Origin of the sequence: Archangium sp. (genome assembly GCF_036277355.1) — a bacterium.
In the GTDB taxonomy this organism is placed as follows: domain Bacteria; phylum Myxococcota; class Myxococcia; order Myxococcales; family Myxococcaceae; genus Archangium.
Map to the genome: position 1 here is coordinate 115343 of NZ_DASUNC010000101.1, position 85590 is coordinate 200932.

Below are 85590 nucleotides of genomic sequence, written 5' to 3' on the forward strand. Positions count from 1 at the left end.
GGCTCCCGGGACTCGGACGAGGGCAGGGGAGGGGCCCTGGGGTACCCTCTGGCCCCATGCTCTCCTCGAAGAAACGACTCGTTCCGCTGGCTGGCTCCCTCGCGGCGCTGGCCCTCTTCGCCGGCTGCGATACCTCGGGGACTCCTCCGGACGGCACCCCCTTCGGCAAGACGCAGGTGCTCCTCAACGGCTCGAAGGACTCCGTGCGCACCGAGGAGACCAACCTCGGCGACCTCACCGCCGACGCCTACCTCTGGTTCGCTCGCAAGACCGATCCCTCCACCGTCCTCTCCCTCCGCAACAGTGGCGGCATCCGTGAGTCCATCGACGCCGGGGAGATCAGCCAGCTCGACATCGAGAAGAGCCTGCCCTTCAACAACGCACTGGTGCTCGTCACCGTCACCGCCGCACAGCTCGAACAGGTGCTCGAGCACGGCGTGGCGGCCACCGCCCCCGACGTCTCCCCGGGCCAGTTTCCCCAGGTGAGCGGCCTCCGCTTCGAGTACGACGCCAGCAAGCCCGCCCAGGTGTTCGACCTCGATGGCAACCTCGTCACCGAGGGCCAGCGCATCCGCCAGGCCGCCATCGTCGATGGCTCCGGCAACGTGGTGGATACCCTGGTGTCCAACGGTGCCCTCGTCGGAGAGCCCGACCGCACCTTCCGCATGGTGACGCTCGACTTCGTCGTCGCCCTCGGAGGCGACTACTACCCGTTCCCCCTCTTCGAATCCCAGAACGCGGCGCGCTACAACCTCGTCGCGCTGGACACCACTCCCAACAACCAGGGCTTCAACGACGTGGGCCGCGAGCAGAAGGCCTTCGCGGACTACCTCGCCGCCACCTGGCCCGCCTCCGGTCCGGGCTACGCCCAGGCCGATACGCCCAGGGACGCCGACACGCGCATCAGGTCCGTCGGCCCGTGAGGAGCGCCCGCGGCGTCCGCTCGCTCTCCGTGCAGGCTTGCTGCGGATCCGGGGAATTCACACTAGGATGCCGGCCTCGCCTTTGGCCGCTCTGAGGGAGTCACGGATGGAGGAAGAGTTCTCGCTCGTCGGCATGACGGAGGACATGGGGATCAACTCCGTCCTCTTCGGCTTCATCGGCCTGTGCCAGATGGCCTTTCCGCGGCGCCTCCGGGCCTGCTTCCTTCTCGGCAGCCACGCCACCGGGGATGGGGTCGCCGATAGCGACCTCGACCTGCTGCTCGTCTTCAAGGAGCGGTTCCAGGAAGGGGAGGTGGAGCGCCATGAGCACTTCCGCCGCTCCGTGGGCATGATGGCCCGTTACCCCCTGGACGTGAGCGCCGTGGACGAGGTCCGGCTGGTGGCCGAAGGCGCCGTCAACCTCAAGCGGGCCTCCCTGTTGCTGGCCGGCGAGGACATCCGGGAGCGCGTCCCCTTGATGCCCCTCGAGCAGTGGCTGCGCTTCTGCATGCACCGGCCCTACATGTTCATGGAGCGCGCCCGCGCTCGCGCCGAGGGCGAGCCCCTGCGCTACCCGCTCGCCTACCCGGACCCGCGGGGCGAGCTCTATGGCTATGACCACTCCGCCGTGCTGGATGCCCAGGGCCTGCCGCACCGGGGCTTCAAGGAGCTGGTCACCCTGGCCAGCCGGCTCGCGGCCGCCGAGGTCGCTCTGGCCGGAAAGCACGTGTTCTCCAAGCGTGACGCCATCGAGGCGCACCGCCTGCACGTGAACAACGAGCGGACTCCCCTGTTCGAGCAGATCCACGAGAGCCGCAAGCGCTGGGGCTACCGGGTGCCGGACGCCCCCGAGGACCAGGCGCATCTGCGCTCCCTCTGTGCCCGCATCCTGGACGCCGAGAACCACTTCCTGGGCCTCTACAAGGACTACCTGCTCGCCGAGCTCCAGCGCGGAGAGGTGCGCGACCGCGTGCAGGCCGCCCGGCGCCTGGGGGAGATCCTCTACCCCGGCCCCGAGGTGCCCGCCGCCCTGACGCGGCTCCAGGAGGCTCCCGAGCCCGAGCTGCGCGAGGCCGCCCGGGAGTCGCTTCGCCTCATCGAGCGCTACGCCGTCAGCCGGACCCCTCCAGCGGCCTGAGTCTTCGATCCTTCCTCCGAGGTGTGGATGTCCTCGCCCGCGCTGTACCTGAAGCAGAACGTCGTCACCGAGCCGCTCTACAACCAGTGGTACGCGTGGTGGTTCCTGGCCTCGCCCATGACGGCGCCCCTCTTCGTGGCCAACCTCCATGTGAAGATCATGGAGTCCTTCGTGGACAACCCCGCCATCCACGTGGCCGCGCTCAAGAGCCCCGTGCTGCGCGGCGGGCCCTACATCAACTACGGCGTGCAGCAGGTGGATGCCGTCAAGGCGCTGCTCGAGCGCACCCTCAAGGAAGAGGCCCTGTCCCTGCGATACGCCGAGGCCGTCCTGGAGCTCGAGAAGCTGCTGGACTCGGCCGAGGGCTTCTCCCTGGAGGAGCTGTACCCGCGCGTGCCAGACCTGCTCCGCGGCTATGTGGAGCTCACCTATGACATGAAGAACCGGGCCTCGCCCCGCTTCTTCGAGTCGCTCCTCTACCGCAGCCCCTTCCACCGCGAGTCCTCGCAGAGCCTCTGCATGCGGCTCATCCACGGCGACGCCCGGCCCTACGTCTTCAGCACGCCTCGGCTGGACACCCAGGACGGCAGCCTCCAGGTGAAGGTGCCCTACCGGCACGCGGCCCTCGACCAGCTCTACGCCATGCGGCGCACCCCCGGGCCCGTGGAGCCCGTTCGCGAGGCGCTGGGCATCGAGCCCCGCGACGCCGAGCTCTTCTCCTCCTTCTTCACGGAACAGCCGCCGCGTCCGGCCCCGCGCTATGACGGCGATGGCGTCCGGGTTCGCTATTTCGGCCACGCGTGCGTGCTCATCGAGTCACGCCACGTCAGCCTCCTCACGGATCCCGTCGTCAGCTACGACTTCCCCACCGACATGCCCCGCTACACCTTCGCGGACCTGCCGGAGAAGATCGACTACGTCCTCATCACCCACGGCCACGCGGACCACTTGATGTTCGAGCCGCTGCTCCAACTGCGCCATCGCATCGGCACCATCGTGGTGCCCGCCAACAACGGCGGACGGATCGCGGACCCCTCGCTCAAGCTGATGCTCAAGCACGCCGGCTTCCACAACGTGGTGGCGCTCTCGGACCTGGAGTCCCTGCCTCTCCCCGGTGGCGAGCTCATCGGCCTGCCCTTCATCGGCGAGCACGGCGACCTCGACATCCAGGCCAAGATCGCCCACCTCGTCCGGCTCGAGGGCAAGAACCTGTTGATGGCCGCCGACTCCAACGCGCTCGAGCCGCGCCTGTACGAGCACGTCCATCGCGAGGTGGGGAACATCGACATGATGTGGCTGGGCATGGAGTCCGAGGGCGGTCCCCTGAGCTGGATGTACGGCCCCCTGCTGCCCTCGCCCCTGCCTCGCAAGATGGATCAGTCGCGGCGGCTCAATGGCTCCAATGCCGTGCGCGCCATCGAGATCGTCCAGCGGCTCAAGCCCGGCCAGGTCTTCATCTACGCCATGGGCCGCGAGCCCTGGCTCGGCCATGTCATGGTGATGGGCTACCACGAGAACTCGCCGCAGCTCGTCGAGTCCCGCAAGCTGCTCGAGTACTGCCGCCAGCACGGCATCACCGCGGACATGCCCTACGGCCAGGCCGAGCTCTTCCTCCGCTGACGGCCAACGCGCGCCCCACCGCATGTCCCGGGACTCTTCCTCCGTCAGCTCGTGGAGCGCCAGTTCGTGGCTGCTTGATGCTCTTGGATTGACCCGTGACTATTTCCCCTCTCCCGAGGGGAGAGGGGATATGTGCTCACTTCTCCTGAAGGGATCAGCTTGCTTGCTGGAGGGTTCCTCCGGTGACGGCCCGCTTCAGCAGATCTCTCAGCCTCGCGGCCAGGTGCTCCACGTGCGGCATCGCGATGAGGCTGAAGTGATCGCCCGGTACCTCGTGCACCTCCACGCCTCCCCGCGCCAGTGCACCCCAGCCCAGGTCCTTCTCCTGGCCCTCGGGCCCCTCGGCCGCCCTCAGCAGCACCAGTGAGCCTCCGTATGGCTTCGGTTCGTACGTGCGCGAGGCGCTCCGGTTGCGCGCGTACATCCTCCACAACGCTCGCACCTCCTCGGCCGCCGCCTCCTCCACCCCCGGATGGGCTCTCCCCTCCAACACCGACTTCAGCTCCTCCGCGTCCACCTGCTCGAGCACTTCCGCCGCCCTCGGGTGCAGCCCCAACAGCCGAGACAGGTGATCGGCGAACTCGAACACCGTCTGCTCCACCTGTGTCTCCGTGTCCGTCTCCGGCCCGGTTGCTTCTTCACTGCCCCTCGCGTCGATGACGGCCAGCAGCGCCACTCGCTCGCCTCGCGCTTCCAGTTGTCTCGCCATCTCGTACGCCACGCGACCACCCATGGACCAGCCTCCCAACAGGTACGGGCCCTCGGGCTGCACCTCGCGCACCGCTTCCAGGTAGCGCGCGGCCATCTTTTCCACCGTCTCTCCCGACCCGCTCGCGGGCACCTGCAGCCCGTAGAAGGGTTGCTCCGCGTCCAGCCTCCTCGCCAGCTCCAGGTACCCCAGCACGCTGCCTCCCACCGGGTGCACGCAGAAGAAGGGTCTCCCGCTCCCCCCCTTCCTCAGCGTCACCAGCGGCGAGTCCGATGTGCTCCCCGCCTCGATGCGCGCCGCCAGCTTCTCCAGCGTGGGCGCCTCGAACAGATCGATGACCGCCAGCTGGGCCCCGAACAGTGTTCCCACTCGCGCCACCACCTGCGTCGCCAGCAGCGAGTGGCCGCCCAGCTCGAAGAAGTCGTCGTGCACGCCCACTCGTGGCACTCCGAGCAGCTCCCTCCACAGCTCCGCCAGCCGCTGCTCCGTTCCGGTGCGCGGCGCCACGTACTTCTCCTGCGCCTTGCTCTTCGACGGCGCCGGCAGCGCCTTCCGATCCACCTTTCCGTTCGACGTCAGCGGCAGCGCCTCCAGCACCACGAAGGCCGCGGGCACCATGTAGTCCGGCAGCCGCTCCTCCAGGTACTGCCGCAGCCCTCGCTCCTCCAGCGTGCTCCCCGGTCTCCCCACCGCGTACGCCACCAGCTGCTTGTGGCCTCCCGCCTCCTCGCGCGCCACCACCACGCACTCGCTCACGCCGGGATGCTGCCCCAGCGCCGCTTCCACCTCGCCCAGCTCCACCCGGTAGCCACGGATCTTCAACTGGTGATCCACCCGGCCCAGGAACTCGATGCGGCCTCCTTCCACCCACCGCACCCGGTCTCCCGTCCGGTACAGCCTCGCCCCCGGTACCCCACTGAAGCGGTCCGGTACGAAGCGCTCCGCCGTCAGGTCCGGCCGGCCCAGGTAGCCCCGGCCCACGCTCTCGCCGCCGATGTACAGCTCTCCCGGGACTCCCGGCGCCACCGGCTGCTCGTACCCGTCCAGCACGTACACCCGCACGTTCCCCAACGGCCGGCCCAGGGGCACCGACTGCGCCCCCGGCACCCGCGCCCCTCGCTCCACCCTCTGCGCGAGCACCCCCACCGTCGTCTCCGTCGGGCCGTAGTGGTTGTACACCTCGCACTCCGGCGCGAGCGCGTGCACCTTCTCCACCAGTGCCCACTCCGACTTGTCTCCGCCCAGCACCAGCCTCCGGCTCGGCAGCAGCGCCTGCGCGTCCTCTCCCGCCAGCAGCGCCTCCAGGTGCGTCGGGACCACCTTCAGTCCCTCCACCCCGTGCTTCCGTCCGTACTCCGCCATCCGCCCCGCATCCGAGGCCGTCTCCTTCTCCACCAGGTGCACCGTGCCTCCCGCGCATAGCGTGGGGAAGAGCGCCGTGTGCCCCAGGTCCGCCGCCAGCGTCGACACCGACGCGAAGCTCATTCCCCTCGGCAACTCCAGCCGGTTGCTGACTCCCGCCACGTAGCAGGCCAGCTGCCCGTGCTCGATGCACACCCCCTTCGGCCTCCCCGTGCTCCCCGACGTGTAGATGACGTACGCCGCGTTGCCCGGTGATGCACCGCTCTCCGGCGCCTCCTCCGGCTGCGACTCCAGCAGCCCGTCCTCCGCGTCCAGGCTCACCACGAAACCACCCTGCGAGGGCAGCTCCTCCGCCAGCGGCTCCTCCGTGACGATCACCTGCACCCGCGCGTCCTTGAGCACGTGCAGCACCCGCTCCGGGAAGCGCGCCGAGGACGGATCCACCGGCACGTACGCCCCGCCCGCCTTCAGGATGCCCAGCAGGCCCACCAGCGCGTGCGCCTTCCGCTCCACGAACAGGCCCACCCGCGTCTCCGGCGCCACTCCCAGCGCCTTCAGCCAGTGCGCCAGCTGGTTCGCCCGCCGCTCCAGCTCCGCGTAGGTCAGCTGTCCGTCCGCGGCCACCACCGCCACCGCCTCGGGCGTCCTCGCCGCCTGCTCGGAGATGAGCTCGTGGATGCACCGCCGCTCGTACGGCGCCGCGGTGTCGTTCCACTCCACCAACACCCGCCGCCGCTCGTCCTCCGTCAGCAGGGGCAGCTCGGACAGCTGCTGCCGTCCCTCATGGGCGACCACGCCCTCCAGCAGCCGCTGGAAGTGCCTCGCCATGCGCTCCACCGTGGAGGCCTCGAAGAGGTCCGTGCTGTACATCCACGAGCACACCAGCCCCTCCGCCGTCGGATTCACCAGCACCGTCAGGTCCAGCTTGGACGCCACCGGCACCTGATCCTCGTGGCTCAGCTTCAACCCCGGCAGCTCGGGCGCCGACAGCGGCATGTTCTGCAGCACCAGCTTCACCTGGAAGAGCGGCGCGTGCACCGTGCTGCGCTCCGGATTGAGCGCGCGCACCACTTCCTCGAAGGGCACGTCCTGGTGCGAGTTCGCCTCCATCGACACCCGCTTCGCCTGCGCCAGCAGCTCGCGGAACGTGGGGTTGCCCTCCATCTTCAGCCTCAACACCAGCTGGTTGATGAAGAAGCCGATCAGCGGCTCCGTCTCCACGTGGTTGCGGTTGGCCACGTCCGTGCCCACCACCACGTCCGTCTGCCCGCTGTAGCGGTGCAGCATCGACTGGAAGCCCGCCATCAACACCATGAAGAGCGTGGACCGCTCGCGCAGCGCCAGCGCCTCCAGCTTCCGCGTCAGCTCCGCGTCCAGCGTCGACAGCAGCGTGCCGCCCCGGTACGTGCGCACCGCGGGCCTCGGCCGGTCCGCCGGGAGCTCCAGCACCGCCGGTGCCCCCTCCAGCTGCTTCCGCCAGTAGCTCAGCTGGGCCTCCAGCGCCTCGCCCTGGAGCCACTGCCTCTGCCACGCCGCGTAGTCCGCGTACTGCACCGGCAGGTCCGGGAGTCTCGCGGTCCGCTTCTCCTGGTGCGCCGTGTACTGCTCCACCACCTCGCGCACCAGCACTCCCAGCGACCAGCCATCCGAGACGATGTGGTGCATCGTCAGCAGCAGCAGGTGCACCTCGTCCTCGAGCCACAGCAGCGTGGCGCGCATCAGCGGACCCTTGGACAAGTCGAAGGGCCGCTGTGCCTCCACTTCCTTCAGCCGCCGCGTCTCCTGCTCGCGCGTCCCGGGCGGCAGCTCCCGCAGGTCCACCCGGGCCAGCGTCATCTCCACCGCGGGGATGACCCTCTGCGCGGGACCCTGTGGCCCCTCCTCGATGACCGTCCGGAGCGACTCGTGCCGGCGCACCAGCTCCTGGAAGGCGTGCTCCATCGCCCGCATGTCCAGGTTGCCCTCGAACCGCAGGAAGATGGGGATGTTGAACGTGGCGAGCCCGGGCTCGAGCTGCTCCAGGAACCACAGCCGCTGCTGCGCGAACGACAGCGGCATGTGCTCCTGCCGGGTCACCGGGCGCAGGGGCGGGGCCTGGAGTTTCTGGCCCACACCCGCGGCCTCGTCCACTCGCCGGGCCTGGTCCTCCAGCGTCCGGGCCTCGAAGAGCGCCTGCAGGGGCAGCTCCACCTGGAAGGCGCCTCGGATGCGCGACAGCAGCCGCGTGGCCAGCAGCGAGTGGCCTCCCAGCGCGAAGAAGTCGTCCCGCACGCCCACCTGCTCCAGGCCGAGCAGCTCACGCCAGAGGCCCGCGAGCTTGCTCTCCGTGTCCGTGCGCGGGGCGATGAGGGACTCGTCCGCGCGAGGTGCCTCGGGGGCCGGCAGTGCCCGGCGATCCACCTTGCCGTTGCGCGTGAGGGGCAGGGTGTCCAGGACGACGAACGCCGCGGGCACCATGTACTCGGGCAGGCTGTCGCGGAGGAACGTGCGCAGGGCCGCCGTCTCCACGGACTCTCCCGGGCGCGCGGTGACGTATGCCACCAGCCCCGCGCCGCCCGCGAGGTCCTCGCGCGCCACCACCACCGCCTCGCGCACCGCCGGGTGACGGGCGAGCACGCTCTCCACCTCTCCGGGCTCGATGCGCAGGCCGCGCACCTTCACCTGGAAGTCGATGCGTCCGAGGAACTGCAACTGGCCGTCCCTCGACCAGCGGACCTTGTCTCCGGTGCGATACAGGCGCGCACCCGGCTCGGTGCTGAACGGGTTCGGCACGAAGCGCTCGGCGGTGAGCGCGGGCCGGCCCAGGTAGCCGAGCGCCAGTTGCACGCCTCCGATGTACAGATCTCCCGGCACTCCGATGGGCACCGGCCTCAGCGCGGCGTCCAGCACGTACACCCGGGTGTTGGCCACCGGCTTGCCGATGGGCAGCGTGCCGCCGGGCTCCTCGCCCGAGATGGCCGCCCACGTGGCGTCGATGGTGGTCTCGGTGGGACCGTAGAGGTTCACCAGACGGACCTCGGGCAGCACCGCGCGCAGGCGCTCGGCCAGCTCCGAGGGCAGCGCTTCACCGCCGCAGAAGAGCCAGCGCAGGTCCCTGGCCTGGGTCAGCGCGGGCTCGTCCAGCATGAAGCGCAGCAGCGAGGGCACCACCTGGAGGACGTGGATGCGCTGGCGCACCACGCACTCCACCAGGGCCGCCGGGTCACGGTGGGCCTCGGGCGGGGCGAGTACCAGCGGCGCGCCCACCAGCAGCGGCGCCCAGCACTCCCAGACGGAGGCGTCGAAGCTCAGCGGTGTCTTCTGGAGCACCCGCTCTCCGGCGCCCAGCCCGAACGTGGAGAGCAGCCACGCCATGTGGTTGGCCAGCGCCCCGTGGGAGATGAGCGCTCCCTTGGGCTGGCCCGTGCTCCCCGAGGTGTAGAGGACGTAGGCGGGGTACCCGGCGGTGACGCTGGAGGCCGGCAGCGGAGGCGCCTGGGAGATGGTCTCCCAGCCCGTGTCGAGGACCACGAGGTGGCCCGCGAAGGACGGCACGGTGGCGCGCAGGTGCTCCCGGGTGAGGAGCACGGGCGCGGCCGTGTCTTCCAGCATGAAGGCCAGGCGCTCGCGCGGCGCGGAGGGGTCCAACGGGACGTAGGCCGCTCCCGCTTCCAGGATGCCCAGCAGGCCCACCATCAGCTCCAGCGAGCGCTCCATGCACAGCGCCACCCGGTCTCCCGGCTTCACGCCGAGGGCTCGCAAGTGGTGCGAGAGCTGGCGCGCCCGGCGCTCCAGCTCCGCGTAGGTGAGCTGCTGGTCCTCGAACACCACCGCCACCGCATCTGGCGTGCGCGCGGCCTGGGCCTCGAACAGCTCGTGCACTCGGGCTTCACGGGGGAAGTCCGCGTCGGTGGCGTTCCACTCCACCAGCACCTGGCGCCGCTCCGCCTCGGACATGAGCGACAGCTCGGACAGCCGCCGCTCGGGATGCGCCACCGCGTCCTCCAGCAGCAGGCGCAGGTGCTCCATCATCCGCGCCGCCGTGGAGGCCTCGAACAGATCACTCCGGTACTCGAGCTCGCCGCTCAGCCCCTGGGGCGATTCGGTGAAGGAGAGCGAGAGGTCGAACCGGGCGGTGCCACTGTCCAGCGGCAGCGGGTGGACGCGCATGCCGGGCACGCTCAGCTCCGCCGTGGGCGTGTTGAGCAGACCCAGTGCCACCTGGAAGAACGGCGTGCGTCCGAGCTGCTGCCGCGGAGGCTGCAACACCTCGACGAGCTTCTCGAAGGGCACGTCCTGGTGCGCGTACGCCCCGAGCGTCACGTCCTTCACCCGGCCGAGCAGCTCGCGGAAGGAGGGATTCCCCTCCAGGCGGGTCCGCAGCACCAGCGTGTTGACGAAGAAGCCGATGAGCTCCTCCGTCTGGGCCTGGGTGCGTCCGGCGATGGGCGCGCCCACGCAGATGTCGTCCTGTCCCGAGTAGCGGGACAGCACCGTCTGCAGGCCCGCGAGCAGGCCCATGAACAGCGTGGCGCCCTCGCGCTGGCACAGCGCCTTCAGGCCGTGCATCAAGCTCGGGGGCAGCTCCACCTTCAGCGAGGCGCCGGGGTTGCGCGCGTCCGCGGTGCGCGGCCTGTCGGTGGGCAGCTCCAGCGAGGGCGGCGCCCCCTCGAGCTGCTTCTTCCAGTAGCCGAGCTGCTGCTCCAGCACCTCACCCTGGAGCCAGTCGCGCTGCCACGCCGCGTAATCCACGTACTGGATGGGCAGCTCGGGCAGCGGTGAGGACCTTCCCGCGGAGAACGCCGCGTAGAGGGTGACGACCTCGCGGATCAGCACGGCGAGGGACCAGCCGTCCGAGACGATGTGGTGCATCGTCACCAGCAGAAGGTGCTCCCCAGCCGTGAGCCGCAGCAGCTTCGTGCGCAGCAGGGGACCCCGGGCGAGGTCGAACGGCTGGCGCGCGTCCTCGTGCGCCCGGCGCAGGGCCTCCGCCTCGCGCTCCGCGGGCGGCAGGTGCCCCAGGTCCGTCACCTCCAGGGCCCAGGCCGCGGCGGGCGCGATGACCTGGAAGGGCCTGTCCTCGCGGACCCGGAAGGTGGTGCGGAGCGACTGGTGCCGGCGGATCAGCTCGGTGAAGGCACGCTCCAGCGCGGCGGCGTTGAGCTCGCCCTCCAGCCGCAGCGCGGCCGGCATGTTGTAGACCGCGCTCCCCGGCTGGTACTGGTCCAGGAACCACAGCCGCTGCTGGGCGAACGACAGCTCCGCCTCGACCGCGCGCGGGACGATCATCGGGGCGGACACCCGGCGGGTATTGGCCGAGGCCTGGGCCTCGACGCGACGGGCGAGTGCCTCCACGGTGGGAGCCTCGAACAGCGCGCGCAGCGGCAACTCCACGCCGAGCGCCGAGCGCAGACGGGAGACGATCTGCGTGGCCAGCAGCGAGTGGCCGCCGAGGCTGAAGAAGTTGTCGGTGACGCTCAGGCGCGGCAGGCCCAGGACACTGGCGAAGGTGTCCGCGAGCGTCTGCTCCACCGCGGTCCGAGGCGCGACGAAGGGCGCTGCACCGCGCAGGCTGTCCGCGTCGGGGGCGGGCAGCAGGCGGCGGGCCAGCTTGCCACTGGGCGTCAGAGGCAGGGCCTCCAGTCGCACCAGGGCCGAGGGCACCATGTACTCGGGCAGCTTGCGGGCCAGGGTCTGGCGCAGGGCCTCGGGCTCCCAGGCGGTGCCCGCGTGGAGCACCACGTAGCCCACCAGCCGCTTGTCACCCGGAGTGTCCTCGCGCACCAGGGCCGCCGCGTCACGGACGCCAGCCACCTCACGCAGGGCGGCTTCCACCTCGCCCTGCTCGATGCGGAAGCCACGCACCTTCACCTGGCCATCCAGACGGCCCAGGTACTCCACGGTGCCGTCGGCCCTCCAGCGCGCACGGTCTCCCGTGCGGTAGAGGCGGGCTCCCGGCTCGCTGGAGAACGGATTGGGGACGAATTTGTCGGCCGTGAGCTGGGGACGGGCGTGGTAGCCGAGCGCCAGTTGCACGCCGCCGATGAAGAGCTCCCCGCGCACCCCCACGGGACAGGGCTGTCCCTGTGCATCCAGCACGTAGAGCGGGGTGTGAGGCAGCGGCGAGCCGATGGGCGGCAGGCGAGGCCACGAGGCGGGAGGGCCGAGCAACCGGTGGGCGCTCACCACGTGGGTTTCCGAGGGACCGTACTGGTTCTCCAGCACGCACCCGGGCAGCCGCTCGAAGAGGGCCACGAGGGCGGGCGTCACCTGGAGTTGCTCACCGGCCGTCACCACCTCGCGCAGACTGGCGGGCAGGGGCGCGCCATGGGCCACGGCGTCGGCGAGGGCTTGCAGCGCGACGAAGGGCAGGAAGAGCCGCTGCACGCCATGGCGCACCAGGTACGCGAGCAGCGCGGGCATGTCCTGGCGAACCGGGGCGGTGGGGACGACGAGCGTGCCGCCGGCACACCAGGTGGAGAAGAGCTCCTGGAAGGAGACGTCGAAGCTCAGCGAGGCGAACTGGAGGGTGGTGGCCGCCGGGTGGACGGACTGGCGCAGCTGCCACTCCAGCAGGTTGCTCAACGCGCGGTGCGGCAGGGCCACGCCCTTGGGCTTGCCGGTGCTGCCCGAGGTGTAGATGACGTAGCAGGAGGACTCGGGCGACAGCGGGTGGGCCGGAGCATGCGCCGGTTGGCGGGAGAGCGCCTCGGCTTCCGTGTCCACGCACATCCATCCGGCCTGTGCGCCCGTGGAGAGCGAGGAGGCCAGCGAGGACTGTGTGAGCACCAGGGAGACACCCGCGTCCTCGAGCATGAAGGCCAGACGCTCGGAGGGGTAGCCTGGGTCGAGCGGCACATAGGCGGCGCCGGCCTTGAGGACGGCGAGCACGGCCACCACCATCTCCAGCGAGCGCTCCACGCACAGCGCCACCCTGTCTCCAGGGCGTACGCCTCTCGCGTGCATGGCATGGGCGAGCTGGTTGGCGCGGCGCTCCAACTGCGCGTAGGTGAGCTGACTGCTCTCGAACACCACCGCCACGGCGTCCGGCGTGCGCGCGGCCTGGGCCTCGAACAACTCGTGCACGCAGGCGGGGCGTGAAGGTGCCGCCATGGGGGTGTTCCACTCCACCAGGACCTGACGCCGCTCGGCCTCGGACATGAGCGACAGCTCGGACAGGCGCCGCTCGGGATGGGCGACCGCGTCCTCCAGCAGCAGGCGCAGGTGCTCCATCATCCGCGCCGCCGTGGAGGCCTCGAACAGGTCGCTCCGGTACTCCAGTGCACCCTCCACGCCCTGCTCCGACTGGCGCAGCGTCAGCGTGAAGTCGAACTTGGCGGTGCGCGTGTCCAGATCCAGCAGCCGGAGGTCGAGCCCGGGCACGCTCAGCTCCGCCGAGGGCGTGTTGAGCAGCACCAGCGCCACCTGGAAGAAGGGCGTGTGCTCCGGTTGCCGCGGAGGCTGCAACACCTCGACGAGCTTCTCGAAGGGGACGTCCTGGTGCGCGTACGCCCCGAGCGTCACGTCCTTCACCCGGCCGAGCAGCTCGCGGAACGTGGGGTTCCCCTCGAGGCGGGTGCGCATCACCAGCGTGTTGACGAAGAAGCCGACGAGCTCCTCCGTCTGGGTCTGCGTGCGCCCGGCGATGGGCGCGCCCACGCAGATGTCGTCCTGTCCCGAGTAGCGGGACAGCACCGTCTGCAGGCCCGCGAGCAGGCCCATGAACAGCGTGGCTCCCTCGTGCTGGCACAGCGCGCCGAGCTTCTGGATCAGCTCCGGCGGCAGCTCCACCTTCAGCGAGGCGCCGGGATTGCTCGTGTCCGTGGTGCGAGGCCTGTCGGTGGGCAGCTCCAGCGAGGGCGGCGCCCCCTCGAGCTGCTTCCTCCAGTAGCCGAGCTGCTGCTCCAGCACCTCACCCTGGAGCCACTCGCGCTGCCACAGGGCGTAATCCACGTACTGGATGGACAGCTCGGGCAGGGGCGCGGGCCTTCCGGTGACGGAGGCCTCGTACAGCGCCACCATGTCGCGGATCAGCACGGCGATGGACCAGCCATCCGAGATGGTGTGGTGCAGCACGAGGGTCAACAGGTGCTCCCGCTCCGCCAGGCGCATCAGCCTCGTGCGCAGCAGGGGGCCCCGCGCGAGGTCGAACGGCTGGCGCGCGTCCTCTTGCGCCAGGCGCATGGCCTCGGGTTCCCGCTCCGGTCGTGGCAGGTGCCCCAGGTCCGTCACGTCCAGCGTCCGGTGCGAGGCGGGGGCGATGACCTGGACCGGCTTGCCCTCGCGAACCTGGAAGGTGGTGCGGAGCACCTCGTGGCGGCGGACCAGCTCACTGAATGCGCGCTCCAGGGCGCCCACGTCGAGCACGCCCTCCAGCCGCAGGGCGGCCGGCATGTTGTAGAGCGCGGTGCCCGGCTGGTACTGGTCCAGGAACCACAGCCGCTGCTGCGCGAAGGACAGCTCCCCTTCGCTCAGCCCCGTGCGTGGCACCACCACCGCCGCGCGCGCCTCGTTCCCGCCAGTCTGGGTCTGGGCCTCGACGCGGCGGGCGAGGGCCTCCACGGTGGGGGCCTCGAACAGCGCGCGCAGCGGCAACTCCACGCCCAGGGACGAGCGCAGACGGGAGACGATCTGCGTGGCCAGCAGCGAGTGGCCACCCATGCTGAAGAAGTTGTCGGTGACGCTCAGGCGCGGCAGGCCCAGGACGCTGGCGAAGGTGTCCGCGAGCGTCTGCTCCACCGGAGTGCGAGGCGCGACGAAGGGCGCGGCACCGCGCAGGCTGTCCGCGTCGGGAGCGGGGAGCTGGGCGCGGTTCAGCTTGCCACTGGGGTTGAGCGGCAGGGCGTCCAGCCGCACCAGAGCCGAGGGCACCATGTACTCGGGCAGCCGGTTGGCCAGGGCCTGGCGCAGGGCCTCGGGCTCCCAGGCGATGCCCGCGTGGAGCACCACGTAGCCCACCAGCCGCTTGTCACCCGGAGCGTCCTCGCGCACCTGGGCCGTGGCGTCGCGGACGCCCGGGGCCTCGCGCAGGGCGGCTTCCACTTCACCCATCTCGATGCGGAAGCCCCGCACCTTCACCTGGCCATCCAGCCGGCCCAGGTACTCCAGGGTGCCGTCGGCCCTCCAGCGGACGTGATCGCCGGTGCGGTAGAGGCGCGCTCCGGGCTCGCTGGAGAACGGGTTGGGGACGAACCGGTCGGCGGTGACGTGGGGGCGATCGTGGTAGCCGAGCGCCAGCTGCGGGCCGCCCACGAACACGTCTCCGCGCACGCCGATGGGACAGAGCTGGCCGTGCGCATCCAGCACGTAGAGCGGCGTGTTGGGCAGGGGCGAGCCCACCGGCGGCAGACGCGGCCACGAGGTGGGAGGGCCGCGCAGCCGGTGGGCCGTCACCACGTGGGCTTCCGAGGGGCCGTACTGGTTCTCCAGCGCGCACCCGGGCAGCCGCTCGAAGAGGGAGATGAGGGCGGGCGTCACCTGGAGCTGCTCACCGGCCGTCACCAGCTCGCGCAGGCTCGTGGGGAGGGGCGCACCGTGGGCCACGGCGTCGGCGAGGGCCTGCAGCACGACGAAGGGCACGAAGAGCCGCTGCACGCCATGGCGCACCAGCAACGCGAGCAGCGCGGGCATGTCCCGGCGAACCGCGGCGGTGGGGACGACGAGCGTGCCGCCGGTGGCCCAGGTGGTGAAGAACTCCTGGATGGAGACGTCGAAGCTGAGCGAGGAGAACTGGAGGGTGGTGGTGCCTGGGAGGTTGGACTGGCGCAGCTGCCACACCAGCATGTTGCTCAACGCCCGGTGCGGCATGACGATGCCCTTGGGCGTGCCCGTGCTCCCCGAGGTGTAGATGATGTAGGCGGGGTGCCCCGGAGTGACGCCGGAGTCCAGGGGCTCGGAAGACACCTGGGCGAAGGCCCGCCAGGAGGCGTCGAGCTCCAGCACGTGGCCCGAGAAGGGGGGCAGCGTGGCGCGCAGGTGCTCCTGGGTGAGGAGCACGGTCGCGCCGGTGTCCTCGAACATGAAGGTCAGCCGCTCCGCGGGGTAGGCGGGATCCATCGGCACGTAGGAGGCGCCCGCCTTGAGGACGGCGAGCACCGCCACGATCATCTCGAGCGAGCGTTCCAGGCAGATGGCCACCCAGACACCCGGGCGAACGCCCCGCTCGTGCAGGACATGGGCGAGCTGGTTGGCGCGCTGCTCCAACTGGGCGTAGGTGAGCTGGCTGTCCTCGAAGATGACCGCCACCGCGTCCGGGGTGCGCGGGACCTGGGCCTCGAACAGCTCCTGCATGCAGAAGGGGCGGACGGGCTCCGGCGTGGTGGTGTTCCACTCCACCATCAGCTGGCGCCGCTCCGCCTCGGACAGGAGCGAGAGCTGGGAGATGCGCCGCTCGGGGTGGGCCACCGCGTCCTCCAGCAGCAGGCGCAGGTGCTCCATCATCCGCGCCGCCGTGGAGGCCTCGAACAGGTCGCTCCGGTACTCCAGCGTGGTGCTCAGGCCCCGCGGCGTCTCGGTGATGACCAGCGTGAAGTCGAACTTGGCGGTGCCCGAGTCCACCTCCAGCGGCCGGAAGGTGAGCCCGGGCCCCGTCAGCTCCGCCGAGGGCGTGTTGAGCAGCACCAGCGCCACCTGGAAGAAGGGCGTGTGCTCCGGCAGCCGCGGAGGCTGCAACACCTCCACGAGCTTCTCGAAGGGCACGTCCTGGTTCGCGTACGCCCCGAGCGTCACCTCCCTCGCCTGCCTCAACAGCTCGAGGAAGGTCGGGTCCCCGTGCAGCTGGCCCCGCAGCACCAGCGTGTTGACGAAGAAGCCGATGAGCGCCTCCGTCTGGGGCTGGTTGCGCCCGGCGATGGGCGCGCCCACGCAGATGTCCTCCTGGGCCGTGTAGCGCGCCAGCAGCACCTGCAGGCCCGCCAGCAGGCCCATGAACAGCGTGCCCTTCTCACGGCGGCACAGCGCCCTCAGGCCCTGTGTCAGCTCCAGCGGCAGCTCCACCCGCAGCGAGGCGCCGGGATTGCTCGTGTTCGCGGTGCGCGGCCAGTCCGTGGACAGCTCCAGCGCGGGAGGGACTCCCTCGAGCTGCTTCCTCCAGTACTCCAACTGCCGCGTGAGGACCTGTCCCCGCATCCACTCGCGCTGCCACACCGCGTAGTCCGCGTACTGGATGGGCAGCTCGGGCAGCGGCGAGGGCCTTCCCGAAGCGAACGCCGCGTAGAGCGTGACGACCTCGCGGATCAGCACGCCGACGGACCAGGAGTCCGAGACGATGTGGTGCATCGTCACCAGCAGCAGGTGCTCCTCCGCCGTCAGCCGCAGCAGCCTCGCGCGCAGCAGCGGTCCGTGGCCCAGGTCGAAGGGCCGGGCGGCCTCCTCGCGCGCCAGGCGAATCGCCTCCGCTTCCCGCTCCGGCTCCGGCAGATGCCCCAGGGCCTCCACCTCCAGCGCCCAGGGCATGTCGGGCGAGATGACCTGCACCGGCTCGCCTTCATGGGCCCGGAAGGTCGTGTGCAGGGCCTCATGGCGGCGCATCACATCGGCGAAGGCCCGCCCCAGGGCCGCCACGTCGAGCGTGCCCTTCAGCCGCATCGCGGCCGGCATGTTGTAGAGCGCGCTGCCCGGCTGGTACTGGTCCAGAAACCACAGCCGCTGCTGCGCGTACGACAGGGGCAGCAGCTCGCTCCGGGGTACGCGGGTGATGGCGCCTTCCCGGACCGTGGGCTCCTGGGGGCGGACCGGGACGGAGGTGTTCTGGGTGGGCTCCACCGGGGCCGGACGGCGCCGGGCCGTGGGCGTGAGAACCTCCACCTCGCCGTCCGCGCGGTAGCGGGCGGGCGTGCCGGTGCCATACAGGCGGGCCTCCGTGCCATCGGGCGAGGCACGGAGCCGGGTCCGGGTCAGCTCGGGCGACTTCCAGAAGCCCAGGGGCGCCGCGTCTCCCCCGAGGAACAGCTCGCCCACCACGCCCACCGGGGCGCGGCGTCCCGTGGCGTCCAGCACGAACCGCGAGGTCCGGGGCGCTGTGTCCCTCGTATCGGGCAACAGGGACACGGGGGCCACCACGCGCGCGGAGGCCACCCGCTTCAGCGAATCGGCCACGTCCGCCGGGAGCCCATCGGCTTCATCGAGCACCAGCGTGCGCACCGGGCCGAGCACCTGGGCCGCATCCGGCATCCTCGCGAGCGACCGCGCGAGCGCGGCGGTGCAGCGCAGGTGGGCCGGAGGGCTGGCGCGCAGCGTCTCCGTCAACACCTGGAGGCCATCCGCCTCCACGAGCACCGGAGCGGTGGGCGCGGGGGCCTGTCCCTCCTGGCTCCGGCGGCGCAGCACGTCCAGGTGCCGCAGGCCCTCCATGGCGGCCTCATGGCCCAGGCCGAAGTCGATGAGGCACGCCACCTCGTCCACGTCCGCCTGGCGCAGCTGCTCCACGCGGGCCGCGAGCGTCTCGGGCGTTCCGAACATGCCGCCCGCCTCCAGGTACCGGGAGACGCCCTGCTGCAGCAGGACCTCCATGTCCTGGGGCGTGAGGTCGCGCACGTCGAAGCCCAGGCCCTGATTCGCCACCAGCCCGTTGAACAGCTCCACCGAGCTGCGGAAGTAGCGGGTGAGCGGCTCGCGCGCCTGGCGCTTCACGTCCTCCTGGCTGCCCGCCACGAAGGTGTGGAGCATCAGCACCACGTGGCCCCGGCCGTGCCCCGCCTTGCGCCGCGCCTCGCGGTAGAGGGCGATCTTCTTCGCCAGCTCCTCGAAGTCCTGTCCCAGCCCCAGCACGTTGGTGAGCAGGCCCGTGCCCAGCTCGCCCGCCAGCCGGAAGGTCTCCGGGTTGAAGGCGGCGGTGATCCAGATGGGCAGCTCCTCCTGCACCGGCCGGGGTCGGATGGAGATCTCCACCTCGTTCCCGGCGCCGTTCTCGCGGCGCACGGAGCCGCCGCGCCACAGGGTGCGCACCTCCTCCACCCCGCGCCGGATGGCCTCGGGGCGCTGATGGAAGTTCTGGGGCGCGAAGACGAAGTCGTTCGCGTTCCAGCCCGTCGCGAAGGACACGCCCGCACGGCCATCGGAGAGGTTGTCGATGACGGACCACTCCTCGGCCACGCGGATGGGATCATGCAGCGGGAGCACCACGCTGCCCGCGCGCAGGGAGACGCGCTCGGTGACCATGGCCAGCGCCGCGCTCGTGGCGGTGGGGCTGGGGTAGGGGCCGCCGAAGGCATGGAAGTGCCGCTCGGGCGTCCACACCGCGCTGAAGCCGTGCGTGTCGGCGAACTTCGCTCCGTCGATGAGCAGCTGGTACTTCTTCCGGCCCGAGGCCTCCGCGTCGTTGGCGAAGTAGAAGAGGCTGAAGTCCAGCGGCCGGGCCGTGGTCCGCTCCGGGCGGAGCGCCACGAGCCGCGCCGTGGGCTGCACCGGGAACACCACCTGGAGCCCGCGAGCGAGTGCCCAGAGCAGCTCCACGCCCGCCGGATCCACGGAGGCGTCCGAGGCGCTCAGCCACGTCTCACCCGGGCGCGTGTCCACGCGTGCATCCAGCGCGGCGAAGCGGTGGAGCAGGTTGCGGTGGCTCCACATCAGGCGCGGACGTCCACCGTCCTCCGTCTCCCGCACGAGGCAGGCCAGGCTGTCAGCGGCCACGGACGGCGGGGTGGATCCGGCCGGCGGCTCACCGGAGAGCGAGAGACGGATGACCCGGCCCTCGTCCACGCCCGGAGGCAGCGGCAGCGAAGCGCTGGTGATGAGCAGGGGCGGGGTGCCGTCCAGCCCGAGCGAGGACAGCTCTTCGGCGTGCTCCCGCGAGACGAGCGCATGGGCACCACCGGAGGCCAGCACGCCCCACAGGGCCACCGCGCGCTCGGGAGAAGGCTCCAGGTACACGGCCACGGGGACACCCGGGCCCACGCCGCGGGCACGCAGTCCGGACGCGAGCGCGTACGCATGGGCACGCAGGGCCCGCCACGTCAGGCGCTGCTCTCCACGGCGGAGCGCCACCGCATCCGGCGTGCGCTCGGCCTGGGTGGACAGCAGGGCGGGGAGAGAGAGGGTCTCGGAGGCTCCGGCCAGCGGGGCTCCCGTCCGCTCCGGCGCTGCCTCCAGGGACAGCTGGGACAGGGGCTTGTTGGGCGAGGCCACCGCATCCGTGAGCAACGCCTCCAACTGCGCGAGCAGCCGGACGATGGTGGCGGCGTCGAACAGATCGACGGCGTACTCCAGCGTGCCGGAGAAGCCGCTCGCGTCCTCGCGCATCAGCAGCGTGAGGTCCGCGAGTGACGTGCCGTACTGCGCGGGCAGTCCGGTGACGTCGAAGTAGCTCAACCGCAGACCCGGGAACTCCAGGATGGGCGCGGACACGTCCTGCGTGTGCAGCAGGAAGATGGCGTCGAACAGGCGCGACAGCCGAGTCTCCTCACCGGGCTCGAGCTCGCCCAGGAGCTGCTCGTAGGGCACGTCCGGGTGGGCGAAGGCGGTGAGCGTGGTGTCGCGGACGCGGAGCGCCAGCGAGCGGAAGCTCGGGTCTCCCTCCAGGGAGGTGCTCAGGGCCAGGGCGTGCGCCACGTAGCCGATCTGCGGCTCCAGCTCGGGGCGGGTCCGGTTGCCGATGGAGGTGCCCACGAGGATGTCCTCCTGACCCGAGCAGCGGGCCAGGAGCGCCTTGAAGCCGGCGAGCAGCGTCATGTACGGCGTGAGGCCCTCGCGCTGGCTGAAGGCCTGGAGCGCGGTGCCGAGCGCCTGGGGGAATGCGAACGAGTGCCGGGCACCGCGGCGGCGCGCACCCTCGGCGCGGGGACGATCCAGCGGGAGGGGCAGGGGACCCGGTCGCCGCGCGAGCTGCTTGCGCCAGTACGCCTGTTGCGCCGAGAGCGTGCCGTCGGAGAGGGCGCGGCGCTGCCAGACGGTGAAGTCGATGTACTGGATGGGCAGCTCGGGCAGGGGCACGGGCCGCCCGTGGACGAAGCCGGTGTAGAAGGCCACCGCCTCCCGGATGAAGTTCACCAGGGACAGCGTGTCCGCCACGATGTGGTGGATGGTGACGAGCAGGATGGACTCGGCCTCGGCCATCCGGAGCAGCTGCACGCGGACCAGCGGACCCCGGTCGAGCGGGAAGGGCTCGGCGGGCGCGAGACGGGCCAGCCGCATCGCCTCGGCCTCGCGGTCCCCGGCGAAGCCGCGCAGATCCACCACGGGCAGGGAGATGCGCACCTCGGAGAGGATGCGAGGCACGGCCCGGCCGTCCACCTGGGTGAAGACGGTGCGCAGCGACTCGTGCCGGCGGATGACCTCGTTGAGGCCGCGCTCCAGGAGGTCGGGCCGCAGCGCGCCGGAGATCCGGATCGCGAGCGGCTCGTTGAAGATGGAGCTACCCGGCTCGCGCAGCTCCATCTCCCAGACGCGCTCCTGCACGTAGGACAGGGGGCTCTCCCCGGTACGCGGGACGGGGAGCATCGCCGCCGCGGGGGCCTCGCCGGACGGCAGCTCCACCTGGAGCCGGGCCTCGATGCGCGCGGCCAGGCCCGCGATGGTGGGCGCCTCGAAGAGATCGCTCAGGGGGATCTGCACCCGGAACGTCTCGCGCAGCCGCGTGAGGAGCTGCGCCGCCATCAGCGAGTTGCCACCGAGGTCGAGGAAGCTGTCGTCCGGACCGATGTCCTCCACGCCCAGCCGCTCGCGCCACAGCTCCGTCAGGCGCTGCTGGATGTCACCCTGGGGCGCACGCGCTTCGGGCGTCACGGGAGTCACGGGCGCCGGCACGGTGGCCACGGCAGCGGGCGCGGGAACGGGCGCGGCGGCCGGGAGCGGCAGGGGAAGGACGGGCCGCTCCTCCAGGGTGATCCGCTTCTCCTCGAAGGGATAACCGGGCAGCGGGATGCGGCGGCGGTGCTCGTGGGCGTGGAAGCCCTTCCAGTCCACGGCCGCGCCCGCGCGCCAGAGCGCTCCGAGGGACTCGAGCAGGGTCTGGGCATCGGACGTGGAGGTGCCACTCCGGCGGAGCGAGGGCACCACCAGCGCCTCACGCACGTTCCGCAGGCGCGGTTTGACGAGCGCGGTGAGGGCCTGATCCGGGCCGGCCTCGATGAACCAGCCGCAGCCGGCGTCCACCAGTGCGTCCAGTCCGGAGGCGAAGCGCACGGGCTCGCGCATCTGCCGGGCCCAGTAGCGCGGGGAGGTGGCCTCCTCGGGGCGGATCCACGTGCCGGTGAGGCTGGACACGAAGGGAATGGCGGGCGCGTTCAACGTGAGTCCGGCCACGGCCCGCTCCAGCTCGGCCATGACGGGCTCCACCGCGCGCGAGTGGAACGCGTGCGCCGCGGCGAGCCGCATCACGCCCACGCGGCGCGCGGACAGCTGGCGCTCCAGGGACTCCAGTGCCTCGGTGGGGCCGGACACGGTGCAGCGATCCGGGCCGTTGAGGGCGGCGAGCTCCAGCTCACTGGAGAGCAGCGGCGCCACCTCCGAGGCGGAGAGCCCCACCCCGAGCATGCCGCCGGGCGGGAGCCGGGACATGAGCTCGCCGCGAACGACGGCCAGCCGGAGCGCGTCCTCCAGGGAGAGCACCCCGGACAGACACGCCGCCGTGTACTCACCGAAGCTGTGGCCGAGCAGCGCGGAGGGCTTGAAGCCGAAGCCCATCCACAGCCGCGCGAGCGCGTACTCCACCGACAGGATCGCGGGCAGCGCGAAGCGGGGCTCGGCGAGACGCGCCTCCGCCCGGGCCTCGGTGCCGGGCTCGGGGATGAGCACCGGGCGCAGGTCCTCGGACAGGCCCGCTCTGGGCAGCAGCGCCAGGCAGGCGTCCAGCTCACGCCGGAAGAGAGGCTCGGTCGCGTACAGCTCCTGGGCCATCCGGACGGACTGCGCGCCCTGGCCAGGGAAGAGGAAGGCCACCCGGCGGGAGCGAGCGGCCTCCAGGTCACGCACCTCGGACGGAGTGCCCGGATGGCGCAGCGCACGCAGCAGGCCCGCGGCGTCCTCCGCGACCAGCGCACGGCGGAACTCGAAGGCCTTGCGGCCCACGTTGCGCGTGAAGGCCAGGTCCGCCAGCTCCACCTCCGGGTGGGTCGCGACGAAGCCGGCCAGCGCGTGCGTCATGGCCTCCAGCGCGGAGGCGCTCCGGGCGGACAGCGTGATGAGCTGCCGGGTGCGGTGGCTGCCCTGTCCGCCGCCGCCGTGGCGGGGGGCTTCCTCCAGCACCACGTGGGCGTTGGTGCCGCCGATGCCGAACGAGCTGACACCGGCCCTCCTCGGGCCCTCTCCGCGCTCCCAGGTGCGCGGGGCGGTGTTCACGAAGAAGGGGCTGTGCTCGAAGTCGATCTCCGGGTTGGGCCGCTCGAAGTGGAGGCTCGGGGGCAGCTCGCCATGGTGCAGCGCGAGGGCGGCCTTGATGAGGCCGGCGATGCCCGCGGCGGTGTCCAGGTGCCCGATGTTGGTCTTCACCGAGCCGATGGCGCAGTAGCCCGTGCGGTCCGTCTGGGCGCGGAAGGCGCGGGTGAGCGCGGCGATCTCGATCGGATCTCCCAGCGAGGTGCCGGTGCCGTGGGCCTCCAGGTAGCCGATGCTGGAGGCATCCACGCCCGCCGAGGCCAGGGTGCGGGCGATGACCTCGCTCTGTCCCTGGACGCTGGGCGCGGTGTAGCTGACCTTGGCGGACGCGTCGTTGTTGAGGGCCGAGCCCTTGATGACGGCGTAGACGTGGTCCCCATCACGGAGGGCGTCCGAGAGCCGCTTGAGCACCACCACACCCAGGCCGTTGCCGAGCACGGTGCCACGGGCGCTCGCGTCGAACGCGCGGCAGTGGCCATCGGGAGAGAGGATCATCCCCTCCTGGAAGAGGTAGCCGGTGCGCTGCGGCAGCGAGACCTTCACCGCGCCAGCGAGCGCCAGGTCCGACTGGCGGGTGCGCAGGCTCTGGCAGGCCAGGTGGACGGCGACCAGGCCGGTGGAGCAGGCGGTATAGACGTTGAGGCACTCCCCCGAGAGCCCGAGCTTGTAGGCCGTCTTGGTGGCCACGTTCTCGCCACTGGTGGTGCCGAGCGCCTCGAACAACGAGGCCGGGTCCTTGCGCGTCTGGCCGAGCAGGGAGAGCAGGTGCACGCTCGAGGTTCCCGCTCCGGCATGGAGCGAGATGGGCCCCTGGAAGCGCTCCGGGTCGTAGCCGGCGTCTTCCAGCGCATGCCACGCGCACTGGAGGAAGAGCCGCTGCTGCGGATCCATCCACTGCGCCTCTCGCGGAGACAGCTCGAAGAAGCGGGCATCGAACCCGTCCGCGCCCTCGAGCACTCCGCCCGCGGGGACGAAGTCCGGATGATCGCGCAGCGAGTCGGGGAACAGCGGCGAGGGCTCCAGCTCCTCGGGAGCGAAGCGCGAGATGGACTCCACGCCCTGGCGCAGGTTCTCCCAGAAGGCGTGGACATCGTTCGCACCGGGGAAGCGTCCGGCCATGCCGATGAGCGCGATGTCGTGGGAGCCGTCATCCCCGGAAGAGGCGGGGCGCGGCGCGGGCTCGGGGGCGCGGGCCGGGAGCTCCCGCTCCAGCCGAGCGGCCAGCTTGCTCACGGTGGGGTGCTCGAAGAGGTGGGTGACCGGGAGGGTCTGGCCCAGCTCGTCGCGCAACTGCGTGCTCGCCTTCACCACCAGCAGCGAGCTGCCGCCCAGGTCCTCGAAGAAGTGGTCGTGCAGCCCCACCCGAGGCACCTCGAGCACGCGGGCCCAGACCGCGGCGATGCGCCGCTCCAGCTCGGAGCGAGGCTCGGCGAAGGGCGCGTCCGGCGCTGGGCTCACCGCCTCGGGCGAGGGCAGCGCCTGGCGATCCACCTTGCCGCCCGGGGTGATGGGGAGCGCCTCCAGCCGCACGAAGGAGGAGGGCACCATCACCTCGGGGAGCTGCTCCTTGAGGAAGCGCCGCAGGGCCGCCGCCTCCAGCTCCTCACCGGCCACGACGTACGCCACCAGCCTCGACTCACCGGCGCCCTCGCGTGGGACGACGACCACCTGGCGCACGCCGGGGTACAGGCCCAGCGCGGCCTCCACCTCGCCGAGCTCCACCCGCACGCCACGCACCTTCACCTGCGCATCGCGCCGCCCGAGGAACTCCAGGCGTCCATCCGGCAGCAGGCGCACCAGGTCCCCCGTGCGGTACAGCCGCTCGCCCGCGAGGGTGGCGAAGGGGTTGGGCACGAAGCGCTCGGCGGTGAGCGCGGGACGGTTCAGGTAGCCACGAGCCACGCCCACGCCGCCCACGTACAGCTCGCCGGGGATGCCCACGGGGACGGGCTCCATCCGAGAGTCCAGCACGTACGTCTGGGCGCCCGGAATGGCGCGGCCGATGGACGGCTGGCGGGGATCCACGTCCAGCTCCATGGTCGCGCAGACGGTCGCTTCGGTGGGGCCGTAGAAGTTGAGGAAGCGGCGGCCGTTCTTCCAGCGCCGGGCCAGCTCCGGCGTGCACGCCTCGCCAACGGAGGCCACCACGGCCAGGGCGGGCAGGGTCTCGGGCTCCAGCGGAGCGAGCGAGGTGGGCGTGGCGGTGATGACGGTGATGGCCTTCTCCGCGAGCACCTGCTGCAGCGGAGGGCCGGGCAGCAGCGACTCGGGCGGGGCGAGCACCAGCTCCGCGCCGCGGAGCAGCGTGGAGAAGATCTCACTGACGGAGGCATCGAAGCCGATGGCCGCCATCTGGAGGAATCGGCTGCCCGGGCGCAGGCCGAGGGCCTCGTAGGTGGCGCGGGCGGTGTTGCACAGGCCGCGGTGCTCCAGCAGGGTGCCCTTGGGCGTACCGGTGGAGCCGGAGGTGAAGATGACGTAGGCGAGGTTCGAGGGCGTGACGGCCGGCGCGGGCGAGAGCGCCGTCTCCGGCTGGAGCGCCAGCGAGGCGCGCTCGGTGTCCAGGAGCACCAGCAGCTCGCCCTGGGAGCCCAGGGAATCCGCGAGCGCCTCCCGGCTGACGAGCACGGGCACGCGGGCCTCGCGGAGCATCAGCTCCAGACGGGCGGACGGGTAGCGGGTGTCGAGCGGCAGGAAGGCGCCACCGGCCTTGAGCACGCCGAGCATCGCCACCACGAGCTCCGGCGTGCGCTCCAGGTGGATGCCCACGAGCACGTCGGGCCCGACGCCGAGGGAGCGCAGGTGCCAGGCGAGCTGGTTCGCACGCGCCTCCAGCTCCCGGTAGGTGAGGGACGACTCTCCCAGGGAGACGGCGGTGGCGTCGGGGGTGAGCCGCGCCTGCTCCTCGAAGAGGCGGTGCGCACACTCCTCCCGGGTGGCGGGTGCGGTGCGGCTCCATTCCACGAGCGCGAGGTGCCGCTCCTCCTGGGAGAGCAGGGGCAGCTCGGAGACGCGGCGCTCGGGGGCCGCGGCGGCGCTCTCGAGTAGCAGGCACAGGTGTCCCAGCATGCGGGAGACGGTGCTCACGTCGAAGAGGTCGGTGGCGTACTCGCAGAGCAGCTCGAGGCCGTGGGCGGTGTCGGTGGCGGAGAGGGTGAGGTCGAGCTTGGTGGCGCCGGTGTCGCCCAGGGTGCTCTCCAGGGACAGGCCCGATCGGCCCAGGGACGTGGGCGCGGCATCCTGGAGCACCAGCTTCACCTGGAAGACGGGCGCATGGGCGAGGCTGCGCTCCGGGTTGAGGCCACGCACCAGCTCGTCGAAGGGCAGGTCCTGGTGGGCCCAGACGTCCAGGGTCTCCTGGTGGAGCCGGGCGAGCAGCTCGCGGAAGGTGGGCGAGCCGGCGAGGTTGCCGCGCACGGGGAGCTGGTTGACGAACAGGCCGATGAGCCCGGCGGTCTCGGGGCGGGCGCGCTGGGCGGTGTCCACGCCGACGACGAGGTCCTCCTGGCCGGTGTAGCGGTGCAGCAGGAGCTGGAAGCCGGCGAGCAGGGTGACGAAGGGGGTGGTGCCCTCGCGGCGTGCGAGTGCCTTCACGCGCTCCCAGGCCGCCGGAGCGAGCCGCCGGACCACCTGCGCGCCCTGGTAGGACTGGGCCCGGGGCCGGGCACGGTCACCGGGCAGCTCCAGGACGGCGGGAGCCCCGGCGAGGTGCGCCTTCCACCAGCCCATGAGGTCCTCGAGCCGCTCGCCCCGCAGCCATTCCCGCTGCCAGAGCGCGTAATCCGCGAACTGGATGGGCAGTGCGTCGAGCGCGGGCGTGTGCCCGGCGGAGAAGGCCCGGTGGAGCTCCTCCAGCTCGCGCACCAGGACGCGCATGGACCAGCCATCCGCGATGATGTGGTGCAGCGTGAGCAGCAGCACGTGCCGCTCGGCACCGAGGCGCAGCAGGGTGGCCCGGAGCAGGGGCCCTCGGGACAGCTCGAAGGGGCGTTGTGCCTCCTCGCGCGAGAGGCGCTGTGCCTCCTGCTCGCGCGTGCCCTCTGGCAGCCCGCTCAGGTCCACGAAGGCGAGCGGCAGTGCCTGCTCGTCCAGGATGTGCTGGTACGGCTCGCCGTCCTTCTCGAGGAACACCGTGCGGAGGGACTCGTGCCGCTGTACCAGTGCCTGGAGGCTCCGCTCCAGCGCGGGCACATCCAGGGCTCCGCTCAACCGGGAGACCACGGGGAGGTTGTAGAAGGCACTGCCCGGCTCGAGCCGGTCGAGGAACCACAACCGCTGCTGCGCGAAGGAGAGCGGGGGGGACGCGGTGCGGGGAGCGCGCGGAATCGCCGGACGCGCACCGGCCGCCGCCTTCCGGGCGGAGAGCTCGCGGGCCAGCGCCGAGGCGCTCACGCCGCTCAACAGCGTCTCCATGGGAAGCGGCACACCCAGGGCCTTCTCCAGCCCGTGCGCCAGCTCCACCGCGGCGAGCGAGTCCAGACCCAGCCGGGTGAGCGGCATGTCCGGATCCAACGACTCCGCGGGAGCACCCAGCCGCTCGGCGATCCGTGCCAGCACCAGGGCCTCCAGCTCACTGGAGGCGGCGCGAGGAGCGGGGGAGGGCGCGGACGGTGCCGGCGGGGTGGACTCCGAGGCGTGCCAGGCCTGGACCACGCGGAGCTCGCCCGCGAGGAAGGCGGTGCGGCAGGCCCGGCGCTGCACCTTGCCGCTGGATGTTTTTGGCAGACTGCCCGGCTCGATGAGCACCAGCGCATGGGGCCGCACCTCGTGCCCCTCGGCGAGCCGCTGCCGGATGGCGCCCAGGAGGTCCTCCGCGGTGCCGTCCAGCTTGCGCGGGTCCACCTCCTGCACCACCACGAGCCGCTCCTCGCCGTCGAGCTCGACGCCAAAGGCGGCACCACACCCGGGCCGGAGCGCCGGGTGGCTCTGCTCCACCGTGAGCTCCAGGTCCTGGGGATAGAGGTTGCGGCCGCGCAGGATGAGGAGATCCTTGCGCCGCCCGGTCACGTACAGCTCGCCCCCGTCGAGGAAGCCCAGGTCTCCGGTGCGGAGGAACGGCCCCTCGCCGCTGGCGGTGTGCGCGCGGAACGTGGCCACCGACTCCTCCGGCTGCTGCCAGTAGCCCCGGGCCACGCTGGGACCACTCACCCAGATCTCCCCGACCTCACCGGGCGGGAGCTGCCGGAGGGACTCGGGATCCACCACGGCGACGCGTTGCGCTCCCAGCGCTGCGCCGCAGCCCACCAGCGTGCGGACCTCGCTCCGCGTGCGAGGCTCCACCGCGAGACCCCGCTCGAGCGCGAGGGCCTCCACCTCACGCACGCGGGGCGGCTCGGACTTCGCGCCGCCCGAGACGATGAGGGTGGCCTCGGCCAGGCCGTAGCAGGAGTAGAACGCCTCGCGGCGGAACCCGTGGGGGGCGAAGGCCTCGGTGAACCGGTCCAGCGTGCTGGCGCGGATGGGCTCGGCGCCGCAGAACGCGACCTCCCAGCGGCTCAGGTCGAGCCCCTCGCGCTCCTCGGGAGCGATGCGGCGGACGCACAGCTCGAAGGCGAAGTTGGGCCCGCCGCTGATGGTGCCGCCGAAGCGGGTGAGGGCCTCCAGCCAGGCGCGAGGGCGCTTGAGGAAGGACAGCGGCGACATCAACGCGGTGTGGAAGCCCTGGGACAGCGGCACGAGGATGCCGCCGATGAGCCCCATGTCGTGGTAGGGCGGCAGCCAGATGACGCCGGTGCTGTCCTCGCGCGTCTGGAAGGCGCCGCGGATCAGCTCCAGGTTGTGCAGCAGGTGGGCGTGACTGAGCATCACGCCCTTGGGGGTGCCGGTGGAGCCCGAGGTGTACTGGAGGAAGGCGAGCGAGTCGCTCGTCACGTCCGGCCGCTTCCAGCCCGCCTCCGCCCCCGGGGCGAGCTCATCGGTGGCCACCCAGCGCAGGGCCCTGAGGTCCGGGGCGGCCTCGAAGAGGAGCTCCGCCATGGAGAGGACGAAGGAGGTGGTGAGCACCACCGTGGCGCGCGAGTCCTGGATGATGGCCCTCAGCCGGGGCAGGGTGCGCTCCAGGCGCGAGGGATCCGGCGGGTAGGCCGGGACCGCCACCAGGCCGGAGAAGAGACACCCGAAGAAGCCGGTGAGGTACTCGGCGCCCGGGGGATAGAGGAGCACGGCGCGCTCGCCCGCGGGCGCCAGCTCCTGGAGGACGGCGCCGATGCGCCGAGCGCGCGTGGACAGCTCCCCTCGCGTCAGCGGAACCCCCTCCGCGTCCCCTTCCTCCAGGAAGGTGTAGAGGCGCTGCTCCGAACGGGTGGCACTTCGCTCTTCGAGGAGTTCGATGAGGGAACGTGGCTGGGGCATGGTCGAGGGTGTGGGAATGGAGCCGGGAGGCTGCCGCGCCAGGGGGGAGCCTTCAGGATATGTCACTTTCGCGCGACACAAGCACGGACGTCTGACTACCCGGGCTTTCCCGCTTCCGCCGCGTATGCTTGAACCCGCGTCCTGGCCTCATGCCGGGGCCGGCCAGGAGCGCGAGCATGAGGGAGCGGATGCGGAGACACGGGACGACGGCCTTGCTGTGGGCGGTGGCGCTGCTGGCCGCCTGCCCGGAGCCCGAGCGGCCGCTGGAGGTGCCCGAGGGTTGCAATCCGCTGGCGTCGGAGCACGACTGCCTCCTGCCGTTCCCCTCGGACTACTTCCTCGCGGAGGACGGGACGCTGCCCTCGGGCCATCGCGTGCGGCTCTCGGAGGCCGCGAAGCTGAAGACGAAGGAGGGGACGGGGTTCGACTTCACGGACCTGCACCCGGCGGACGGCTGGTCGCACGGGACGCAGATCCTCGCCCTCTTCCCTGGGGGCGTGGACGTCTCCAACCTCCCGTCGCTCCAGAGTCCCACGGCGGAGGCCAGCGGGGCCACGGTGCTGCTGGACGCCGAGCGGGGCGAGGGCGTGCTCCACTTCGCCGAACTGGACCCGCGTGCTCCGAGTGACGAGCGCCGGGCGCTCCTCGTGCGTCCCCTGGTGCGGCTGCGCGACCAGACGCGCTACATCGTGGCCCTGCGAGGGCTGAAGGCGAAGAACGGGAGCCCGGTGCCTGTCCCCGAGGGCTTCCGGCGCATCCGCGACGGCAGGACGGAGGGCGAGCCGCTCCTGGAGCCCCTCGCGCGGCACTACGAGGAGCGGATCTTCCCGGTGCTCGAGGCCGCGGGGATTCCGAGGGGGGAGCTCCAGCTGGCGTGGGACTTCACCACGGGGTCGGAGGAGAACGTGACCCGGGACATGCTGGACGTGCGACGGCTGACGATGGAGGCGCTGGAGAGCACGCCACCGGCCGTCACGGTGACGGAGGTGAAGGACGAGGTGGACGGGAACATCGCGCGGCGCATCACGGGGACGCTGCGCGTGCCGCTCTTCCTGGAGGGTGCGCAACCGGGAGCGCTGCTGGCGAGGGACGAGCGGGGCCGGGTGAGGCGCAATGGGGAGGCGGAGGTGCCCTTCACGCTGCAGATTCCGCGGAGTGTGTGGGGGCAGGGGGTGGCGCCGGTGCGGCTGCTCCAGTACGGGCACGGCTTCTTCGGGAGCCGGGCCGAGGCTGACTCCACCTTCTTCGTGAGGCCCTTCATCGACGGGGCGAAGCTGGTGGTGCTCACGGTGGACTGGTGGGGCATGTCGTCGGCGGACGCGCCGGTGGTGCTGAATACCATCGCGAACGACCCGGGCCGGACGCTGGGCTTCACGGATCGCGTGCACCAGGCGATGGCCAACCAGATCGCCGTGACCTACGCGGCGCGCACCACGCTGGGGGAACTGGAGGCGCTGAAGGACAACGGCGTGCGCGTGTACGACCCGGAGCGGACGTACTTCTACGGCATCAGCCAGGGCCACATCCTCGGGGGGACGTACCTGGCGCTCTCGCCGCACGTGGAGCGGGGCGTGCTGAGCGTGGGAGGGGTGGACTTCTCGCTGATGATGTTCCGGGCGAGGCCGTTCAGCCCGTTCCTCTCCACCATCGGGCAGGTGCTGCCGGACGCGCTGGACCAGCAGAAGTTCGCGGCGCTGACGCAGACGGGGTTCGATCGGATCGATCCCATCACCTACGCACCGCACGTGTTGGCGGACACGTACGCGGGAGGGCCCGCGTCGCGCCGGGTGCTGATGCAGTACGGGCTGGGAGATCCCTCGGTGCCCAACGTGGCCACCGAGGTGCATGCCCGAGCGCTGGGACTGGTGCAGCAACTGCCCGCCACGAAGCCGGTGCCGGGGCTCCTGGGGCGGGAGGGGGAGGTGGACGGCTCGGCGTTGGTGCAGTTCGACTTCAAGCTGCCGGAGCCCTTGCCGGGCACGGTGGCGGACCTGCCACCGCAGAACAACGCGGTGCACGATGGCGTGCGGCGAGACGCCGAGAGCCGTGAGCAGGTGGACCGATTCCTGATGCCCGGAGGAAAGGCCGAGGCCGTCTGCGGCGGTATCTGCTACGGAGGGTAGCGCCCCATTAGACGAGGGGATGGGAGCGGGAACTTCGGAGGGGTACGAAAGTGGGTACCCCGAGGGCCGCACGGGCGCGGCGGGAGTGCAATGTGGGGCGCGGGCCGGTAGGCTGGTGAGGTAGCGGACGCACGAGTGGCGAAACTGGCAGACGCAGCGGACTTAAAATCCGCTGGCCCGAAGGGGCCGTCCGGGTTCGATCCCCGGCTCGTGCATTCCAAAGTACCAGCCCCGGATACCCTCGACGAGACTCAGGGAGATGCTACCCGCGGCAGTGGGAGCACCCGCTTTGCGGACAGCGACTGCACCAGGTGCATCGGAATACGTGGGTCGATTCAGGGCCCCAGCAGGGCTCGGCCCAGAGATCTCGTCCGTAGTGCCGGTCCACCCATCTGGGAGGCAGCACATCTTCGTCAGGGGGCCGTCGGCATCCGGCGGGTTCCAGGACCGGGTACGCTGAGCGACACTCGCTTGAGCCACAAACGCGGAGTCCCCATTCCGACGAGCACTGCGTGCAGCGGCACCACCAGGACCACTGGTCCCAGCTCTCACCGCTCGCCGGCCTGGGCTCGAAGACACCCCGGCCTGTTTCGCAGACGGGACATCGAGTCCACGGCTCCAGCCGTTCCGCCTGGAGGCGCAGCTCCTCGAGATCATCGAGTGCGCGGAGTCTTCCCAGGTCAAATGCCCGGCGTGCCTTGTTGGCCTGCTGCTTCTCGCGTTCCAACTCGTCACGCCTGCGCGTGCACTCCTTCGAGAACCGCTGCTGCTCCGCTGCCTCCGGGGGCGAGATGATGGCGATGGTCTCTCCGTGGCGCTGTATCCACTGGGGAAGTGTCACGCCAGGGTCGGGGCGTACGACGGCCCGCAGCGGGTAGCCGGTGAGCCTGTGCGGGGCCTCCCAACCCCGGAGCATCCGGGCGACGCGCTCGACGGCATCCAGGCTCCACGGCGAAATGGGCTGCGCGCGAGGCCAGGCCCACCCCGCGAAGGCCCTGGTCGTTTCCTCCTCCACACCGTCCAGATCCTGCGGACGGCCGAGCGCGAGCACCACTGTGTCCACGGCATTTCCAGCATGTTCTCGGAGTTGGCTCCACAGGGCACGGGCCCAGTCCGGAGTCAGTGGTGCGAGCAGAGGGACGAGCCGGAGCGTGGCGTTCCTCAGCTCCAGGGTCATGGCGCCCTCGGAGCATCTCAGGCGGGCGTCACCCCATGGGCTCGAGAGTTCGACGACGGTGCAACGGGTGAGGACGGTGTCAGGTGGGGCCCGGTAACCGAGCTCGTGCAGGGCCCTGACCACCACGAGCTGCCCGAACGTTCCGAAGTGATGGCTCGCTGCTTGTCTCCGACGGCGGATCTCCTCACGTGTGGGGTGGGGCTCAGAGCCGTGCCGACCCCAGGCTCGCCAGAGCGCGGCGACCTTCCGGTAATGTGGGTCGCTCACGAGGATGTTCGTCGGCTGGAGGGCGCCGGGCACGGACTGATTGCGTGGGATCCTCTGGTACAGCGGGGAGTCGAGCAGGGCCTGGAGATCGCGTTCGAGCCGCTCGACGAGTCGGAGCGTCCGCTCCAGCTCGCGCATCATCACGTCGTCCGAGAAGTACCTCCCCCAGCGCGCGTAGAGACGGCGGCTCCGCCATCGGGAGCCCCGAGCCTCTTCACGGAAGTCGTTGCCCTCCTCGGCCATGCTCTTGAACCGGCTCAGCTCGTCCCGCCGCTTGCCCACCCAGCCGAGGAGGTTGTCCACGAGTCGGACCGCCACGCGGTTCTCGTAGAGGTTCCACTCGTCCTCGACCTGGGTAGCGAGGATTCGCGAGGGACGGATTCCCCGGAGAGTCCGGTGCTCCCAGTCCTCGGGGTGCGAGACCAGGGCGGCGGCCGCACGGGCCGGGGTACGGCGCGCCCGGCTCACCGGCAGCCGCTCCTCCTCGACGCGGAGGTGGAGTCGTGGCCGGTGACAGACGTGCTGCAGGTGCGCCAACTGCTGGATGGCCTCCTTCTCCAACGGGTGGAGTTGGGCCTTCTCATCGAGCTGGGGGACAAGCGGCAGGGTCTCCACCCACGTCATCCACGGTGCGCCGTCCAGCAGCGGTGCGGTGAGCCGTTCGAGCGCATGGAGATCGATGGCTTCGGGCCAATGACCGAGGAATGGCAGTTCCTCCAGTCCCTCCACGCCTCCCGGTACCAGCCGCGTCACCTGGGCATCGGGTCGCTCCTGGACATCGAAAAGGTCTGGCACCACGGGAGCCGGCGGAGCCGCCAGGTCGTGCCCGGAGATTCGCGAGCGGAATCGCATCAACCGAGCTCCTCGTCCTGCTTGGCCCGGAGTTCCCGATCGATGAGGCTCAACGAGCGCTCGGGTTGGCCATCGAAGCCCTTCCAACTCTTCTCCAGTTCCACTTGGAGCTCCTGGAGCGCTTTGGGACGCACGTCGTGCCGGTCCCGGAGCTTGCGCAGCACCTTGGTGTACAGCAGGTGGTCCATCGCCTCGCCCATGGTTCCACCCGCGGCCATCACGACGGGGACGAAGCGCTCCGCGTCACGTTCAAGCCGGTTGCCCCAGCCAAGCCGGAATCGCTTGTCCAGGAAGCCCGCGACGCCGTCCCGGGCCTGGAGCCACGTGCGGACCTTCTCCACTTCCGCTGCTTTGTCCCGACGGGCCGCGTCGAATGCCTGCACCAGCCCCTGATAAGACAGCGGCTCGCGCGGCGGTCGCTCCTTGACGGTGAACGAGTCCCGCTTGGGATCCCGGCGCGGCATCTCCATGATGTGGGCGCGGTCGTATGTCTTGTCGGCGAACTCGGTCGTTGTCTCGTCATGATTCGCGGTGCCCACGAACCAGACGTTCGGCGGGATGGGGAGGTGCCGTCCCTCCACCATCAAGCGGGGCGGCTCGGTGGCCGGATCATTGAGCAGTGTGAGCCGGCGCTTGTCCTCGGGCTGCTCAAGCGCTGAGAGGAAGTCCGCGAAGTACTGCTCCACGCGCGACAGGTTGATTTCATCCAGGATGATCAAGAAGGGGCGATCCGCGAAGGTCGGTGTCCCCGCGCGGTAGAGCGCCTGGAGGAAGTTCGTCGCGTAGTAGTGCCGGTGGAACGCGTTGAAGTAGCCGAGCAGATCCTGCCGATCGCGCCAGCCGGCCTGGACCTCCACGACCTCATGGCCATGCTTGTCGGCCCCCACCGCCTGGGAAAAGGCGAGAGGCAGGCTGGTCTTGCCGGTTCCGCTGATGCCCTGGAGTAGCAGCAGCCGGCTCATCGCCAGTCCGCCGAGGAAGCACCGGATGTCCCGCTCGCTGTAGTAGAGCGTCTTGTCCGGGTATTCCTTCGTCCGGAGGGCGACGGCGATGCGATCTCGCAGATCCGCCGCGAACTCCTTCAACGTTGGAGTGGACTGGCCGAGCGGACGCCAGGTGCGCAGGGGGCTCTGCCAGTCAGTGTTCCGGTCGATGGCGACCAGTGCCTCCATCGGGTTCCGCTTGTCATCCGCCTGGGTGTACTTCTTCACCTGGGCGTCCAGCTCGGCGATGGCGGCTTCCAGGAGCTTCTTGTTGGTCTCCAGCGCCTCCTTCTGCGAGCGGACGGTCTCCAACTCAACGGCGCCGATCCGCTGGCGGCCGATGCGTGCCTCCGCCTCGGCCAACTGCGACCGCAGCACGCTCCGCTCCTCAAGCCACGCCGACCGCTCCTTCTCCAACTCGGAGAGCCGCCGCGCCGATTGCTCGCCCAGACTCTCGCGAAGCTGGGAATGGAGCTCGGAGTTCTCTCGCTCCAGTTGTTGCAGGCGGTCGATGAGCTGCTGAGGATCCTTGCCGAGCCGCTGATCCACCTGCCGGCGAGACTCCAGGTCCTTCCAGTAACGGTCGCGGGCGGTCTCGGAGACCTTCAGCCGCTCGCGGAGTGCAGTGAGATCCGATTCCAGCTCGGCCACCTTTCCCGCGGCGAAGCGGGCGACCTTCGCATCGAACGCACGGCGATCCTCGTTGAGCAACTCCGTCTTCACGTGGAGTTCGGACTGCTCCGAGCGCAGGATCCGCTCCTTCGTCCGCAGATGCTCCTGGAGCGCTTGCAGTTCCTTGCGCTCCGCCTCGTTGTGCGCCCGTTGTCCTTCCCCCTCCGCCGCCAGTTGCGCCTGAGCCACCTTGCGCTCTTGCACGAGCTCCAACCGAAGCTCCTCCTGGGCCTGTTGCCTTCGCACGGCGAACTCCTTCTCGAAGCGTTGCCGCTCCGCCAGGAACTCCGCCGCCCGTGCCTCCGCTTCACGGCGCGCGCGCTCGTCGCGCTCGGCCATCCGCTTGCGCCAGTCCGCCTCGTCCGCGGACCGGCGAGCGTCCAGTGTGCTCTGGAGCTCGTCCAGCTCCTTGCGGAGTTCGGCAACCTGGGCATTCAGCCCCTCGACGATCCGTCGGCGCTCGGCGAGGAAGCCCTGCTCCGCGTTGCGTTCGCGCTCGGTGAGCAGGACTTCCTTGTCCAGCAATTGGCGCTCCTTCTCCGCCACTTCATTCAGCTTGCGCTTGTAGTGGTTCTCTTGTTGCTCGAGCCGGGTTTTCTGATCGCGGAATGCGCGGTCGCTCTCCTCGGCCTTCTTCTTCGCCTCCTTGGCCTTCTGTTCCGCTTGCTGGAACACGCCGTGCGCGCTCCAGGCCCGGCTGATCGCTTTCTGCAGCGTCATCCCCTCGGGAGGGGGCTCGATGTTGCTGGGGGGCTCGTCCGTCCCCAGGTCCGCTGCCTCCATCGTCAGCAGTTCGAGATCTTCCAGTTCGGGGGGCGTGGGCCGTGCCTCGACGGGCTGGGCGTCCGGGGCCGCGGGAGGCGGAGGGAGTGGCGTGGGTGCGGAAGCCGGCTCTTGCTTCTTGTCGTTGTGTTTCGCCATCGGAAGGTTTCCTCAATTCGGAAGCAGGTGCCGCACTGCCAGGTAGACGGTTTCGACGCACTCTCGGATCTGTTCAGGCCACTCCCGCGATGTGAGGGTGGGGCGCTGCCTCTCCGTTCCCTCATGCGCGGCCTTGTCCCGGATGGCCGCGAGGGCATCTAGCCGGTGCAGGAGATCGGGCACCTGATTCGCCGCGCGAGCCAACGGGTGTTTCGCGACGCCGGGCGTCCCGAGCAGTGCGAGGACGAGGAGCGGCCTCAAACTGCCGCTGCCGGACCGGTCCGCATGCTCCACCTTGCCGGCACGGACCCGGGCCAGCGAGGGGGGGAGTGGCGTCTGGAATCCCGTATCGGCGGCGAGCTGCTGGATGAGGAGCTCGTTCATCGCGATGGCGTTGGACAGGCGGGTCCGGCGCGGATGGGCCAGACAGAGCTCCTGGAACAGCCGCTCCGCGGCGCGTTGGGCCTTCACCGCGACATCATCCCACTTGTCATGCGGGGACCCGTCCAGTCCGGCCTCGAGCAACGTGCGCTGCATGGCGACCAATCGGTCGAAGAGCATGTCCCGCGTCCGGATGGCGAGGGTGAGCCGCTCCTCCACATCCCACGTCGCTTTTTCGGTCAGAGCCCGGAAGTCCTCCGACGCCGGGTCTCCTCCCGCGATGGCCGCGATCCACGGGCGGAGGCCGGACTGCACATCGAAGCGTCCCTCGACCCAGCGCCGCAGCCGTGGGCTGTCGCCGATTCCAAAGGGGTCGTCCATGTGCCAGTCCCCGCGCGCGTCGCGCCAAGCCCGCACCGCGAGCAGGTAGGGCGTAGGGGACTCCGACACCAACGAGACCCGCCGCACGTGCGGTGCGTCGGAGGCCTCGGGCTCGTTCTCCTCCCAGGCGTATTGCTTTCGATGGAGCCGGACGGCCTTGATGATGTCCTCCGCCCTGGGGCGGTGTATGTGCAGGGCCTCATTGCCGCGGGGGAGCACGGCGTAGGCATCGTCCCGGTGCGGGTTTCCCACGCTGCCGGACAGGAGCACGGGGTAGCCCGCCGCATTGGATTCGACATCCGCATGCGGGAGCTCACCCGTGTGGAATCGGGGCCACACCTCACCCGTGAATGGGTCCGTGAAGGTCCACCCCACGACCTGCTCTCCAAGCGGTTCACTCTCCTCGTCTTCCAGGGCGTGCACCCCTTGGGGCGTGAGGTGGCCCCGATGGTCCAACCAACCGTTTCCGTCGAGTTCCAACAGGACGCGGGCGGCGAGCTCCGTGCCGATGTGCAGCGCCGCGCCGATGTCCTCGGCCCGCGTCTTGCCCGCGCGGCAGAGGTTCAGGACGGCCCTCTGGAACAGGTTCAGCTTGCGCTCACGGGCTTGGGGCGCGACGACACGCCAGGCCCAGACCGGCCAGAGAAGCCAGCGAGGCTTCCCACTGTACTCCACGAAGGGGAGGGGGAAGCGGAGCACCGAGACCGTTTCAAGGGAGAACGACGCCATGGGGGCCCTCGCACATGGTCAAGAACTCGCGCAGCGGAAGCAGCGGCTCCGCATCGCGAATGAAATCCCGGTCGCCAGCGACGACCAGGAGCCGGTGCTGCCGGCTCATTCCCACGCACAACCGGTTGTCCAGGAGCAAGTGTCCGTATTTCCGCCGGAGCTGCTCGTCCGTCTCCGCGGGGAACTCATTGCTTCGGGTGACGGAGAGGAAGACGACGTCGAACTCCTTGCCCTGGAATGCATCCACAGTCCCCACTCGCAGCCGCTCGACGAACTCGCCGTGGTGATTCTCCGTGCGGCGCCACGCATCCGCGATGCGCCATCCTCCACTGTTCGTGGGCTCGGCCAGACCCTCGTGCACCAGCGCCTCGCCGATCTCGTCCACCTGGGCGGAGTAGAAGGTGATGATCCCGAAGGTGAGCCGTGGATCCACTTCGATCAGCCGACGGAGCTCTCTCGCAATGCGCCGGGCCTCGGACGGGCGTGATTTGCTCTGTCCGCGTCGCTCCCACCGGCCGGGTCCGCCCGGGACATCGAGCCAGGCCGCCACACAAGGCTGCTTTCCTTTCATGTACCCGGGCAGCGTGTGGGCGAAGTCCTCCGGCTTTCCGCCCGAAGAGACACATCCATCTCCCCAGCGCTCGTAGAACATCCGGCTCACGAAATCTCCGAGCACCGGGTGCATGCGGAACTGCATGTCGAGGGTGACGGTCCTCGGAATGCCGTCTTGGTCCTCGAGCTGTTTCAGGAGGAGCCACAGCCGCTCGAAAAGGCTGTGCTTGAGCGCATCCTGGGCTTCCCGGGCGATGTCTCCTTTCTCCACGGCGGAGGCCAGTTCACGTTCTACATCGGGCTCAAGCATGTGAGGCAGCTGCCGGTGGTCACCCACGAGAACCACACGCCGTCTGGCCATGCTCATGGGGATGAACAGGTCGAGCGGGTTGGCCCGTGCCGCCTCGTCCACGATGACCGATTCGAAGGTGACCGAGCCCACGTCGATGCCACGGGCGAGCTGCATGGGGCGGCCGGCGGCCTGCTGGCAGGTGGCTGCCAGTACCACCGTGTAGTGCTCCAGGGCCTGCTGGACGGCCAGAGGATCGTTCTCGAGATCCTCCAGGTACGCGGCCAGTGCCGAGTCCTCTCCTGAAGCGGACTGCTGCCGTTGGCGCTCCACGGTGTTGATGACGTCGATGAGCAGCGCCTGCGTCTGCTCGTCGAGCGTCGGGACCGTTGGGGCGGGAGGGGTGAGCAGGCGATCCTCCAGGGCCTCCTTCAGGGTCTGGCCCTCCTCCAACCAAGAGGGAGCAGAGGGCTCGGTCCACTCGGCGCAGCGGCGGAGGAAATCGGCCTCCGCCGGAGAGAGCACGGACTCCAGCCGGAGCAGGGCCTTGCGGGCCTTCGCGGGGCCATCGTCCTCGAAAGTCACCGCGTCCACCCGGATGCCTTTCGCCGCCGCCAGGCGCAGCTCGTGTTCTTCGAGATCGCCCTGGGTGACCGGGCGGGTCAGCTCGGCGATTCGCGTCTGGAGGCGATCGTGAAGCTTTGGCGGAAGGAGCTCTCCGAGCACGTCCTCCAGCTCCCGCAGGTGCCTGGCCATCTCCTCGGGGGCAACGGGCGCGCGCAGACAGGCCACCGCGATCCGGCGGGCACGCAGGTTGCGCTCGGATTCGGGGGCTTCACGCAGCTTGGCGCGGAGCCGCTCGATGCGATCCACCCGGAACTTCTCGACGGCATCGATGACGGCGCCGTCGTCCCCCCGCCGGGAGCCGACCTTCACCGGGGGCAGGCCGAAGACCTCGCTCCGCTGGACCACGTTCTCCACTGCGTCGTGTTGGGTACTGCTGACGAGGATCCGGTGCGACACCTCCTCCCCCTTTTCCGCCAGCTCCGCCAGCCGGCGCTGGAGCGCGGCGATGACCTTCGTCTTCCCCGTTCCAGGGGGGCCCTGGATCACCGCGATGTCCGGCGTGTTCAGCGCCACGTTGAGCGCCTCCCTCTGCCGTCCGGTGGGTTTCCCGCCAAAGGCCTGCAGCACGGCGGGGCTCTCTGCGGAGCGGCGCCTGAAGTAGGGCTGTGTCGCGGGGCGCCCCTCCAACAGGAGACCGAGCCGGGGCATGGGGCTGGTGCCCGTCCGTAGCTTCTGTTCGGCCGTCTCGCGTCGCTTCAGGCGTGTGCGGTCGCCAGCGAGCGACAGGTAGAGGAAGCCGCGAGGAGGTGGGAGGGGCTGATCCTCATCGTCCTCGGGAGCCCGGAGGTCCAGACGTCGCTGCGTCGTGTCCAGCCAGGAGAGGGGTGCGGAGAGGCGGCGCTGTCCCCGCTCCTTTCCCACGGAGCTCTCCAGGTTGTCCCAGGTCGGCGGCCTCTCCCCCGCCTCCAACTCGAAGCGGTCCGAATCAAGGAGGGTGGCCAACCGACTCTCCAATTCATCCACGTTCGCGAGGACGAAGCGCCAGCCCCCATCACGGCGCTGCTCGCAACGATCGTAGGGAATGGCGCCCACTGCGCGGGCCCGGCGCAGGATCGCCTCCCGCTCCAACTCGTTGTACGTGGTCCAGATGCGCAGGTAGCTGTCGTCCGCGCGGACCGCCTCCTCCAGCGCGTGGCGAGCTCCCGAGGCGAGTTCCGCCGTCGAGGACAGGTCCGTGAAGGACAAGGGCGCACACAGCAGTTGGAGCACTGCCGCGTCCATCCGGCCACCTTTGATCACGCGCTGCACGCGGAGCCGGTCATCCTGCCGCCGCACGTCGACGCTGATGTTGTTCCCGAAGATGCGAAACGCATCATCCGCGCCTTGGGGACCCCCGGAAATCACCGCCCGCCGGTAGGAAAGGCCACCCGTATCCAGTAGGAGCCGCTGCTCCAGCCACTGTGCCACCTCGGGCACGCCGCCGCCCACGCGGAACCGGACCCGGAGTTCCTCCAGCGCGGCGTCATCGATGCCGATGGTGATGGGCGTGCCGAAGCGGAGCTCGCGGGTGAATGCGTGGAGCTGCACGGTCACCTGCTCCGGGCTGGTGTGGGCGGCCCAGGCGACCATCGGGAGGTTGCCGCTGAGGTGCGTCAGCAGGGCCTCGTGCCTGCGTGAATCCACGCCGGTCACAGGCCACAGGTACTCGCGCCAGCGGAGCACCACCTCGTCGACCGTCTGCTGCAGCTCGACCTCCCCGCGCCGCGCCAACACGGGGTCGAATCGTCCAGTGACGGGTTTCACCTCGACCGAGCTGATGAGCCCGCCCCGAAGCTCGTCCACCCTCATCGGGCACCTCCAGAGATCACCGCCACCCGGTGCGGAGTGTCCACGGCGTCGAAATGCACCACCCAGCTCCGTTCCGGAGGCTCCAGGGGAAGGATGCGGCCCCGGCCGGAGATGGGCATGGCGTCCGCCACCTCCGCCTTGCCCGGTGGCGTCACCCAGATGGGGGCGGCATGTGAGCGCACCAGCACGCCGCGCTCCCGGCGCTCGAGGGTGAGCTCCACGGCGCGCGCACGGATCCCGGACTCACCCCGCGTGTGCCGCCGGGTCAATGGCACCGGCTCCCCAGCCATGGGCAGCCGAGCCACGGTCCCCATTGCCTCGACGATGCCGCGTTGGGGCTCCCAACGGTGGAGCCGCACGGACACCAGAGGGGGACGCGCGGTGTTGCACCAGGGGCATGTTTGGGCGGTCACGAAGAATGACTGCTGGCAGGAGGTGCAGCGGACCGTCTGGTCGGCCGCGAGGTGGAGACGCTCCACCCACCTGGCCACCCCCGGCCGCTTCAGGATGTCCTGCACGCTGTCCTCGAAGGTCTCGCGTGCCAGCGCGTGGAGTTGGGTGCCGAGCGCTTGGTCGCGTGCGATGCCGTGACTGGACCGATTGCGCTCGTCGGTGGAGTGATCCACCCAGGGGACACGTGCGGCGAAGGCGTCCTCCTCCAGTTCCGGCTCTCCCTCCATCACGAAGTCACCGCAGAATGGATGGATGAGCGTGAGCGTGTGGAACGCGAGCACCGCGAAGGACCAAGCATCGGACAACGAGCTCGGGCCCCGCGTACCCGAGACGAGCTCGGGCGCGCCGTACCCGGGGGTGTAGATGGCGCCCGCGAGATCACTGTCGTACCGGAGGTTGTCCAGGTCGATGAGCCAAGCCTCGGTCGCTTCGGCGGGGCCGGAGACGAAGACGTTGTTGTGCGAGATGTCGCCGTAGATGAGCCCGCGCGCATGCAGGCCGGCCAGGGCTTCTCCGGCATGGGCGAGCAGCCGCAAGCGGCGCTGGAGCCCGCCGGTGTCCAGGTACCAGCGCTCCACCGGCGAACCTCGCGGGGGCGCGATCAGCTGCCGGATGGGGACCATGTCCGAGAGGAACTCCGCCACGTAGCCCACGTCGGGCGGGCGGAGCAGGCTGAGCGGGCGCGCGACGTGCAGGTCGCGCACGTCCAGCCGCTTCACGAAGGCGATCTGCCGTCGGAGCCCCTCGCGATCCCTCGTGCGCGAGAAGAGCTTCACGATCTGCCGTCCGTTCCGGGTGAGCCACACGGCCCCCTGGGCCCCCTCTCCCAGGCGCTGGTCCAGCCCGTGGAGGGTTCCGTTCTCGTCGGTGACCACACGTTCGCTCATCGTGCTTCCCCCCACAGGAGGACGACCGTCTTGTCGTCGAGGTGTTTGGGCACGGGCCAGTCACGAAGCGCCCGTGCCAACCCCCGGCCCGGCTGCTGTCCGGGGGCGATATCCTCCAGGAGCCAATCCACGAAACCGGACCGCTTCTCCGGGAGCAGATCGTCCGAGACCCCATCGGAAGCCAGGAGGAGCGCCATTCCGTCGTTCAGCGGTCCCACCGGCTCCATGAGCCAGTCACGAAGCCCATGGGGAGTTCCGAGCGCTCGCGTCATCGAGCCGAAGGTAGAGCGCTCGGGTGTGAGTGCCCGGAAGGAGCCCGGGCCCTCGCGGACGCCGATGAGCCCGTCGCCGAGTTGAAGCGCCACGCCCGTTCCGTCCGGTCTGAGCGCGCAGACTAGGCACGTGGTGGCCGCGTCCTCTGGAGGAATCAGCCCGAGCCGGAGGCGCCAGAAGACCTCAATGAGCCGCACCAGATCCTCGGCGCTCCCTTGGGGGGCGGCGGCCCAGTGGCGCCAGGCGCTCCGGCAGGCGGCGACCGCCGCACGCGCGCCCTCCCGGGCCGCGGAGCGGCTGCCCATTCCATCAGCCACCACCGCGAGGGCGCTCCTGTCCCGGATACGTGCGTACCATGCGTCCTGATTGGGCTCTCCGGCCCGTGCGTGCGCGGGACCGCGGACGGAGGCTCCCACCATCCGGAGGCTCAAAGGTCCCATTCCTCCGCGGCGTCCACGTTGGGCGCGACGTTCGGGTTGGCGCTGCGGGAGCGGCTGGTGACGCTCATGGTGACCAGCCGGAAGAATTGACGGATCTGGCGCGCTTCGTCCGCTCGGAAGACCCGGGCCTGGGGATCGTGCAGGAAGGCGGAGAGCACCTCCATGTCCGCATCCGCGCCGATTCCCAGCGCCATGCGGAACGCCTTGCCTCCGCGCTCGCTGGCCAGTAGCTCATCCAGCGGCGCCTTCCAGTCATCTGTCGGCTGCCCATCCGAGAGGAGGACCAGGGTCGGCCGGTAGGACCTGCCAGGGATGGCGTTCCGATCCTCCACCAGCTGCTTCGCGGCCCGGAACGCGGCGCCCATGGGCGTGTCTCCCGCGGCGGGATGATCCGTCCAGACCGCGTTCGCCGCCGTGGCCAGAGGGACATGCTGGCGGACCGTGCCCTTGCCGAACGTCATCACCGCGACGTGGATTTCGGCGCGGAGATCGTCCTCGTCCTTGAAGGACTCCAGCATTTCCCTCAGGGACTGGTTCAGGGATTGGATCTTGCCGTCTGTGTTCATGCTGCCACTCACGTCGGCCAGCACGATCACGGGAAGTGGTCTCGCGTTGGGGACGGTCAGCTCCTTGAGCTTGCTCATGGGAGACTCCGGACTTCGGGGAGGAGGTGTGGAAGGGCGGGGCGCGGCGCTCGGGGACGGCGGACGTGGCGCCGGGGCGCGTCTGGGCTGGCGGGGGGCTGCGTCGGTGGGTGGGGAGGCGGCGGGTGGGGAGCGGGAACGCGGCCGGTAGTTGTCCGCGACGTACCGGCTGATGATGTCCTCGTAATACTTGGCGAACCCCATGCCATGTCCCTCCCCGTGCTCAGGCCGGCCGCCGCTGTACGCGGTCCCGCCATGCCGCCGGCTTGCGGTTTCGATACACCGTCAGCACGCGACCCGCGGGTGTGCAGACTACCTGAACGCCCTCGAAACCAGAGAGGTCCACTCCCCGCTCGGCCCAGTAGCGGCGCTCGCGCCAACCGAGGGTGAAGATCTCCGCGCCCCGGGTCCGGCGGCTTCGTCCGTAGGTCAGGGCCGCCTCGATGGCGGTCGTGGGAATGCACCGGGTCCGGCTCCGCTGCAGCGCGTGGTAGGTCATGACCTCCGTCACATCCATGGCGGACACCTCCTCGTCCGGTCGTGACCGGCACAAGGAGGTGCAGAGCGAGCCGCGTGCCACGCGAGGTGGACGAGGTCAGGCTCAAGGATTCCAGGAGGTTGGAGGTCGACGCGGCCCTTCCTCGGTGCCCAGGGCCTTCGCGGGCGGAATCAACCTTCCGGTGTTCCGGAAGGGTCCTTCCGGGCCCAGGTGCGGAGGGTCCTCTCTCCTACGTCCGCCACCCGGTCGATGGGTAGTTGGCGCTCCTTCGATACCCGCCGGAGCTCCGTGGCGAGGTACTTGCGGAGGTCAGCGAACAACTCCTCGGTCTGGATGGGACCCCGCTCGAGAAGAGGTTCTGGGAGCGGGCGGCCCTCGGCGAAGGCCCGGGCCATCATCCGGGAGGATTCTTCCGAGGGTGCCGCCGGGGCCTCCAGTGCCTCGAGCGCGTAGCTGACGGCCTCGGTCGGAGGCAGAGGCCAGCGGTCATCCGCCCGGGCCGCGAGGAACCGCCAAGCCACCCGGAAGAGATCGCGGATGTTGCCGGGCAGCGGGTGCGTCCGGAGTACCGCGAGCAGCCGGGTGCGCTCCTTCTCCGGCAGGGAGGCATACCGGCGATTCACCTGGGCGCGCCGTGCCGCCCCCATCAGCACCGCGTCCCACATCCAGTCGAGTTCCTCGGGAATGTCGCGGAGCGGGGGCAGGCGCAGCTCGAAGGCGCGGACGCGATCGAGGAAGTCTGGATCGATGCGCCGGGCCAGTTCGAGGGCCGGGAGGTTCGTCGCGGTAATCAAGCGGAAGTTCGTTTTCTCGAACTCGGTGGAGCCCAGTCGCTGGAACCTGCCTTCCTCGACGGCCTTGATGAGCAGGCGCTGGAGATCGTGGGAGATGTCGCCCAACTCATCCAGGAAGAGCGTGTCTCCATCCGCGGTGTGCAGCAGTCCTTCGCGATCTCGGTCCGCGCCCGTGAAGGCGCCCTTGCGGTACCCGAAGAGCTCGGTGCGCATGGTTTCGCTCGTATACTGGCCGCATGCGATGGCGGGCCAAGCCTCGTCCAGGGCTGCCTTGCGGTAGGGGCTGGCCGCGCGGATCCACGCCGCGAGCGTGGTCTTGCCGGTGCCACGCTCGCCCAGGATCAGGACCGGGACCTTCAAGGCGGCGACACGCTGCGCTTCACGGAAGACCCGAATCAGTGCCTCGGAGCGGAAGTGGGCCGGGTCCCACCGGATGACCTCGTCCTGCGTCGAAGCCGTGCGCGGCCGCGTTTCTTGATAGCGCTTGTAGAACGTGTCGATTCCGACATGCACTGGGCTCACCAGGGATCTGCCCTGGTGACGATCTTCCTGCCGGAACGACTTCACGAGCCGGAAGGGCGCATCGATGAACCCCGTCTCGGCCATCAACACCCAGACGGTGTGCATGGAGGGGGTTCCAGGAGAGACGTGGACGACCAACTCGCGTCCCGAGAACTTGCGGCGCACTTGCGGAAGGCGTTCGCGAAGGAACTCGAAGAGCGCAGAATGATCCGTGGGATCCGCGCCATTCCATACGATCGGGTGCAGGCGTAACGTGGGGCAGCGCTCCGCCAGGGCGGCCACGAGATCCTCGTACACGCGCGTATGAAATTCCGCTTCTTCACCTCCCTGGCGGAGGAATACGGCATCGGTGATCCGGCCGGCGTACTCCGAGCCCGGATCCGCGAGCAGGGAGAGCGTGGGGCCGTTGACGTGTTTCCCGTCGACGAGCCGATAGGAACGATCTCGGTTCCGTTCGAACGGATCATTGTTGACCGCGATCCATGAGACGAGGACGGGTTCACGTCCGCTCGTATCCACCAGCGTCGAGGAGGCCATTGGAGCGCTGACTTTGGCACCTGGAGGGTCCCCCCGTCAGCAGCTTCGGGTTCGGGCCTCACCACTACCAGGATTGAGCCTGCCCCTATTCCGATGCTCTTCCGCAGTTTGTGTGCGCCCTGCGCTCATGCGACTGGATGAACGGTAACGCCTCGCTTTTCAACCCGCCCGCGCGAGCAGGGGCGAGCCCTGCCCGGGGCTCGTCAGCCGCCGCCACTGGTCCGTCTGGAGGACGTTCTTCGGGTCCACCCTCGCCTTGAGCGCCAGGAACTGCTCGATGGCCCCCGGCTCGTGGTTGGCGCGGAACTGCTCCGGCGTGAGCACGGAGTCCTTCGCGTAATAGAAGCGCCCCCCATGGGCGAGCACGTGGTCCGCCAACTCGCGGCAGAGCTTCCACAGGCGCTCGCGGTTGGAGCCCGTCACGGAGAAGTCGAGCGCCAGCGAGTACCCATCCACGTAGTAGCTCATCAGGAACGGGGCCGGCCGGTGCCGCTTGAGCACCCCGAGGTACGGAACGAGCCCCTCGCGCTGGCAGCGCTCCAGGATGTGCGTGTAGACGGCGTGGGCCTGCTCCCTGGGCACGAACGGCTGGAACTGCAGCAGTCCCCCCGGCAGCAGGGCCTTCTTCCAGCCCGGCACGTAGTCGAGCAGGAAGTGGAACGCGCCATGCGTCTGCAGGTACGCCGGGCGGCTCGCCTCGCGGATGCCGGCGTAGAACTTCGCCATGTTCACCCAGCGCATCGCCCGGCCGTGCACCGTCAGCCACAGCCCCGGCCACAGCCAGGCCAGTGGCACCACGCCGAACGCCCGTCCAGGCACATCCTGCCGGGCAGGGGAGAGGAACGGATCCGGGTTCTCCTGGGCCGGCACATGCCGCGCCAGGTGCAGCAGCCCGCGCCCGAGCCGGGAGCCGCGCGCGAAGCAGTCGATCCACCCCACCATGTAATCGGAGTCGGCCTGGGAGGTGTCGAGCGCCTGCATCGCCTCGCCGAGGTCCCGGGTGCTGCGCGCGTGCACGAGCAGCCGCCCGGAGGACACGCGCTTGAGCTGGAGCTCGACCTCGAGGATGCACCCGAGCAGCCCCATGCCTCCAATGGCCGCGTGGAACAGGTCCGCGTTCTCGGTGCGGCTGCAGCGCAGCTCCTCACCCGAGGGCGTCAGCAGGCGGAAGGAGCGGACGTACTCGCCGAACGAGCCGACCTTGTACTGGTTCTTCCCATGGATGTTCATGGACAGCGCGCCACCGATGGTGACGTGCATGGTGCCGGGCACCACATACGGCCAGAAGCCGTGGGCGATGCTCATGCGCCACAGCGCCGCGATGGTCACGCCGGGCTCCACCCGCGCGATGCCCTCCGTGCTGTCGAACTCCAGGATGCGATCGAGCCGGCCCAGCTCGACGACGGCGCCCCCGGTGTTCAGGGCCGCGTCCCCGTAGCTCCGTCCCCCGCCGCGAAAGGCCACCGTCTCGCCGCGGCCGCCCGCCGTCACCATCAGCTCGGCCAGCTGCGCCGGGCCCTCCACCCGGTGCACCAGGCCGCGGCTCACCGTGGACTCCCCCCAACCTCGAAGCTCCTCGTTCTCGTGCATCGCTCGCTCTTCGTCTGGGCTGGCTCTCCGCTCGCCAGGCTCCGGGTGGTGCATATCCCGCCCGGGCCCCTCCAGGCCCGCCCCTCGTCACCGGCGGGGGCTTCCCGCTCCCCCAGCAGGCAGTCAGGTGGGTATCCAACAGTGGAGTCTCGCTCTCCGGGGAGGATGTTCCCGCCCGGCGCTGTTCCAAGAAAGCGTGCTTGCGTCGGCGGGGGAAGTCAGTTAGTTACCCACCCGCCGTCGCCGTAACCGAAGTGCGCGATTAGCTCAGCTGGATAGAGCGTTGGCCTCCGGAGCCAAAGGCCGCAGGTTCGAATCCTGCATCGCGCGCACTCTGAAGGGCCTGGAATCCTCGGGGAACTCCCCGAAAGGTTCCAGGCCCTTCGCTTTTTCCGGCCGGGCCCCCGTCCTCCTGCTCGCTTCAGAAGGTGGTGCCCGCCTGCAGGAGCGTGAGGTGCCAGGTGAGGCCACGGCCCGGCCAGTCCGAGCCCACGCCGACGCCGAGCTCGAACAGCGAGAGCTGCGTGCCGGAGTGGGTGAAGCGCAGGGGGGCGAGCTGCAGTCCCACGGTGAGCGCGGGGCCTTCCACGGGCGTGGAGCGGGTGGGGGTCAGGAAGCGCATGCCCTGGCCCGCCATGCACGAGAGCATCACCAGCGCCGCCGGAGTCCACGTCCCGCTCCGCTGGAGGCCCGCTCCCGCGCGCACCTCCACCACCTTGCCGAGCGCCATCAGGTAGCTGGCATCCGCCTGGAGGATGAACCGCTCGTCCAGCGTGTCCCTCACGCCGAGCCCACCGCCGACGCCGCCCAGGGTGCGCGCCTCGGAGAGGTACAGGCTCATCCCCGAGTGGACATAGACGGTGATGCGGTGGACGGTGGGCTCCCGGGCGCCCGCCGCCGGCCCGAGCAGCAGTCCGGTCAGCAGTGCGGCCATGAACCCCCAGCGAGGCGTTCTCATCGCGGCCCTCCCGCCCAGGTGGCCAGGCCCACGGCGGAGATCTGCACGGCCCGGCGGAAGGACTCGGGATCGAGCGTGTCGATGACGTCCGTGGCCTGGTGGTAGTGGGGGTTGCGGAAGTCGGCCGTGTCGGTGAGGAAGAGCGCCTTGTGCCCTCCGTACCAGAAGGCCGCGTGGTCGCTGCGCATCAGGCTCTCGCTGACGGACACGGTGGAGGTGCCATCTCCCGGGGCGATGATGGACACCAGCTTCATGAGTTGCAGCGTGTCGTTGAGCTGGTGGAGATCCGTGGCCAGGCCGAGCGAGTGGTCGTTGCCCATGATGGCGAGGAAGTCACCGGTGTCGGGCGCGGGCAGGCCGGGCAGGGATTTCTGCGAGCCGGGTCTCGTGTCGTAGTAGCCGATGCAGTCGAAGATGATGACGCCCGCCAGCTTCTCCTGGCCGAGCGCGTCCACGTAGTGGCCGCTCCCGAGCATGCCCGGTTCCTCGAGATCGAAGCCCACGAAGCGGAGCGTCCGCTCGAAGCGGTACTGCGAAAGGACGCGGGCCAGCTCCAGCACTCCCGCCACGCCCGTCGAGTTGTCGTCCGCGCCCATGTAGTGCGCATCGAAGTGGGCACCCACCAGGACGATCTCCTCGGGCCGGGTGGTGCCCGGAAGATCCGCGATCAGGTTGGTGAAGGTGAGCGCTCCGCGCTGGCCCTCCTGGGTGCGCACCTGCAGTCCCACCGCCTCGAGCCGGGACTTCATCAGGTCGCGCGCTCGATCCCTCGTCATGAAACAGGCGGGGGCGTACTGCTCGCGCTGCACCGGCGTGCAGCTCAGGGGAGTGTCCTCCTGGTGGCTCCGGGTCAGCGCCCGGACGTGGCCCATCAGCTGCCCGGTCTCCACCTGTCCGGCGAGCGTGGAGAGCCGGGCGAGCTGCTCCTCCGAGAACCTCGAGGAGGTGGGGGCACACGCGCAGGCCAGCAGCAGGCCCGCGGCGGCGAGTGTCTTCCTCATAGCCAGCCTCCGAGGCTCAGCACTCCGACCTGGACGCGGACGCTGGAGTCCCGAGGGCCGAGGCCGGTGCCGAGGTTCAGCTGGAGCGCGCTCAACTGGACGCGGCCCAGCTGGAAGCGCACGGGGCTGAGCGTGAAGGCGCCGTAGGCCGGGCCGAGGGTCGCGTCCTCGTACCCCTCGAGCCGGTTGTCGGGATACACGAGGCTGTAGAAGCGCTGGTTGAGGCCCGTCAGCCCCAGCTCGAATCCAGCGGCGGGCCGCCAGGGGCCCAGCTTCGCGCCGAGCTGCGCCTGGAGGAAGGCCTCCAGCGGCGGGTGTCCCCGGGCCGCGGGCCAGCCCACCCGCAGACCGCCACCGAATTGCACGGCGCTCCAGGGGCCCTCCTCGGCCGCGGTCCGCAGGCCCTTCAGCTCCACCATCAGGATGTCCGGCGAGGTGCGGAACGTGCCCAGTTGCAGCAGGGTGGCCACCCCCGCCGACAGCTCGTGGCGGGGAGCGGCTGGCGCGGCGGTGGCCAGCAGCAGGGCCGCCGCCAACAACGGGTTTCGAGTGCTCATGCGGAGGGTGGATTCCCTTTTGTTCCTGGACGTGGAAATGTGCGGCCCGATTACTCTCGCAGTGCGTTCGTGTCGAGGGGTCGGCCCCGTCTCGGCGGTCTTTGAGGAAGAGAGCTGCGCTTGAACTTCTCTGGGATTGATCATCTCGAGCTGTACGTGGGCAAGCTGGAGGAGGCGGCGGAGGTGTTCTGCGCCGGCTTCGGTTTCCGGGTGACGGGCCGTGCCGGGCCGGAGACGGGGCAGCAGGGCCGCAGCAGCCTCCTGCTCAAGCTGGGCCGCAGCCGGTTGATCCTCACCCAGGCGCTGGTGGCCACGGATGAGGCCGCGGGCTACGTCGCGGTGCATGGGGACGGAGTCAAGGACGTGGCGTTCCGCACGCAGGACGCGACGGCGGCCTTCCACGAGGCGGTGCGGCGGGGCGCGACCCCGGTGAACGAGCCGCGGGTGTACGAGGGTCCTCACGGACGTCTGGTGCGGGCGACGGTGGCCTCCCCGGTGGGAGACATGGTGCACTCCTTCATCGAGCGCGATGCGCCCGAGGGGGATTTCTGGCCGGGCCGTTTCCAGCCGGTGGTGGCTCCCGCCTCGGAGCGTGATCTCCTGGTGGCGGTGGATCACCTGGCCCTGTGTCTGATCCCGGGCACGCTCCATGAAACGGTGGACGCCTACCAGCGGCTGTTCGGCCTGGAGCAGAGCCACGAGGAGAACGTGGAGACGCGCTACGGGGGGATGAACTCCAAGGTGGTGCAGCAGCCCTCCGGTGGCGGGGTGTGCTTCGCGCTGATGGAGCCGATGTCCGGCAAGCGCCCGGGGCAGATCGACCACTTCCTGAGCAACCACCGCGGGGCGGGTGTGCAGCACATCGCCTTCCTCACGGAGGACATCCTCGAGTCCGTCCGCGTGCTGCGCGAGCGGCAGATGCCCCTGCTGGACAGTCCTCCCGGCTACCACGATGCGCTCCCGGCGCGGGTGGGCACGCTGGCCGAGGATCTGGAGCAGCTGCGCGAGAACCATGTGTTGGTGGATCGCGAGGGCAACCAGGGGTACCTGCTGCAGGTCTTCACCCGCTCGGTCCACTCCCGGCGCACGCTCTTCTTCGAGATCATCCAGCGCAAGGAGGCGCGGGGGTTCGGCGCGGCCAACATCCGCGCGCTCTACCAGTCCGTGGAGCAGGAGATGATGCGCAAGGAGCGGATGGCGAACGCCGGGTAGCGTCCGCCGTCCGCCGGTCCGCTCAACCCGCCTGGAGGGCGCGTGCGCCGCGCTGCTCCATCGCGGACCTGATCAGCCGGGCCAGGCGGGAGATGCCCTCTTCGATCCGCTCCGGCGTGAGGTAGCTGACGGAGAGCCGGAGCTCATGCTCGCCACCGGTGCCGAGGTAGAAGTAGCGCATCGGTGTCCAGATGACCTGGTGGTGCCGCGCGGACTGCTCGAGCAGGGCCTCATCCGCCTCGATGGGCAGCTTCACCACGAGGAAGAAGCCACCGTCCGGGACGTTCCACGTCACGTCGCGTGACCAGGCCTCGCTCCTCGGGAAGTGGCGCTCCAGGGCCTGGAGCGTCGCGTCCATGTTCTCCTTGTAGAAGCGGATCGGCTCGTGGTTCGCCTGCAGGAGACTGCAGTCGTTCATCACCAACATGCCGCCGATGATGGCCTGGCAGATGGCGGACGTGTTCACGGTCAGCAGGCTCTTGATCTTCGAGAACTCCTCCGCCAGCAGGTGATGCTCGCCCGCGGGGCCAACGACGCGCTGGTCCGCCACGGCGTAGCCCACGCGCAGGCCCGGGAAGGCGGACTTGGAGAACGAGCCCAGGTAGATGACGCGTCCCTGCTCATCCATCGACTTGAGGGTGGGCTTGCGCGGGCCCTCCCGGTAGAAGAACCCATAGGGGTTGTCCTCGAGGATGAGCATGTCGGCGCGCGCGGCGATGTCCAGCAGGCGCTTGCGCGCGGGCTCCGGGAGACTCCGCCCGGACGGGTTGGCGAAGTCCGCGACGAGGTAGAGCGCCCGGGGCCGCTTGCCCTGGGCCTGGAGCGCTTCCAACGTCCGCTCGAGCTCGTGCAGATCCAGACCATCCTCGCGCTCGGCCACCGGAACGACCTCGATGTCCAGGAGCTTCGCCGCGCCGGTGATGCCGATGTAGCAGGGCATGCCCACCAGCAGGACATCGGTGTCCTTCGAGAACAGCGCGCGCAGGGAGATGAACATCGCCTCCTGGCAGCCGGCCGTGACGACGATGGACTCGGGGGCGGCCTTGATGCCCTCGTCCTTCTCCAGCATCCGCGCGATCAGGCCATGGATGTGCCCGTTGGTCCGGCCGTATTGGAACAGGTTGGTGCGGATCTGCGCCTCGGTGAAACCCCGCTCCTGGCTCAGATGACGGATGTACGCGTCGAGGTACGTCGTGAGCTGCTGGGGGTCATAGAACTTCTCGTGCGGCCTGCCGGGCGCGAAGGAGATCGCCTCCGGGAAGCGGAGCGCGATCTCGTTCAGGAAGTTCATGACGTCCAGGATCGGATCCGTCAGCGAGGAGTGCAGGGCGTCTTGGATCAGCATGGCGGGGGCCAACGATAGGCGAGGTGTCCCGGCGGGTGCCATGGCCCCGGCTCCGGCCCTCGCCCTTCTTCAGCCCTTGGATGCTTCCTCGGGTGGCAGGTGGATGCGCACCGAGCGCACCCGGCGGGGGCTCGCATCCAGCACCTCCAGCACCGTCCCGTCCTCCAGCGTCAGCTTCGTGCCCTTCTCGGGGATGGTCCCAGCCTGCGCCGAGCACAGGCCGCCCACCGTGGACCAGCCCTGGCCCTCCTCCAGCTCCAGCCCCAGTGCCCGGTTGACGTCCCGGATGGCCGCCGTGCCCTGCACCACCACCGTGGTGGGACCCTCGCGCTTGAAGAGCTCCTCGGGCTTCTCGAACTCGCTGGCGATCTCCCCCACCAGCTCCTCGACCAGATCCTCCACCGTCACCAGCCCCGCCACGCCTCCGCGCTCGTCCACCACGATGGCCAGCTGCATCCGCCGCTGTTGCAGCTCCTTCATCGCGTCGATGGCCCGCATCGACTCGAAGGCGAACCAGGCCGGCCTCATCACGTCCTCCAGCACGATGAGCGAGCCCTCCCACGCCACGCCCAGCAGATCCTTCGCGATGACGTAGCCCACGATGTTGTCGAGCGAGCCCTCGTACACCGGCATCCGCGAGTGCCCGTGCTCCAGCAGCACCTGTTTGATCTCCTCCGCGCTCGAGTGCCGGCGCAGCGCCACCATGCGGCTGCGCGGCACCATCACCGCCGACAGGGGGATGGTGCCGAGATCAAAGGCGCGTGAGGCGATCTCCCCGGCCCGGGGATCCAACGAGCCCGACTTCGCCGCCTCCTCCACCAGCTGTTGCAGCTCGTCCGGGGACAGGCGCGACTCGGTGAAGTTCGTCTTGTCTCCGAAGAAGCGCAGGATGAGGTTGGAGCTGGCGGTGAGGAACCACACCAGCGGCTGCACCACCCAGGAGATGCCCCGGAGCGGGCGGGCGATGAACAGCGCGTAGCCCTCGGAGAAGCGCAGGGCCAGCGACTTGGGCACCAGCTCGCCCAGGACGAGCGACAGATAGGACACCAGCCCCACCACGCTCGCGAAGGCCAGGCTCTCGGCCGTCTCCGCCTCCAACCCCAGCTGCTTGAGCGGCCCCACCAGCCGTTGGGCGATGGAGGCTCCGCCGAAGGCCGCCGCGGAGGCCCCCACCACGGTGATGCCGATCTGCACCGTGGCCAGGAAGCGCTCGGGGTTGTCCCGCAGCGCCTGCACGGCCTGGGCGGCGCGGTTGCCCTCGTCGAGCAGCTCGCTCAGGCGCGTCTTGCGCACCGACAGCAACGCCAGCTCCGCCCCGGCGAAGATGCCGTTGGCGAGGATCAGCACCAGGATGATGGCGAATTCGAGCGCGATGGCCGTTCAACCTCCGGGCGCCGACCTATAGCAGCACGGGGACTTCAGGCGTCCAGGGATTGGAGCAGCAAGGAGAGCTGATCCCGGCTGGCGCCCTTGGGGAGGTAGTAGTGCGGCCCGGTGCGCAGGGCCCCGCCGACGTCCTGCGCCGCGGCGGCGGTGAGGAACACCACCCGGGGCGGGGTGCCGTTGCGAGGCATCCGCTCCAGCACCTCGAAGCCGTTCATGCCAGGCATGTTGAGGTCCAGGAGCATCACGCCGTAGCGCTGCCGCGCCAGCGAGTCGAGGGCCTCCTGGCCGTTGGCGGCCTCGATGGCCTCGTAGCCGAGATCCTCGAGACACAGCTTGAGGAACTCCCGCCAGTCGGCGTCGTCGTCAACGACCAGCACCTTGCGTCCGTCTTCCTCGGATGCCCTTCGCCCCAAGTCGCCTCCTGGTACGTGGGGACAACGCGCCGACGACGACGCGGCATTCACCACGGGAACAAGGCTGGCCGGAGAGCAGGGGAGGAGGCGGCCCACCAGGGTGCCTCGAAGGTGCTTCAAAGGTGCTCCAAAGGTAGTTCAGAGGAGGGACACCGTCAGCTGGCTGGCGAGGTATTGCAGGGCGGGCATGACGTTGGGGGCCGAGCGCTTGCGCACCGGGGGCAGCGCCGTGCCCTGCCAGACGGGATCGCCCACCAGCCGGCCGGCCGCGTGCTGGAAGAGGCGGAAGCGGCCGAGCTCGATGGAGCTGCCCGAGTTGTAGATGCGCAGCCCGCGGCCCTGGGAGGGGCCCAGGTCGAACTCGCGGGGCACGTGCCGGTGCCCGTGGAGGATCAGATCGCACCGGCCCTGGACGCGGCGGACGAGCTCGGCGCCCAGCGCCAACTCCGAGGCATGCGGCCAGCCCATGCGCGTGGCGAAGCGCTCGGGGAGGCTCTCCTCGGGCAGGGGCAGCACGTGGTGGTGCAGCAGCACGGCGGTGAGCGCGCCCGTGGGAGCGGCACTGAGGGCGGCGTCCACCTCGTCCAACACCGCCCGGGTCAGCTCGCCATGGCAGGCGAAGTAGTTGCGGTTGTGCGGGCCCGTGGAGTCCACGCACACCAGGAAGAGGCCCTCGTGCTCCTCCACCCGCACCTTCTGGCCATTCATCCACTGGCCGCCCGCGTCCTCGCCGGTGCGGTCGTGGTTGCCGGGGATGAAGGTGAGCCGGCCGGCGTCGAGCAGCGGAGCGAAGAGCTCCCGGAAGCGCCGGTACTCGCTCCGGCTGCCCTGGTGGGTGAGATCTCCCGTCACCACCACGTGGTCCACGCGCTCGGCGAGGAGGCTCTCCACGAGCGCGGTGGCCGTCGCGTCGCTCTCGCGGGTGAGGTCCAGATGCAGGTCCGACAGATGCGCCAGGGTCCGGATGAGCATGGGTGTGCTTCAAGTACCCATGCGCTGAAACACCGGAATGGCCCCCCGGTGAACCTTCTGGGGGGGCCCGGTGACTTCGCGGTGAACCCGTCAGCCCGCGAGCAGCTCCTTGGAGTCGGCCTCGTCGGCGTCGGCCTCGGACTTGGCGCCGGAGACCTCCTCGGGGGTGGGCAGCGGCTGCACCGGGGTGCCCGCGGGCGGAATCAGCTTGGAGCCGGCCATCACGCGCAGCTTGTTGCCGCGCCAGTCCACCGAGCGGGCGAACAGCCCGTTCACCCAGGCCACGAAGAGCAGCGCGTCCTTGAGCAGCACCGCCGGCACCGTCATGGCGGGCATGGGCTGCCCGGGCCGCAGCACCCGGAAGACGGTCACGTCGTGGATGAGCTTGGCCGCCGTCACCCCGGTCACCACCGCGAGCGCCCGGAGCGAGGGCTCGAACACGGCGCCCAGCAGGGCCCAGGGCATGGGGTTGAGCAGCGACTGCGACAGGTACACCGGCGTGGGGATGCAGGAGTGGTGGATGATGCACCAGCGGATGTAGCGCTTGAAGAAGGCCGAGACGCTCTTCTTCTGCGACACGTTGTACACGGGGGCCCGCGCCACCACGGCGCGCTTGCCCAGCCCGCGCGTCACCCACCGGCCGATCACGAAGTCCTCGGCCAGTACGTTGCGCACCGAGTAGAAGCCGCCCAGCGCATCCAGCACCTCGCGGCGCAGCGCCATGGACTTGCCCACGACGATGTCCTGGTTGGCGGCCTGCTTGGCGGCGATCTGCCCCGCGCCCGTGGTGGTGCACTGGTACAGGTTGTCCATCAGCGAGCCCAGCGACTGCTCGCCAATGCCGCTCACCGGGTGGGAGATGCAGCCCACCTCCGGATCCTCGAAGGTGCGGGAGATCTCATGCAGGTAGTCCGGCTCCACGCGCGTGTTGGAGTCGCTGATGAGCAGGATGTCGTACTGGGCCACCCCGGCCAGGGTGATGAGCTGGTTCACCTTGGGGTTGAGGCCGGGTTCGCCGTGCTGCAGCTCCAGGCGCATCACGTGGGGCCAACGGGCCACGGCCGCCTGGGCTACCTGGTAGGCCGGATCCCGGGTGTCCTTCACGCCGAGGATCACCTCGTAGACCGGGTAGCCGAGCGTGGCGAAGCACGCCAGGTTGGCCTCCAGGTCATCATCCACGCCGCACAGGGGCTTGAGGATGGAGATGCCCGCCGGCGTCCCGGCGCTGGAAGCCGGAGCGGGAGCCCGGGACAGGCTCCAGTGCCGTCGCAGCACGAAGAAGAGCTGGGCGGCGAGGGCGAAGGCTCCGATGCCAGCGAAGGTGAGGAGGGTGAGGCTGAGCGCATGGTTCATGGGCGCGGGCTGTCTCCTGAAGCGGGGGGCGCTTGCGGCCGCGCATCCTACCCGCTGCGTTCCCGAAGCCCAAAGTCCCGGTGTGACGCTTGCCTGTCTCCTGGGAGAAATTCCAGTGACAGCGTTGGGACCTGACCTGTTGCGTCAGACCGCGAGGGTCAGGTGGCGGTCGTCAGGTTGCGGCTGCGCGGGTGGCGGATGTCGGTGCCGCGCACCATGTAGACGACCATCTCCGCCACGTTGGTGGCGTGGTCGCCAATGCGCTCGAGGTGCTTGGCGATGAACATCAGCGCGGTGGCGCGGCGGATGTTCTTCGAGTCCTCCATCATGTAGCTGAGCAGCTCGTTGAAGATCTTCAGGTAGAGGACGTCCAGGTGCTCGTCCTCCTTGAGGACGGCCTCGGCCTTGGCCACGTCCGAGGAGACGAAGGCATCCAGCGCCTTCTTCACCTGCTGCTGGGCCAGCTCGGCCAGCCGGGGCGTGTCCACGTAGGGCTTGAGGGGAGGGGCCTCGTTGAGATCCTTGGAGCGCTCGGCGATGTTCACCGCCAGGTCGCCAATGCGCTCCAGGTCGGTGACGATCTTCAGCGCGGTGGTGATGAGGCGCAAGTCACTGGCGGCCGGCTGGCGCAGCGCGAGGATGCGGCGGCAGGTCTCGTCGATCTCCACCTCCAGGCGGTTGACCTCCTTGTCCGCCTGGATGACGCGCTCGGCCAGGGGCGTGTCGCGCTCCGTGAGCGCGCGCATGCTGTCCGCGATGAGCGCCTCCACCTTGGCGCCCATGGCCAGCAGCTTCTCGCGCAAGTCCCTGAGGTCCGCCTCGAATGCCTTGTCCGTATGTGTCGACGGCATGTGCCCGCTCTCCCTCGCTCCTACCCGAACTTCCCGGTGACGTAGTCCTCGGTGCGCTTCTCGCGCGGGTTGGTGAAGATCTGCTCGGTGGGTCCGCATTCCACCAGCTCACCCATGTAGAAGAAAGCGGTGCGATCGCTCACCCGCGCCGCCTGCTGCATGTTGTGGGTGACGATGGCGATGGTGTAGCGCTCCTTCAGCTCGTGGATGAGCTCCTCGATCTTCGCCGTGGCGATGGGATCCAGGGCGCTGGCGGGCTCGTCCATGAGGAGCACCTCGGGCTCCACGGCCAGGGCGCGCGCGATGCACAGGCGCTGCTGCTGGCCGCCGGACAGGCTCAGGGCGCTGTCGTTGAGGCGATCCTTCACCTCGTCCCAGAGCGCACCGCCCTTGAGGGACTTCTCCACGCGCGTGGCGATCTCCGTCTTGTCCTTCATCCCGCCCACGCGCAGGCCGTAGGCCACGTTCTCGAAAATCGTTTTCGGGAAGGGGTTGGACTTCTGGAAGACCATGCCCACGCGGCGGCGCAGGTCCACCACGTCCACGTGGCGGTCATGGATGCTGGTGCCGTCCAGCAGCACGGTGCCCTGGTGGCTGGCGCCCGGGATGAGATCGTTCATCCGGTTGAGCGAGCGCAGGAAGGTGGACTTGCCGCAGCCGGAGGGGCCGATGAGGGCGGTGACCTGGTGCTCGGGCAGGGCGAGGCTCACCGACTTCACGGCCACCTTGGAGCCGTAGAGGAGGGAGAGCTGGCGCGCCTCCATCTTGATGCGCGCGGGGACGGCGGGGGAGAGGGACATGGCTCGGTGTCAGTGGGCGCCGGAGGCGCGCCGGCGGGTGCGGGCGCGGATGAGCACCGCGACGAGGTTGAGGACGAAGGTGAGCGCGAGCAGGACGAGCACCGTGGCGTACAGCAGGGGCCGGGTGGCCTCCACGTCCGGGGACTGCGTGGCCAGCACGTACGTGTGGTAGCCCAGGTGCATGAACTGGGAGTTCAGCTTGTCGGGCAGGTCCGGCAGGAAGTAGGCGGCGCCGGTGAAGAGGATGGGAGCCACCTCGCCCGCGCCACGGGACACGGCCAGCACGGCGCCGGTGAGGATGCCCGGCAGCGCGCCCGGCAGCACCACCCGGGCCAGCGTCTGGGACTTGGTGGCGCCCAGCGCGAGGCTCGCCGTGCGGTGGTCCATGGGCACCGCGCGCAGCGCCTCCTCGGTGGAGACGATGACCACGGGCAGTGTGAGCACCGCCAGGGTGAGCGAGGCCCAGAGGATGCCCGGCTGGCCCCAGTTCAGCTCCTGGTAGCCGAGCAGCTTGTCCAGGCTCCCGCCGACGAAGTGGATGAAGAAGCCCAGGCCGAAGAGGCCGAAGACGATGGAGGGCACGCCCGCGAGGTTGACCACGGCGATGCGCACCGCGGCGGCCAGCCGGGAGCCCGGGGGCGCGTACTCGTGCAGGTACACCGCCGTCAGCACGCCCACCGGCATCACCGCCAGCGTCATCAGCAGCGTGAGCGCCGCCGTGCCGTAGAGCGCGGGGAAGATGCCGCCCGCCATCATGCCGTCGGAGGGGGGCTCGGTGAGGAACGACCAGGAGACGTGGCCGATGCCGCCGCGGACCACGTCGAAGAGGATGATGGCCAGCATGGCCACGATGAGCAGCGCGGCGAAACCGGTGAGGGACGTGAGCGCGCCGCCCACGAGCCGGCGGAAGGTGTGCTGCTTCACGCGCCCGCTCCCGTCAGCCGCTTGAGGACCCGCCGGGTCCAGGTGGAGGCGACCATGTTGAGGACGAAGGTGAAGAGGAAGAGCTCCACGCCGATGAAGAACAGGAGCGAGTAGTGCGGGCTGCCCACCACCACCTCGCCCATCTCCGCGGCGATGGTGGCGGACATGGAGCGCACCGAGTCCGTGAAGTTCCACGACACGATGGCCGCGTTGCCCGAGGCCATCAGGACGATCATCGTCTCGCCGATGGCGCGGCCGAAGCCCAGCACGCACGCGGCGAGGATGCCGGGGGCCGCCGCCGGGAGCACCACCTTCCAGGCCGTCTCCCAGGGCGTGGCGCCCAGCGCGAGCGAGGCCTCGCGGTAGCTGCGCGGCACCGCGGTGAGCGCGTCCTCGGACACCGTGAAGATGACGGGGACGATGGCCAGCGCCAGGCCCAGGCCCGCCACCACCGCGTTGAGCCGCGTGGGCAGTCCGAAGGTGTCCTGCAGGAAGGTGGCCAGCACCATCAGCGCGAAGAAGCCCAGCACCACCGAGGGAATGCCCGCCAGCAGCTCGATGACCGGCTTGAGCACCTCGCGCAGCCGCCGGGGGGCGAACTCGGCCGCGTACAGCGCGCCCGCCACCCCCACCGGCACCGCCACCACCATGGACACCAGCGTCGTCTTCAGCGTGCCGATGAAGAGCGGAATCATGCTCACCTTGGGCACGTTGGACACCGGCTGCCACACGAAGGCCGGTGGGCGGTTGGCCCGCACCACCTGCGGCAGGAACATCTTGGACAGGCTCGCCTCCTCGCGGGCGTGGGCGTCCAGGAAGAGCGCCAGGGCCTCCTTCGCGATGAAGACGAGGATGAGCACCAGCGCGGCGATTCCCGTGAAGGCCGCCGCCGTGATGATGCCGGCGATGACCTTCTCGCGGATCTGCCGGCGCCGGGCGGCCGAGGAGAGCCGCGGCGCCACGGGCACTGTTTCCACGAGACCCTGACTCTGCATGGCCACCTGTCTATCCATCATGTTCTCGAGCCTCGTGTGACAATCGCGTGACGCGCGGGGGGCCTCGGCCTGGAGGACTACTTCACCGGGAAGTAGCCAACCCTGGTGACGATGGCCTGGCCCTCGGCGGACAGGGCGAAGTCGATGAAGGCCTTCACCTCGCCGGCCGGCGCGTTGCGCAGGTAGAAGTAGAGGTCGCGCGAGAGCGGGTACTTGCCGCTCTTGATGTTGGCCTCGCTGGGCTCGATCTCCTCGTTGCCCTTCTTGACCTTCAGCTCCTTGATGCCCTTGGCGTAGGCGGAGCCGCCGTAGCCGATGCCGTTCTTCTCCTTGGCCACGGCGTTCACCACCGCGGCGGTGCCGGGCAGCGTCTGGGCGGTGGCGGCGTAGTCCTCGCCGCCGAGCACGTGGTCCTTCACGAACACGTAGGTGCCCGAGGAGTTCTCCCGCGAGTAGAGGACGATGGGGGCGTCCTTGCCGCCCACTTCCTTCCAGTTGGTGATGTCGCCCAGGTAGATGCCCTGGAGCTGCTCCTGGGTGAGGGCGCTCACCGGGTTGGACTCGTTGACGTAGAAGGTGACGCCGTCCCTGGCCACGGCGATCTGCGTGGGGGCCGCCTTGGCGCCCTTCAGCTTGTCCGCCTCCTCCTTCTTCATGGGGCGGCTGGACATGGCGATGTCCGTGGTGCCGTTGATGAGGGACGCCAGGCCGGTGCCCGAGCCGCCACCCGTCACCTGCAGCCGGGTGGAGGCGTTCTTCTTCATGAACTCCTCGGCCCAGCGCTGGCCGAGGATGACCATGGTGTCCGAGCCCTTGACGGTGACGGTGCCCGCGCGCGCCGCGCCGGGGAGGACCAGCAGCAGCACGGCGGCAATCGAAGCGATGAACGTCTTCATGTGGATGTCTCCCGATTCGTTCCACGCGGTGTGGAACAACGGTAGGCACCCTGTATGCGCCGTCCGTGGCTGTTTGACGGACGGGGCGTGACAAATGCGCAACGACGCTCAGGCCATGCCCGGCTCGACGATGCGGTAGCCCACGCCGCGCACCGTCTCCAGGTAGGCACGGGCGGGGCCGAGCTTGTCGCGCAGGCGCATGACGTGCGTGTCGATGGTGCGCGTCTCCAGGTTGCTGGACAGGCCCCACACCTCCTCGAGCAGCTGCTCGCGCGACTGCACTCGGCCCACGCGCGTCATCAGGTACTCGAGCAGTCGGAACTCGAGCGCGGTGAGCGACACCTCCTTGCCGTCCACGTAGAAGCGGTGGGCGGAGGTGTCGAGCGTGAGGGGACCGAGCTTCACGGGCGCGGACTCGTCCCGGGCCGGAGCGCTGCGGCGGAGGATGGCCTTGAGCCGCAGGACGAGCTCCCGGACGCTGAAGGGCTTGGTGACGTAGTCGTCGGCGCCCACCTCGAAGCCGAGGACGCGATCGGCCTCCTCGCCCTTGGCGGTGAGCATGACGATGAGCACGTCACGCGTGTTGGCGGCGGCGCGCAGCTGGCGGCAGACCTCCACGCCGGAGATGTCCGGCAACATCACATCCAGGAGGATGACGTCCGCGGGCTGCTCCCGGGCGGCGGACAGCGCCGACTCGCCCGTGGGAGCCACGCGGGTGGAGAACCCGGCGGCGCGGAGATTGAAATCAATGAGCTCGGCGAGATCGCGTTCGTCATCGACGATGAGGACGTGTGGCATGGCGGCGGCGCACTCTGGGCCCCGGCGTTCGCACCGGGGTGACGTGCTTGCGACAACTCTGTAACATTTGCTACCGAGATTGAGAATCGTTGTAACGCACAAGCGTCCGGCCCGGTGCGGCAAGCCACGCGGCGGAGAAGTGCTTCCCCTCGGGGTGGAGCGCGAGCGCGGTGCCCTTGCGCAATTTTCCAGGCAGCTCGTCCAGGTCCAGCGCGAGCGCACCCGCGCGGGTGAGGGAGGGGCCGCGTCCCCAGGCCGCCGGGGACAGCGAGGCAAGCAACGTTCCCGCGTCAGCCGTCCCGCGTCAGCCGTCCAGATCCAGCACGCCGGAGATCTGCGTCGGCTCCTCGTCGACGGGGGTGGCGTGGTGGCGCTCCTCGTCGCCCACGGCCTGCTTGAGCAGCATGGGCGGGGCCACCACCGGCAGCTCGAGCGGCGTGGGCGTGTGGGGGATGTTGGCCCCCGGAGGCGGGCGCAGCACCGGGCCCGGCGGAGGCAGTCCCGAGTGGCGGCGCGCGGCCTCCATCAGCGCCTTGTGGTGGCGGTAGCGCGCCTCGACGAGCTTGTGGATGAGCAGCGGACCGCCCGGCACGCGGCGCGCCGTGAGGGCCTGCGTGGCCTTGCGCACCGGGTAGCGCACGCGGCGGATCTGCACGCGCCAACCCTTGGGCGTGAAGGTGAAGACGCCGTAGGCGGGCCGCAGGTCGCCATCCCGCGGGATGCCGGCGCTGGCCACGTCGGCGATCAGCAGCCGGCCCACGCGGCGCCGGTAGGGGAAGTGCAGGTGGCCGAAGGCACACGCCGCCGCGTCCAGGTTCTGGAAGTAGCGCCGGACGGTGGCCTCGTCCAACGTCGGGTCCAACGAGTCCTCGAGGTTGCGCGGATTGGCGTGGCAGACGAAGAGGTCCTGCCCCTTGCGCGGCGAGTAGCGCTGGGAGAAGGGCAGGGCGCCCAGCTTCTTGAGCCAGGGCTCGCCGAGCTGATCCCGCGTCCACTGGAGCAGCTCCGTCTTCCAGTGGTCGCGCTCGCGGTAGGCCCCGCCCAGGTAGTGGCCGGCGAGGTAGCAGTCGGTGTTGCCCATGAGGATCGCATCACAGCGATCGAAGAGCAGCTCCACCGTCTCGCGCGGGTGGGCGCCCCGCAGGGCCAGGTCCCCGGCGGCCACGATGTAGTCGGGCGCCACGCGGGCGATGTCCTCGAGGACGGCCTCGCAGGCGGGGAGGTTCCCGTGAATGTCGGCGAGGATGGCGACCCGCATGGCCGCCCCATCCTAACCCGTCGCCGACGCCGTGGGCACCGCCGCCGGAAGGAAAATCGTGAAGGTGGAGCCCTCGTTTGGTTGGCTCTCGACCCGGACCTCGCCCCCCATGGCGCTCATCAGGTGCTTGACGATGGACAGGCCCAGGCCCGTGCCCCCCATGTCCCGGCTCCGCCCCTTGTCCACCCGGTAGAAGCGCTCGAAAATCCGCGCCAGGTGCTTGGGCTCTATCCCCACGCCCGTGTCCCGGACGTGCACCACGCACCGCCCCTCCTCCAGAGCGCCCGTCACCACCACCCGCCCTCCCTCGGGCGTGTACTTCACCGCGTTGTCCAGCAGGTTGAGCAGCACCTGCTCCAGCCCCCGCTCGTCTCCCCGGCCGATCAGCCCCGGGGGGACGTTCAGCTCGACCGTAATCTTCTTTCCCTGGGCCTTGTGCCGCACCACCTCGGCGGCCCGGGAGGCGGCCACCGCCAGGGGCACGTCCGTCACCTGCAACTTCACTTCCCGTGACTCCAACCGGGACAGTTCGAGCAGATCCTCCACCAGCTCCGAGAGGCGCTCGGACTGGCGGTGGATGATGTCCACCATCTTGGGGGCCATGACGGCGTCCTGGAGGGCACCGCCCTGGAGCGTCTCGGCGTAGCCGCGGATGGCGGTGATGGGGGTGCGCAGCTCGTGGGAGACGTTGGCGACGAAGTCCTTGCGCACCTTCTCCAGCCGGCGCAGCTCGGTGACGTCGTGGAAGACGGCGGCGCTGCCGGGCAGATCCCTGCCCAGGGGGGTCACCCGGATGGCGAGCGTGCGGGGGAACAGGCCCTCCAGCGGCAGCTCGAGGCGGGTGGAGGCACCTTCGCGGCAGGCGCGGATGACGGCCTCGTTGAGCGCGTCGTTGCGCAGGAGCGCCAGGGGGCGCTGGCCGATGATGTCCCCCGTCGTCTGCAGCATGTCGCGCAGGGCGTCGTTGTGGCGCACCACCGTGCCCTCGGCGTCCGTCACCCAGATGCCCTCGGCCATGCCGTCCAGCACGGCGGTGAGGGTGCGCGACTCCTGGTTGAGGCCGGCGTTGCGCGCGGACAGTTGCTGGTGGAGCGAGTCGATGGCGCCCTGGAGGTTGGCCACCTCTTCGAGCCGGTCCTGCTCGTCCTCGCGGCTGCCGGTGGAGGGGGAGCCCTCGGCGCGGATGCGGACCTGGCGGGCGAGCGAGAGGAGCTGCCGCTTGAGCGCGTCCCGGGCCGCCACCAGCGTCAGCAGCGAGCCGGTGAGCGTGGCGAGCGACACGAAGAGCGCGTCCAACCTCCAGCCCAGCAGCAGGAAGAGGACGAGCGCCGCGAGCGCGGGGGCGAGCAGGGGAAGCAGGAAGAGGCGCAGGGGCATGGGCTTCTAGCCGCGCGGCGGAGGGCTGAGCTTGTAGCCCACGCCGCGCACCGTCTCGATGATGTCGCCCGCGGGGCCGAGCTTCTCGCGCAGGCGTTTGATGTGCGTGTCCACCGTGCGGGTGTGGATCTCCGCCTGGATGCCCCACACGTCGGAGAGGAGCACCTCGCGCGTCTGCACGCGATCGGCGCGCTCCAGCAGGGTGCGCAGCAGGCGGAACTCCAGCGCGGTGAGGACCACCTCCTGGCCCTTCACGCGCACCTGGTGGCGCGAGGTGTCCAGTTGGATCTCCCCGGCGGTCAGCTGGGCGGCCGGGCCCTCGTCCACGTCCGCGCGCCGCAGCACCGCCCTCACGCGCAGCAGCAGCTCGCGCACCGAGAAGGGCTTCACCACGTAGTCATCCGCGCCCAGCTCCAGGCCCTGCACGCGGTCGGACTCCTGGCCCTTGGCGCTGACGATGATGACGGGCACCTTGCGCAGCTCGGTGTCGCTCTTGAGCATGCGCAGCACCTCGCTGCCCGCCAGGTCCGGCAGCATCAGGTCCAACAGCACCAGGTCCGGCACGTTGGCGCGCGCCCGGGCCAGGCCCGTCGCTCCCGTGCCCGCCACCTCCGCCTCGAACCCCGCCGCCCGCAGGTTGTACTCCACCAGTCCGGACAGGTCCTGCTCGTCTTCGATGATCAGGATGCGCGCCATCGTCCCTCCAGCCCCCCGGTTTGAACACCCGTGGCCTACCAGATTGGGGGTGGCGGTTGAATGACGAGCACGTGACGCCTCTGTGACAGGGCTCGTCCGCCCGTCCGCCCGCGCTCAGGGAGCGAAGGAGGGATCGCACTCCACGGCCGCCGGGGTGATGGCGGCGGCGATGAGCGGCTCGTTGCGGGCGGCGCTCACGGACTCCAGGTAGTTGCAGGAGCTGCCCAGGAAGCGCGGCGGATTGGAGCGCGAGAGCGCCTCGATGACGACGACGTAGTCGCGGCCCACGGGGATGTCCACGAGCAGCTCCTGGGCCCCGCTCTGCAGCCCCGCGGGGAAGCGCAGGGCGCGCGCCTTGTTGCCGTCCGGCCCCTGGAGGACGAGCGCCTCATCCTGCTTCACCTGCTGGTTGAGGCAGGTGCGTTGGAGGTCTCCACAGCGGCGGGACTTGCCCTCGGGCAGCACCACCACCTGGAAGGCGCCCAGCTCGTCGGCGACGGCGCGCGAGAGGGTCAGCTCCAGGGGGAAGCCGTTTCCGGACTCGGGCGGCGCCCCGCAGCCAGCGGTGAGGGTGGTGCCCAGCAGGAGGAGGAGGGAGGGACGCGGGCTCATGGGTTGACCCGGATGGTGATGGGGACGCGGCCGCGCTCCTCGGAGGTTGCGTACACGACGGCGCCGGCGGTGCCCGCCACGGCCACCGCGCCCACCGCCACCCAGAGCCACGGACTCTTGTACCAGGGGCGCTCGCCGGGCGTGGCCACCGTGCCGGGCTCGGGCGCCACCTGGAAGACGAGCGGGTTGAAGGCATCGCCCCGGCCCGCCAGCCGCCGCTGCGCCGCGTCCGCCACCTCGAAGTAGTACTCCACCTCGTAGGCCGAGGCCGTGGCCGGCAGCTCGTAGGCGGGGAGGGTGGCGGTGAAGCGCTCCTTGTTGGCCCGGTCGCGCGTGAAGTCCACCGAGCTGTACGCCTGGGCCCCCGCGCGCCGGTAGAAGAGCCGCGCCCGCGCCCCGAGCGCCATGTCCTGGATGGTGGCCTCGGCCGTCACCGGCGTGCCGCCCCCGGCATCCGGGATGGGGTCCACCTGGAGGGTGACGGGCCGGACGCGGCGGTTCTTGATGTCCTCCTTGATGCGCGCGTAGAGCGTGCGGATCTTCGGAGGCGCGGTGCGGGGCAGCTCGTAGTCCGGCCGGGCCTGGAGGAGCATCTCGTAGGCCTCGCGCGCCCGCGCCTCGTCCCCGAGGTACAGCGAGGTGAGCCCGAGCAGCCGGTAGAGCTCCACGAGTTGATCATCGGTGACGTCGGGGGCGTCGAGGCCGGCCTCCAACGTCTTCACGGCCTCCTCGAAGTCGCCGTCGCTGATCTGCGCCTGGGCCCGGGCGATCTCCGGCCGCGCCGGTGCCACCTGGAAGAGCAGGGGGGCAGGGAAGAGAGGCCGGGCGAGCGAGGCGCCGGGGGACAGCAGGCTCGCCACCACGATGCTGGCTACCACGCGATTCCGCCGGACGGACATTGGCACCTACCCTAGCAAACGGCCAGACAGCCCTCTAGCGCGAGGACACTCCCGCAACGGTGAACGGCCTGTGACATCTATGGAGGCTCGGGCGCGTTGACTGCGGGGGGGACCCTCACCATGATGCGCGCCCCTTTTTGATAGGAACTTGGGTAGATGCTCGTAAAGATTGAAGAAATTCGCGACACAGGGCTCCAGGTGAAGAAGGAGATGAGCCTGGAAGCGCTCGGAGCCGCGCTCGAGGGGTCCGGCTTCCGGCCGCTCGAGCCCCTGGCGGTCTCGGCGAGCCTGCGCAAGCTGAGCGGGGGCGTGCTGCTCGAGGGCAAGTTCACCTCGCGCGTGGTGGCCGAGTGCAAGCGCTGCCTCACGGAGTCGAAGCTGGAGCTGCCGGTGTCCTTCACCATCAACCTGGTTCCCGAGTCGCTCGCCCGGGGCGAGGGCCTGGTGGACGAGGACGAGGAGAAGGACGACAAGGGCACGGGGGAGAGCGGCGGCTCGTTCGGGTTGGATGACGCGGACGAGGAGGTGTTCGACGGGAAGGTGATCGACCTGGAGCCGATCGTCCGCGAGCAGGTGCTGCTGGCGCTGCCGATGAACACGGTGTGCCGCGAGGAGTGCAAGGGGCTGTGCATGAAGTGCGGCCAGAACCTCAACGAGAAGCAGTGCGGCTGTGACACGACGTTCGTGGACCCGCGGTTGGCGGTGCTCAAGAACATCAAGCTGCAGGGCTAGTCCGTGCCCCGGGCACGGGAAGCACGAAGGCCGCCACCTCGTACCGGGGGGCGGCCTTTCGTTTGGTGCGCCCGGCATGGACTGTGATCAGCCGCACGCCCACCCGAGCGCGAGGACGTCCGGGTGGGTGGGGCAGCGCGTGATGTGGGCCGTGCCCATGTCGCCCCACATGAGCGGGAGGTTGTGCTCGGAATCAATCTGGAACACGTACTCCATTCGCGTCTTGCACTGGGGGCACTCCGGATACTCCACGCCCTGGATCCAGTGCGGCCAGCCCAGGAGCTTGTCCCCCATCGATGCGTTGGCCACGGTCTCCGCCTGCAATTCGTCCATTCCGATGGGCGGGGCGTCGAGCCCGATCTCCGGACAACGGATCCGCACCGTGTTCGCCTCGAAGTCGTAGTCGAAGTCGAGCCCCAGCTCCTCGTGCTCGGCGGGTGAGGGCAGGTCCTCGGCCTGCTTCCAGCCGGTAATCTCCTTGGGCGGAAACGGCTTCCCCGCCGGGGCGGCCATGTTCCCCCGGGTCACCTCGATGATGCGGATCCGATGCGCCTCGCTGAAGGGAGACCATCCCTCGCACTCCTGCTCGCAGTCCTCGCGCTCGCAGTAGAACGCCTGCAGCAGCCCCGCCCCGAGCCGCTGGCGCACTTCCTCGGGAAGCGACAGCAGGTTGAGCTGGAGCAGGAGCCGGAGCGGCTGCTTGCAGTTCCCACACGCCGGGTGGCTCTCACCGCTCGCGAGCCACGGCAGTCCGCCGAAGCGTGAACCGTGGGCGGGCCCGGGCCCGTTCTTCACCTGGGGCAGCCAGGCGGTGCGCCGGTGCTTGTTCAGCCACGGCTCGAGTGCCTTCAGGAGCGCTTCCGCCTTCGCCGCGCCATCCGACTTGTCCGAGGGTCCCATGCGCCCATCCTACCGCTCACGCGTGGGTCCGCGCTCCCGATGCGTTCGCCCGCTCGAACTTCCTGCCCCCGAAGGCGTGAATCGTCCGCGTCCCGGCGGTGAACCGTCCCGAGATGCGCGCGCCGCGGGGGATGACGAACTCCCGTCCGGCGCCGAGCTCCATGTCCAGGTCATTGATGCGCAGCACGTAGCGGCCTTCCAGCACCACGAGGTACTCGTCGAAGTCCCGCCACTGCTCGCCGGTGTCCGCGTCGCTCTTCGCGTGACAGAGGCCTTCTCGGGCGGGTGGGCGAGCCGCCGCTCGAACCGGAGCTCGACCTTGTTGCCTTTCGTCGTCAGGGTGCCGTGCTTCATGACTTCCTCCTCGGGGCCGGGCTCCGGCGGGTGGGGGCGGGGGGTTCGTCCGCCAGGGTGTCCAGGTGCCGCTCCAGCGCGTCGAGCCGCCGGGACCACAGCTCGCGGTACGGCGCGAGCCACGAGTCCAGCTCCAGCAAGGGCTCCGGACGCAGGCGGTACAGCCGCCGTTGCGCGTCCTGCTCCACGTCCACCAGTCGAGCGTCCTTGAGCACGCGCAGGTGCTTGGACACGGTGGGCTGCGTCAGCCCGAGCCGATCCACCAGCTCCCCGACGGGACGGCGCCCCTCGCGCAGCAGGTCCAGGATCCGGCGGCGGTTCGGCTCCGCCACGACTTCGAACGCGCTCGGCATGCCCCTTATATGCTGATGGGGGCATATGCCTGTCAATGCATGTTCAGCGGGCCTGGATTCCCACCGCCCCAAGCCGCTCCGCGCGCCAGGTGCGCAAGTCCATGCGGCGGCAACCCGATGGCTTCCGCCGGTCATGCGCTCAGCGCGGGATGCGGCGGCGCGGTCTCAGCAGGGCCAGCATCAGCACCAGGCCCCATGAGGCCAGCGTACCGGAAGAGCCCGCCGTCCGGCAGGCGCACCCTTGCGCTGTGGGCGGCTGCACGGCGGGTGCTTGGACATGCACCTCGAAAGCGCACTGCCTGCTGTTGCCGGCCGCATCCGTGGCGGTGACGGACACGGCCGTGGTGCCCACGGGGAAGCGGGTGCCGGAGGCCTGGCTATAGGTGAGCGAGACCTCTCCCCGGTCATCGCTCGCCTGGGCGGGCGGGTACGTCACCTCGACGCCCGAGTCCTCCGTGGCCTGCGCACGGACATCCTGCGGGCAGGTGAGAGTGGGCGCGAGGGCATCCGGGACCACGAAGCTCCAGGGCTCCAGTCCGTGCACCCCGTCATCGGCCAGGAGGACGACGCGATCCCCGAAGCGCCGCAAGAAGCCGAACACGGAGGAGTCCGGGCCGGGAGCCAGATCGGCGAGGAGCGAGGTGCCACCGGCCGTGCCATCCGTGACCCACGGCTCGAGACCGTGCACCCCATCCGTCCCGAAGAAGAGCAGCAGGCCCACGTCCTCCAGCGCGAGCAATGGACCGAGCACCCCGCTCGCGGGCCCGGGGCGTAGCTCCCTGACGCGCACCGTGCCCTCGGGAGTACCGTCCGTCTTCCACAGCTCGTAGCCGTGCTCGGCCTCATAGCCCACGAAGAACACCTGGCTCCCCAGGGCCGTGAAGAAGGTGTTGAGGGACTCCGCATCGGAGGCGCCGGCCTGGAGGGTCCTCAGGGCGCGGGTACCCGCTCCCGTTCCATCGCTCTTCCACACCACGGTGCCGCCGGTGGCCTCCCGCGTCGTGAAGTAGAAGGCGCCATTGGCCGCGGCGGGCAGGTAATCGACGCTCGAGTCTGGCGCTCCGGGCGTGAGATCCGCGACGAGGACGGTGCCCGCCTCGGTGCCGTCGCTCTTCCACAACTCCACGCCGTGAACGCCATCGTCCGCGAACAAGAAGACCTCCCCACCCACGGCCGTGATCAAGGGCAGCCCGATACCTGGCTGCGCACCGGCGCGGATGTCCTTGACGAGCACGGTGCCGGACCCGGTTCCATCGCTCTTCCACAATTCCAGACCATGAGTGCCGTCATCCGCGAAGAAGAAGACCGTCCCGCCCACGGTCGCGGCCTGGTACTCGAAACCCGAGCCCGACTCCGGGCCGGAGAGGATGTCCTTGACGAGCTGGGTGCCCGCCTCGGTGCCGTCGCTCTTCCACAGCTCGAAGCCGTGCACCCCGTCATCCACGACGAAGAAGAGCGCTCTGTCCGTCTCCGCGAGCCAGACATACTCTTGGAAGCCTGACTCCGGGCCGGAGCGGATGTCCTTGACGAGCTGGGTGCCCGCCTCGGTGCCGTCGCTCTTCCACAGCTCGTGGCCGTGCACCCCGTCATCCGCGAAGAAGAAGACCTGCTCCCCCAGGCGGGCATGGGGCGCGGCGACGAACCCTCGAGCACTCTCGGTCGGAGCCGTGGACCGGATGACCCTGGCACGTGTGGTGCTGGCCTCGGTGCCCTCGCTCCTCCACAGCTCGAGTCCTCGCGCATCCTCCACGGAGAACAGCAGGGTGTTCCCCACCTGCTCCATCGGCGCGGCGCCGGAGCCGAGCGGCGCCGCACGGCGCCGGAGTGGCGCGGTCCCCTCGGCGGTGCCATCGCTCACCCAGAGCTGGGGCCGGGAGCTCGAAGCGTCGGAGGGCCGGACATCGAAGAAGAGCCTGTCGCGGACAGAGAACAGGCTGCCGTGACGGAGGGTGCTGCCGGGCTCGCTCAGCGTGTACACCCGCCGGGTTCCCGCGAGCGTTCCATCGCTCCCCCACAACTCGAGCCCCCCGTCGCCGCGCTCGTAGAGGAAGAAGAGCTGACCACCCAGGCCCACCAGTGGCGAACGCTCGGGAGCCCGCAAGGAGCGAACCCCCAGCACCGCGAGCCGGACGGTGCCCGAAGCCGTGCCATCGCTCGTCCACAGCTCCTGCTCGCGCGAGCCGCCGCTGTTCCTGCCGGTGAAGAAGAGCCGCCCGTTCACCTCCGCCAGGCGATCGGGAAAACAGGTGTTGGACGCCAACCGCGAGGTCCCCTCGGGCGTGCCATCGGTCCTGTGGAGCCCGGAGTCCGAGAGGACGAGCACCGCGCCCCCCATGGCGCGCATCTCCCGGACACCGTACACCGTCGAGGAGATGAGCACCGTGCCCGCGCTCGTGCCATCACTGCGCCACAGGCCGCCCTCGGCGTGGATGATCAACCGCTCGCCGAAGGCGATGCCAGCGCTCATCATCCAGGAGGACTCCAGGAGCTGGAGGGTCCCCGCGGCCGTGCCATCACTCCGCCAGAGTTGCTCCTTCCCATTGGACCGGGTCACCATGAAAAGGGTGGAGCCCGCCGCGACCAACTGACGGATTTCAACCGGTGGACCCTCTGGCGCGCCCTCCCACACCTCGAGGGTGCCCGCCTCCGTCCCGTCGCTCTTCCACAGCGTGTGGGGGCCCTCTCGCTCCCCGGTGATGAAGAAGAGCGTGCTCCCCGCGGGAGTCAGCATGAAAAGGCTGGTGTCGGCGGGTCCCGGGGTCAGGTCCTTCACGCGACGGGTGCCCTCGGGGGTACCGTCACTTCTCCAGAGCTCCGCGCCTGCCTCGTCCAGGCGCGCGTTGAAGTAGAGGGTTCCGCTCAGCTCCGCCGAGGGGAAGTTCCCGGAGGGATCGATGAACTGCCGGGGAGGACCGTGCCGGACGAGGACCGTGCCCGCCGGAGTGCCGTCCGACTTCCAGAGTCCCTCGCCCCAGTCGTCCCGGGCCAGGAAGAGCATCTGGGAGCCGAGGGTGACGAAGTGTTGGGGGGACGAGCCGGTACGTCCCGGGTAGATGTCCGCCAGCCGGAAGGTGCCCTCGGGGGTTCCATCGCTTCTCCAGACCTCGTTGTCGACCATGTCGAAGTGGGAGGTATCGAAGGCGGGTGCATGCTCGAAGTACACGAGGCCCCCCGCGGAGCCCATCTCGCTACCGACGTGGCCGAGCGCCTCGGCCGCCTCCGGGCGGATGTCGCGGAGCAACGTGGGCGTGGGGAGCGGTGGAGCCGCCTGGGCGGGGAGCGCGAGCCAGGCGAGAAGGAACAGGGGAATACGCGAACGCCAGCGGCGAGGTGTCATGGGCCATTCTCCGAGTGGATGAAGCCCCGGCCCCCCTGCGGCCCATCATCCTCGAGTGCACTCCTGCCGCCCACGCCACGTGCCGCCTTGGAGTTCACCACCAGAACCGTGGCTCCTCGTTACCCTATACAGCCCATGCCAGGCTGTCTGGCATGATCGGGTTGCTGTCTTCAATTGGACACCTGATTCGCGTGAGCCCCATGCTCCAGCACCGGCGACGAGCCGCGATGATTCCCACCGCCTCAAGCCGCTCGCGTTGCTAGAAGGCCGCGCCGGTCTCCACTCCAGGGGACCCGTGCACCGAGCGAGTGACGATGCTTCCGAATCGAATCCTGGCCTCCCTGCTGTCCTCTCTGGCACTTGTCCTGAGCGCCTGCCCGCCGCCTGACAGCCCCACTCCGGATGCTGGAGTGTTGCCCGACGTCTCGGGACAACGGGCCGTGCTCTCCATGACGAGCACCGGAGAGGTCCGCATCCCGGTGGATCTCTCGGCCGCGCCCCCGCAGGCGCTCGTCCTGGAGGGGGATACCTTCGTCACCTACCCGGGGGAGGGCAGGGCGGATGGCACCTTCACCATCCCCAACGTCCCCGCTGGCACGTACTACCTGCGCGCCGAGCCCAACTTCTTCGTGGTGACGGACTCACGGCGGTTGGAGCTCTCCACGGAGCTCCTCGGCCGGCCGGATGCCGTGACCCAGCCCGCGGATGCCGGCGCCGCCGAAGTCGTCTTCGAGCTCGACAACCTCCACCCGTATCAGGCCACGGACGGCATCACCCTCTTCTCGCTCAACGCCAATGTGGCGCGCTTCCGGCTCACGCCCTCCATCGCCACCGCGGCCACCTCGGGCAGCTTCACCTATACGGTGCGCGCCGGCCAGCCGCTCGTGGACCCGGCCCGGGGAGATCGCGGCCTGCTCACCCAGCTCACCAGCCGCACCGCCACGCCCGAGGGCACCAGCGAGACCTTGCCCTACCGCTCCGTCAGCCGCTTCCTCGAGGCACCGGAGTTCCAGGCGCGGCCAGGCGAGAGGCAGACCCTCTCCGGCACCCTGACCGAGCCCCCCGCGCTCACGGCCTCCATCCACTGGGACCTCGCCTCGTACAGGAACCTGGCCAGCGCCGTGCACCCGCGCGCCACCGTGGTCTCGGAGGCCATGGTCTTCGACGTGCTGCCCGCGCCGCTCTCCTACAGCTACCGGAGCCTCCTCCCCCGGCTCTTCGAGCTCGCCCAGGGGCCCAGCGTGGCTCAGATGCACGCCACCTTCACCTATGCCAATCCCTATCCCGCGAGCTGGAACGCCGTGGGCGTCGCGGCCGTCCGCTATGCGGTGCCCTACCAGCTTCCCGGGACCACGAGCCCGGTGGTTCTCTTTGGTGGCGCCTCCATCACGGACACGCTTCCCAGCCTCCTCTCCAAGACGATTGCGTTTCCGTATGGTCCGGTGCTGCAGCCGCGCATCGGCGGCCAGGACGCCCGGCAACCCGTCACCCTCAACACCACCACCCCCGAGTTGAGCTGGACGGCCCCCGTCTCCCTGCCGGACATGCACTACATCGTCTTCGTCCAGGAGCTCTCGGCACAGGGCTCCGCGACGGTGAGCAGGCTCGTGGGCACCCTGCTGACGGATGACACCCGGTTGCGGCTGCCGCCCGGCCTGCTGTCATCGGGCAAGTCGTATGTCTTCACCTTCGACGTGAACACCACCCCGGGCAACGATCTGCTCCGCCAGGTGTTCCTCCGCCTCCCCATCCCCATCACGGGGGTGGAGACCCTCTCGGAAATCGTCACCGTCGAATAGTGTCGTTCTCGAGCAACTCCCGCGGGACGCGCGCGCTGATGCGGGCGTCCCCGCTCAGACCGGGGCACCGGCTCCAGGAGCCGGCGCGGGGGGCTCATTTCACCAGCCCTGGCCCGGGCTCCTCCTCCAATGGCAGCTCCAGGGTGAAGGTGGCACCCTGGCCGGGGCCAGGACTGTCGCAGGTGAGCCGCCCGTGCAACTCCTTGGCGGACAGGGCGCTGATGTGCAGGCCGAAGCCATGGCCTGTCTTCTTGGTGGTGAAGCCCTGCGTGAACAGGCGCTGCAGGTTCTCCGGGGCGATGCCCACGCCGTTGTCCTTCACCTCGATGCGCACCCGCTCTCCGTCAGGCGCCCGCTGGATGCCGATGCTCAGCCGCTTGTCCTTCCGCGGGCTGTCCATCAACGCATGCCGCGCGTTGCTCAGCAGGTTGACGAGGATCTGCAGCAGCTTGTGCCGATCCACGGAGAGCGGCGGCACCGGGGCGTAGTCGCGCTCGACGCGGATGCCCAGCTGCTCGAAGGACGCGGCGTGCAGGCGCAGCGCCTCGTCGATGAGGACGGGCATGGCCACCTGCTCCCTCACGCCCGCGGAGCTCGCATGCCGCTGCTGCATGCTGACGATGGACTTGATGTGCTCCACCCCCTCGCTCAGGGAGCGCATCTCCTGGAGCAGGGCGTCGCGCTCCTCCTCCAGCTGCTCGGACAGGGCCAGGAGGAAGGCCGGGAACTGCTGGCCCCGCGGATCCCGGGTGAGGAAGGTGGGCAGCTCCACGGTGTGCTCGCTCAGGAGCCGGGCGGCACGGGTCAGGCTGGAGACACGTGACAGGCGCAGCCGGTCCATGACGAGACTGGTGGAGACGTTCACGCTGTTGAGGGTGTTGCCCACGTTGTGGAGCACGCCCGTGGCGATCTCCGCCATGCCCGCCTGCCGGGACACATCCAGCAGCGTCCGGTGCATCTCTTCCAGCCGGGCCTCGGCCTGCCGGCGGGGGGTGATGTCCCGCGCGAAGAGCGTCAGCCCCACCACCTGGCCGTCCCCATCCCGCAGGGGGCTGAGGCTGATGTCCATGAGGCGGCGGGAGCCCTGGACCTCGAACTCTTCCTCGAACCGCTCGCGCTGGCCGGCGTGCACCCGGGCCACGTGCGGGGCCCAGCGCTGGCGGCGCTCCGGCTCCATCCAGAAGGGCTGGCCCACCCCGGGCTCATGGCCGAAACGCTGGAGGTGCAGCCGCCTCGCCGCGGAGTTGGCGGTCAGCAGGCGGCCCTTCTTGTCCAGCGAGAGCACCGGATCCTCCGTGCTCTCCACGAGGGTGCTGAGCTTGTTCTCACTGAGCTGGAGCGCCTTCAGCGTCCGCTCGAGCGAGCCCTGGGCGGAGTCCCGCGCGGCGTTGTGCAGCGAGCCCACGCCCCAGGCTCCCACCAGCGCCAGGCCGGCGAAGATGTGCCCGATCCACATCAGGTACGGCGTGGGAGGCGGAATGACGGGTTGGACGAGGGTGACGTAGAGCGGGTAGCCCAGACTGAGGGTCACGAGCAGGAACAGGGTGATGAACAGCCCCACGCGAGCGCCGGACAGGTACACGGCGATGACGGGGATCAGGGTGCAGAGGGCGTGGGTGCTGATGAAGGGGGAATGGCCCTCCCAGGCGGCGGCGATGAGCACGAGCGACAAGGCCGTCAACAGCAGGGCCGTGGGCGGCCCGATGGTGGCCGAGTGGCGCGTGAGCAGCAGGACGCTGGCGTAGATCAGACAGGCGGCGAGGCTGGGGTAGGGGGGCAGGCCCGACAAGACGGCCGCCACCGTGTAGAGCAGGTTGAAGACGATGAAGAAGCAAGCGGTGCCCACCACGAGCCGGTAGCGGACGAGGTCCGTGGGCGACCCGTGACGCAGGGACTCCGAGAGCAGGGAGTCCAGCCGCTCCAGGAGCCAGGAGCGCGAGGCGGGGGGCGGGGGAGAAGGAAGGGTTTCCATGGCCGGGCACGCGAGCGGGGGCCGATATCCGCCGCCTGTCCGGAGGAGTATAGGAAGGATGGAAGGCCGAGGTCAGGAGCGTGGCTCGGCGCCGCTTCGCCCAGATGGACGACCGGCTCTACATGCCGCTGTGCATCGGGCTCGCGGCCGCGCTGGCGGCCGTGGTCCTTCTGCCGCGCCCCTGAGCCCTCTGCCCGAAGAGCTGCAAGTGCACGGTGGACTGCGGTTAGATGGCGGAATGGCACGCATCGCGATTCTGGGAGCGGGAGGAGTGGGCAGCGCGACGGCCCGGTTCCTCGCTCACGAGGGACACTCCGTCACCGTCGTGGAGCAGTTCTCGCCTGACCATGATCAGGGCAGCTCGTATGGCTCGTCGCGAATCATCCGCAAGACGTACACGGATGGGCTCTACACGTCGCTGATGGGCGAGGCCTACCCGCTCTGGGACGCGCTGGAGCGCGAGGCGGGGGAGTCGCTCTTCGTGCGCACGGGAGGCCTGTTCTTCGCTCCCAGCGAGCATCCGGAGCTGGCGGCCATCCGCCGGGCGCTCGGAGCGCACCGGGTGCCCTTCGAGGAGCTGGATGCCACCGCCTGCGCCCGGAGGTTCCCCGGGTTCCGGCTGCGGGCAGGGGAGTCGGGGGTGTTCGAGCCCGAGGCGGGTTTCCTCCGGGCCTCCGCGTGTGTGCGTGCCCAGCTCCGGCTTGCGTCGGCGCACGGTGCCCAGGTGCGTGCGGGAGCGCGGGTGGAGGCACTCGAGCCGCGGGCGCGAGGCATCGCCCTGGTACTCGCGGGAGGCGAGGTGCTCGAGTTCGACCGGGTGGTGGTGTGCGCGGGGCCCTGGACGGCCCGGCTGCTGGCGGGGCACGTGTCCCTGCCGTTCACGGTGACGCGGCAGGTGTACTGTCATTTCGAGCCCTCGGCGCCACTGGCGGAGTTCAGCGCGGAGCGCTTTCCGGTGTGGATCGACTTCGGCGCGAACTCCTATGGCTTTCCGTACGATGGGCAGCAGCCCGGCGTGAAGGTGGCGTTGCATCAGTCGGGCCTGCCCACGGATCCCCACCGGGTGGACCGGGAGGTGCACGAGTCGGATAGAGAGCCGCTGCGTCAGGCGTGCGCGGAACACCTGCCTGGCTTGTCGCCGCGCGTGGTGTTGGAGAAGGTGTGTCTGTACACGATGACGCCGGACGAGGACTTCGTGGTGGACCGGCTGCCGGGAGAGCCTCGGGTGACGGTGGTGGGCGGCTTGAGCGGGCACGGGTTCAAGTTCACCGTCCTGCTCGGCCGCCTCGCCGCGTGGATGGCCACGGACCACCCCATTCCCTGGGAGCTGTCACGCTTCGCAATGGCTCGCTTCGCGTGAGCTCCACGCTCCAGCACCGGCGTTCGAATCAGACGGGCAGTAAATCGGGCGCTCTCTGCTTCCGAGGAGAGACCGCGACCGGCCGCACCAGCTCGGCCATCAAGGTATTGAACCTGGCCGGTTCATCGACGAACGGCTCGTGTCCGGACTCGTCGAACCAGACGAGTCTCTTCGACGGCGCGGTCAGTGCTTCGAAATAGGCCAGACTGGCTTCGTTCGGAACCCAGTGATCGCGGCGTCCGAGGAAGAAGAACACGGGCACCTGCAGGACGGGTGCGGCCTTCAGGAGATTCAGCTTCGAAACCTCGGCCCACATGGTGTCGAGAGAGAACCGGAAGCCACGCAGCAGGTTGGGCAGATCGAAGACCGATGCTTCCGGCCCGCCGAGAAGAACTCGTCCCCATGTCCAGAAGGTCCTCGCGCTCAGCTCGCCCCCGAGCCGCTGCGCCCAGGTGCGCTCGATCAGCAAGCGCCTGGCATCATGGGGCGGGGGGCCGATGGCGCGCAGCTTCTTCAAGGCCTTGCGGTGGTTGAGGCGCTGCGCTTCAGCGAGCACGTAGTCATACGATGACGACTCGCCCGCCGCCCAATCACCGACCTGTCCGCTTCCGACGTAGGCCGCGACCTTCTCCGGGTGCCGCGCCGTATAGAGGACGCCGAGCGCGGAGCCCCAGGAGTGCCCGTAGAGCACCACCTCTTTCTTCCCGAGGCGTTTGCAGACCTGATCGACCAGCTCTTCGAGATCCGAGAGGAACTGCTCGACGGTCATCGAGGAGCTGGGGAGCTTGCGGTCGAACGATTTGCCGCTGCCGCGCTGGTCCCAGTAGACGACGGTGAAGCTCTTCTCGAGCGGCGCATTGAAGTGACGGAAGAACCCCATCTCGGTGAGGCCTGGCCCGCCGTAGAGGAGGATCAGCGGGGGATTGGCGACGCTCTCGCCACGGATCATCACCCACTGCTCGATCCCGCCGAGACGGAGGTACTTGACCTCCGCGATGCTGTCCGGAACGAACTGGCCCTCGGGCCCCTGGAAGGGCAGCGTCCGACCCAGATGTTTCATGTGCTCGCCTCCTCAGGCGGAAGCTGGCTCCAGGCGCGTGGTGCCGCAACCCGTGCTCACCTGCCTGCTGCCCTCCGCCTGGCAGGCCCTGCCCCTCCATCCGAGACGTGGCGGAGGATGGCGGCCAGGAACCCGAGTGCGGCCAGACTCGAGACCCCGGCCAAGGTCGATACCCTGACGAACAACATCAACGCGGGGCTGCTGGATCAGCGCAGCTGGGCCACCAGGCTGTGGGACCGGAACCCCGAGCCGCCGCTCCAGTCCATGATTGACCATCTGGAGAAGTGAGCGCGCTCCAGGAGTCCGCTGACGGGTTCGATTCACGCCCAGCAAAGGAGGGCCCCAGCCGGAAGCGTACTTTGAGATCGCCGTGAGCGGGGCTTTCAGCGAAAATCGGCGCCCTGATGCCGACGCCCGAAGCTGCTGCCCGCGAGAACATTGACGCTGCGCTCCAGAGCGCTGGTTGGCACGTCCAGGACTTCGCCGAGCTCAACCTCGCCGCTGGGCTGGGGGTGGCCGTCCGCGAGTTCCCCCTGGCACGCGGCCACGGCAAGGCCGACTACGCCCTCTACGTCGCCGGGAAGCTGGCCGGTGTCGTCGAAGCCAAGAAAGAGGGCACCCTCCTCACCGGCATCGAGGTGCAGTCGGAGAAGTACGCGCGTGGCGTGCCCCCCCTCATCCCCGCCCATGTCGTCCCGCTGCCGTTCCTCTACGAGAGCACGGGCGTGGAGACGCAGTTCACCAACCGCCTGGATCCGGAACCCCGCAGCCGCCGCCTCTTCCACTTCCACACGCCCGAGACACTGGCCGAGTGGCTCGACCCGGAGCAGAACCCACCCCCGCTGCTCCCCCTCGAGAACGGCAAGCCCGCGCCGCGCAGTCTCCTGCCCTCCACCCTGCGGCTGCGCCTCCGCCAGATGCCGGACGTCGAGCCCAAGGGCCTCTGGCCCGCCCAGCTCAAGGCCGTGCGCAACCTCGAGGCCTCTCTGTACGCCGGCAAGCCGCGCGCCCTCATCCAGATGGCCACCGGCTCCGGGAAGACCTTCACCGCGGTCAGCTCCATCTACCGGCTCATCAAGTCCGGGGGAGCCAAGAGGGTCCTGTTCCTCGTGGACCGCGCCAACCTCGGCCGCCAGACGCTCAAGGAGTTCCAGCAGTACGTCACTCCAGACGACGGCCGGAAGTTCCACGAGCTGTACAACGTCCAGCACCTCACCTCGAACAAGCTCGACCCGGTGGCCAAGGTCTGCATCGCCACCATCCAGCGCGTCTACTCCATGCTCTCGGGCCAGGAGCTGAAGGAAGACGACGAGGAAATCTCCGCCTTCACCACGCTCACCGACTTGAGCACCCAGCCGCTCCCGGTCCCCTACAACCCCAGCATCCCCGTCGAGTTCTTCGACTTCCTGTGGACCGACGAGGCCCACCGCTCCATCTACAACCTGTGGCGCCAGGTGCTGGAGTACTTCGACTCGTTCCTCATCGGCCTCACCGCGACGCCTTCCAAGCAGACCCTCGGCTTCTTCCACCAGAACCTCGTCATGGAGTACGGCCACGAGGCCGCCGTCGGCGACAGCGTGAACGTGCCCTTCGACGTGTACCGCATCCGCACCCGCATCACCGAGGGCGGCTCGAAGGTGGAGGCGGGCCTCTTCGTGGACAAGCGCGACCGCGAGTCCCGGGCCGTCCGGTGGCAGAAGCTCGATGAGGACCTGACCTACTCCGCCAACCAGCTCGACCGGGACGTGGTGGCGGAGGATCAGCTGCGCACCGTCATCCGCACCTTCAAGGACCGGCTCTTCACCGAGATCTTCCCCGGCCGCAAGGAAGTCCCCAAGACGCTCATCTTCGCCAAGGACGACTCCCACGCCGACGACATCGTCCGCGTCGTCCGCGAGGAGTTCGGCAAGGGCAACGCGTTCTGCGAGAAGATCACCTACCGCACCGGCACCGCTCGCCTCGTCACGAAGAAGAAGGGGCCCGGCGGCAAGGAAGTCGAGGAGGTCACCTACAAGGCCACCGGCATCAAGCCCGAGGATCTGCTCTCCTCGTTCCGCAACTCCTACAACCCGCGCATCGCCGTGACGGTGGACATGGTCGCCACCGGCACCGACATCAAGCCGCTGGAAATCGTGATGTTCATGCGCACGGTGAAGAGCCGCAACTTCTTCGAGCAGATGAAGGGGCGCGGGGTCCGCGTCATCAGCCCGAGCGACCTCCAGTCGGTGACGCCCGACGCCCCCGCCAAGACGCACTTCATCCTCGTGGACTGCGTGGGCATGTGTGAGAGCGACTTCGTCGATACCCGCCCGCTGGAGAAGCAGCCCGCCGTGGCCTTCGACAAGCTGCTCCACGTGGTGGCCGCCGGCGGCACGGACCGCGAGGTCATCTCCTCGCTGGCCAGCCGTCTGGCCCGGATGAATCAACGGCTGGGCAAGCCCGAGAAGGAGCGGCTCGCCCGGTTGGCCCACGGCAAGTCGCTGGAAGAGCTGGTGGGCGGGCTGGTGGAGGCGCTGGATCCGGACAGGCACGTCGAGGCGGCGCGGGTGGCCAACAAGCTACTTACTGGAGAAGAGCCCACGGCGGCGCAGGTCTCCAAGGCTGCGGAGGCGGCGATCCGGGCGGCGGTGGCTCCGCTGGCGGCGAACCCGGACTTGCGCAACGAGCTCGCCTTCATCAAGCGCAGCTTCGAGCAGACGCTCGACACGGTCAGCGTGGACACGGTGCTGGGAGCGGGCTTCGACGCCGCCGCCACCGAGAAGGCGCGCGGGCTGGTGCAGTCCTTCGAGCAGTACATCGAGGAGCACAAGGACGAGCTCACCGCCATCCAGGTGCTGTACTCGCAGCCGTACGCGAAGCGGCTCACGTTCAAGGACATCAAGGCGCTGGCCGAGGACATCAAGGCCCCGCCCCGGACGTGGACGCCCGAGGCGCTCTGGCGGGCGTACGAGACGCTCGACAAGTCGAAGGTGCGAGGGGCTGGAGGCCAGCGGTTGCTCACGGACATCGTGTCGCTGGTGCGCTTCGCGCTCCACAAGGACCGGCAGCTGGTGCCCTTCACGGATCAGGTGGAGGAGCGGTTCCAGAACTGGCTGGCCCAGCAGGAGAACCGGGGACGGAAGTTCTCAGAGGAGCAGCGCCAGTGGTTGGCGCTCATCAAGGACCACGTCGCCGCGAGCTTCAGGATCGAGAGGGACGACTTCGAGGACGTGCCCTTCAACCAGAAGGGCGGGCTCGGACGGGTCCATCAGGTGTTCGCGGGCAAGCTCGATGAGCTGCTCGAAGAGCTGAATGAGGTGTTGGTCGCGTGAATGATCGTCAGCAGCCGCTGCCGCCCCAGTGGGCGTGGACAACTCTTGGGACCGTCGCCGAGGTGCGTCTCGGAAAGATGCTCTCCCCAAAGGCTTACGAAAAGGGCCTCGCCCAGCTTCCTTACCTACGAAACGAGAATGTTCGTTGGGGACATATCGACTTTACCGACGTGAAGCTGATGGGTTTCAAGTCCGACGAGCTCGCTCGCTATCAAGTCAATGACGGGGACCTACTGGTCTGCGAGGGAGGCGAACCGGGTCGTGCCGCAGTCTTCAGTGGGAAGTCAGGCCAGTACATGTACCAGAAGGCGCTCCACCGAGTGCGCCCGCGCTGCGACGTGGTGAACACGAAGTTCCTTCAGCTCTTTTTCCAACACGGTGCAGGACAAGCTTCAACGTCACAAACGACGATTGCGCACCTTCCCTTGGAGAAGATGCTCGCACTTGCTCTTCCATTGCCGCCTCGTGCAGAGCAAGAACGCATCGTTTCAGAGGCTGAGCGGCAGTTCACTCGTCTCGATGCCGGAGTCGCCGCACTCAAGCGCGTACAGGCCCAGCTCAAGCGCTACCGGGCCTCGGTCCTGAAGGCCGCGTGCGAGGGGCGTCTGGTTCCGACCGAGGCCGAACTCGCCCGCCGCGAGAAGCGCGACTACGAGCCCGCCGAAAGGCTGCTCGCCCGCATCATCAAGGAGCGTCGCGCCCGCTGGGAGGCCGACCAGTTCGCCAAGATGAAGGCGGCCGGCAAGCTACCCAAGGACGACAAGTGGAAGGCGAAATACATCGAGCCCGCCGTCCCAGATACCGCTGCCCTGCCACCACTGCCCAGCGGCTGGGTTTGGGCGACCCTTGAGCAACTCGCCGCAGACGAGCCGAACTCGATCACAGATGGTCCGTTTGGGTCGAACCTAAAGTCTGAACACTACGTTGAAGCAGGCCCCCGAGTCGTTCGCCTTCAGAATATCGGTGAGGGGCGATTCCTCGACGAACACGCTCACATTTCTCGCGACCACTTTGACCGCCTAAAAAAGCACCGCGTTTATCCCGGAGATCTCGTGATAGCCGCTCTGAGTGAACGACCACCTCGGGCGTGTTCGATCCCGGAGTCGCTCGGTGACGCCATTGTCAAGGCGGACTGCGTCCGCTTCAAACCTGATGCGGCCCTCGCTCAGAGCAGGTACTTGCTTGCCACGCTCAACAGCGAGACAACTCGCGCTCTTCTGAGCGACAAGGTGCATGGTGTTGGCAGACCTCGGCTGAATCTCGGCGAAATCCGAAGCATTGCCATCCCGCTTCCTCCGCAACAGGAGCAACTCCGCATCATCGAGGAAGTCGAAGACCAATTCTCGATTATTGATGCCTCCGAAGCTTCTGTGCAGGCAGGACTTGTTCGTGCCGCGCATCTGAGACAAGCGATCCTTCGTCTTGCCTTCGAGGGCGCGCTAGTGCCGCAGAGCCCGAAAGACGAACCTGCCTCCAAGCTCCTTGAGCGCATCTCTGTCTCTGTGGAGAACAAGCCTCTACCCAAACAGGGCCGAGCGAAGCAGGCCACCGCTGTCCCCAAGATGAAGAAGGCAACGCGATGAGCAACCACTCGGCCCAAATCGTCCAGAAGCTCTGGAACTACTGCGATGTCCTCCGGGACGATGGCCTCTCCTACGGCGACTACATCGAGCAACTCACGTTCCTGCTCTTCCTCAAGATGGCCCACGAGCAGACCCAGGCTCCGTGGAACCGTCCATCGCTCCTTCCCAAGGGCTTCGACTGGCCCAGCCTGATGAGCAAGGAGGGCGACGCGCTCGAAACCCACTACCGCCACCTGCTGGAGACGCTGGGCAAGTCGAAGGGGACGCTGGGCCTCGTCTTCCGCAAGGCCCAGAACAAGATTCAAGACCCGGCGAAACTGCGCCGCCTCATCGTGGACCTGCTGGACCGCGAGCAGTGGTCGAGCCTCGACGCCGACGTGAAGGGCGACGCCTACGAGGGCCTGCTGGAGAAGACGGCCAGCCAGTCCGGGGCCGGGCAGTACTTCACCCCGAGAGCGTTGATCCGCGCCATCGTGGACGTGATGCAGCCCAAGCCGGGGGAGACCCTCGTGGACCCGGCCGTGGGGACCGGCGGCTTCCTGCTCGCGGCCCACGACTACATTGCCCGGAACCACAGGCTCGACAAGGACCAGAAGAAACACCTCAAGCTGGAGGCGCTGCGGGGGTGGGAGATCGCCGATACGCCCGCCCGCCTGTGCACGATGAACCTGCTGCTCCACGGCGTTGGCGGGGATGAGACTCCCATCGTCGTGGTGGATGACGCCATTCGCGGCGACCCGGGCAAGCGGTTCAAGATCGCGCTCTCCAATCCGCCCTTTGGCCGCAAGTCCTCCGTCACCGTCATCAACGAGGAGGGCGAGCAGGAGAAAGAGGCCCTCACCGTCGTGCGCGACGACTTCTGGGCCTCCACGAGCAACAAGCAGCTCAACTTCGTGCAGCACATCAAGACCCTGCTGGAGGTGAACGGGCGGGCGGCGGTGGTGGTGCCCGACAACGTGCTCTTCGAGGGCGGAGCGGGGGAGACGATTCGCCGCAAGCTGCTCCACGAGTGCGAGGTGCACACGCTGCTGCGGTTGCCGACGGGCATCTTCTACGCGCAGGGCGTGAAGGCGAACGTGCTGTTCTTCGAGAAGAAGCCGGGCCGGGAGAAGCCGTGGACCGAGAAGCTCTGGGTCTACGACCTGCGCACGAACAAGCACTTCACGCTGAAGACGAACCCGCTGAAGCGGGCGGATCTCGACGAGTTCGTTGCCTGCTACCTGCCGGAGAACCGGCACCAGCGCAAGGCGACGTGGTCCGAGAAGAAGGCGCCGGAGGGGCGCTGGCGCTCGTACGGGTACGAGGAGTTGCTCCAGCGGGACAAGGTGAGCCTGGACATCTTCTGGCTCAAGGACGAGTCATTGGAGGACTCCGCGAACCTGCCAGCACCGGATGTCATTGCCGGGGAGATCGTGGACGACCTGCGCGCGGCCCTGGAGCAGTTCGAGGCGATCCAGACGGACCTCTCGCGCAGGGGAGGGGCGCCGAGGGATTGAGGAGGGGGGAGGAGCATGTTGGCCATGTGCCCGCGGACTGCCGCTGAGCGGGTGCCTGGCGCTTGAGGCGCATCTGACCGCTGTGGTAGGGCGCGAGGCCATGAATACGGAACACTCCCCTGTGCTCGAGTTTCCAGCGTGGCTCTACGGCACCATCGCCGCCATCCGCCGCAAGGCGAGTGCCGAGGGCCGCTGGTGGGCCCGGGAGTACCTCGAGACGGGTGCCTTCCCCCAGCCCCGGCGGATGCGCCAGGTGC

The 85590-nt window shown here is 69.6% G+C and carries 49 protein-coding genes and 2 tRNA genes; 15 read left to right on the forward strand and 36 right to left on the reverse strand.

Annotated elements, in window-relative coordinates:
- Positions 1–56: 56 nt before the first annotated feature.
- The 3 genes from VFZ09_RS26280 (at position 57) to VFZ09_RS26290 (ending at position 3681) form a co-directional block, all read left to right on the forward strand.
- The gene (locus tag VFZ09_RS26280) at positions 57–923 is read left to right on the forward strand and encodes a 5'-nucleotidase (RefSeq protein ID WP_329730411.1); all 867 of its coding nucleotides are present in this window, start codon (positions 57–59) and stop codon (positions 921–923) included.
- A 106-nt stretch (positions 924–1029) separates the two neighbouring features.
- The gene (locus VFZ09_RS26285) at positions 1030–2061 is read left to right on the forward strand and encodes a nucleotidyltransferase domain-containing protein (RefSeq protein ID WP_329730412.1); all 1032 of its coding nucleotides are present in this window, start codon (positions 1030–1032) and stop codon (positions 2059–2061) included.
- 27 nt (positions 2062–2088) lie between these two features.
- A complete protein-coding gene (locus VFZ09_RS26290) occupies positions 2089–3681 on the forward strand; it encodes an MBL fold metallo-hydrolase (protein WP_329730413.1) in 1593 nt (530 codons plus the stop codon).
- 154 nt (positions 3682–3835) lie between these two features.
- On the opposite strand, the gene VFZ09_RS26295 is transcribed toward VFZ09_RS26290, so the two are convergent.
- The gene (locus tag VFZ09_RS26295) at positions 3836–29392 is read right to left on the reverse strand and encodes a non-ribosomal peptide synthase/polyketide synthase (protein WP_329730414.1); all 25557 of its coding nucleotides are present in this window, start codon (positions 29390–29392) and stop codon (positions 3836–3838) included.
- A 176-nt stretch (positions 29393–29568) separates the two neighbouring features.
- On the opposite strand from VFZ09_RS26295, the gene VFZ09_RS26300 reads away from it, so the two are divergent.
- Together VFZ09_RS26300 and VFZ09_RS26305 are read left to right on the forward strand one after the other, a co-directional pair.
- A complete protein-coding gene (locus VFZ09_RS26300; protein WP_329730415.1) occupies positions 29569–31515 on the forward strand; it encodes a hypothetical protein in 1947 nt (648 codons plus the stop codon).
- Between the two features lie 129 nt (positions 31516–31644).
- Positions 31645–31730, forward strand: a tRNA-Leu gene (locus VFZ09_RS26305).
- Between the two features lie 47 nt (positions 31731–31777).
- Here VFZ09_RS26305 and VFZ09_RS26310 read toward each other — a convergent pair.
- From VFZ09_RS26310 to VFZ09_RS26350, 9 genes are all read right to left on the reverse strand, one after another.
- Entirely contained in the window at positions 31778–33811 is a 2034-nt protein-coding gene (locus VFZ09_RS26310) for a hypothetical protein (protein WP_329730416.1), read from the reverse strand.
- On the reverse strand, positions 33811–36387 hold the full coding sequence (locus VFZ09_RS26315) for a hypothetical protein (RefSeq protein ID WP_329730417.1): 2577 nt from the start codon (positions 36385–36387) through the stop codon (positions 33811–33813). The genes VFZ09_RS26310 and VFZ09_RS26315 overlap by 1 nt, the downstream gene beginning before the upstream one ends.
- A 12-nt stretch (positions 36388–36399) precedes the next feature.
- The gene (locus tag VFZ09_RS26320; RefSeq protein WP_329730418.1) at positions 36400–37878 is read right to left on the reverse strand and encodes a hypothetical protein; all 1479 of its coding nucleotides are present in this window, start codon (positions 37876–37878) and stop codon (positions 36400–36402) included.
- The gene (locus VFZ09_RS26325; protein WP_329730419.1) at positions 37859–41134 is read right to left on the reverse strand and encodes a DEAD/DEAH box helicase; all 3276 of its coding nucleotides are present in this window, start codon (positions 41132–41134) and stop codon (positions 37859–37861) included. Before VFZ09_RS26325 ends, VFZ09_RS26320 begins: the two co-directional genes overlap by 20 nt.
- A complete protein-coding gene (locus VFZ09_RS26330) occupies positions 41131–42474 on the reverse strand; it encodes a protein kinase domain-containing protein (RefSeq protein WP_329730420.1) in 1344 nt (447 codons plus the stop codon). Before VFZ09_RS26330 ends, VFZ09_RS26325 begins: the two co-directional genes overlap by 4 nt.
- Entirely contained in the window at positions 42471–43187 is a 717-nt protein-coding gene (locus VFZ09_RS26335; RefSeq protein WP_329730421.1) for a PP2C family serine/threonine-protein phosphatase, read from the reverse strand. Before VFZ09_RS26335 ends, VFZ09_RS26330 begins: the two co-directional genes overlap by 4 nt.
- Positions 43175–43831, reverse strand: a complete 657-nt coding sequence (locus tag VFZ09_RS26340; protein WP_329730422.1) for a vWA domain-containing protein — start codon at positions 43829–43831, stop codon at positions 43175–43177. The genes VFZ09_RS26335 and VFZ09_RS26340 overlap by 13 nt, the downstream gene beginning before the upstream one ends.
- Before the next feature lie 223 nt (positions 43832–44054).
- The gene (locus tag VFZ09_RS26345; RefSeq protein ID WP_329730459.1) at positions 44055–44348 is read right to left on the reverse strand and encodes a DUF4258 domain-containing protein; all 294 of its coding nucleotides are present in this window, start codon (positions 44346–44348) and stop codon (positions 44055–44057) included.
- Positions 44349–44500: 152 nt separating this feature from the next.
- A complete protein-coding gene (locus VFZ09_RS26350) occupies positions 44501–45751 on the reverse strand; it encodes a sigma-54-dependent transcriptional regulator (RefSeq protein WP_329730423.1) in 1251 nt (416 codons plus the stop codon).
- Positions 45752–45949: 198 nt separating this feature from the next.
- Here VFZ09_RS26350 and VFZ09_RS26355 point away from each other — a divergent pair, with 198 nt between their 5' ends.
- Positions 45950–46132 (forward strand): hypothetical protein, encoded by a 183-nt coding sequence (locus tag VFZ09_RS26355; RefSeq protein WP_329730424.1) that lies wholly within the window; start codon positions 45950–45952, stop codon positions 46130–46132.
- A gap of 210 nt (positions 46133–46342) precedes the next feature.
- Here VFZ09_RS26355 and VFZ09_RS26360 read toward each other — a convergent pair whose 3' ends face one another.
- Complete coding sequence (locus VFZ09_RS26360; RefSeq protein WP_329730425.1) at positions 46343–47773, reverse strand: FAD-binding oxidoreductase; 1431 nt, start codon at positions 47771–47773, stop codon at positions 46343–46345.
- A gap of 256 nt (positions 47774–48029) precedes the next feature.
- Between VFZ09_RS26360 and VFZ09_RS26365 the strand changes: the two genes are divergently transcribed.
- A tRNA-Arg gene (locus VFZ09_RS26365) sits at positions 48030–48103 on the forward strand.
- Positions 48104–48194: 91 nt separating this feature from the next.
- Here the strand turns inward: VFZ09_RS26365 and VFZ09_RS26370 are convergent.
- From VFZ09_RS26370 to VFZ09_RS26380, 3 genes are read right to left on the reverse strand one after another with little or no spacing between them, the layout of a single operon-like run.
- Positions 48195–48731: a hypothetical protein gene (locus VFZ09_RS26370; protein ID WP_329730426.1), complete on the reverse strand. Its 537-nt coding sequence runs from the start codon at positions 48729–48731 to the stop codon at positions 48195–48197.
- A complete protein-coding gene (locus tag VFZ09_RS26375) occupies positions 48728–49732 on the reverse strand; it encodes a M28 family peptidase (protein WP_329730427.1) in 1005 nt (334 codons plus the stop codon). The genes VFZ09_RS26370 and VFZ09_RS26375 overlap by 4 nt, the downstream gene beginning before the upstream one ends.
- The gene (locus tag VFZ09_RS26380; protein WP_329730428.1) at positions 49729–50289 is read right to left on the reverse strand and encodes a hypothetical protein; all 561 of its coding nucleotides are present in this window, start codon (positions 50287–50289) and stop codon (positions 49729–49731) included. Before VFZ09_RS26380 ends, VFZ09_RS26375 begins: the two co-directional genes overlap by 4 nt.
- 120 nt (positions 50290–50409) lie before the next feature.
- Here VFZ09_RS26380 and hppD point away from each other — a divergent pair, with 120 nt between their 5' ends.
- Positions 50410–51501: a 4-hydroxyphenylpyruvate dioxygenase gene (hppD, locus tag VFZ09_RS26385; protein ID WP_329730429.1), complete on the forward strand. Its 1092-nt coding sequence runs from the start codon at positions 50410–50412 to the stop codon at positions 51499–51501.
- Positions 51502–51523: 22 nt separating this feature from the next.
- Here the strand turns inward: hppD and VFZ09_RS26390 are convergent, their stop codons facing one another.
- The 16 genes from VFZ09_RS26390 to VFZ09_RS26465 all read right to left on the reverse strand — a co-directional run bounded on the left by VFZ09_RS26390 (position 51524) and on the right by VFZ09_RS26465 (position 67055).
- On the reverse strand, positions 51524–52846 hold the full coding sequence (locus VFZ09_RS26390; RefSeq protein WP_329730430.1) for a PLP-dependent aminotransferase family protein: 1323 nt from the start codon (positions 52844–52846) through the stop codon (positions 51524–51526).
- Between the two features lie 69 nt (positions 52847–52915).
- Positions 52916–54193 carry a hemolysin family protein gene (locus VFZ09_RS26395; RefSeq protein ID WP_329730431.1) on the reverse strand — a complete coding sequence of 426 codons (1278 nt, stop codon included), beginning with the start codon at positions 54191–54193 and terminating at the stop codon, positions 52916–52918.
- Between the two features lie 71 nt (positions 54194–54264).
- The gene (locus tag VFZ09_RS26400; protein ID WP_329730432.1) at positions 54265–54645 is read right to left on the reverse strand and encodes a response regulator; all 381 of its coding nucleotides are present in this window, start codon (positions 54643–54645) and stop codon (positions 54265–54267) included.
- Between the two features lie 138 nt (positions 54646–54783).
- Positions 54784–55617 (reverse strand): metallophosphoesterase, encoded by an 834-nt coding sequence (locus tag VFZ09_RS26405; RefSeq protein WP_329730433.1) that lies wholly within the window; start codon positions 55615–55617, stop codon positions 54784–54786.
- Positions 55618–55707: 90 nt separating this feature from the next.
- Positions 55708–56970, reverse strand: a complete 1263-nt coding sequence (locus VFZ09_RS26410) for a ceramide glucosyltransferase (RefSeq protein ID WP_329730434.1) — start codon at positions 56968–56970, stop codon at positions 55708–55710.
- Positions 56971–57128: 158 nt separating this feature from the next.
- The gene (phoU, locus tag VFZ09_RS26415; RefSeq protein WP_329730435.1) at positions 57129–57821 is read right to left on the reverse strand and encodes a phosphate signaling complex protein PhoU; all 693 of its coding nucleotides are present in this window, start codon (positions 57819–57821) and stop codon (positions 57129–57131) included.
- 20 nt (positions 57822–57841) lie between these two features.
- The gene (pstB, locus tag VFZ09_RS26420) at positions 57842–58585 is read right to left on the reverse strand and encodes a phosphate ABC transporter ATP-binding protein PstB (RefSeq protein ID WP_329730460.1); all 744 of its coding nucleotides are present in this window, start codon (positions 58583–58585) and stop codon (positions 57842–57844) included.
- Positions 58586–58630: 45 nt separating this feature from the next.
- Positions 58631–59545, reverse strand: a complete 915-nt coding sequence (gene pstA, locus VFZ09_RS26425; RefSeq protein ID WP_329730436.1) for a phosphate ABC transporter permease PstA — start codon at positions 59543–59545, stop codon at positions 58631–58633.
- A complete protein-coding gene (gene pstC, locus VFZ09_RS26430; RefSeq protein WP_329730461.1) occupies positions 59542–60558 on the reverse strand; it encodes a phosphate ABC transporter permease subunit PstC in 1017 nt (338 codons plus the stop codon). The genes pstA and pstC overlap by 4 nt, the downstream gene beginning before the upstream one ends.
- 59 nt (positions 60559–60617) lie before the next feature.
- Entirely contained in the window at positions 60618–61436 is an 819-nt protein-coding gene (locus VFZ09_RS26435; protein ID WP_329730437.1) for a phosphate ABC transporter substrate-binding protein, read from the reverse strand.
- A 108-nt stretch (positions 61437–61544) separates the two neighbouring features.
- The gene (locus tag VFZ09_RS26440; RefSeq protein WP_329730438.1) at positions 61545–62234 is read right to left on the reverse strand and encodes a response regulator transcription factor; all 690 of its coding nucleotides are present in this window, start codon (positions 62232–62234) and stop codon (positions 61545–61547) included.
- A 304-nt stretch (positions 62235–62538) separates the two neighbouring features.
- Positions 62539–63492, reverse strand: a complete 954-nt coding sequence (locus VFZ09_RS26445; RefSeq protein ID WP_329730439.1) for a metallophosphoesterase family protein — start codon at positions 63490–63492, stop codon at positions 62539–62541.
- 12 nt (positions 63493–63504) lie between these two features.
- Complete coding sequence (locus VFZ09_RS26450) at positions 63505–64869, reverse strand: sensor histidine kinase (RefSeq protein ID WP_329730440.1); 1365 nt, start codon at positions 64867–64869, stop codon at positions 63505–63507.
- Between the two features lie 6 nt (positions 64870–64875).
- On the reverse strand, positions 64876–65565 hold the full coding sequence (locus tag VFZ09_RS26455; RefSeq protein WP_329730441.1) for a response regulator transcription factor: 690 nt from the start codon (positions 65563–65565) through the stop codon (positions 64876–64878).
- 114 nt (positions 65566–65679) lie between these two features.
- Complete coding sequence (locus VFZ09_RS26460; RefSeq protein ID WP_329730442.1) at positions 65680–66177, reverse strand: hypothetical protein; 498 nt, start codon at positions 66175–66177, stop codon at positions 65680–65682.
- Positions 66174–67055, reverse strand: a complete 882-nt coding sequence (locus VFZ09_RS26465) for a hypothetical protein (protein WP_329730443.1) — start codon at positions 67053–67055, stop codon at positions 66174–66176. The genes VFZ09_RS26460 and VFZ09_RS26465 overlap by 4 nt, the downstream gene beginning before the upstream one ends.
- 177 nt (positions 67056–67232) lie before the next feature.
- Here VFZ09_RS26465 and VFZ09_RS26470 point away from each other — a divergent pair, with 177 nt between their 5' ends.
- Positions 67233–67808 (forward strand): DUF177 domain-containing protein, encoded by a 576-nt coding sequence (locus VFZ09_RS26470; RefSeq protein WP_329730444.1) that lies wholly within the window; start codon positions 67233–67235, stop codon positions 67806–67808.
- An 87-nt stretch (positions 67809–67895) separates the two neighbouring features.
- On the opposite strand, the gene VFZ09_RS26475 is transcribed toward VFZ09_RS26470, so the two are convergent.
- From VFZ09_RS26475 to VFZ09_RS26490, 4 genes are all read right to left on the reverse strand, one after another.
- Positions 67896–68708, reverse strand: a complete 813-nt coding sequence (locus VFZ09_RS26475) for a DUF1963 domain-containing protein (RefSeq protein WP_329730445.1) — start codon at positions 68706–68708, stop codon at positions 67896–67898.
- 16 nt (positions 68709–68724) lie between these two features.
- Complete coding sequence (locus tag VFZ09_RS26480; protein WP_329730446.1) at positions 68725–68916, reverse strand: hypothetical protein; 192 nt, start codon at positions 68914–68916, stop codon at positions 68725–68727.
- Positions 68917–69058: 142 nt separating this feature from the next.
- Entirely contained in the window at positions 69059–69415 is a 357-nt protein-coding gene (locus tag VFZ09_RS26485; RefSeq protein WP_329730447.1) for a metalloregulator ArsR/SmtB family transcription factor, read from the reverse strand.
- Between the two features lie 139 nt (positions 69416–69554).
- Positions 69555–72752 carry an ELWxxDGT repeat protein gene (locus VFZ09_RS26490; RefSeq protein ID WP_329730448.1) on the reverse strand — a complete coding sequence of 1066 codons (3198 nt, stop codon included), beginning with the start codon at positions 72750–72752 and terminating at the stop codon, positions 69555–69557.
- A gap of 314 nt (positions 72753–73066) precedes the next feature.
- Between VFZ09_RS26490 and VFZ09_RS26495 the strand changes: the two genes are divergently transcribed.
- A complete protein-coding gene (locus tag VFZ09_RS26495) occupies positions 73067–74551 on the forward strand; it encodes a hypothetical protein (RefSeq protein WP_329730449.1) in 1485 nt (494 codons plus the stop codon).
- Positions 74552–74645: 94 nt separating this feature from the next.
- On the opposite strand, the gene VFZ09_RS26500 is transcribed toward VFZ09_RS26495, so the two are convergent.
- Complete coding sequence (locus VFZ09_RS26500; RefSeq protein ID WP_329730450.1) at positions 74646–76523, reverse strand: two-component system sensor histidine kinase NtrB; 1878 nt, start codon at positions 76521–76523, stop codon at positions 74646–74648.
- Positions 76524–76761: 238 nt separating this feature from the next.
- Between VFZ09_RS26500 and solA the strand changes: the two genes are divergently transcribed.
- The gene (gene solA / locus VFZ09_RS26505) at positions 76762–77883 is read left to right on the forward strand and encodes an N-methyl-L-tryptophan oxidase (protein ID WP_329730451.1); all 1122 of its coding nucleotides are present in this window, start codon (positions 76762–76764) and stop codon (positions 77881–77883) included.
- Between the two features lie 28 nt (positions 77884–77911).
- Here solA and VFZ09_RS26510 read toward each other — a convergent pair whose 3' ends face one another.
- Entirely contained in the window at positions 77912–78943 is a 1032-nt protein-coding gene (locus VFZ09_RS26510; protein WP_329730452.1) for an alpha/beta hydrolase, read from the reverse strand.
- 117 nt (positions 78944–79060) lie between these two features.
- On the opposite strand from VFZ09_RS26510, the gene VFZ09_RS26515 reads away from it, so the two are divergent.
- The 4 genes from VFZ09_RS26515 to VFZ09_RS26530 all read left to right on the forward strand — a co-directional run bounded on the left by VFZ09_RS26515 (position 79061) and on the right by VFZ09_RS26530 (position 85333).
- A complete protein-coding gene (locus VFZ09_RS26515) occupies positions 79061–79231 on the forward strand; it encodes a hypothetical protein (protein ID WP_329730453.1) in 171 nt (56 codons plus the stop codon).
- Positions 79232–79347: 116 nt separating this feature from the next.
- On the forward strand, positions 79348–82254 hold the full coding sequence (locus VFZ09_RS26520) for a type I restriction-modification enzyme R subunit C-terminal domain-containing protein (protein WP_329730454.1): 2907 nt from the start codon (positions 79348–79350) through the stop codon (positions 82252–82254).
- Positions 82251–83837 carry a restriction endonuclease subunit S gene (locus VFZ09_RS26525; RefSeq protein ID WP_329730455.1) on the forward strand — a complete coding sequence of 529 codons (1587 nt, stop codon included), beginning with the start codon at positions 82251–82253 and terminating at the stop codon, positions 83835–83837. Before VFZ09_RS26520 ends, VFZ09_RS26525 begins: the two co-directional genes overlap by 4 nt.
- A complete protein-coding gene (locus VFZ09_RS26530; protein WP_329730456.1) occupies positions 83834–85333 on the forward strand; it encodes a class I SAM-dependent DNA methyltransferase in 1500 nt (499 codons plus the stop codon). Before VFZ09_RS26525 ends, VFZ09_RS26530 begins: the two co-directional genes overlap by 4 nt.
- Positions 85334–85590 lie beyond the last annotated feature (257 nt).

Excerpts from the sequence above, each read along its gene's own strand:
- VFZ09_RS26280 (WP_329730411.1), top strand. The coding sequence starts at position 57 with ATGCTCTCCTCGAAGAAACGACTCGTTCCGCTGGCTGGCTCCCTCGCG.
- VFZ09_RS26285 (WP_329730412.1), top strand. The coding sequence starts at position 1,030 with ATGGAGGAAGAGTTCTCGCTCGTCGGCATGACGGAGGACATGGGGATC.
- VFZ09_RS26290 (WP_329730413.1), top strand. The coding sequence starts at position 2,089 with ATGTCCTCGCCCGCGCTGTACCTGAAGCAGAACGTCGTCACCGAGCCG.
- VFZ09_RS26295 (WP_329730414.1), bottom strand. The coding sequence starts at position 29,392 with ATGCCCCAGCCACGTTCCCTCATCGAACTCCTCGAAGAGCGAAGTGCC.
- VFZ09_RS26300 (WP_329730415.1), top strand. The coding sequence starts at position 29,569 with ATGAGGGAGCGGATGCGGAGACACGGGACGACGGCCTTGCTGTGGGCG.
- VFZ09_RS26310 (WP_329730416.1), bottom strand. The coding sequence starts at position 33,811 with ATGCGATTCCGCTCGCGAATCTCCGGGCACGACCTGGCGGCTCCGCCG.
- VFZ09_RS26315 (WP_329730417.1), bottom strand. The coding sequence starts at position 36,387 with ATGGCGAAACACAACGACAAGAAGCAAGAGCCGGCTTCCGCACCCACG.
- VFZ09_RS26320 (WP_329730418.1), bottom strand. The coding sequence starts at position 37,878 with ATGGCGTCGTTCTCCCTTGAAACGGTCTCGGTGCTCCGCTTCCCCCTC.
- VFZ09_RS26325 (WP_329730419.1), bottom strand. The coding sequence starts at position 41,134 with ATGAGGGTGGACGAGCTTCGGGGCGGGCTCATCAGCTCGGTCGAGGTG.
- VFZ09_RS26330 (WP_329730420.1), bottom strand. The coding sequence starts at position 42,474 with ATGAGCGAACGTGTGGTCACCGACGAGAACGGAACCCTCCACGGGCTG.
- VFZ09_RS26335 (WP_329730421.1), bottom strand. The coding sequence starts at position 43,187 with ATGGGACCTTTGAGCCTCCGGATGGTGGGAGCCTCCGTCCGCGGTCCC.
- VFZ09_RS26340 (WP_329730422.1), bottom strand. The coding sequence starts at position 43,831 with ATGAGCAAGCTCAAGGAGCTGACCGTCCCCAACGCGAGACCACTTCCC.
- VFZ09_RS26345 (WP_329730459.1), bottom strand. The coding sequence starts at position 44,348 with ATGGATGTGACGGAGGTCATGACCTACCACGCGCTGCAGCGGAGCCGG.
- VFZ09_RS26350 (WP_329730423.1), bottom strand. The coding sequence starts at position 45,751 with ATGCACACCGTCTGGGTGTTGATGGCCGAGACGGGGTTCATCGATGCG.
- VFZ09_RS26355 (WP_329730424.1), top strand. The coding sequence starts at position 45,950 with ATGAAATTCCGCTTCTTCACCTCCCTGGCGGAGGAATACGGCATCGGT.
- VFZ09_RS26360 (WP_329730425.1), bottom strand. The coding sequence starts at position 47,773 with ATGCACGAGAACGAGGAGCTTCGAGGTTGGGGGGAGTCCACGGTGAGC.
- VFZ09_RS26370 (WP_329730426.1), bottom strand. The coding sequence starts at position 48,731 with ATGAGAACGCCTCGCTGGGGGTTCATGGCCGCACTGCTGACCGGACTG.
- VFZ09_RS26375 (WP_329730427.1), bottom strand. The coding sequence starts at position 49,732 with ATGAGGAAGACACTCGCCGCCGCGGGCCTGCTGCTGGCCTGCGCGTGT.
- VFZ09_RS26380 (WP_329730428.1), bottom strand. The coding sequence starts at position 50,289 with ATGAGCACTCGAAACCCGTTGTTGGCGGCGGCCCTGCTGCTGGCCACC.
- VFZ09_RS26390 (WP_329730430.1), bottom strand. The coding sequence starts at position 52,846 with ATGCTGATCCAAGACGCCCTGCACTCCTCGCTGACGGATCCGATCCTG.
- VFZ09_RS26405 (WP_329730433.1), bottom strand. The coding sequence starts at position 55,617 with ATGCTCATCCGGACCCTGGCGCATCTGTCGGACCTGCATCTGGACCTC.
- VFZ09_RS26410 (WP_329730434.1), bottom strand. The coding sequence starts at position 56,970 with ATGAACCATGCGCTCAGCCTCACCCTCCTCACCTTCGCTGGCATCGGA.
- phoU (WP_329730435.1), bottom strand. The coding sequence starts at position 57,821 with ATGCCGTCGACACATACGGACAAGGCATTCGAGGCGGACCTCAGGGAC.
- pstB (WP_329730460.1), bottom strand. The coding sequence starts at position 58,585 with ATGGAGGCGCGCCAGCTCTCCCTCCTCTACGGCTCCAAGGTGGCCGTG.
- pstC (WP_329730461.1), bottom strand. The coding sequence starts at position 60,558 with ATGGATAGACAGGTGGCCATGCAGAGTCAGGGTCTCGTGGAAACAGTG.
- VFZ09_RS26435 (WP_329730437.1), bottom strand. The coding sequence starts at position 61,436 with ATGAAGACGTTCATCGCTTCGATTGCCGCCGTGCTGCTGCTGGTCCTC.
- VFZ09_RS26440 (WP_329730438.1), bottom strand. The coding sequence starts at position 62,234 with ATGCCACACGTCCTCATCGTCGATGACGAACGCGATCTCGCCGAGCTC.
- VFZ09_RS26445 (WP_329730439.1), bottom strand. The coding sequence starts at position 63,492 with ATGCGGGTCGCCATCCTCGCCGACATTCACGGGAACCTCCCCGCCTGC.
- VFZ09_RS26450 (WP_329730440.1), bottom strand. The coding sequence starts at position 64,869 with ATGCCCCTGCGCCTCTTCCTGCTTCCCCTGCTCGCCCCCGCGCTCGCG.
- VFZ09_RS26455 (WP_329730441.1), bottom strand. The coding sequence starts at position 65,565 with ATGGCGCGCATCCTGATCATCGAAGACGAGCAGGACCTGTCCGGACTG.
- VFZ09_RS26460 (WP_329730442.1), bottom strand. The coding sequence starts at position 66,177 with ATGAGCCCGCGTCCCTCCCTCCTCCTCCTGCTGGGCACCACCCTCACC.
- VFZ09_RS26470 (WP_329730444.1), top strand. The coding sequence starts at position 67,233 with ATGCTCGTAAAGATTGAAGAAATTCGCGACACAGGGCTCCAGGTGAAG.
- VFZ09_RS26475 (WP_329730445.1), bottom strand. The coding sequence starts at position 68,708 with ATGGGACCCTCGGACAAGTCGGATGGCGCGGCGAAGGCGGAAGCGCTC.
- VFZ09_RS26485 (WP_329730447.1), bottom strand. The coding sequence starts at position 69,415 with ATGCCGAGCGCGTTCGAAGTCGTGGCGGAGCCGAACCGCCGCCGGATC.
- VFZ09_RS26490 (WP_329730448.1), bottom strand. The coding sequence starts at position 72,752 with ATGACACCTCGCCGCTGGCGTTCGCGTATTCCCCTGTTCCTTCTCGCC.
- VFZ09_RS26495 (WP_329730449.1), top strand. The coding sequence starts at position 73,067 with ATGCTTCCGAATCGAATCCTGGCCTCCCTGCTGTCCTCTCTGGCACTT.
- VFZ09_RS26500 (WP_329730450.1), bottom strand. The coding sequence starts at position 76,523 with ATGGAAACCCTTCCTTCTCCCCCGCCCCCCGCCTCGCGCTCCTGGCTC.
- solA (WP_329730451.1), top strand. The coding sequence starts at position 76,762 with ATGGCACGCATCGCGATTCTGGGAGCGGGAGGAGTGGGCAGCGCGACG.
- VFZ09_RS26510 (WP_329730452.1), bottom strand. The coding sequence starts at position 78,943 with ATGAAACATCTGGGTCGGACGCTGCCCTTCCAGGGGCCCGAGGGCCAG.
- VFZ09_RS26515 (WP_329730453.1), top strand. The coding sequence starts at position 79,061 with ATGGCGGCCAGGAACCCGAGTGCGGCCAGACTCGAGACCCCGGCCAAG.
- VFZ09_RS26520 (WP_329730454.1), top strand. The coding sequence starts at position 79,348 with ATGCCGACGCCCGAAGCTGCTGCCCGCGAGAACATTGACGCTGCGCTC.
- VFZ09_RS26530 (WP_329730456.1), top strand. The coding sequence starts at position 83,834 with ATGAGCAACCACTCGGCCCAAATCGTCCAGAAGCTCTGGAACTACTGC.